Origin of the sequence: Aquitalea aquatica (genome assembly GCF_013911085.1) — a bacterium.
In the GTDB taxonomy this organism is placed as follows: Bacteria; Pseudomonadota; Gammaproteobacteria; order Burkholderiales; family Chromobacteriaceae; genus Aquitalea; species Aquitalea aquatica.
The window spans coordinates 56,068-137,028 of sequence record NZ_JACERN010000026.1 but is presented as its reverse complement, the minus strand read 5'-3'; the positions used below and the strand labels follow the sequence as shown (position 1 = coordinate 137,028).

Here is an 80,961-nt window from a genome sequence, read left to right as displayed (position 1 = left end):
CTAAATCGACAAGCCCGCCCCGTGCGGGCTTTTTTTGTGCCCCGGGAGGGCCTATGTCTGAAGAAAAAAACGAGCTGCAGCAGGATCGCACCCTGACCGATGCCGATGTGGACGCGATCATCGACCGCACCTTTGACCGCTTCCGAATCAATGTTGGTGGCGGGGTGCTGGCCCTGGCCTGGAAAGGGGTGATCGTGTTCATCGTGGTGGTGGCCTACTACGGCTGGAAGAAAGGCGGCGGCTGATGAACCTAACCACCAACATCCTGCAGGCCGGTACCGGTTGCACGGCCGCCGCTGCGGCGAAGTGGTTGCCGGCCATCCAGACTGCCTGCGACAAGTACCAGATCAACACCCGGCTGCGTGTGGCCGCCTTCCTTGCCCAGATCGGACACGAATCGGGACGCTTAGTCTACGTGCGGGAAATCTGGGGGCCGACGGTGCAGCAACGCGGCTACGAGGGCCGCAAGGACCTGGGCAACACCCAGCCGGGTGACGGGCTGCTATTCCGTGGGCGCGGCCTGATCCAGATTACCGGCCGGGTGAACTATGCCGCTATGGGCCAGGCGCTGGGCTTGCCGCTGCTGGCGCATCCCGAGCTACTGGAGCAGCCGGCCAATGCCGCGCTGTCTGCCGGGCAGTTCTGGCAAAGAGAAGGCATCAACCGTTTTGCCGACGCCGGCGACATTGATGGCGTCAGTGACATGGTGAACCGTGGACACAAAACAGCAGCCATCGGCGATGCGAACGGCTTCGCTGAGCGCAAAGCGCTGTACCTGGCCGCCCTCAAGGCCATTCCGACCTGACCACACATCAACGAGCAACCCACACCCCGCCGCGCGCGGGGTGTTTGCATTTCTGGAGCCTGAAAATGGATGTCACCCAGACCCACGAAGAAGTGGAAACCCTGACGGTGGATGTCGAACTGCCCGGCCATGCGCCGCGCACGGAGACGCCCATCTATGCCCGCACCCACAAGCAGCGCGTGGCAGTCGATAACCGCTGCTGGGTATGCCGGCGCACGGCCGCCGAGTCCGGCCACCCGCTGGAAACCCACCATCACCCCATCGAGCGCAGCCTGGCCGAGATGATCGACTTCGAGCTGGTGCAGGCCGACTGCATGGCCGGTGAGTACGGCGACGCTGCGCGCCAGTTCGACTGGGAAGATTTTTGGGATGGCTCGACCACCCAGACCTACGCCGTCACCTGGGAAGACAACACCGTCGAGCAGGTCACCACCCGCGTTCCGGCTGACCCCTACAAGTTCGTCGACAACATGCTGGTGAATGGTCGCGTGCTCTGCAAGGAGCATCACACCGGCAAGGATGCCGGCATGCACGCCATGCCCTTTCCGCTGGTGCTGGGCGAGAAGTATGGCCGCAAGGGCTACCACTTCACCGCTACCCAGATCCTGCACCACGGCGACGAGGTGAAACCCGCATGACCGCCCTCGCTCGCTTCCAGTGGTTCATTGCGGCCGGCTTCCTGCTGGTCATCTGGCTGATTTTGGTGCTGACCGGCTACGCGCCGGCCGCTTTGCTGGTGAGCACCATCCACCAGGGCATTTTGGCTGTCGCCGCTGCCCACCTGCTTGCTACCAACCCCAAAGGACCGACTCCGTGAAAAAAGCTCTTTCTGCCATGCTGTTCGTCGTTGCCGCATTCGTCATGACTGCCTGCGCCACCGCACCCCACCAGACACCGGCCCAAGTTGCTGCACAGGTCTGCCCTCAGCTGCAGGCCGTCAATGCGGCTGTCGCTGATACCCCGGGCATCCTTGCCCCGGCGGATGCTGCCAACTTGGCCAAAGCCGCGCCCTACGTCGACAAGGTGTGCTCTGCCGCGACCTCTGCACCAACGAAGCCCGACTTGAAGGCCCTGGCCAGCACGGCCGTGCCGATCTTGCTCGATGTGCTGGGTGCGTCCGGCCTGCCTGAAATCGACAAGGTGCGGATCAGCTTCGGCGTGAACCTTGCTAAATCGCTTATTGCCCAGCAGCTGGCCGAGGAAGCGACCGAAGCCAGCGCGCCGGTGGCGGCCCCACCTGCGAGCGCGGCGCAATGAGCGCCTTCCTATCCGACCTAGCCACGGTACTGGTGGACGATACTGCGGCCTCTGGCCGTGGTATCTGGAAGGTGCTGGAGCCACTCCGCTACCAATCCGACATCCTGGGCAAGACGATCACCGTCGAGCCGGGCTTCCTGACCGACTACGCCAGCGTGCCGCGCGTGCCATTGCTGTATCTGCTGTTCGGGGATACCACCCACAAGGCAGCCGTGCTGCATGACTGGCTGTACCACCATCACGAAGTATGTGATGAGGATACGGCCAACCTGGTACTTCTGGAAGCGGCCAAAGTGGCGCGCATTCCGGCATGGCGACGACTGGGTATCTATCTGGGCGTAAAAATCGGAGGGGAATCGAGCTGGGAAGAGGACGGTCGAGGAGATGGCCACCAGCTAGCAGATGGGGTGATTGTTTGATGGTGCTACATTTATATTAGAAGTTCTTCTAATATGGTGCGTCAGAAAACAAAAAAGCCATCCGCTTATGGATGGCTTAAATGCTTGATACTGCTAGTGTTCTTGTGGTCGGGGTGAGAAGATTCGAACTTCCGACCCCCTGCACCCCATGCAGGTGCGCTACCAGGCTGCGCTACACCCCGACTTCAAGAGAAACGCATTGTAACTGTTTATTTAGGATTTGCCAATACCCGCATCCAACCAAGCCAGGATTGTTTCCAATTCTGCGCGAACTTCCTGTGCGGTAATCGGACGCTCCATCTCGCCACCAGCCCCCAAGCGCAGGCGTGCGCCATGGATGGTGAAACCATCGTCGTACAGCAGACCGCGAATGCGCCGCACCAACAGCACCTCGTGATGCTGGTAATAGCGACGATTGCCACGGCGCTTGACCAGGCGCAGCTGGGAGAATTCCTGCTCCCAGTAACGCAGCACATGCGGCTTAACCCCGGTTAGTTCACTGACTTCGCTGATGGTGAAGTAGCGCTTGGACGGGATTGCCGGCAGATCAGCCTTGCTTGTTAGCATGGTATTGCTCAACCATTCCTTTGAGTTTCTGACTGGCATGGAAGGTGACAACCCGGCGGGCCGTGATGGGAATCTCTTCCCCGGTCTTGGGATTGCGCCCCGGACGTTGCGGTTTGTCACGCAGCTGGAAATTGCCGAAACCTGACAGCTTTACCGAATCGCCCGCTTCCAGCGCGATACGGATTTCCTCGAAAAACGTTTCAACCATGTCCTTGGCTTCACGCTTGTTCAGACCTACCTGGTCAAACAACAGGTCGGCCAACTCAGCCTTGGTCAAAGTCATGACTACCCCTTAACTTCTTGAATGCAAATATGGAAGGCGGACATTATGCCACGCCTTCCGGCAATAATGGCTTACAGACGCAACTGGGCCGCATGGCTGGCAGCCACGGCATCCAGCAGTTTCTGGATGGCCGGTTCAACATCCTCGTCGGTCAGCGTGCGGGCATCATCCTGCAACACCACACGGAAAGCCAGGCTCTTCTTGCCTTCTTCCACGCCTTTGCCACGATAGACATCAAACAGGGCCACTTCCTTGACCAGTGCGGACGCATGCTGACGGAAAGTATCCAGCATAGCAGCAACCGTTACCTCTTCGTCAACCACCAGCGCCAGATCGCGGCGCACCGGCTGCAGTTTGCTTACCGGTTCTGCCTTGATGGCGGAGCGTGCTGCAACCGCAGCCAGATCCAGCTCGAACAATACTGGTGCTGTCGGCAGGCCGTATTCTTGCGCCCAGCGCGGATGCAGTTCGCCCATCACACCAATGACCTTGCCATCCAGGCTGATCTCGGCACAACGACCGGGATGGAAAGCCGGGTGCACTGCCTTGGCAAAGCTGGCACGAGCCGGCAGCAATAGCGCTTCGACATCAGCCTTCACATCGAAGAAGTCGACACGCTCGGCTTTCTGCCCCCACTGCTCGGCCACACGCGGCCCCCAGGCGAGACCTGCCACTTTTTCCGGCTGGGTGCTTTCGTCGGCTTTGCCGGCTGCATTCTTGCCGAATACGCGGGCCACTTCAAACACCCGCACGCGCGGCTGCTTGCGGTTGAGGTTACCTTGCAACACGTTAACCAGACCGCCAATCAGCGACGAACGCATTACGCTCATCTGCGAAGCGATCGGATTGATCAGGCGCACCGGGTCGGTATTGCCGGCAAAGTCACGTTCCCAGGCCTCTTCGACAAAGGCGTAGCTGACCACTTCCTGATAGTCGCGCCCCGCCAGGAAGTGGCGGATATCTTCACGCGGGCGACGCTCTTCCGGCAGCGCCAGCATGCGCAGGCGTGCAGCCGGTGCGGCGTATGGGATGGCATCGTAGCCATGCACGCGCGCCACTTCTTCGATCAGGTCTTCTTCGATTTCGATGTCGTAGCGGAAGGACGGCGCATGTACCAGGAAGCCATCTTCCAGCGTGTCGAAGGACAGGCCCAGACGGCTGAGGATGGTAGCAATCTGCTCGGCGGTCAGGCTGATGCCCAACAGACGTGCGACACGGGCGGTACGCAGCTTGACACCACCGCGCGCCGGCAGTTCGGCCACTTTTTCGTTCAGCGGGCCCGCTTCGCCACCACAAATGGACAGCACCAGCTCGGTGGCACGTTCCATGGCTTCGGTTTGCAGCTGGAAATCCACCCCGCGCTCAAAGCGGAAGGAAGAGTCAGAGCCGAAGCCCCAGGCACGGGCCTTGCCGGCAATCGCTGCCGGAGCGAAAAAGGCGCTTTCCAGCATGATGTCGGTGCTGGCAGTAGTGACACCGCTTTCTTCACCGCCCATGATGCCGGCGATGGCCAGTACCTTGGCATCATCGGCAATCACCAGATGCTCGTCGCTGAGGGTGACGGTTTTTTCATTCAGGCACAGCAGCTGCTCGCCTGCCTTGGCCATGCGCACGGTGATGCCACCATCCAGCTTGGCCAGATCAAAGGCATGCATCGGCTGCCCTTGCTCCAGCAGCACATAATTGGTGACATCAACGATGGCCGAGATGGAGCGCAGACCAGAGCGCTCCAGACGACGTTTCATCCAGTCAGGGGTCGGTGCAGCCGCATTGACATTACGAATCACACGGCCAATATAGCGACCGCAAGCTTGACCTGCCTGAATGGCAACCGCTACCACGTCGTCGATTTGCGGCGCAATGGCGATAATGGCTTGCGGCTGCAGCGCAGCACCAGTCAGCGCGGCCACTTCGCGGGCAATACCCTTGATCGACAGGCAGTCAGCACGATTGGGGGTGATTTTCAGCGTAAACAGCTGATCATCCAGGCCCAGATAATCACGGATATTCTGGCCAACCGGCGCATCAGCCGGCAACAGCATCAGGCCGTCGACATCTTCCGGTACGCCCAGCTCCTTGCCGGAGCACAGCATGCCGCCCGATTCCACACCACGCATCTTGGTGGGCTTGATCTTGAAATCACCCGGCAATACCGCGCCCGGCAGCGCGCACGGCACGCGCACGCCCACAGCTACATTCGGTGCGCCACAAACGATCTGCACCAGCTCGCCCGTGCCGACATCCACCTTGGTCACGCGCAGACGGTCGGCGTTTTCGTGCTTGACGCATTCCTTGACCTCACCGATCACCACACCAGTAAAGGCCGGTGCGGCCGCGGTGGTTTCTTCTACTTCCAGACCTGCCATGGTCAGCAGATTGGACAACTCATCGCTGGAAAGGGAAGGATTAACCCAGCTTCTCAGCCACTGTTCGGAAAATTGCATTGCTTATCCCCTGCCTGCGATCAATTGAACTGTTTGAGGAAATTGAGATCGTTCTCGAAGAACAGTCGCAGGTCATTCACGCCATAGCGCAGCATGGCAAACCGGTCCAGACCAATACCAAAAGCAAAGCCGCTGTACTTTTCCGGATCGATATTCACATTGCGCAGCACATTCGGATGCACCATGCCGCAGCCACCTACTTCCAGCCAACCACGCTCGCCCAGTACGTCGATTTCGGCGGATGGCTCGGTGAAGGGGAAGAAGGACGGACGGAAACGCACTTGCAGATCGTCGCGTTCGAAGAAGCGACGCAGGAAGTCGGTCACCACTGCCTTGAGGTCGGCAAAGGACACGCCCTCTTCCACCCACAGGCCTTCCATCTGGTGGAACATCGGGGAGTGGGTGGCGTCAGAGTCCACACGGTACACGCGACCCGGCGCCACGATCTTGATCGGTGGCTCGTTATTCAGCATGTAGCGCACCTGAATCGGGCTGGTATGGGTACGCAGCACATCGCCACCTTCCACATAGAAGGTATCGGCCATGGCACGCGCCGGGTGGTTTTCCGGGATATTGAGCGCCTGGAAATTATGGAAATCGGTTTCGATTTCCGGACCATCTGCTACCTGAAAACCCATGGAACGGAACAAGGTGGCGATGCGTTCCAGCGTCAGCGCTACCGGATGCAGGCCGCCGGTGGACAGGCCACGGCCCGGCAGGGTGACATCCAGCGATTCGGCTGCCAGCTGGGCTTCCAGCTTCTGGGCATTGATCAGGTCACGGCGGGTGTTATGGGCGGTTTCAAAAGCTTGCTTGGCCACATTGATGGTGGCACCGGCAGCCTTGCGCTCCTCGGGCGGGAGCTTGCCCAGTTGCTTGAGGAGTTCGGTCAGTTCGCCACTCTTGCCGAGATAGCGCGCCTTGACCTGCTCCAGTTCGATCAGGTCAGCAGCAGCCTCGATGGCAGCCAGACCAGCTTGGAGAATCGCGTCAACGTTAGTCATTGGGTCTCACACCGTATGCGTCTTTCCGGCCACCCGGCAAGCGATGCGATGGCCGCTGCATGACAACATCGGCACTCTGCATCGACCGGCTGGCCGAAACAAAAAGGCTGACCACACTCATGGCAGTCTGGTCAGCGCTCTTGCTACTTCACTACCCCAGGCAAATGAAAAAAAAGGGAGGCATCAGCCTCCCCTTTTACAGTCTTGCTATTAAGCGAGGCTAGCTTTCGCCTTTTCAACGAGCTGAGCGAAAACCGGCTTGTCGAACACGGCCAGATCGGCCAGGACCTTACGGTCGATTTCGATAGCGGCTTTCTTCAGGCCGTTCATGAACTTGCTGTACGGCAGACCGTTTTCACGCGCAGCGGCGTTGATACGGGCAATCCACAGCTGGCGGAACTGACGCTTTTTCTGACGACGGTCGCGGTATGCATATTGACCGGCTTTCATCACCGCCTGTTTGGCGATGCGATAGACGTTCTTGCGACGGCCGCGATAGCCTTTCGCCAGGGCAAGGATTTTCTTGTGACGAGCACGTGCGGTTACACCGCGTTTAACGCGTGGCATTATTCAGTCTCCTTATGCGTAGGGCATCATGGCGCGAACAGAAGCCATGTTGGTAGCGTGTACCATGGTGGTACCGCGCAACTGGCGCTTGTTCTTGGTGGTTTTCTTGGTCAGGATGTGACGCTTGAACGCATAAGAGCGCTTTACACCGCCATTGCCCAGCACGTTGAGACGCTTTTTCGCGCTCGACTTGGTCTTCATTTTCGGCATGGAAAACTCCTGCAGAATTTCTGAGTTAGATTAGACACAGGGTGGCCCGAAAGCACTTGATACCACTGCGTCACGCTTTTACGCGGGGCGTTGCCACCCCACAAAATCAACACGGCAGGGATGACCCTGCCGTATTGAGGAGACGATTATACCCGATTATTTCTTTTTCGGGGCAATCATCATCACCATTTGGCGACCTTCCAGCTTGGGGAACTGCTCGACTGTCGCAATTTCAGCCAGATCGGCCTCGACACGCTTGAGCAGAGCCAGGCCGATGTCCTGGTGAGCCATTTCACGACCACGGAAACGCAGGGTGATCTTGGCCTTGTCGCCATCATTGAGGAAGCGGGTCAGATTACGCAGTTTGACGTTGTAATCGCCATCATCAGTGCCCGGACGGAACTTGATTTCCTTGATCTGGACCTGCTTCTGCTTCTGCTTGGCTTCGTGACGTTTCTTCGACTGTTCGTACTTGAACTTGCCGTAGTCCATCAGCTTGCACACCGGGGGTTGAGCGGTCGGCGAAATTTCCACCAGATCCACATCATTTTCCTCGGCCAGAGCCATTGCCTCACGCAGACCAACAACACCGATCTGCTCACCTTCCATGCCTACCAGACGAATCTCGCGAGCGGTAATCTCGCCGTTGATCCGTGCTTCGCGTTCCTGAGCTATAGCCAAATCTCCTATTAATCTATCAAATGCCTGCCGTTGCCGGATCAGGCCTCTGGCATCTCAGCCTTGAGGCGGGCAATGAATGCATCCAGCGCGAGCTGACCGAGATCTTCACCCCGGGCGCGCACGGCAACCAGTTCGCCTGCTTTTTCCTTGTCGCCCACAATAATCTGGTACGGCAGCTTTTGCAGGCTGTGCTCGCGGATTTTATAGCCGATCTTCTCGTTTCTCAAGTCAAGATCAACGCGGAAGCCTTGTTTCTGCAATGCTCCTGCAATTTCCGCAGCATAATCGGCCTGTGCTTCGGTGATATTCATCACCACCATCTGCACCGGCGCCAGCCACAGCGGGAAGGCCCCGGCGTGGTTTTCAATCAGAATACCGAGGAAGCGTTCCAGCGAACCCAGCGCTGCACGGTGCAGCATGACCGGGCGCTTGCGGCTGTTGTCATCGGCCACATATTCGGCATCCAGACTCTCCGGCAACATGAAGTCGAGTTGCAGGGTACCACATTGCCAGGAGCGACCCAGCGCATCCTTGACGTGGTATTCGATCTTGGGACCGTAAAAAGCCCCCTCGCCCGGCAATTCCTCCCAGGCTACACCACAAGCCTGCAGCGCCTCGCGCATGCCCTGCTCGGCCTTGTCCCAGGTTTCTTCCGCACCCAGACGCTTTTCCGGACGCAGTGCCAGCTTGATCGACACCTTGTCAAAACCGAAGCGCTCGTATACTTCCATCACCAGACGATGGAAAGCCTTGGCTTCCTGATTGATCTGGTCTTCGGTGCAGAAAATATGGCCATCATCCTGCACAAAACCGCGCACGCGCATGATGCCGTGCAGTGCGCCGCCCGGCTCGTTGCGGTGACAGGAACCAAATTCGGCATAACGCAGCGGCAGATCACGATAAGAACGCAGACCGCTGTTGAAAATCTGGATATGACCCGGGCAGTTCATCGGCTTGACGGCGTAATCGCGCTTTTCCGATTCGGTGATGAACATGTTTTCCTTGTAGTTCTGCCAGTGACCCGACTTCTTCCACAACTCCACATCCATCATCATCGGCGTGCGGACTTCCTGATAGCCCTCTTTCACCAACTTGCCGCGCATGTACTGCTCGACGTTCTGCCACAGCTGCCAGCCCTTGGGATGCCAGAACACCATGCCCGGTGCCTCATCCTGCAGGTGGAACAGGTCCAGTTGCACGCCCAGCTTGCGGTGGTCGCGCTTTTCCGCCTCTTCCAGCATGTAGAGGTAGGCTTCCAGGTCTTCCTTCTTGGCCCAGGCCGTACCGTAAATACGCTGCAGCATTTCATTCTTGCTGTCGCCGCGCCAGTAGGCACCAGCCACCTTCATCAGCTTGAATACCTTGAGCTTGCCGGTGGACGGCACGTGCGGGCCACGACACAGGTCGGTGAATTCACCCTCACGATACAGGCTCAGCACCTGATCAGCAGGAATGGACTCGATGATCTCGGCCTTATAGGCCTCGCCAATGCTCTTGAAGTAAGCCACAGCCTCGTCACGCGACAGCTCGTAACGCTCGACCGGGATGTCTTTCTTAGCCAGTTCGCTCATCTTCTTTTCGATGGCAACCAGATCTTCCGGGGTAAACGGGCGCTTGTAAGCGAAGTCGTAGTAGAAACCGTTTTCGATTTCCGGTCCGATGGTGACCTGAGCCTCCGGGAACAATTCCTTCACTGCATAGGCCAGCAAGTGAGCGGTAGAGTGACGGATGATGCCAAGGCCATCGGCATCCTTGTCGGTCACGATGGCCAGATCGACATTGCGGTCGATGCTGTACGAGGTATCCACCAGCACGCCATCAACGCGACCCGCCAGCGCGGCGCGCGCCAGACCGGTACCGATGGACGCAGCCACTTCATGGACCGTTACCGGCTTATCGAAGGATCGAACCGAGCCGTCAGGCAGGCGAATGTCAGGCATGTCAACTCCAAACAGGGCGAAATATCATTGCGAAGGGTAAAAAAAAAGAGCGGCCTGAGCCGCTCTTTTTTTGCATGGTACAACCCGCAGGGCTCAGCTAGCGTGAGAATATCGGGTTGTGGTAGTTCGCCAGTGTTTCACCTGGGATAACTCCATGCTAAGTGTTGGTAGGCACGATTGGACTCGAACCAACGACCCCCACCATGTCAAGGTGGTGCTCTAACCAGCTGAGCTACGTGCCTGTCGTCGAGTTGGCAATATTAGCGACGCCCCCCAAAAAAAGCAAGGCCATTTTTAGCAAAAACACCTTAGCCGCCTGCTTCCTGTATACTAGCCCGCTGATTTTGCATAACAAATACACCATATGCTGAAGTTTACCGTACACAAAACGTCTGGCGGCGCACGCCGCGGGACTCTGGAACTCAACCACGGCTCTGTGGAAACCCCGGTTTTCCAGCCAGTGGGCACTTATGGCTCGGTCAAGGCCATGAGCCCGGTGGAGCTGAACGATATCGGCGCGCAGATCATTCTGGGCAATACGTTTCACCTGTGGCTGCGCCCGGGCCTGGAAGTGATCGAACAGTTCGGCGGCCTGCATGACTTCATCGGCTGGGACAAACCTATCCTGACCGACTCGGGCGGCTTCCAGGTATTCAGCCTGTCCGACATGCGCAAGCTTACCGAGGAAGGCTGCACCTTCCAAAGCCCCATCAATGGCGACAAGCTGTTCTTGAGCCCGGAAATCTCGATGAAAATCCAGAGCGTGCTCAATTCCGACATCGTAATGCAGCTGGATGAATGCACGCCGGGCCAGGTGGATCATGCAACCGCGCAAAAATCGTTGCAGATGAGCCTGCGCTGGGCCGAGCGCTCGCGCCGTGCCTTTGACGACTTGAAAAACCCCAATGCCCTGTTCGGTATCGTGCAGGGCAATCTGTACACCGACCTGCGCCAGGAATCGCTGGAAGGCCTGCTGCAGGTGGGTTTTGACGGCTATGCCATTGGTGGCCTGTCGGTGGGCGAACCTAAGCCGGAAATGTACCGCATGCTGAACGAGCTGAACGGCATGCTGCCGGCCGACAAGCCGCACTACCTGATGGGCGTGGGCACTCCGGAAGACCTGGTGCACGGTGTGGCCAACGGTATCGACATGTTCGACTGCGTGATGCCCACCCGCAATGCCCGCAACGGCTGGATTTTCACCCAGCATGGCGACATCAAGATCAAGAATGCCCGTTACAAGGATGACAAGAAGCCGCTGGACGAAGAGTGCGCCTGCTATGCCTGCCGCAACTTCAGCCGCGCCTATCTGCATCACCTGCATCGCGTGGGTGAGATTCTGGGCGCACGCCTGAACACCATTCATAACCTGCACTACTACCAGGAGCTGATGCGCGAAATGCGCAAGGCTATCGAGGAAGACCGCTTCGAAGACTTCCGCCTGGAATTCGCCGACAAGCGCGCGCGCGGCGTATCGTAAAGCGCGGGAACCGGCCCCCTCACCGGCCGGTCTGAGCCTGCGTTCAGGCCGGAAGGTTGGAAAAGACACGCAGCGTGGCTACAATGGCCCGTTTGTTTCACCATCAACACTATAACAAGGGAGCAAATCCATGCCCTTTATTGACAAGGCTTTCGCCGCTGGCGCCGCACCGGGCGGTTTTGACATCATGTCTTTCCTGCCGATGATCGTCATTTTCGTACTGTTCTGGTTCCTGATGGTTCGTCCGCAGCAGAAGAAAATGAAAGAGCATCAGAAGATGCTGTCGGAAATCCAGAAGGGCGATGAAGTTGTTACCCAGGGTGGCATTCTGGGCCGCGTCGTCAAGACCGGTGAGCAGTTCCTGACTGTAGAAATCGCCAATGGCGTGGAAATCAATGTGCAGCGCCCGGCCGTTACCGGCAAGGTGGAAAAGGGCACGCTGAAGTCCCTGTAATCCCCAGGACGGCCGCCCGGCCCGCAAGCCGGGCGGTCAGTTTCGTTTCCTACCTCCGATATCACTCATGAACCGCTATCCTCTCTGGAAATACCTCGTCATTGCGGTAGCCCTGATCATTGCCACGATCTACACGCTACCCAACTTCTACGGCGAGACTCCTGCGGTACAGGTCTCCAGCACCCGCCAGTCCATCACCGTGGACACTGCCCTGATGGGCCGCGTGGAAGAGGCACTGAAAGCCCAGAACATCAGCCCGGACGGTCTGTACCTGGACGGCAGCAGCCTGAAGATCCGCTTCAAGGATGCCGATACCCAGATCAAGGCACGCGATGCCATCCAGCACGCCTTGGGCGACAGCTACATCATCGCGCTCAACCTGCTGCCGGCCTCGCCGCAGTGGCTGGCCGACCTGAAAGCCTACCCCATGTTCCTGGGTCTGGATTTGCGCGGTGGCGTGCACTTCCTGCTGCAGGTGGACATGCAGGCTGCCATCGACAAGACCATGGAACGCTACGCTGGCGATATCCGCCGCGAGCTGAAGAACAAGCAAGTGCGCTACGGCAGCATCAAGCGCAACGGTAATGTGCTGGAAGTGCAGCTGCGTGATGCCGACACCCTGAAGGCCGCGCAAAATGTGGTCAGCCGCACCCTGCCCACTCTGGTAGTGAGCAGCGATGATGCTGCCTACAAGCTGACCGCCACCCTGAAGCCGGAAGAAGTCACCAAGATTCAGGGTGATGCCGTCAAACAGAACATCTCCACCCTGCACAACCGGGTGAATGAACTGGGCACTTCCGAACCCATCATCCAGCAGGCCGGCCCCAACCGCATCGTGGTCGAGCTGCCTGGCATCCAGGATACCGCCCGTGCCAAGGACATCATCGGTCGCACTGCCACGCTGGAAGTACGCATGGTGGAAGATGACCAGGGCAAGGTCAGCGACGCGCTGGCTGGCAATATTCCGGCTGGCTACGACCTGCTGGACGAAGCCACCTCGCATGGCGACAGCAAGATTCTGGTGAAGAAAGATGTCGAGCTGACCGGCGACAACATCAACGACGCGCAAGCCGGCTTTGATGAAAACGGCGCTCCGGCAGTACACATCAACCTGGACTCCACCGGCGCTTCCATCTTCCGTCAGGTGACTGCGGAAAACATCGGCAAGCGCATGGCGATGATCCTGGTGGAAAAAGGTCGTGCCGAAGTGGTGACTGCTCCGGTTATCCGCTCGGAAATCGGTGGTGGCCGCGTGCAAATCTCCGGCAGCATGAACCCGGCAGAAGCCAATGACACCGCCCTGCTGCTGCGTGCCGGCTCGCTGGCCGCACCGATGAACATCATCGAAGAACGCACCGTCGGCCCTAGCCTGGGCAAGGAAAACATCGAGAAGGGCTTCCACTCCACCCTTTGGGGCTTTGCTGCCATCGCGGTGTTCATGGTGATCTACTACGGCGTGTTCGGTGTGTTCTCGGCCATCTCGCTGGCTGTCAACGTATTCCTGCTGCTGGCCATCCTGTCCATTCTGCAGGCCACGCTGACCTTGCCCGGCATTGCCGCCATCGCGCTGGCACTGGGTATGGCGATTGACGCCAACGTGCTGATCAACGAGCGCATCCGCGAAGAACTGCGCAATGGCGTACCGCCGCACTCGGCCATCCAGGCCGGTTACGGCCACGCCTGGGCCACGATTCTGGACTCCAACGTCACCACCCTGATTGCCGGTCTGGCCTTGCTGATTTTCGGCACCGGCCCGGTACGCGGCTTTGCCGTGGTGCACTGCATCGGCATTCTGACCTCGATGTTCTCGGCAGTGCTGGTTTCGCGCGGCCTGGTGAACCTGTGGTACGGCCGCCGTCGCAAACTGACCTCGCTGGCCATTGGCCAGGTGTGGAAACCTGAGAAATAAGGACAGGACAGATCATGGAGCTTTTCCGCATCAAACGGGACATCCCGTTCATGAGCTACGGCAGGCTGACCACGGCAATTTCGCTGGTCACCTTCATTCTTGCCGTGTTCTTCCTGGCCACGCGCGGTCTTAACTACAGTGTCGAATTCACTGGCGGTACGGTATTGGAAGTGCAATACCAGCAGTCGGCTGACCTGAACCTGATCCGCGATTCGGTCGACAGCCTGAAGCTGGGCGAAGCCACCGTGCAAAGCCTGGGCAGCAGCAGTGATGTGATGATTCGCCTGCCGAACAAGCCGGGCACAACCTCGGCCCAGCTATCGGAAAAGGTGATGAACTTGCTCAAGGCCAAGGACAGCACCGTGCAACTGCGCAAGGTCGATTTTGTCGGCCCCAGTGTGGGTGAGGAGCTGGTGACCCATGGCCTGACTGCCGCCATCCTGGTGTGTCTGGGCATCATGGCCTACCTGGCCATCCGCTTCGAATGGCGCTTCGCCGTGTCGGCCATCATCGCCAACATGCACGACGTGGTGATCATCCTGGGCTGCTTTGCCTTCTTCCGCTGGGAATTCTCGCTGACCGTACTGGCCGGCGTGCTGGCGGTGCTGGGCTATTCGGTGAATGAATCGGTAGTGGTGTTCGACCGTATCCGCGAGAACTTCCGCAAGCCGGGCCTGCGTGGCAAGACCACCGCCAGCATCATCGACAACGCCATTACCGCCACCATGAGCCGTACCATCATCACCCACTTCTCCACCGAGATGATGGTGGTGTCCATGCTGGTTTTCGGTGGCCCGGCACTGCATGGTTTTGCCATGGCGCTGACCATCGGCATCATCTTCGGAATTTACTCTTCGGTACTGGTTGCCAGCCCGATCGCGCTGTGGCTGGGTGTCAGCCGCGAGCACATGGTCAAGCCGGTCAAACCGAAAGAGGAAGCCGTGGTCTGAGCCAGAGCATGCCCTGTAGCAACGCATACTGGCCGGCTTGTCCGGCCGGTTTTTTATCCGCTTACAGCCAACCACCACGGTGACTCATGGAAGCCATCACTTTCCTGCTCGACTTCATCCTGCACATCGATGTCCACCTGACCCAGCTGGTCGCCCATTACGGGGTATGGATCTACGCCATCCTGTTTCTCATCATCTTTTGTGAAACCGGGCTGGTGGTCACGCCTTTCCTGCCGGGCGACTCGCTGCTGTTCGTAGCCGGCGCACTGGCGGCCATGGGCAAGATGGATGCCCACCTGCTGGTCCTGTTGCTGACACTGGCCGCCATTCTGGGCAATAGCGTCAACTACGCCATCGGCCGGCATCTGGGCGCGCGTCTGCTGCAACGCTTTCCCCGGCTGATCAAGCCGGAATACCTGGCCAAGACCCATGCTTTCTACGACAGGCACGGCGGCAAGACCATCATCTTTACCCGCTTCGTGCCCATCATCCGCACCTTTGCGCCCTTTGTGGCCGGCATTGGCAGCATGGGTTATCGCCAGTTCACCGTGTACAACGTGACCGGGGCCGTACTGTGGGTGGCAGGCTTCTGCTATGCCGGTTATTTCTTCGGTAATCTGCCCTTCATTCGCAAGAATCTGGAATACCTGATTTTCGGCATCATCTTCGTCTCCTTCCTGCCGGCCATCATCGAAGTATGGCGCCACAAGCGCGCTGCACGTCGCGGCTGATCCAGATCAGCTAAACGCCCCGGCCCCATGCCGGGGCCATTGCCCTACCCTTTCAGCCAGTCCGGCACTATCATGGCCTGCATATGAAACGCATTCACAAGCTCCCAGATCACCTCGTCAACCAGATCGCTGCTGGCGAAGTGGTGGAACGCCCCGCCTCTGCCCTCAAGGAAATGCTGGAAAACAGCCTGGACTCTGGCGCCAGCAAGATCACCGTTGATCTGGCGCAGGGCGGCATCAAGCTGATTCGCGTCACCGACAACGGCAGCGGCATTACTGCAGATGATCTGCCCCTGGCACTGGACCGCCACGCCACCAGCAAGATCGCTTCGCTGGACGACCTGGAACAGGTGGGGACCCTGGGCTTTCGTGGTGAAGGGCTGGCCAGCGTGGCCTCGGTATCGCGGCTGACCCTGACCAGCCGCCCGGCCGACAGTAGCCACGCCTACCAGATCATCGCCATCGATGGCCAGCTGCACCCGGTGGAGCCAGCAGCCCATGCGACGGGCACCAGCGTCGAAGTGGTGGACCTGTACTTCAACACCCCGGCGCGGCGCAAATTCCTCAAGAGCGAAAACACCGAATACGCCCACTGCGAAGCCACTTTCGAACGCATTGCCCTGGCGCACCCGCAGGTCGAATTTTTACTACGCCACAATGGCAAGGTGATCTGGCGCTTGCCGGCGCAAGACCTGGCCGACCGCGTTGCTGCCTTGCTGGGTAAGGATTTCATCAGCGAAGCCATTGCGGTGGAAACCTCCGCCGGCAGCATGACGCTGAGCGGCTTTGTTGGCTCGCCCACCTATTCAAAGGCCAGTCGCGACGCCCAGTATTTCTATGTCAATGGCCGCTTCGTGCGTGATAAAACCGCCCAGCACGCGCTGCGCCAGGCCTATCGCGATGTGCTGCATCACGACCGCCACCCGGTGTATGCACTATTCCTGTCGATGGACCCGGCCGGGGTGGATGTGAATGTGCACCCCACCAAGATTGAGGTGCGCTTTCGCGAAAGCCAGGCCATCCACCAGTTTCTGTTCCACAGCATCAACAAGGCACTCGCCGCCACTACCGCCGGCAGCAGCGCCCCGGTACCAGCCCAGGGTGAGATCAATCAGAACGCGCCAGCCAGCAACGCCGCCGCGCCGCAAGCCGCCCTGTTTCCGCCACGCGCCCCGCTGTCGGCCGCAACGTCCGGCAGCAGTGCCAGCGGCCATACGCCGGTGCGGCCCTTCAGCTATCAGCAGCAGAGTATCCCGCTGCATGTAGCGCGCGAGGCCATCGGCACTTACGACAAGATGTTCTCCGGCCTGCGCGAAGAAGAAAGCCGCAATGCACTGCCCGCCAATACGCCGGTGCTCGACCAGCTGCCAGCCATGCTGTCGCCGGCCCAGTTGCAGGCATTGCCACAGGCTAGCGAGGGCATTCCGCCGCTGGGCTTTGCCCTGGCCCAGTTGCACGGGGTCTATATCCTGAGCCAGTGCGAAGACGGGCTGATCGTGGTCGACATGCATGCCGCGCACGAGCGCATTGTCTACGAACGGCTGAAAACCGCGCTGGAAGCCGACACCATCCCCATGCAACCCTTGCTGCTGCCGGTATCCTTTGCCGCCGACCGCATGGAAGTGGCCACTGTGCACGAGCATGGAGAGCAGATGAAACAGCTGGGCGTGGAGCTGGCTCCACTCTCCCCCACCCAGATTGCCGTACGCGGTGTGCCGGTCTGGCTGCAGGATGGCAATCCGGTGGACCTGGCTCGCGCCGTGCTGAAAGACGTGCGTGAATTCGGCCTCAGCCAGGTGCTGACCGAACGCCGCAACGAACTGCTGGCCACCATGGCCTGCCACGGCGCGGTACGTGCCAACCGCCAGCTGACGCTGACTGAAATGAATGCCCTGCTGCGTGACATGGAAAACACCGAACGCTCCAACCAGTGCAATCACGGCCGCCCCACCTGGTCGCGACTGGGCATGAAAGACCTCGACAATCTGTTCATGCGCGGGCGCTGAACCACTTTTATCTGAAACAGACGTATGGCCAAACTGTTTTTCCGCTACGCCGCCATGAACAGCGGCAAGAGCACCCAGCTGCTGCAAATCGCCAATAATTACGAGAGCATGGGCAAGCAGGTGGCGCTATATACCGCCGCCATCGACGACCGCTTTGGCGTGGGCATGATTTCCTCGCGGCTGGGCATCCAGCGCCAGGCTCACACCTTTGCCGGTGATACCGATTTCCTCAGCGTAGACCTGGCCGGCATCAGTTGCATCCTGCTGGACGAAGCGCAATTTCTCAGCCCACAGCAGGTATGCCAGCTGCACCGGCTGGCCCACACCCGCAATATCCCGGTGATCTGCTTTGGCCTGCGGGTGGACTTTCAGGGCCACCCCTTCCCCGGCTCCACCTGGCTGCTGACCCGGGCCGAGGAGATTGAAGAAATCAAGACCATCTGCACCTGCGGCAAAAAAGCCACCATGCATATCCGCATCGCTGCCGATGGCAGCCGGGTGGTAGAGGGCCCGCAAGTGGAGATTGGCGGCGAAGCGCGCTATCGCGCCGTCTGCGGCCGCTGTTTTCATCAGGCAGACTGAAGCCGCCCACCGCCGCGCCTTGGCCCGTGCGCACATCGCTGCCACACTCAAGACCCGGCCACCCACCAAGTGACAGCCTCCATGCATACTTTTTTCTGGCACGACTATGAAACCTTTGGCGCCGTGCCGCGCCAGGATCGCCCTTCGCAGTTTGCCGGGATACGTACCGATGCCGAGCTGAACGAAATCGGCGAACCGGTGATGCTGTACTGCCAGCCGGCCCCCGATTACCTGCCCGCGCCCGAGGCCTGCCTGCTCACCGGCATCACCCCGCAGCACTGTCTGGCTCATGGTGTGGCCGAGCACGAATTCGCCGGAGTGATCGAACGCGAGCTGGCCGCCCCCGGCACCATCGGCGTGGGTTACAACTCGCTGCGCTTTGATGACGAGGTCAGCCGCTTTCTGTTCTGGCGCAACCTGATCGACCCCTATGCGCGTGAATGGCAAAACCAGTGTGGCCGCTGGGACATTCTCGATCTGGTGCGTGCCACCTATGCCCTGCGCCCGGAAGGTATTGAATGGCCTCAGCACGAAGATGGCCGCCCCAGCTTCAAGCTGGAACACCTGTCCGCCGCCAACGGTCTGGCACACGAAGCCGCGCACGACGCGCTATCCGATGTGCGCGCCACCATTGCGCTGGCGCGGCTGATCAAGCAAAAGCAGCCCAAGCTGTTCGACTACTACCTCACCCTGCGCAAGAAAGACGCGGTCAAGGCGCAGCTGAACCTGCACCAGCCGCGCCCGCTGCTGCATGTGTCCGGCATGTATGGCGTAGAGCGCGGCAATATGGCCATGGTCTGGCCGCTGGCCCAGCACCCGACCAACGGCAATGAGGTCATCGTGTGGGACCTGGCATTTGATCCGGCCATGCTGCGCGGCATGAGCGCCGACAGCATCCGCCAGCGCATCTATACCCGCACGGAAGATCTGCCGGAAGGCATGACACGGCTGCCGCTCAAAACCATCCACATCAACAAGTCCCCCTTTGTCGTGGCCAATCTCAAGGTTCTGGGCGAGGATCGCGCCCGCCACTGGGGCATGGACATGGCAGTGATCGAGACCCATGCCGCCAGCGCCGCCACCCTGCCCGACCTCACGCCCATCTGGCGCCAGGTCTACCGCCGCGAAACCGGCGAGGCGCGTGATGTGGACGAAAACCTGTATGGCGGCTTTGTCAGCAATAACGACCGCAAGGTGCTGAACAAGCTGCGGCTGAAATCTGCCGCCCAGCTCACCAGCGAAATGGCCTTTTTTGAAGATGCCCAGTTGGGCGAGCTGCTGTTCCGCTACCGGGCACGCAACTTCCCTGGCAGCCTGTCGGGCGAGGAAAGCCAGCGCTGGCAGCAATGGTGCCGGCACAAGCTGGATGAAGGGCTGGGTGGCCGCAGTCTGGCGCAGTTCCAGCAGGAAATGGCAGCCGTGCGCGAGCGCGAACTGACGCCAGCCCAGCAGGCCATCCTGCAGCAACTGGACAGCTACGCCGCCAGCCTGCTGGCACCGGGCAACTAAAAAGCGGTTCCGGGACGACCCTGCCTATGCGACAATCCCGCCCCGGACCCTGCCAGCACTCAAGACCACGCCATGTCACAGACACCTGATGCCATCCTGTTGATGGGCCCCACCGCCTCCGGCAAGACCGGCCTTGCGCTGGAGCTGGCCCGCCATTTCCCAGTGGAAATCATCAGCGTGGATTCGGCCCTGGTGTATCGCGGCATGGACATCGGCAGCGCCAAACCCAGCGCTGAGGAAATGGCCGCCTGCCCGCACCACCTGATCGACATCATCAGCCCGCTGGAGACTTATTCCGCCGCCCAGTTTCATGCCGATGCCAACCGGCTGATCGGTGAAATCCGCGGCCGTGGCAATATGCCGCTGTTGGTGGGCGGCACCATGCTGTATTACAAGGCCTTGCTGGAAGGCTTGTCCGATCTGCCGCAAGCCGACGCCGCGCTGCGCGCCCAACTGGATGCCGAAGCCAGCCGCATTGGCTGGCCAGCCATGCATGCCCGGCTGGCCACGCTGGACCCGGACACCGCCGCCCGCCTCAATCCCAACGATGCGCAGCGCATTCACCGCGCACTGGAAATCTGCCTGCTCAGCGGCCAGACCATGTCCAGCCTGATTGCCCGGGGCAAGGAAGCCGCGGCCGACTTTAACTGCTTGCCGCTGGCACTGGTGCCGGAGGAGCGCAGCTGGCTGCACCAGCGCATTGCTCAGCGCTTCGACTTGATGCTGCAGCAGGATTTTCTAGGTGAAGTACGCCGTCTGCGCCGGGACTACCCGGCACTCACGCCCGACCTGCCCTCGATGCGCTGCGTCGGCTATCGCCAGGCCTGGGACTACCTGGATGGGCTGTGCAGTGAGGCCGAGTTCATCGAACGCGGCATCGCCGCCACCCGCCAGCTGTGCAAACGCCAGCTCACCTGGATGCGCAGCCTGCCGGTGATTCCGGTCAGCGCCCAGCGTGCCGACCTCAACGACTGCGTGCTGCAGGCCTGTCATGATTTCATGGCCGGCAAGCCGCCGGCAGACCGCCTGCCTTATCAGGGCAGCTTTTGAGCAAGCAGCGACCCACAAGAAAAAACCCGCCGTAGCGGGTTTTTTTGAGCCAGTGGACAGAATCAGCTGGCAGCCACCAGTTTGATTTCCACTTTCCACGCCGGGTTCGCCAGCTTGGCCTCCACCGTGGCACGCGCCGGCACATTGCCCGCCGGCACCCAGGCATCCCAGGCGGCGTTCATGGCGTCGTAGTCAGCCAGGCTGGCCAGGAAAATGGTCACATCCAGAATCTTGCTCTTGTCCGAACCCAGCTCGGCCAACAGGCTGTCGATCTGGGCCAGCACATTGGCGGTCTGCGCCTGGGCATCGGCCTCGGTGTTTTCCGGCACTTGCCCCGCCAGGAAAATCATGCCATTGCAAACGGCCGCCTCGGCCAGACGTGCGCCCTGCTTGTGACGATAGATGCTCATGCTGCTTCCCTCTTGCTGCGGATGGTGGGTAAAAGCGCGATTTTACCGCCAATCGGCCATACGCACAGCCCATCTCCACCAGCGCAAGCACACCTTGCGCTGGGTCCAAGAGCAAAACCATAACATTGACAGCGGCAAAAACACGGGGCTAGAATCCGCCCATCTTCATTTTTTCGGGTTTACTGCCTTGGACTGCCACAGTCATCCACAGTACTGTTTTCAGTTGACCCGGTAAGACCCGCGCCGTACCCCTACGCCGCCGTCTTGCCCGGTCAAGATGGTGCGCTCCCAGTTTCACCTGTTCGAGCACCCTGCACACTCCAGTTACTGACGCTGCCAGCATGCTGCCGAGTCATGGCCTGTCGCCACGATTCCGCCTATTGCGGCAGCCTTGTCCTGCCGACCCTGCCCGCTGCTTGCCAGCCCTGCAAAGCCGGGCGTCGCCATGCCATCTGACCGTGATCCACGTCCCTGTCTGCCGATGAAGCCGTTTTTCATACTGGCCAAGGCCAGAGCGCAGCAAGCTGCCGCACTCTGCCAGCCGCCGCCGACCAAGGAGACCGACCATGCACTACGCTATGCTGCTGGCCCACCAGCCAAACCAGTCACGCGAACTACCGGACCACTACCTGCTGCCCTATCGCGAGCTCAGTATCCGGGAATATCTGGTACAGGCATGGCGCACCGCCCGGCAGAAATTGCCACGCACCCGCCGCCACTGAACATAAACCATCTAGCAAAGGAAACCACATGGACCCCTACCCCAGCCTGGCGGTCAGCGCAGACAAGACAATGGCAAGCAATACGGAGAGGATGGCCTATCGGCATTGACTCCGCGCAGCACCCACGCCTTCCTGCCTGACCTCCCCGTTCGCCCCGGCCATTTGCGCCAGCACATCCTTGCACACAGCAGCCTTGCCCGCGCCCGACACCACAGCTTGACTCTATAGCTTCCGTCGCGCCCGCCAGCTATGCCCGTGCCTGTGGCCCCGCCCTTGTATTAATCCGATTCAGGGAGTCATGCATGACCAAACACACCAATTCGGTAGCCGTAGCGAGCGTACGCTGCAGCACCATGCCAGCCACCGCAGCTGGCCTGTACCACCGTTGCCAAGCCTGGCTGCGGCAGCTGCCGCCGCAACTGGACCTGCCGTTCATCCTGCAGGCCACCGCCCTACTGCTACTGGCCGACCTGCCGCCAGGCCAGCTTAGCCATACCCTGCGCAGCCAGGCAGACGTATTGCTGCCCAGCGCGCTGGTCTTTCTGCTCCTGCTATTTAGTGGCAACAGCGAGCTAACACGGCAGCATGGCCGGCTCGCCAGCTTCATGTCTGCCCTTGTCATGACAGCACTGCTGCTACTGAGCTTCATTCTGTCCTACACCATGCTGTTTCCGGACATGGCGGGCAGCCATGTTGGCAGCATGCTGATCAGCGTCAGCATCGGCAGCCTGATCATCGCTATTCTGTCCAATCTGCGCTCCACCCATGTCCAGCTGCGCCAGCCTGTAGCGGCCTCTGCCCGGCAAGCACCCAAACACCACCCAGCCTGGCTGCGCTGGCTAAGAGGCTATCTGCGCCTGGTGCTGCTGCTGGTAGCCTGCAAGCTGTTACTGGGACTGCTGTAGCCAGGCAACGGTCTGGCTGCTTCATCACACGGCAACAGCCAGACCTTACAACTCCCCATCACACATCATGCATACGGGAATCACCATGCATTTCGACTTTGCCACTTTCACCCATTCCTTTATTGCGCTGGTAACGGCTTTTGTACTCGGCTCGGCCATTGGCTACGAGCGCCAGGTACGCCAGCGTACCGCCGGCCTGCGCACCAATGCGCTGGTTGCCGTGGGCGCGGCTGCTTTTGTTGATCTGGCCATGCGGCTGGGCGGCAATGAAGGTGCCACCCACGTGGTGGCCTATGTCGTATCCGGTGTGGGTTTTCTGGGCGCCGGCACCATCATGAAAGAAGGGCTGAATGTCCGTGGCCTGAATACCGCCGCCACCTTGTGGGGTTCGGCCGCGGCCGGTGCCTGTGCCGGCGCCGGGCTGCTGGATGCGGCCCTGCTGGACGCCATTTTCGTACTGGCGGCCAACACCCTGCTGCGACCGGTGGTGAACTCCATCAACCGCACCCCGCTCGACGATGAGCACAGCGAAGTCACCTACCAGCTATGCGTGATCAGCGAAGATGAGCAGCAGAAGCTGGCCTTCACCCTGATTGACCAGTTGCTGGAGCAGGCGCAGTACCCGCTGGGCGATATGAATGTCGAACCGTTTGGCGATGATGATGTGGAAATCACCGCCACCCTGCTGTCGACATCGGCCGATTCGGCAGTGCTGGAACAGATTGCTGCGCAGTTGACGGCCAAACCCTATATCAAGCAGGCCTACTGGAACCAGAGCATTACCGAGTAATACTGGCCTGCCCATGAAAAATCCCGCCAATGGCGGGATTTTCTGTGTGCGGCAAAGCTGCTGTTTAAGCTACTGCGGTCATGCGCAGGCTCTGGGCAAAACGCTCCAGTGCGGCAATGCCGGACTGCTCGGCGCGCTGGCACCAATCCTGCAGCTCATGCAGCAACTGCTCGCGGCTCAGCGAGGAACGCTCCCACAAGCGGCACAGCTCCTGACGCATGGTGTAGACGGTATGCAGGGTTTCGCTATGTTGCAGCACCACAGCCAGCTGCGCCTTGTCGCAAGACGGCGTGTCCTTGGCATCCTGTTTCAGCCATACCTTCATCTTGCGCGCCATATCATCCATGTCCGGCAGGCTGATCTTTTCCAGCTCGCTGCGATACACCTCTTTCAGCTCACGGGCATAACGCGAGGCAATGGCGTAGCGGTTGGAGATGATAGCCTGCAGGTGTTCCAGATCCAGCTGCGTCCGGCTGGCATCCTGTGCCAGGCGCGGTGCCACGCGGCGCACCTTGGCCAGATGGCAGATTTCCAGCAGGCGGATATACATCCAGCCGATGTCAAACTCGTACCACTTGTAAGACAGCTTGGCCGAGGTGCCAAAAGTGTGGTGGTTGTTGTGCAGCTCTTCACCGCCCACGATGATGCCCCAGGGAATCAGGTTGGTAGAGGCATCTTCGTTTTCGAAGTTGCGATAACCCCACCAGTGACCCAGGCCATTGATGACACCAGCAGCCCAGAACGGAATCCACAGCATCTGCACCGCCCAGATCGACAGACCAGCTGGCCCGAACAGCAACAGGTCGATGGCCAGCATCAAGATGATGCCCTTGCCGAAATGCGGCGCATACAGCTTGTTCTCCAGCCAGTCGTCCGGGGTGCCATGGCCAAACTTGTCCATGATGGACTGGTCCTTGCAGGCGGCGCGGTACAGCTCCACCCCTTCCCACAGCACTTTCTTGATGCCGAGAATCTGCGGGCTGTGCGGGTCTTCTGCCGTTTCGCACTTGGCATGGTGTTTGCGGTGAATGGCCGCCCACTGCTTGGTGACCATGCCGGTGGTCAGCCACAGCCAGAAACGGAAAAAGTGGCTGGCAAGCGGATGCAGGTCCAGCGCGCGGTGCGCCTGATGGCGATGCAGGAAGATGGTGACCGACACAATGGTGATATGCGTCAGGATCAGTGCAGCAACGATATATCCCCACCACGGGAGATCAAGCAAACCGTTAAGCCAATGCATGAGGGCCGGCAACCTTGTAATTTGGACAATCCTCCATTTTAACCAATTGATCCGACAGTGTCAGACTGTTTTCTACGGTTCGACTTGTGGCGCGCTTGGTGTACCATAGGGCCTTATTCCACACACCCTTCAGAAAAACGCTTGTGTTGCCAAAACGACGTCTGATTATTGCGGGAGCCACTCTGGGTGGCCTGTTGGTGTTCAATGGGGCCGCCGCCTTCTGGGCTGGCATGAAAGCCGAGGACACGCTGGAGGAACAGCACAAGATGCTGGCCAGCCTGCCGCTGTTCAAGGTGAAATCCCACAGCTATGACCGTGGCTGGTTCTCCTCCACCGAAACCACCGAGCTGGAGTTCAACCGCCGCCTGTCCGGGCCGTATGAAAACATGCTGCCTGACAACTTCAAGCCGCTGCTGAACTCCACCATCAAGTTCACCCACCACATCAAGCATGGCCCCTTCCCCGGCCTGTCCAGCCTGGACTTCCGTCCTGCACGCGCGCTGGTCACCACGGAATTTGCCATGAGCGATGCCACCCGCAAGACGCTCAAGACCTTTTTTGGCGACAAGGACCCGATTACCGTCACCAACCGGCTGGGCTTTGGTGGCGGCGGCGAGCTGAATGTCAACATTCCGTCCTTCGATTACGAAGAAGCCCTGTCCGGCGTCAAGATGAAATGGAAAGGCTTTGACCTGAAGCTGGACTACGCCTCCGGCTACAAGGAATACAAGACCGAAGCCAATTCGCCGGGCTTCCTGCTGGAAGCCTCCAGCAAGGGCAGTGTGGCGTTTGATGGTGTGCGCTATGTGTCGGACATCCGCCCTGGAACTACCGGCATCAAGCTGGGCACCAGCGAACTGACCGTGGGCAATGTGCAGCTCAACTGGAAGGACAGCGTTCCCTACAGCATCAAGCTGAACGAACTGGTCTACCTGATGACGCGCATGCGCGTGGGCGAATTCATCAACCCGTCCGGCGAATTCAAGCCGTCGGCGGTGTCGCTGAAGAACTTCCGCTACCAGATCGTCAGCAGCGAACAGGATGAATTCATCAATACCCGTGGCAAGCTGGATTTTGCCGAATTCAACTACAACGACCAGCGCTATGGCCCGTTGCGGCTGGATGTGTCGGCCAATCACCTGCACGGCCCCACCTTGCTGAAGCTGGATCAGGCCATCAGCCAGATTCCGTTCGAAGGCGTGGACCCGGCGGTATTGCGCAAGCAGTACATCGACACCATCAAGCACACCGGTATTCCGTTGCTCACCAACAACCCCAAGCTGGTGATCAACGACTTCTACCTGAAGATGCCCAGTGGCGAAACCACGCTGCAAGGCAGCCTGGGGCTGAATGGCCTGCAAGAAGCAGACCTGAACAACTCCACTGCCTTCCTCAAGCGCTTTGAAGTGGAAGCCAAGCTCAGCCTGCCGCGCAAGACGCTGGAAAACCTGGTGGTAGCCCAGGCGCGTACCCTGTTCATGGTGGATCAGAGTGCCGAAGTGCAGCCGAACATGAGTGAAGTGGAAGACCTGGCCCGCAGCCTGCTGGACAGCCAGCTGGCGCAGTGGAAGGACGAAAAGTTCATCAACGAAGACAAGGGGCAGATTTCCACCCAGCTCAACTACAAGGGTGGCAACCTGGCCATCAACAGCAAGAAGGTCAACCTGCCGTGGGAAGAGCAGGAAGACCCGGCGCCGACCGCCTCAGCCCCTGCGGCCAAGGCAGCCAGTGCCGCCAAATAGGTGGACGGCAGACGTGGGAAAGGGGGCTGCGGCCCCCTTTTTCATTGCTGCTAACGCCGCGCCGGCGCTGCCAGTACTTCAACAAGCCGCATCAGGCCGCTTCGCGGGCCGGATGGCAGGCCCCCAGCTGCTGCAGGGTTTCCTTGCGCAACTGGTTGGCACAGCAGGCACATTTGCCGCAATCGGCTGCCACGCCCAGCTCGGCGCGCAGATCGCACATGCGGGTAGCGCCCTCTTCCACCGCGCGGCGGATCTGGCTGTCGGTGACGGCATTGCACAAGCAGACATACATGGCAGCAACCTGAAATGAGAATAATTATCGATATCTTATTTTTAAACAATAACGATTGTCAATTACATTAAAGGACATCCCATGCAATGGAAGCCCAATACCACAGTAGCCACCCTGGTCGAACATGAGGGCCGCTATCTGATGGTGGAAGAAGAAACCGAATTCGGCCTGCGCTTCAACCAGCCCGCCGGCCATCTGGAACATGGCGAAAGCCTGTTTGCCGCAGCCATCCGCGAAACCCGCGAAGAAACCGGCTGGGAGGTGGAATTACAACACCTGGTCGGCATCTACATGGTGGACAAGCCGGACAGCGACATTACCTGGCTGCGCTTTGCCTTTGCCGCGCGTGCGCTGCGCCATCATCCGGCAGAAAAACTCGATACAGGCATTGTCAGCGCGCACTGGCTTACTTACGATGAGATCGCCGCCTGTGCATTGCAACACCGCAGCCCGGTAGTCATGCACTGCCTGGATGACTACCGGCTGGGTAAACGTTTTGCTCTGGATGTCATCCACCATCAACCCTGAAACGGGCGGCAAGGGAGAAACCCTTGCGCCATCTGCTTTGTCGCTTCCTGTTCGTGCTGATGCTGTCGGTAACGACCACCGGGGCCGCGCATGCGGAGCCTTTGCAGCTCTGTTATGATTACGGCTGCGCCAAACAGCTGGAAATGGAAATTTCCAGCGAGGCCCGCGACTGGCTGGCCGGACTGTTTGACGACCTGCATGACGCCACCATCGAACGCAGCCAGATCCAGCACGCAGTGCAGGCCTTGTATCTGCTGGCGGCCCAGGACAGCCCGTTGTGGCACGACAAGGGGGCCGACCGCTTCGATAACGATGCCGATGGCCGCATGGACTGCATAGACCACAGCCATAACGACTCGGCCTTTCTGCACTATCTGGCGGCACAGGGCTGGCTGCATTTTCACCGGGTCGACGCCATCGTACGCCGCACCCGCTATCTGGTGGCGCAGCATTTTGCCAGCCACATCATCGAGCAGGACACCGGCCAGGAATGGGTGGTGGATAGCTGGTTCAATTCATTCGGGGAACCACCGGTCGTGGTGCCCCTGGCTCTCTGGAAAGAAGGATTTTCCCCGTGACGGGTAAGAAACGTATTGTCGTCGGCATGTCCGGCGGTGTGGATTCGTCGGTAACCGCCTGGCTGCTGAAGCAACAAGGCCATGAAGTCATCGGCGTATTCATGCAGAACTGGGAAGACGACAACGACGACGAATACTGCTCCATCAAGCAGGATGCGCTGGATGCCATGAGCGTGGCCGACATCGTCGGCATCGACATGGAAATCGTCAATTTCGCCAAGGAATACAAGGACCGCGTGTTCTCGTACTTCCTCAAGGAATACTCGGCTGGCCGCACCCCCAATCCGGACGTGCTGTGCAATGCCGAAATCAAGTTCAAGGCCTTTCTGGACTATGCGCTGGAACTGGGAGCCGACTGCATCGCCACCGGCCACTATGCACGCAAGATGGAACGCGACGGCCTGCACTACCTGATGAAGGCGGTGGACCACACCAAGGACCAGAGCTACTTCCTGTATCGCCTGCAGCAACACCAATTGGCCAAGTCGATATTTCCGCTGGGCGACATCCGCAAAACCGAGGTACGCAAGCTGGCCGAGGAAGCCGGGCTGCCGACTGCCGCCAAGAAGGACTCCACCGGCATCTGCTTTATCGGCGAACGCCCCTTCCGTGAATTCCTGCAGCGCTATCTGCCCACCCAGCCCGGCCAGATGATCTTGCCGGATGGCAAGGTGGTGGGCGAGCACATGGGGCTGATGTACTACACCTTGGGCCAGCGCAAGGGCCTGACCATAGGCGGCAGCAAGGATGGCAATGGCGAGCCGTGGTTTGTTGCCGGCAAGGATATTCCGGGCAATAAGCTGATCGTGGTACAGGGCCACGACCACCCGCTGCTGCTCAAGCCCACGCTGGCGATGAGCGACCTGTCGTGGACGCTGAATGGCACGCCGGCTGCCGGCGAATACGCCGCCAAGAACCGCTACCGCATGGCCGACGCCGCCTGTTCGCTGTCGCCGGTGGTGGATGGCCAGGCCACCCTCACCTTCCGCGAAAAACAGTGGGCGGTCACCCCCGGCCAGTCGGCCGTGCTGTACGACGGGGACATCTGTCTGGGTGGCGGCATCATCCAGTAAGCAAGCCCGTTGTCACACCAAGCCTGCCACGCGCAGGCTTTTTCATGTCCGGCTGGCACGCAGGAACACCGAAAACAGCTCGGATTGCGAATTGATGCCCAGCTTGCTGTACAGATGTTTCTTGTGCACCCGCACCGTTTCCACCGATATCTGCAGGCGCTGGGCAATCGCCTTGCTGGAATGGCCGCCCAGCATCAGCTGCGCCACCTCGTTCTCGCGCAGGGTCAGGCCCTGCCCTTCCAGCCCCCCATGTACGGCGGCATGCGTCACCGCTAGCGGCTTGGCCGTACTGGCTTGTTCAAAGTGCAGACGCTGGCGCATCAGTGCCATCACCCAGGGCTGCAGCAGGCTCAAGGTCGCCATCTGCGACGGTGAAAAGCGCTGACCAGCCCCCAGCGACAGGCACAGTGTGCTGCCATCTTCACGCGGCAGGTTGAACTGTACTTCGTCCTCGACGATGTTCAGGCTGAAATAGCGTTGGTAATAATCGGTAAAGGGGAAACGGTCCGGGGCTACCTCGTCCAGCCGCAATAGCCCGGCATGGCGGTGTTCCAGGCTGGCCACATAAAACGGGTCCAGCCGGTACAGGCCCTGCAGATAATCCTGGAACAAGGTATCCACGCCGCCATCAGCCATGGCCTGCTCGGCCAGCACCAGTGGTGGCCGCTCGGGAAAAAACAGCAGTACCACCCAGCTGTCAAACGCCACATAATCCGCCAGCACACCGAGCAGTGCCGGCCAGAATACCGGCTTGTCCAACTGATCGATCAAGCGCCCCACCGTGCGGTGCCAGGCAATATCCTGTAATTGCAATGCCACGACTACCCCAATCTGGTTACCCACTTGATGTAATTTTCATACGCTTAACAGCAGCCGATACTGAGCCCTGCGCTGACAGCCTCTCAAGCTAGCACGCTTCCAGACTCTCCAACAGCCTCCCTGCCAACAACAGGACTGTGCCGGCGATGTAGTCTGACAACAGCCAAATAAGGAGACAGCATGATTGTAGAACTGGCCCAACTGCCTGGCGTGGATGGCGACATCCCGGCCAACACTGCCAGCGCCCTGGACGCCATCGCCCGCTGCGGGCCGGATACCCGGCTGCTGGTATTCCCGGAAACCACTCTCAGCGGCTTTCCCACCGCTGACAATATCGCCGCACTGGCGCAGCCCATAGCCGGCCCGGCCATCAGCACCATCCAGCAGGCCGCACGCGAAAAGAACATCAGCGTGGCCATCGGTTTTGCCGAGTCGCATGAAGGCCGCTTTTACAACACCACGGTGCTGCTCACCCCGCAGGGCGTGGCACTGGCTTATCGCAAAACGCATTTGTGGGCTTCCGACCACGGCATCTTCACCCCCGGCGATGCACTGGTGAGCTGCGAGTGGGAGGGCCTGCGCGTGGGCATCCTGATCTGTTACGACATCGAATTCCCGGAAACCGCCCGCGCCCTGGCCCAGCAAGAGGTGGACCTGCTGATTGTCACCAACGGCAATATGGACCCCTACGGCCCGGTACATCGCACGGCGATTACCGCCCGTGCCATGGAAAACCAGCTGTTCGCGGTGATGACCAACCGCTGCGGCAGCGGCGACGGCCTGCAATTTGCCGGTGAAAGCGCGGTGATCAACCCCTTTGGCCAATTGGTGGCCAGTTGCGGCCGCGACCCGCAACAGCTGCGCGTGGCACTGGACCTGAAGCAACTTGAGGCCAGCCGCCGCGACTACCGCTATCTGCACGACCGGCGCATTACCCTGGCCGGCGACATCAGCACAGGAGAACACGGCCAGCGCAGCTTCCGCATCAAACACTAGGCAGTGGGCAGCCTCCGCCAACCGGACGCGCCACGTCCACCCGGAGCGGCAGCCCGTCGTAAGGTGAAGTGCATACAAAAGAGACAGGCTCATGACAACAAACACAAACATGAGCAACAAAGGAGAAACAATGGAAACGAAACAACTGGAGCGCTCGCTGACGCTAGGCTCCGTGGTGCTGTTTGGCCTGGCCTACATGACGCCCATCATCGTGCTGGGTACATTTGGCATCCTGGCGCAAATGACCGATGGCATGGTGCCGGCCTCCTATCTGGTGGCACTGGTGGCCATGCTGTTTACCGCCTACAGCTATGGCCGCATGGCAGCGGCCTTTCCGGTAGCCGGCTCGGCCTATACCTACACCCGCAAATCCATTCACGCCAAACTGGGCTTTCTGGTGGGCTGGGCGGTGCTGCTGGATTATCTGTTTTTACCGATGGCCATCTGGCTGATCGGTGCGGCCTACCTCGCTTCAGCCTTCCCAAGCATTCCGATGGCGGTGTGGGTGATTGCCTTCATCGTGTTCACCACGCTGATCAACATCATCGGCCTGAAGATGGCCAATACCGTCAATTACCTGATGATGCTGCTGCAGTTCCTGGTGCTGCTGGCCTTTGTCGCGCTGAGCATCCACTATGTGGCGGGCGATGCCAGCAAACCCTTGTGGAATCTGGCACCCTTCTTCCGTGGCGACATGAAGCTGCCGATGATCATGGCTGGTGCCGCCGTGGCCTGTTATTCCTTTCTGGGTTTTGATGCGGTCAGCACCCTCACCGAGGAAACCCGCGATGCACGCCATACCATTCCGCGCGCCATCATGTGGATTACCATCATCGGCGGGCTGATTTTCGTGGTGACATCATACTTTGTGCAGCTGGCCCACCCGTCCAGCCAGTTCAAGAGTGTGGATGATGCGGCGTTCGAGATTGCCAAGAATATCGGCGGCGACCTGTTTGCCAGCATCTTCCTGATTGGCCTGATCGTCGGCCAGTTTGCTTCCGGCCTGTCGGCGCAGGCCAGCGCCTCGCGCCTGCTGTACGCCATGGGCCGCGACGCGGTGCTACCGCCGTCCATCTTCGGCAAACTGCATGCGCGCTTTCGCACCCCGGTCAACAATCTGGTGATTTGCGGCGTGGTGGCCTTGCTGGCGCTGAAGCTGGATGTCACCACCTCCACCTCCTTCATCAACTTTGGTGCTTTCCTGGCGTTCAGCTTCGTTAACTTGTCGGTGATTGCCCACTACTACGTGCGCCAGCGCCGCCGTGCGCCGCGCGACTTCTTCCTGTTCCTGCTGTTTCCGCTGATTGGCATGCTGGCCGACCTGTGGCTGCTGGTCAGCCTGGATAGCCGCGCCATCATGCTGGGGCTGATCTGGCTGGCGCTGGGGATTGCCTATCTGGCCAAGCTCACCGGTTTCTTTCGCCGCGAGCCGCCGGAACTGGATTTTGTCGAGGCTGAAGGCTGAGTCTCTGAGCAACACAAGCAAAAAAGCCCTGATTTCTCAGGGCTTTTTCTTTTGCACCAGACCTGCGCGGCTTACACCGACAGATAGGACGACTGCTTCAGACCACGGCAGAACTCGGCAAAGAACACATTACGCTCATCGCTGGACAGGTCGGCCGCACGGGCTTTTTCTTCGTAGCGATTGAGGATTTCCTCCGGCGACAGGTGCACATAGCGCAGCATGTCTTCGATGGTGTCATGCTCCTCGACACCGGCAAATTCCAGCTGGCCGTTGTCGCGCACATAGACGTTGACCGAGTCGGTATCACCGAACAGATTGTGCATGTCGCCCAGGATTTCCTGGTAGGCACCCACCATGAATACCGCGATCAGGTATTCCTTGCCCGGCTCCACATCATGCACCGACATGCTGGATTCAATGCTTTGCTGGTCGACATACTGCTTCACCTTGCCATCCGAATCGCAGGTCAAATCCTGCAGCACCGCGCGGCGGGTAGGCTGCTCGTCCAGCCGGTGTACCGGCATGATGGGCAGGATCTGGTCGATGGCCCAGGTATCCGGCAGGCTCTGGAATACCGAGAAATTGCAGAAATACTTGTCGGCCAGCTTGTCGGTCAGTTCGTCGTAAACCTGGCGCTGCGAACGCTGGCTGGCTTGCAGCTGGCGATGCAGACGACGGCACAGGGTGGCGTGCACGTCTTCGGCCATGGCCTTTTCCTTGAGCGAAATACGGCCAGCGGAGTACAGGTCGGACACGTCGGAGGCGTAATGGCTGGCACGGTAATAGATTTCCGTCACCATTTCTTCGTCGGTCAGCTCCATCAGCTCGAACAGCTTACGCACCGGCTTGGCCAGTACCGACAGGTCGGCCACTTCCGGCACGCTTTCCGGCAGGCGTTCCACATCGGTCACGTTCATGATCAGCACCGCGTGGTGAGCAGTCATGGCGCGGCCGGATTCGGACAGGATGCGCGGATGCGGAATGCCGTTTTCGTCGCAGAACTCAGCCAGCATCGACACGATGACTTGGGCGTATTCGTCCATGTCGTAGTTGATGGAGCTGGCATTGCGCGAATGGGTGCCGTCGTAGTCCACACCCAGGCCACCGCCGACATCGACGTGATCAATGGGCAGGCCTAGCGCACGCAGCTCGGCAAAGTAGCGCACCGCTTCGCGGAAACCGGCACGGTAGTCGCCGATATTGGCGATTTGCGAACCCATGTGGAAGTGCATCAGCCGCACGCAGTCGGACATGCCGGCAGCAGCCAGCTTGTCGGCAGCAGAAATCAGCTGGGCAGCGGACAGGCCGAACTTGCCCTTGTCACCGCCGGTATCTGCCCACTTGCTGCTGGCCAGCGAGGACAGGCGCACGCGCATACCCAGCATCGGGCGTACACCCAGCTTCTTGCTTTCTTCAATCGCCAGGTCAACTTCGGATTCTTTTTCGATGACGATGAACACCTGATGGCCCAGCTTCTGGCCAATCAGCGCCAGCCGCACGAACTCGCGGTCCTTGTAGCCATTGCAGATGATGGTGCCGCCTTTTGGCGCCAGCGCCAGCACGGCCATCAGTTCCGGCTTGGAGCCGGCCTCCAGACCAATGGACACCTCGCGCGTGGCGATGATGCTCTTCACCACCGCTTCTTGCTGGTTGACCTTGATCGGATAGATGGCGGTGTAGCGGTTGCCATAATTCTGCGCGGCAATCGCCGTATCGAAAGCGCGGCACAGGCGTGTCACGCGGTCCTGCAGGATGTCGGGGAAGCGCACCAGCAGCGGCAGGTCCAGTCCCTTGGCGCCCAGCTGGCGGCTTAATTCGTGCAAATCGATACGCGTGTCGTGGCGCACATTGGGTTGCACCTGAATGCAGCCATTGTCGCCCACGTCAAAATAACCCGCCCCCCAATGCCGGATGCCATACAGGCTCCGGCTATCAGCCACAGTCCAAGCCATGAGATTTTCCCTCAATGATTCGATGGATAACCCCGCTCCTTAGTGCGCGGCTTTCGGGCTACAAAGCTTTTATGTGGGCCTGGGATGTCGGAGCGAAACAATTGATTGTCAGTGTTTTGCATTGCAAAACGAGCGCGGATTTTAACAACATCACGCAGCTTGACAAGTAAAAGTTTGATGACGTGGCCTGACGTCCATTTTTTTGGACAAATCACATGACATGGCAGCCTTTTCCGGCCGCCGATAAATGGCAGATGTGCTGCCGGCCGATGCCAGCGGTAGCATATCTTCCATTCTTCCGCGGCAGGCGGTCCGCAGCGGCACTGTGCAAGATTTTCAACATCCACCACTCTGCCGCGCAGGCTTGCCAGACGGGCAATATGCGGCAGCAAGCGGTCAGGAAGTGGCCTACAGCGCATCCAGCATGCGGTAGTAGGCCATGCCCAGCACCAGCGCCGGGGTGCGCAGCAGCTTGCCGCCAGGGAAATCACGGTGCTGCAGCCGGGCAAACAGATCGAGCCGCCCTGCCGTGCCGGCAATGGCCTCGGCCACCACCTTGCCAGCGATGCCGGTTACATTCACCCCGTGACCGGAAAAACCCTGCATGTAGTAGATATTGCCAGCCAGCCGGCCCAGGTCCGGTGCGCGGTTGACGGTGATATCGCAGAAACCGCCCCAGGCATAGTCCACTTTCACATCGGCCAGCTGCGGAAACACCCGCAGCATGTCGTGGCGCATGGCAGCAGCCAGATCGTGCGGCGGTTTGCCGGAATAGCTGACCTTGCCGCCAAACAACAAACGGTGATCAGCCGACAGGCGATAGTAGTCGAGCACAAAATTGGTATCGCACACCGCCATATTGTTGGCAATCAGGCTGGCCGCACGCTCGCGGCCCAGCGGCTCGGTGGCAATGACATAAGTCCCTGCCGGCATGATCTTGTGCTCCAGCTGCGGCACCAGCTGGCCAATATAGGCATTGCAAGCCAGCACCACGTGGTCGCAGCTGATGGTACCGTGCTCGGCATGCACTTTGGGGCGGCTACCCTGTTCCAGCCGCACGACCGGTGTCTGCTCGTAAATCCTGACACCGGCAGCCAGCGCGGCCCGCGCCAGCCCCAGCGCATAATTCAGCGGATGCAGATGCCCGGAGCGTGGGTCATACAGCCCCCCCAAGTAACGCTCACTGCCCAGTTGCTGCGCCAGCGTTGCCTTGTCCCACAGTTCCATACCGCCATAGCCATATTCTTCCTCGGCTTCCTGCTGCCAGTCTGCCAGCTCCTGCATGTGGCGTGGCTTGAGCGCGGCATTGCAAAAGCCGCGTGTCCAGTCGCAAGCGATATCATGCCGCCGGACACGCTCATCGATGATATCGACGGCCTCCACCGACATATCCCACATTACCCGCACCAGTTCCGCCCCCAGCTGTTCGCGCAGGGTGTCGATGCCGCAGGCATAGCCAGCAATTACCTGTCCACCATTGCGGCCAGAAGCCCCAAAGCCCACAGCCGAGCCCTCCAACAGGGCCACCGACAAGCCACGCTCGGCCAGATTGAGCGCGGCCGACAAGCCGGCCAGCCCGCCGCCCACCACGCACACATCAAAACTGGCCGCGCCTTGCAGCTCGGGGCAGGCCTGCCAGGCATGGGCACTGGCGCAATAGTAGGAAGGTGCGTGTGGCTGTCTGGCAAAGCGGAGCATAAATACCTCGCGAGCAATCTAAAGATAAGGGCAGGATAAATTCGGAAAACCGCTGGTCAGATTGCGGCTAAGCCAGACGGAAAAAGAGCGGACACTCTTGCGAGTTATCCGCTCTTGGCCTGTGTGGGGCAGACTGCGCTCCACTCACAACACCCCGGTAGCCGCGGTGCAGCTACCCGGCTTTGTTGGCGTCGCTTACTGAGTCAGCACTACCGGCACATCGGCACGCCAGCTGACAAATACCGGATCCCCCCAGGTCGGGGCGGTTTCATCGGCATCGTACCAGCGCGAGGACGGCACCACGGTTTTGACGATCTTGCCGCTGGCCAGCTTGATATGGAAGATGGAGTAGCTGCCCATATAGGCGATATTTTCCACCACACCGGATGCCATGTTCGGGCCGGCAGCCACCGGCTTGCGGTCCAGGCGCACATCTTCCGGGCGCACACTGGCCCATACATGCATGCCCTTGGGCCCGGTGATGCCGTGGTCGATACGCACCACGCCACCCAGCTCCTGCGAGGAGATTTCCACGCGGTCGGCCTCGTCCACCGTCACTGCGCCTTCGAACATATTGGTTTCACCGATAAATTCGGCAGTGAAACGACAGTTCGGGTAGTCGTAGATTTCGGTCGGGGTGCCCACTTGCAGCAGCTTGCCTTCGCTCATGATGCCGATACGGTCGGCCATGGTCATGGCTTCTTCCTGGTCATGGGTCACCATGATGCAGGTCACGCCCACTTTTTCGATGGTGTTGGCCAGTTCCAGCTGGGTTTGCTGGCGCAGCTTCTTGTCCAGTGCGCCCAGCGGTTCATCCAGCAGCAACAGTTTCGGACGCTTGGCCAGACTGCGGGCCAGGGCCACACGCTGCTGCTGGCCACCGGACAGCTGGTGCGGCTTGCGGTTGGCGTACTTGCGCATCTGAACCAGATCGAGCATTTCATCGACACGGGCACTGATCTCACCCTTGGGCAGCTTGTCCTGCTTCAGGCCGAAAGCGATATTCTCGGCCACGGTCATGTGCGGAAACAGCGCATAGCTCTGGAACATCATGTTGACCGGGCGCTCGTACGGCTCCAGACCAATGATGTCTTCGCCATCCAGAATGATCTTGCCCGAGGTCGGGGAGTCCATGCCCGCCAGCATGCGCAGCAGGGTGGACTTGCCGCAGCCGGAACTACCCAGCAGGGCGAAAATTTCGTGTTGTCGAATATCCAGATCGACATGGTCAACGGCAACGTTGTCACCAAACTTCTTCACCACTCCGCTGATGCGCAGATAGGGTTTGTCATTGGCTTGCACGCTCTGAACCTGCTTGGCAGCCTGTGCGCCCGCAACTGATTGAACCGGCTTATTGGCCGCTACAGCATCCGTCATGATTTTGCTCCCTCCAACTATTCCAGCCTTGGCGGCTGATTTCGCGTGTTCGCGACCTGATTATCGGGTCAGCTTCCAGAAAGGGCAGCCGGGCTGCTCCTCCCACTCGCACCTAATCCGCTTTCAAAACAATACCAGTACCCAACCCGGATGGGCAGTAGCCAGTAAGGAAAAAAGCGGGAAAAACGATCAAATCGGAAACGATAACATTTCGAGGAGGCTGGCAAAAACAGGCGTGACCTGTGCTGTCATCATGGACGGCAATATCTGCGGTAGCGTATTTCATGCTGGCTCCTCCCCTACTCTCCCGTACGTGGTGATACTTGCAGGCGCTACTGACAAGGGGCAAACCGCATGCGCCTGACAAGAATGCCTGCACTACCACCCAGAGCAGTCTTTACCGCTGCTCTTTTGCTGGAGAGAAGCCTAGCTTACGTTTAATAAATTTGACAAGCCTCAACACGAAACTTGATCAAAAGTGGTGCTGCAATGTGGCTTCCCAGCCTCACAGCGCCTTTATTTTGGTAAAAAACTCACCATGCCAGAAAATATTTGATACAAAACCGGCAAAATTCTGCTGCTTGTTTAATTCATCAAACGCCCATTTGCAGCGTGTTTCCCTGAGTCGGCAACAGGTGCCGCCGCTCGACGAACAAGGAGCTGCCCGCCTGCTTTTTGGCCTGTTTCTTGGCCTCGGCGGTGGCCGAGCCAACTTCATAGTGGCTGGGGTACTGGCCGGGGCTCACCCGCACCACCCCCACCGACAGGCTGGTGAGCGGAAAACGCATCGGCTCGCCATTGCGACCGCTCATTTCAAAGCCCCCGGCGGCCAGGTGCGACGGATCAAAAAAACTGCGCACACTGCGATCGAACTCCTGCAGCATGCTCTGCAATTTGTCTTGCCAGTCTGCAGACTGGAATAACAGCGCAAAATCATCGCCGCCGACATGGCCGACAAAATCCCGGTCCGGGTCTGCGCACTCCATCAGCAAACGTCCCACCAACTGAATCATTTCATCACCAGCCGCATAACCATACAGGTCGTTGAAGGGCTTGAAATTGTCCAGATCGGCATACGCCACCACAAACGGCAGCCGGGCTTCCAGCAGACGATCGATGGCTTCGGATAGCGGCACATTGCCGGGCAGGCCGGTCAAGGGGTTGGCATAGCGGGCGGCGGAAATCTGCAGCTCGGTCATCTTGCGCATCAGTGCAAAGCCGGTGCCCATGCCCAGATAACGCCCGTTTTCGGTAATGATGAAGCCATCCACCAGATAGCGCTGTTCCGAAGCCACCACCAGTGCCGACAGCTCGTGCACATTGATGTCGGCACTGACAATCAGCGGCTGCTTGTCCATCATCATGGTGCAGGGTTTCTTGCCGAACAGTTCGCGATTGAATGGCCGGGCAAAGCTTTCCAGCAGATGGTGGCGGCGCAGCAGGCCAATGGGCACGCCATGCTCGACTACCGGAATGGCAAAGCGCGCCGGGTCGCTGGCAAAAATCCGGTAGGCTGCCTCATTGGGCAGCTTGGGCTCCAGGTAGGGCACTTCCTGCAGCAAATCACGCGCTACCGCAGGCACTTGCCATGGCAGCCGTGGCCGACTGCCCGACCACGCCACACCTTTGACATGAATTTGCAGATCCAGCGCGGGCACCGCGCTGGGTCGGGCCAGCAGGTAACCCTGGCCATAGCGCACGCCCAGCCGCTGCAGCGTGCGCAGCTCGGCCACGGTTTCTATGCCCTCGGCCACCAGCATGGCGCCAGACTGACGCGCGATATCCACCATGGAGCGGACAAATTGCTCCTTGAGCGGGTCCAGATGCAGCTGTTGCACAAAGTGCTTGTCCAGCTTGACGAAATCCGGCCGCAGTTCTGACCACAGTCGCAAATTGGAAAAGCCCTCACCCAGATCATCCAGCGCAATACGGAAGCCGTGATCGCGATAATGCTCGGTGGCACAGCGCAAGGCGGTATAGCTGCCACCAGGCGTGGTTTCGGTGACCTCGATAATGATGCGTTCGGCTGCCAGCCCTATTTTTTCCAGAAAGGACAGTGTTTCGCCGTGCCGATGCTCGGGAGCCAGCAAGGTAGCCGGGCAGATATTCAGAAACAGCAAACCGGACAGTGCCAGTTCGACAAAGCGTTCCATGGTGACCTGGCGGCAGGTGCGATCCAGCATCACGGTCATATTGCAGCGCTCGGCCTGGTCAAACAGGCTGACGGGGGCATGCAACGGGCTGTTGGAAGGGCCACGGATCAAGCCCTCGTAACCGAGGATGATGCCGCTTTCCAGATCAACAATGGGCTGAAACACCGGCTGCAAGCGCCTTTCATTGATGATCAGCTCCAGCTCCTGACAGCGGGAGGCTGATTGCTCCAGCTCCGCCACTTCCGTCTGAGACATACAGTTCATACCCGATTATCAAGCCATCCCGCCATTTACCATGGCAGCACTTTAAACTTTTCAAATGACAATCTGGTGACCTGACACCCATATCGCCAGCAAAACCGCGTCTCTCGCTGGCCGGCCTGCTGCAATGCAGCCTAGAATGAAACCAGAGACCCGCCAGCCGGCGGTCAGGCAAGCCCGCACAGGAGCCGCCCATGCCACACATCACGCTCAATGGACATTCACTGTTCTACGAACTGACCGGACAAGGCCAGCACACCCTGTTGCTGTTCAATGGCATCACCATGTCGACTCCGGCCTGGACCCTGATGACCCCGGCACTGGAAAGCCAGTACCAGCTGTTGCGGCTGGATTTTCTCGGCCAGGGCCAGAGCGACAAGCCGGTGACGGAAAAGTACGCGCTGACCGAGCAGGCTGATCTGGCCGCGGCCTTGCTGGACGCTCTGCAGCTGGAAAAAGTCTATCTGGTGGGCCTGTCCTATGGCGGCATGGTGGCGCAGCATTTCGCCCACCGCCATGGCCAGCGCCTGCACAAGTTGCTGCTGGCCTCCACCCTGGCCTGGTCGGACGAGGTCAACAACCGCATCAGCCAGAGCTGGATCGAATCCAATGCCATCGGTGGCCTGGACTTACGTTACAACGCCAGCGTGCCCTGGCTGTTTTCCAGCCGCTTCCTGGCAGCCAATGCCGCCATGCTAGACGATATGAAAGTCATGGCCGGCATGGTGGACTGGGATGCCGTCATCCGGCTGATCAATGGCGTCAAGGAGCACGATGCGCGCAACTGGCTGCAACAGATCAAGCTGCCCTGCCACATCCTGCTGGGGGAAGAAGACCGCCTGACGCCGCTTTATCAAGCCCACCTGCTGCAACAACGCATTAGCGGTGCCACGCTGGAGCTGCTGCCACATGCCGCCCATGTGCTGCATATCGAAGCTGCTGAAGCCTTTGTGCGCAGCATTTTCCGCTTTTGCCAGCCCTAAGCTGGCCCTGCGCCACTACAACAAGATGAATACCGAGGAGAACCTGATGGAAGAAGCCGTACTGCTCAAGGTCAGCCCACAGGGCATTGCAACCGTTACCCTGAATCGCGGCGAATTGCACAATGCACTGGATGACAAAATGGTGGAATTGCTCACCGCCACCCTGCAAACCCTGGCAGAAGACGACAGCATCCGCGCCGTGATCCTGACTGGCGAAGGCATCAGTTTTTCCGCCGGCCACGACAGCGCCTGGATGCGCCGCCTGACCGACTACGACGAAGCCCAGCTGCGGCGCGATGCCCAGCGCCTGTCTACCCTGCTGGAAACGCTGGACCACCTGCCCAAACCCACCATCGCCCGGGTACAAGGCTCGGCCTTCGGTATTGGCGCGGCGCTCATCGCCTGCTGCGATGTCTCCATCAGCGTGTCCGAGGCCCTGTTCTGCTTTTCTGACGTCAAGCTGGGCATCATTCCGGCACTGGCCGCACCCTATATCGTGCGCGCCATCGGCCCGCGCGCCGCGCGGCGCTATTTTGTTACCGCCGAGCGCATCAATGCCGGCAAAGCCCGCCGGCTGGGGCTCATCCACCAGACCGTGGAAAACGACGAACTGGACGATGCCGTCGATCACATGTGCCGCCAACTGCTACTGAACGGCCCGCATGCCATGATTGCCGCCAAACAGCTGATCCGTGACATCGAACACCGCGATATCGGCCCGGAAGTCATCGCGCTGACGGTGGATCGCATCGTCGCCCTGCGGCGCAGCGAAGAAGGCCAGGAAGGGGTCAAGGCTTTTCTGGAAATGCGCAAACCCGGCTGGATAGACTGAGTTTGCCCATATACGGCATCCGCGTTCAAATGCGCGGCATGCCGGCTTCAAGCCATGCGGGAATGGTTACAATCAGCCCTTCCCTCCGCACGGATAGCCCATGACCACCTCGCATTCTCGTTTTCTGCAGCAGGTACTGCAGCCGGCAGCGCTGGCGGAAACCAGCTGGACACTGGCGCACGGTGTCACCGCCCACTGGCATGATGACAGCGCCGTCGAACTGCGCCCGACCACACCGGCTGCCAACTACAGCTACATCCTGCTGTCCTGCGGCATACACGGCAACGAAACCGCGCCCGTCGAAGTAGTGGATGGCATCCTGGCCGATATCGCCAGCGGCCAGCTGCGCTTGCACCATCCCTTGCTGGTGCTGTTCGGCAATCCGCAAGCCATGCGTTGCGGTGAGCGCTATCTGGATTACGATCTCAACCGCCTGTTCAATGGCGCCCATCAGCAACATGCCGGACTACGTGAAGCCGAACGCGCCGCGCTGCTGGAGCAACACGCCAGCCGCTTTTTTGCTCAGGCAGGCCCAAACAACCCCAAATTGCATTACGACCTGCACACCGCCATTCGCGGTTCGGTCTACGAAAAATTTGCCATCTATCCCTTCTTGCATGGGCGCACGCACCGACGCAGCCAACTGGCCTGGCTGAAACATTGCGGCATCGAAGCCGTATTGCTGCACAGCAAGCCGGCCAACACCTTCAGCTACTACACCAGCCAGCAGCATCAGGCCCATGCCTTCACGCTGGAGCTGGGCAAGGCCAGGCCCTTTGGCGAGAACGACCTTAGCCGCTTTGCCGGCATCAATCACGCCCTGCACCAGTTGCTGGACGACAGCACACCCGCCCTGCCCGACTATCGCGATGGCGACTACCCCTTATTCTGTGCCAAGTACGACCTGATCAAGCACAGCGAAGCCTTCCGCCTGCACCTGGCCGCCAGTGTGGAAAATTTTACTGTCCTGCCGGATGGCTTTCTCATTGCCGAAGATGGCACACAGCGCTACATCGCCTGCGGCGGCGAGGAACGCATCCTGTTTCCCAACCCCACGGTGAAACCAGGATTGCGTGCCGGCATCGTAGTGGAGCCGGCCACGCTCACCGCCTGATGCTGCTCCCGCCCCCGCAATGAAAATGGCCACCCAAAGGGTGGCCATTTTCTTGGTAAGCCATGCAGGAAGACTCAGGACATATAGTTGAACAGCGACAGGCTGGTGACCTTGTTGTACACCAGCTGGCTGTATTTCAATGAAGTCTGGGTCTGGGTGAAGCTGGTAATGGCGCTGGGCATGTCCAGATCCTGCAGATCACTGATGCCGGACTTGTACTGCAGCCCAAGCTGGGTGCCCATGTCCTGCACGCTCTGGTTTTCCTGCCGGCGCGCACCAATCGACGCGATATTGGTAGACAGGTTTTTCTGTGCGGTATCCAGCGATGTCACGATAGCACCCATGGAAGTGCTGTAATTGGCCGGTTTGGGATTCTGGGCCAACAGATCATTCAATGACTTCAGCGCATCAAACACCGCAGTCGCACTGGAGGCGTTGCCAAACACATTGCTGCCGGCATCGGATATCTGCATGCTGCGCGAGGCACTGATAGGCACATTGCGCTGACCAGTATCCCCCTGATAAGTCGCGGTGTAGGTGGCATCCAGCACATAAGGGGGCGTATCCACCTTGTCGCCGCTAAACAGGTAATTGCCTTTGCCATCGGTGGCGTTGGCATAACCGGTCATTTCGGCAATACCTTCCTGCACCTGTTTCTGGATCATCAGCAACTGGTCCGAGGACAGCACGGTATTGCCCGCCTGGATGGCTACTGCCTTGATGCTGGTGAGCAGATTCGACGCATTGGTCAGCTGGGATTCGGCCAATGACAAGGTGGACTCCACCGCCTTGGTATTGGTGACGAACTGGCTGTTCATACCATCCGACTGATTCAGCTGCAAAATGCGTGCTGCCGCAACCGGATCATCAGCGGGGGTCACCACCCGCTTCTGGGTATCCAGCTGCATCTGCAGCGATTGCAATTGCGACTGCAGCGATTGCATGTCGTAGGTGCCGGTCATATAGGATGTTGCGGTACTGATTCTCATGATTCAACCCTCAGCTCAGCCGCCCATTTGCAGGATTTGCTGGAATAGTGTCTGCGCTATCTGCAGCACCTTGCCAGACGCCTGATAAGCCTGTTGATACTTGATCAGGTCAGCAGCTTCCTGATCCATGTTCACCCCGCTGACATTGGAACGCGAGGTCGTGGCCTGTTGCAGCAAGGTGGTCTGCGCCGTTGAGGCCAGCTTCACCGTATTGGTGGCATTCCCCACATAGCTGACCGTGGTGGAGTAATAAGTCTGGAATGACTGCAAGCCGCTATTGGTGCCGTCCTTGTTTTCATCAACGATCTTGCGCGTTTGCAACCCCATCATCTCCGCCAGATTATTGCCATTACCGATAACGGCAGTACCCGTTGGCACCGGCGAGACATTAATGGTCATGCCAGCCTGCATCTGGCCGGACAGCTGGAACTTGATACCCAGATCATTGGCCGGCGTGGCACTGTCCACCAGCTTGTAGCCATTAGAGATGGTCGGGTCTGGCACGACGTTAAAGGTCTGGCCATTATCTGGTCCGCCAGCCAAGGTCGCGGTAATACTGGTAGCCGAAGTGGCATTGATGGTCATGCCAGTCATACCGGTGACCGGGTGTGTTGTGGTCGAAGGCGGCGTCGAGGTATTGGCCCAACCATAGGTGCCAGGCATGCTGGCCCAGACTCCGGACAAGGTCACACCGGTGCCGGCAGGCGTTATACCACCCGCCCCCAGCCGCAAGGACGAAGACGCAGCCAGCTTTGACGGATCGGCCAGCAGCAGCTGCATATTGGCCACGGCATCTTGCGGATGGGTGGCGTAGCTGCTCATGTCAGCAAAGATCTGCCCGCCCTGATTACCCGACAAGTCACGCCCCAGCTGATTCTGATAATTCATTGCCGTGGTGAAGTCGATGGCCAGGGTGCCGAGCTTTTGCTGGGTGCTCAGCAATGTACCGTCGCGGAAAGACATATAACCAGCCAGCTGGCCACCCGACAGCGCCGAGCTGGGAATCACCGTGGCAGTGCCATTGGGATTGGGGTAGGTCACTTGCACATTCAGCGGGTTGGCAGGATCAGTCTGGGTACCCAGCTTGTTTACCTGGTTGCCCAGGACCAGCGCCTGACCATTACCGATAAACACGCTGTAAGTACCATCCGACTGTGCCACCGACTTGGCACTCACCAGCTTGTTCAACTGCTCCATGGCCTGATCGCGTTGATCCATCAGGTCGTTGGGCTGTTGCTGGCTATTGCTGGCGGCGGCAGCAGCGATCTGGTTGTTCAGGTCTGCAATATTCTGAGCCAGTGCATTGATGCTGTTGACGGTACTGGTAATCTGCGAATTGGCACCAGCTTGCATCTGGGACAAATTGTTGCCGATGGCGGTGAAGTTGGACACCAGCGCCTGCGACATATTGACCACGGTTTGCCGGCTGGGAATAGACGACGGATCTTGCGACAAGGTCTGCAGGCTGCTGTAAAAGCTCTGAAAAGAATTATTCAGCCCCACCGTCGGATCGGCCAGCAGATTGTTGATCTGATTCAGCTGCGACAACTGGCTGGAATAGAAGTTACTGCCCGCCTGTGCGTTCAATACTTGCGAATCGAGATATTTGTCGTAGATGCGGCTGACACCGGTGATGTCCACCCCCTGCCCCAGGTAGCCGAAGCCTTCCTGCTGTGGCATGCGCGCCGCCTGACTCATGACCTGACGGTTATAGCCCGGGGTATTGGCATTGGAAATGTTCTGGCCGACAACAGAAAGCGCAGTTTGTGCTGCATTCAGGCCGCTAACGCCAATGGAAAAAATGTTTGAGCCCATTATCGCCTCTCTGCTGTTTTATCGACCGCAACTGCTGAAACTTTAATCAAGAGCGCACCGATTGCTGCGCCAACGAAGCGGCCACATCCACCAGTTTGCGCGCATAGCGCGGATCGGTGGCATAACCACCGTTTTGCAAGCCCTGAGCGAAGCCCTGCACATTACGCCCCTGATTCAACGCGGCCTGATACCGCGGAGAACCTTTCAACAGGCTGGCGTAATCGCTGAATGCATCCGCATAGGAATCATACGAACGGAACTTCTCCACCTTCTTCTGTGCAGTGCCATTCACATATTCGGTGGTGGTAATGCTGGTGGACTTGCCTTGCCAGTCGCCTGTGGCCTTGATACCGAACAGATTGTGCGAATTGCTGCCATCTGCATTGCGAATAGCACGTTTACCCCAACCGCTTTCCAGCGCGGCATGCGCCACCACGAACTCTGGTGCCACACCCAGTTGCGAAGCTGCATTGCGTGCATGCGGCAACATGCCCTGAATGAAGCTCTTGCCATCACCACTGGCAACCGGGCTGCTGCTTGGAACCGTTGTCGCAGCCGCAGCATTCGGAAGCAGACCGGCACTAGCCGCCTCGCTCTGTGCTGCCTGATAGGCTTTCACGCCAGCCGATTGCATCACGCGCGTGGGGAGTACCGGGCTATTGGCCGACGGACGCAATTTGCTGGCATCCGTACCCGGATCAAAGCCGGACTGTTTGGCGATCTGTTTGTACACCAGATCAGCAATTCCCATCCCGCCAGCATGACTGAGCGACTGCACCATCTGCTGATCCAGCATGCCACGGTAAGTATCCATGGCTGAATCGCCCTCGTCGTCAAACTTGGTCTCGCGCATGGTTTTCAGCATGGTTCCCATCAACAGGGCTTCGAACTGCGACGCTGCTTCCTTGGCCGCCCCCTTGGGGTCCTTGGCCATGCGCGAACGCAGGCTGGACATCTGGGTGGGATCCACCGCCAGTTGCTGGTTCAGGGCATCGCTTGCCGAATAGGTACTGGAAAACTGCGTCGTCATTCTTCACTCCTCCACCCGGCTAAAAGCAAGAAGCGGGCCAATGAAAAAAGCCCCGTAACCGGGGCCTTTGACAGCAAGCAAAACAAGCGTCAGATGATCTGCAAATCCGCCTTGAGCGACCCGGCAGCCTTCATTGCCTGCAGAATGGAAATCAAGTCTTGCGGGGTAGCTCCCAGCGCATTCAATGCAGAGACAACCTGGTTGAGATTGGCGCTCTTGGCTACTTTCAGCACCTTGCCACCATCACTGCTGACATTGACGCTGGTCTGGTTGGTGGCAACCGTCTGCCCACCGGACAGTGCCGGCGGCTGGCTCACCTGAGGCGTATTGCTGATGGTCACTGTCAGGTTACCGTGCGCCACTGCACATGGCTCAAGCTGGACTGCCTGATTCATCACGATAGAGCCGGTACGGGCGTTGATGATGACCAGAGGGGAAACTTCTGCCGGGTCGACGGCAAGATTTTCCATTCGCGACAGAAACTGTACCCGCTGATTGGAATCGAAGGGGGCACGCACTTCCACCATGCCACCATCCACTGCCCGGGCAGTCCCACCGCCGAATGCTTTGTTGATAGCCTGCACCACACGGTTGGCCGTGGTGAAATTGGCTTCCTGCAATTCCAGATTGATAAATTCGCCACTCCCCAGCGCCGTAGGCACTTCACGCTCCACCGTGGCACCACCAGCAATCCGCCCCACACTGAGCTGATTGACCTGGGCCTTGCTGCCACCAGCAGCCGCTCCCGCGCCACCCACCAGCACATTGCCCTGAGCCATGCCGTAAATCTGTCCGTCAGCACCCTTAAGTGGTGACAGCAGCAAGGTGCCACCGCGCAGGCTCTTGGCATCGCCAATCGAAGACACGGTGACATCCAGCGCCTGGCCTTTGCGCGCAAAGGCCGGCAAGGTGGCAGTCAGGCTGACTGCCGCCACGTTCTTGGGATCGACCTTGGTTCCAGGCGGAATCTGCACACCCAACTGGGTCAGCATGTTCGATAGCGACTGACCGGTAAACGGCGAGGAAGTCACCTTGTCGCCGCTACCATCCAGCCCCACTACCAAGCCATAACCCAGCAATTGGTTGGAGCGCACGCCGGCGATATTGGTAATGTCCTTGAGCCGGTCGGCAGCCAGCACCTGCCCCCCCAGCATCAGCAGCAATGCTGCCAGCAACAATTTATTCATCATGTCATCCAGCCCGAGCCGCATCATTCAGATGGGGATGATGCTCAGGAAAAATTTGGCCAGCCAGCCCGGCTCGTTGTATAGACGGTTATTGCCCTTGGTTTCCTGCTCGATACGGGCATCGGCCACCTTGAGCGAGGATACCGAGCGATCGGCGGAGATATCTCGCGGGTTGACTACCCCGGACAGGCGAATGGATTCGGTATCGCCATTGATGCGTACCACTTTTTCACCGCTCACGACCAGATTGCCATTGGCCAACACTTCGATCACGGTAACGGTAATCGAGCTGACAAAGGTGGTGGCTACCTGATTGGTCCCCTTGCCGGTATTGCTGGCCGATCCGCTGCCGGTAATGGAAGCACCCATGCCCTTGCCCAGGCCGCCGGGCACAAAAGGCAGCTGGATACCACTATTCAGGCTTTCATTGAGTGCAGAAGAACGCGTAGCGGTGGTTTGTTCCGATTGCGAAGTCGAAGACTTTTCCTGAATGGTGATGGTAAGCGTATCGCCCACCAGCGCCGGCATCTTGTCTTCGAACATGGCACGGTAACTGCCTGTCTGGAAGATGGAACCATTGGCCGGCAAGGTACTGGCTTGCGGTTGCGGCCGGGCGGTCATCGGCAGCGTCACCAGCGGCGGTTCCTGCGCCGCACAGCCGGCCAGCATCAAGGCCAGCACACCCGGTATCATCCATTTCAGCATTTTCATCCCGCCCTCCTCGCACCGCCTGCCGGCCATCAGCCAGAACCGAATTTTAGCTTTTAAACACCGCCAGCAGAACCGGCAGCTTACATCTGCGTCAGCTTCTGCAGCATCTGGTCTGCGGTGGTGATCGCCTTGGAATTCATTTCAAACGAACGCTGCGCGGTAATCATGTTGACCAGCTCTTCCGTCACGTTGACGTTGGAACCTTCCAGGAAACCCTGCATGACCAATCCACGACTATCCGTACCCGGATCACCATCCTGCGGATCGCCCGAAGAAGCACTCTGCAAGTACAGATTATTACCAACGCTTTCCAGACCTTGTGGATTGATGAACGTCGTCAGCTGAATGGTGCCGGCGGTTTGCGGTGCCGGATTATTGGGCAGGAAATACTGCACCACACCTGCGGTGGAAACAGTAATTTGCGAGGCTGTGCTGGGGATATTGATATTGGGGTTCAACTGATAGCCATCCGAGGTGACGATGTCGCCACTGGAATTGCGCTTGAACTCGCCATCACGGGTATAGGCCGTGGTGCCATCCGGGCGCTGGATGCGGAAAAAACCGTCACCGGTAATCGCCCAGTCCAACGGCTGACTGCTTTGCGTCATATTGCCCTGGGTGAAGTTCTTGGCGGTGGCCACGGCAGTGGCGCCAGTACCCACCTGCAAACCGGTGGGCGTGGTGCTGCCGTCAGCCAGCTGCGCACCCGGCTGGCGCAAGGTCTGATAATAGAGGTCTTCGAAAATGGCGCGCCCGCGCTTGAAACCAACCGTGTTGACGTTGGCCAGGTTGTTGGAAATCACATCCAGATTGAACTGGCTGGAGTCCATCCCGGTCTTGGCAACATAAAGCGCACGCATCATGGCGGTATTTCCTCAGAATTCTTGATTTGTTATCAGTGTTGTAGTGACCAGGCCTTAGCCGATGGCCAGCAGCTGAGTGGCTTTCTGATCATTCTGATCAGCATTGGTCATCAGCTTGATATTCATGTCGTACTGGCGACCATGCGAGATCATCTGCACCAGGCTTTCCACCGCATTGACATTACTGGCTTCCAGCGTTTCCGGTACCAGCTTGACCGAGGTATCGGCAGTGGCGGTATCGCCCCCGTTCATGCGGAACAATCCATCCGGGCCTTTATACACATCCTTCACCGCGGGATTCACCAGCTTGATCTGCCCCAGCAGCTGCGGGGTGCGGTCTTTACCATTCTGCGGCACGCCCACCACCGAACCATCCTGCCCCAGTTGCACCCGATAGCCGGAGGGTACGGTAATCGGACCACCATCACCGGTGATGGGCAGGCCACTGCGGGTGCGCATCATGCCGTTAGCGTCCAGCACGTAGCCGCCGTCGCGGGTATAGGCTTCGCTGCCATCCGATGCCTGCACCGCAAAGAAACCGGGTGAACCCAGGGCAAAGTCGCTGGGACTGCCGGTATGCATCAGGCTGCCCTGGCTCATGTCATGGCCAATGGTATTGTCCACCACATAAGTACGGGTTGGTGCACCAGGACCAACCACCGGCAGCGCACGGAAGGAGGCCAGATCGGCCTTGAAGGCATTGGTATTGGCATTGGACAGATTGTTGGCCGTGGTGGCTTGCTGCAAATCGATGTGTTTGGCACCGGTCATGGCCAGGTACAGCATCTTATCCATTGTTTCCCCGCTTCCTTAGGCTGATCTGGCTGACATCAATTACAGATTGATGATGGTCTGCATCAAGGTGTCTTCGGTCTTGATGGTCTGGGCATTCGCCTGATAGAAGCGCTGTGCGGTAATCATGTTCACCAGCTCGGAGGTCAGGTCCACATTAGAGTCCTCCAGCGCTTGCGACTGCACGGTACCGGAGTTACCCGAGCCCGGCGCATTGTAGGCTGGCACACCGGAAGCCAGCGTTTGCTGCCAGCGGTTGCCGCCTTCGTTTTGCAGACCTTGCGAGTTGGTAAAGGTCGCCAGAGCCACCTGACCGATGACTTTGTTCTGGCCATTGGAGAAACTGGCCATGATATTGCCATGGGTATCGATATTCATGCTGCTCAGCGTACCCGGGGCATAACCATCTACCGTTTCAGTAGGTGTACCTGATGCCTGTGCCACCTGGGTGGAGCCGGTGTAATCGACGGTAAAGGTAACCGGTGCCGAAGAGCCATTTACCGGAGTCGGGGAGAAAGTGACACTGAACGGCGTGGTATTGGTCAGATTGCCGGACGTATCGTAATTCATGGTGTAGGTATTGGTACCGCTAGCCGGGCTGCCATCAACATAGGCAGTTACCGTCCACGGCGTGCCGGTGGTGGTAGCGGTGCCCTTGACGTAATACAGGGTCAGATTGTGCTGATTACCCAGGCTGTCATACACCTGTGCGGCATTCGACCAGTTGAAGCTGTTGGTATTGGTCGGATTCAACGGCGTGACCGTCGGCGGCGACAAGCGCGAATCCACATTCACGCCCATGGTGACCTTGGTAGTGACTGCCGGCGAAATCAGATTGGTTTGCAGCTTCAGGTCGGTTACCGGGCCCTGGGTTACCACGCCATTATTGGCCATCCAGCCTTGCAGGCGGTCGTTGCCATTGACGATGTAACCATCCTTGTCCACCTGGAATTGTCCATTGCGGGTATAGGCCAGCGAACCGGTGGTAGAAGTCGGATTCTGCCGCACAATGAAAAAGCCGTTGTTGTTGATGGCAAGGTCGAGGCTGCGGCCAGTCGGGGTGATGTTACCAGCACTGAAAGACTGGGTGACCGCACTCACCTGCGAGCCGATGCCGGCGCTGGTATTGGCCACACCATAAAAGCTGGTGGAGAACAGATCGCCAAACTCGGTGCGCGAACTCTTGAAGCCGACAGTGCTGGCGTTGGATACGTTGTTACCGATGGTATCCAGCTGCGAGGACGCCGAATTCAGACCGCTCAAACCTTGTTGAAAACCCATGTTATTACTCCCCGAAACCTGTTTGCGCTAATGACTTGATTAAGACAGCTGTGCAACGTTAGCCAGACCCACGCTGGTCCCGTCTTTCATGATCAGTTGCGGCGAGCCGCTAGCCCAGCTGACCGCGGTTACCGCCTGATTGGCATACGGCGTAGCCGTCACCGCAGCGCTGCTGGCACTGGTAGCCTTGGCACTGAAGGTATACTTACCGCTAGGCAACTGTTTACCGTTGGCATCCGTGCCATCCCAGTTGAAAGAGTTAAGTCCGCTGCTAGGGCTCTTCACTGTGAGGGTATCCACCACATTGCCATTGGCATCAGCAATACTGACGGTGTAGTCAGTGGCTGCGCCACTCAGATTCACCGCACCCTGCACATTGGAACCACTGGTCAGGCTCAGCGCATTGCCCGGCACCAGTGCTTGCTTGCCGATCATGGTGGCAGCCATCAGCGACTGGTTGGCAGCCTGCGACTGCACCAGGCTTTGCATAGCCGTGTTAAGCGTCTGCATACCCGATACTTGGCTGATCTGCGCCATCTGGCTGGTGATCTGGCTGTTATCCATCGGATTCATCGGATCCTGCGCCTGCAACTGCGTAACCAAGAGCTTGAGAAAGCGATCCTGGATACCCTGCGCACTGGTATCGGTATTGGCATTGGTCGAGCTGGTGCTGCTGCCAGATGTGCTGGAGCTGCCGTTCAGCATCGCATACGGATTGGCCGAGGAATTAACCGAGCTGGTCATGGCTGCTGCCTTTCATCACTGTCCAAGCTGCAGGGTCTTCTGCAGCAGGGTTTTGGCGGTATTCATCATTTCCACATTGGTCTGATACGAGCGCGAGGCGGAAATCATGTCGGACATTTCCTCAACCGGATTGACATTGGGCATGTTGACATAGCCCTTTTCGTCCGCCAGAGGGTTGCTGGGGTCGTACTTCAGCCGCGGCGGGGTCTGGTCTTCCACGATGGAAGTCACCCGCACACCAGCCACTTGCGGTTGATCAGCGGATACCGGCAAGGCGGTAAACACTACGTGGCGGCCCTTGTAAGGCTGACCGGTAGAGCTGGTGGCACTTTCCGCATTGGCGATATTGCTGGCCACCACGTTCAGACGCATGGACTGGGCAGTCAGCGCCGAACCGGAAATGGCGAAAATATTAGCGAGCGACATGGTTACTGGCCTCCACCGGTAATGGCGGTATTCAGACTGGAAATACGTTTACTCAGGAAGGTGAGCGTGGTCTGGTATTGCAAGGCGTTATCGGCAAAGGCCGCACGCTCCACATCCATATCCACCGTGTTGCCGTCCAGACTTTGCTGTACCGCATTGCGATACTGCACAGCGGGTTTGCCAGCACTGCCAGCACCCGTACCAGCCAGATGGCGTGTATCGGTCACATTCATCGCCAGCTTGCCCTGTCCATCCTGTGCCGACTGCAAGGCCTGCTTGAAATCAAAATCGACTGCTTTGTAATTGGGGGTATCGGCGTTGGCCACATTGCTGGCAATGACTTCCTGGCGATAGGCGCGCAGATTGAGCGCTCGCTGCTGAAAATCGAATTCCTTGCCAATCTTGTCCAACATGACCTTACCTCCTTGAATACGTCCCCATCCTTAGCAGGAACTGTGCCAGAACAAACAACCCATACAGACCATTGATTTTATTGGACTCAACCTATCCACCAACCACCAGGCAAGCCCCATCCACCGGCAGGAGCGGCAAGTTTTGCCGCCATCTGCGCCCCGCTGCCGCTGCCACCAAAACAAAACCGCCGACGGCCCAGGGCGTCGGCGGTTTTGATTCGGCCTTGAAAAACAGCCGGCAAACAGCTGCTAGTCTGCGCGCAGCTCGAAATCGTGGCTGATATCTGCCGTCTTGCCCAACATGATAGAGGCCGAGCAGTATTTTTCGGCCGACAACTTGATGGCCCGCTCCACCACCTCGGGCTTGAGATCCCGCCCAGTCACCACAAAATGAAAATGGATCTTGGTGAATACCTTGGGTTCGGTCTCGGCGCGCTCGGCTTCCATCTCCACCCAGCAATCGGTCACCTGCTGGCGGGATTTTTTCAGGATGGAAATCACGTCATAACTGGTACAGCCGGCGGTACCCAGCAGCAGCAACTCCATCGGACGCGGCCCCAGATTGCGGCCACCGCCTTCCGGTGCACCATCCATCACCACCGCATGGCCGCTACCGCTCTCGCCCATGAAGCACACGCCATCCACCCATTTGAGTCTTGCTTTCACTGCTCCATCCTTCCGCTTTTGTTCAGCGCAAATCCGCTTAATCGCCACAGACTATCATTCCCGATTTGGGCAGACAAAGATTCACCGGTAAAATGGAAAGATTGACCTGTTATAAAGCCATCATGCTGGTACTTGGAATCGAATCATCGTGCGACGAAACCGGCGTTGCACTGTACGACCTCACGGCGGGCCTGGTTGCCCACCAACTACATACGCAAATGGCCATGCACGCCGAATACGGTGGCGTGGTGCCTGAACTGGCCAGCCGCGACCACATCCGCCGGGTCATCCCGCTCACCGAAGCCTGCCTGGCTGAAGTTGGCAAGACCCTGGCCGATGTGGATGCCATTGCCTACACCCAGGGCCCCGGCCTGGGCGGTGCCCTGCTGGTAGGGGCCAGCGTGGCCAATGCACTGGCCTTTGGCCTGAACATTCCGGTGATCGGCGTCCATCATCTGGAAGGCCATTTGCTGTCGCCGCTGCTGGCGGAGCCGCGGCCGGACTTTCCCTTCATCGCCCTCTTGGTTTCCGGCGGCCACACCCAGCTGATGGCCGTACGCGGCATCGGCCAGTACGAGGTGCTGGGCGAAACCCTGGACGATGCAGCCGGCGAAGCCTTCGACAAGACGGCAAAACTGCTGGGGCTGCCCTATCCCGGCGGCCCGCTGCTGTCGCGTCTCGCCGAAGAGGGAGATCCGACCCGCTTCAATCTGCCACGCCCCATGCTGCACAGCGACAACCTGGACATGAGCTTCTCCGGCCTCAAGACTGCCGTGCTGACATTGAGCAAGCAGGTGGAAGCCGAGCATGGCCAGATCGACGAACAAACGCGCAAAGACATCTGCCGCGCCTTTCAGGATGCCATCGTCGAAGTGCTGGTGAGCAAATCGCTGAAAGCCCTGAAACAGACCGGCATGAGAAAGCTGGTGGTGGCTGGTGGCGTAGGTGCCAACAAGCAGCTGCGCGCCGCACTGGATCAGGCTGCGGCCCGGCGCAAGCTGGAGGTGTTCTACCCGCCTCTAGCCCTGTGTACCGACAACGGCGCCATGATTGCCTTTGCCGGCGCCATGCGACTGCAATACGCCACAGCACCCGGCAGCTATTCAATCAAACCACGCTGGGACCTGTCCGGCCTGCCCGCTGCCTAAATCACCCCGCCGGCGCAGCCTGCTGCGTCGGCCTGACAACCCGATCATGATCCAACTGAAAAACCTCAGCCTGCGTCGCGGCCTGAAAGAATTACTGGTCAACGCCAGCCTGACCCTGAACCCCGGCTACAAAACCGGCCTGGTCGGGGCCAATGGTGTCGGCAAATCCAGCCTGTTTGCCCTGCTCAAGGGCGAATTACATGCCGATGGCGGTGATGCTGACATCCCCAAGCAATGGGTGATGGCCCATGTGGCGCAGGAAACGCCAGCACTGGATACCGCGGCCATCGATTACGTGCTGGATGGCGACCACGAGCTACGCCAGCTGGAGGCTGAACTCGCCGCTGCCGAAGCGCGCGACGATGGCAGCGCCATTGGTCATCTGCACGGCGAACTGGCGCGCATCGAGGCCTACTCCGCCCCGGCCCGCGCCGCCAAGCTGCTGACCGGCCTGGGCTTCGCCACCGAAGCCCACCAGCGTGCAGTCAAAAGCTTCTCCGGCGGCTGGCGCATGCGGCTGAACCTGGCGCAGGCGCTGATGTGCCGCTCCGACCTGCTGCTGCTGGATGAACCGACCAACCACCTGGATCTGGAAACCGTGCTGTGGCTGGAAGACTGGCTGCAAAGCTATCCGGGCACCTTGCTGATCATCTCGCATGATCGCGATTTCCTCGACAGCATCTGCAGCCATATCGCCGAAGTGGCCAACCAGACCCTGACGCTGTACACCGGCAATTACAGCCAGTTTGAAACCATGCGTGCGGAAAAGCTGGCGCGCCAGCAGGGTGAGTTCGACAAGCAGCAACGCCAGATTGCCCATCTGGAATCCTTCATCACCCGCTTCAAGGCCAAGGCCACCAAGGCCAAACAGGCGCAAAGCCGAGTCAAGGCACTGGAAAAACTGGAGCGTATCGCTCCGGCTCACGTGGCATCGCCCTTCGATTTTCACTTCGACAGCCCGGACAATCTGCCTAACCCGCTATTGCGGCTGGACAAGGTGAATATCGGCTACGGTGCCACCACCATCTTGCAAGGCTTGTCGCTGTCAGTGGAAGCCGGCAGCCGCATTGGCCTGCTGGGGGTGAATGGTGCCGGTAAATCCACGCTGGTGAAGCTGCTGGCGGGCGACCTGCCGCAACAGGCGGGCGAGCTGATCAAGGCGCAAACGCTGAAGATTGGCTATTTTGCCCAGCACCAGCTGGAAACCCTGCGCGTGGACGAGTCGCCGCTGCAGCATATGCAACGACTGGCCCCCACCGCACGCGAGCTGGAACTGCGCAGCTTTCTGGGCGGCTTCAATTTCCGTGGTGACAACGCGACCGACCTGGTCGGCCCGATGTCCGGCGGCGAAAAGGCCAGGCTGGCATTGGCGATGATCGTCTGGCAAAAGCCCAATCTCTTGCTGCTGGACGAACCGACCAACCATCTGGACCTGGAAATGCGCCACGCGCTGACGCTGGCCCTGCAGGACTTCTCCGGTGCGCTGATCGTGGTTTCCCACGACCGCAGCCTGCTGGAGTCCACCACCGACCTGTTCTGGCTGGTCAGCGGCGGCACGGTCACCCCGTTTGACGGCGATCTGGAAGACTATCGCCAGTGGCGGCTGGCCCAGCTGGCAGAAAGCGGCAAACCGTCCAGCGGCGACGCCCAGGCGGTCAACCGCAAGGAACAGAAGCGGCAGGAAGCCGAAGCCCGACAAAAGCTGGCCCAACTGAAAAAGCCGCTACTGAGCAAGCTCGCCAAGCTGGAAAAGCAGCTGGAACAGCTCAGCAGTGAAAAAAACCAGCTGGACGCCTTCATGTCTGGCGAAGAAGCCTACTCGGATGCCAACAAAAGCAAGCTGGCCGAGGCGGTCAAACGGCTGGGCGTGGTCAGCAGTGAACTGGCCCAGGTAGAGGAAGACTGGATGCTGCTGCAAGAAGAACTGGAAGCGCTGGAAAACAACATGGACAGCGCGGACTAAACGCGGCTAACAAGTGCCTTGCACCGCTGGGGCAAGGCGCGCCGACGCCGACAGTAGCAGCAGTATGGCCAGGAGGCGCAAGGCCGCAACAGTTTTTGCTTAGCGGCGCTAAAGCTTGCCACCAGCGCGGCTGGGCCGGTGCCACCGACCCATGCCTCTTGCCGCCGGCTGCAATTATCCACAGCAATCAGCGGATAACTCTGTGGATAAGTACTGAACAAATAAAAAAAGTCTTTTTACCTTAACAACTTGCCGAAACTGCTCACTAAAAAGGCAGAATAGGTCAAGTTGGCTACTGATTATCTGTCCTGGGTACTTCCCTGCCTGCCAGATTGCAAGAAATAAACACAAACCATTGATATTAATGGATATATTCTGCTTATCTTTATTTTTTCAGCAGCCATTATGAAAAAATATATGCCATCAAGATGGCAGTCCAAGCACCGCTCCACCCAGCAGTAACAGCCTACCCTGCGCGGCGCAGCAACTTGCCCGGATTCATGATGTTATTGGGATCAAATACCGCCTTGACCCCGCGCATCAGTGCAATGTCGGCAGCACTGCGCGTTACCCCCAGATAATCGCGCTTCAACAGCCCTACGCCATGCTCGGCCGACATGCTGCCAGCAAACTCGGCTACCAGAGCAAATACCTGCTTGTTAACCGCCTCACAGGCATGACGAAATTCTTCCAGTGCCCAGCTTTCAGGCTTCAGCACATTGATATGCAGATTGCCATCGCCAATATGGCCATACCACAGCACTTCGAAATCCGGGTAATCACGGGCCAGCAAGGCTTGTAGCCGCGACACGAAATCCGGCAGCCGGCTGATCACCACCGCGATGTCGTTCTTGTAAGGTGTACGCGGCGTAATGGCAGCACTGATGCCCTCGCGCAAGCGCCACAGCGCCTTGGCCTGCTGCTGCGACTGCGCCAGCACACCATCCACCACCCAGCCTTGCTCCAGGCAATGCTCAAATGCCTGCAACACCGGCGCATCGTCCGCCGATGGCGGCAATTCGCACTCCAGCAGCACATAAAAAGGCTGCCGCTCCGCTAGTGGTGGCTGCGCCTGCTCGGCTGCCAACACATGAGTCAAGGCCTGATCGGAGAAAAACTCGAAGGCTTGCAAGGTGAGCCGGCTGCGAAAGGCATGGAACACCGCCATGATGTCGGGCAATTGCGGTACGGCCAGCAGCAATACCGCAGAGGGTGGTGCCGGATCACACAGGCGCACCGTGGCCTCCACCACCAGCCCCAGCGTGCCTTCCGAACCGATAAACAGGTGGCGGAAGTCATAGCCGCTATTGTTCTTGTTGAGGCCCTGATTGCACTGCAGCAGCTCACCGCTGCCGGTTACCACCGTCAGGCCGGCAATCCAGTCGCGGGTCATGCCATAACGCACCACGCGGATGCCGCCAGCGTTGGTGGCGATATTGCCACCGATCTGGCTGGAGCCACTGGAAGCAAAATCCACCGGATACAGCAGCCCCTGCTCCTGGGCAAAGGCCTGCAGCGCAGCCGTGACCACGCCCGCCTGGCAGCGTACGGTACGCGCCAGCGGGTCGAACTGGTCGATACGATTCATCCGCTCGAAGGACAACACCACCTCGCCCTGCGCTGCCACGGCACCGCCGGACAAGCCGGTACGACCGCCGGACGGCACAATGGCAACACCCTGCGAATTGGCCCAGCGCACCACGGCCTGCACTTCCTCAATACTGAGCGGGAACACCACTGCCGCGGCCTGTGGCCTGGTGTAGCGGGTCCAGTCCTGGCCGTAACGCTCCAGCGTATCGGCATCGCAATGAATACGCTCAGCAGGAATGATGGCTTGCAAGGCAGAAAGTTGGGGCGAGGTGAGCACGACAAGATCCAGACAGAAAAGTGGCAGCGGCTACCATAGCACGCGGCAAAACAAATAAAAAAGCCGCTTACCTTAGGAAGGAAAGCGGCCTGCATCACATCGTGACTGTCAGCAAGAATCAGGCAACAGCACCCTGCTTTTGCAGGATGGATACCAGTTCGGCAATCTTGCGCTTGAGTTCGCGGCGATCGACGATCATGTCGATGGCACCCTTTTCCAGCAGGAATTCCGAACGCTGGAAGCCTTCTGGCAGGGTTTCGCGCACGGTTTGCTCGATCACGCGCGGACCGGCAAAACCAATCAGCGCACCCGGCTCGCCAATCACCACATCGCCGAGGAAGGCGAAGGAGGCAGAAACGCCACCCATGGTGGGATCAGTCAGTACCGAGATGAAAGGCAGCTGATGATCGGTCAGCAACTGCAGCGCAGCACTGGTCTTGGCCATCTGCATCAGCGAATTCAGGCCTTCCTGCATGCGAGCACCACCGGATGCCGCCACGCAGATGAACGGTGCCTTGGCCTCGATGGCAGCCTGTACGCCGCGCACAAAGCGCTCACCCACTACCGAGCCCATGGAGCCGCCGATGAAACGGAACTCAAAAGCAGCGACGACAGCAGGCATGGAATGGATGCTGCCCTGCATCACCACCAGCGCATCGTCTTCGCCGGTGCTGCTTTGTGCGGCAGCCAGACGGTCGGGATAGCGCTTGCCATCCTTGAATTTGAGGATGTCGACCGGCTTGACCTCGGCACCGATTTCACGGCGGCCTTCGTCATCCAGCAGGACATCCAGCCGCTGACGGGCATTCAGCGGGTGGTGATGATTACATTTCGGGCAAACCTGCAGATTGCTCTCCAGGTCGGTGTAATACAGTACGGCTTCACATGCCGGGCACTTGCTCCACAGCCCCTCCGGTACCGCTGAAGGCTTGTCAGCGCGGGAATCGCGCTTGATCTTCGGCGGCAGGAGCTTGTTCAACCAGCTCATGCTGACTCCTTGCTCAACACAACCCGGCCGGGTAAGCCGGGTTGTCAGTAAAACGGGGTGTTGTCACCCCGTTTGCGTGTCCTTAAAGAATGGCAGCCTTCAATTCGGCCACCAGACGGGTCAACCGCTCTTTGGCGGTTTGTTCTGTAGCCGCCTCGATTTCCTGCACCAGTCGGCTCCCCACCACCACGGCATCGGCCGTCACGGAGATGGCCTTGGCGGTGGCGGCATCGCGAATGCCGAAGCCTACGCCGATGGGAACCTGAATATGTGCTCTAAGGGCGGCAATTTTACGCGCTACATCGTCAATGTCCAGATTTCCTGCACCGGTGACGCCTTTCAGCGACACATAGTAGACATAACCACGGGCATGGCGGGCGATTTCACGCACCCGCGCTTCCGGCGTGGTCGGTGCAATCAGGAATACCGGGTCCAGATCCGCCGCAATCAGCGCCGCCGACAGTTCTGCCGCTTCTTCCGGCGGGCAGTCCACGGTCAGCACACCATCCACACCGGCAGCGTGGGCCTGTTCGGCAAAGGCGGTATAGCCCATGACAAACACCGGGTTGAGATAGCCCATCAACACTACCGGGGTGGTGGTATTGGTCTGGCGGAATTCGGCTACCAAGGCCAGCACATCGCGCAGGCCTACCTTGTGCACCAGCGCACGTTCGGACGCACGCTGGATCACCGGGCCATCGGCCATCGGATCGGAAAACGGTACCCCCAACTCGATGATGTCGGCACCACCATCCACCAGGCCGTGCATCAGCGCAACGGTCAGCGAGGGATGCGGGTCACCGGCAGTGATAAACGGGATCAGTGCTTTCTTGCCCTCCAGGGCAGCAAAACATGCAGCAATACGTGACATAAGCCTTCCTTCGCCTTGTTACAGCGTGATACCGGCCAGGCCGGCCACGGTATTGATGTCCTTGTCGCCACGCCCGGACAGATTCACCAGAATCACCTTGTCCTTGGCCATGGTCGGTGCCACCTTGGCAGCCCAGGCCAGCGCATGGCTGGATTCCAGTGCCGGGATGATGCCTTCCAGATGACAGCAATCGTGGAAGGCCGACAAGGCTTCCTTGTCGTCGATGGCGACGTATTCGGCGCGGCCGATATCCTTCAGATAGCTATGCTCCGGGCCAACACCGGGGTAATCCAGACCGGCCGATACCGAGTGTGTCTCGACAACCTGGCCATTGGCATCCTGCATCAGATAGCTCTTGGCACCGTGCAGCACGCCCACGCCGGCACCGCCGGACAGCGGCGCAGCGTGCATGCCGCTGGCAATGCCATGGCCACCGGCCTCGACACCCACCATGCGTACACCATCCACGCCGATATAGGGATAGAACATGCCGATGGCGTTGGAGCCGCCACCGACGCAGGCCACCACCACATCCGGCTGACGACCGGCCACTTCCGGCATCTGCTCCTTGGATTCCTCGCCGATCACCGACAGGAAGTCACGCACCATCATCGGATAGGGGTGCGGACCGGCCGCCGTACCCAGGATGTAAAAGGTGCTGTCGACATTGGTCACCCAGTCGCGCATGGCTTCGTTCAGCGCGTCTTTCAGGGTCTTGGAGCCGGACTCCACCGGTACCACGGTGGCACCCAGCAGCTTCATGCGGAAGACATTGGGCGACTGGCGCTTGATGTCCTCGGCGCCCATGTAGACAAAACATTCCATGCCATAACGGGCAGCCACGGTAGCGGTGGCGACGCCATGCTGACCGGCACCGGTTTCAGCAATCACCCGCTTCTTGCCCATGCGGCGGGCCAACAAAGCCTGACCGATGGCATTGCTGATCTTGTGTGCGCCGGTGTGGTTGAGGTCTTCGCGCTTGAAGAAAATCTGCGCACCGCCCAGTTGCTCCGACCAGCGCTTGGCGTGGTAGATGGGGCTGGGGCGGCCCACATAGTGTTTCAGCTCGTGGCGAAACTCTTCCCAGAAAGTCGGATCGGCCTTGACGCGCTCGTATTCGTTCTTGAGTTCGTCCAGTGCCGCCATCAAGGTTTCGGCAACATAGACGCCACCATACGGTCCAAAGTGGCCGTTTGCATCCGGAAGATCATACCGCTCCATGCCTTGCTCCTGATATGAACGCTGCCATTCTGGCAGCATCTTTGATTCCCTTGGCTGCTTCCACACCGCTGGAAACATCCACCGCCGCCGGCCGCACTGCGGCCACGGCTTGCTTGATATTCTGGTCGTCCAGCCCGCCGGACAAAATCAACGGCAGGGGCAGGTTTGCTGGCAGTAAAGTCCAGTCAAAGGTAGTACCGGTGCCGCCATGCGCGCCTTCGACAAAGGCGTCGGTGAGCAGGCCACGCGCGTCCGGGTATTGGGCGGCTGCCGCTGTCAGGTCTAGTCCGGGCTTCACCCGTACCGCCTTGAGATAGGGGCGCTGGAAAGAGCGGCAGAATGCAGCCGCCTCTTCACCATGAAATTGCAGGATGTCGATGCTGCAGTGCGCCAGCACCTCTTCCACCCACTCGCGCTCCGGGTTGACAAACAGCGCCACCACACTGACAAAAGGCGGCAAGGCGGCAATCACCGCCTGCGCTTGCACCAGGCTGACATTGCGCGGGCTTTTCGGATAAAACACCAGGCCGATGGCATCTGCGCCCAAGCGGGCGGCTTCTGCGCCATCCTCGGGCCGGGTAATGCCGCAAATCTTGATTCTGATGCTCACATCATCTCCACAGCGCCAGGCGGGCCGGCTCGGCCTGCGATGGCAATTGGTACTGTTCCGGATAACCGACCCCGGTCAGGTACAGCCCGTCCGGCATGAAGGTAGGCGGCGCACGGGTGCGGTCCGCTGCGGCCAGCAAAGCTTCAAGGTCAGCCGTTGTCAGACTACCCTTGCCCACATAAACCAGTGCACCAACGATATTGCGCACCATGTGGTGCAAGAAGGCATCGGCCAGCAGATCGAAACGGATCAGCCCACCCTCTTCGCTGATGGCCAGTTGCTGCAGGTTCTTGACCGGGCTTTTCGCCTGGCATTCCGCCGCACGGAAGCTGGAAAAATCATGCGAGCCCAGTAATACGGCGGCAGCCTGACGCATGGCCTCGACATCCAGCGGCTGGTGATACCAGCCTACCTTGCCTGCCAGCAGACAGGGACGGACCGGATGCGACAGCAGGAAATAGCTGTAGGAGCGCGAAAAGGCGGAAAAGCGGGCGTGAAAACCCTCATCTACCTCGCGTGCCCACACTACGGCCACCTCGGGCGGCAGATGGGCATTGACCCCGCGCACCCAGGCATTGAGCGGGCGCGTAATCTGGCTGTCGAAATGCACCACCTGCATGGCGGCGTGCACGCCAGCATCGGTACGGCCTGCGGCCAGGGTTGTTATGTCTTGTCCGGCGATCTGGCTTATAGCCTGGTTCAATCTGTCCTGGACGGTATTGCCATGCGGCTGAGTCTGCCAGCCGGAAAAGGCCCGGCCGTCATACTCGATGCCGAGCGCTATTCTCATGCCCACACCTTGCTTGCAACATCATCCGCTGCCGCAGCCTTGGCCGACAACAACGGACGCTAAAACGACAACTCTACCCTATCCAGCGGGGTTTACGCCATGCTGTCTTGCATGATCCGCCTGCTGGCTAGCGCCTGCTGCCACTGAAAAATCAGCCGTAGCGGAGTCCAATGCAAAACGGGGAAGCCTACGCTTCCCCGCTTGATACAGCCCACCCTGCATGGCTAGACGGTTTGGCCGGCTTCCTTCATCAGGGCTTCTGCCGTTTCCTTGTCGCCCATTTCCAGGTAAAGCTTGGCCAGTTCCATCTTGTCGTTGGCCTCGGATTGCGACTTGGCCTGCGACGTCGCGGCAGCTGGCGGCACCGGTGGATCGACCTTGACCGAAGCCGGCAGATCAGACAGGAAATCCATGCTTAACATGGGCTCGGGTGCCTGCTTGACCGCGTTTTCCAGTTCTTGCTCACCCAGCGAAGCAAAGGCATCCAGCCCACTCAAAGCCGGATTGGGCTCGGTGGCCGGCGGTAGTGGAGCGGGTCCGGCTGATGGTTTGTCGAGGAAATCCATGGCCAGCGGTGCTTCCGGCTCGGGCTCAAGCGCACCCAGCTCGGCAGCCAGATCCAGCGGCGGCATACGCTCTGGTTGAGATTGAGGTTGCGGCTCAGCGTCAGCTTCAGCACCCACTGGCGCTGCTGCCGAATTGACGCGTACCGCTTCCAGATTCAGCGGCGATGCCGCCACTACTGGCTTGGCATCAAACAGCGGATGCTCCGGTGCCAGCGTACGGCCCAATTCACAGACCCGCATCCACAAGGTGCTGTCCTTGCCGAAAATACCCCGTGCCGTGGTCGCTTCGGCAATGAAGCCGTCCTTATCCGGCTGCATGGCCAGTACTTCCAGCAATTTGTAGCGCAGATCCTGACGCATCGGTTCGCGTACTAAACCTTCGCGCAGGATTTCCAGTGCTTGGTCAATGCGACCGTAAGCCAGGTAAACCTCGGCTTCGGCAATCAGGTCAACCGAGGCCAGATCAATACCTTCACCGCGCTTGAGGCCACTCATCAACGTGGTCAACGGCCCCATGGTCAGCATGGATGCATTATCCGCAGCCGCCTTGCTCGCAGGCTTGTTGCCAGACTCAGCAGCCTTGCGCTGCCGCAGACGCTGCGCCACCAATAGCGCACCCAGGCCAACGGCAGCAGCTCCGCCGCCATACATCAACGCACCGCTGTTGCGTAGGCTGTCCAGCACATCATCCACCAGCGATGACGGTGGCGCTGCCTCGACAGCAGGTTTGGACGGCACGGCCGCCTTAACTGGCGAATGGACCGGTTCGGCGGGTTTGGCCGGCTGTGCAGCCGGAGCAGATGCAATAGCGGCTACGGGCTGGCTGGCAACGGCAGCAACGGCAGCTGCCGGCTGACTGGCTGCAGCAGCCACCGCGGGTTGACTCGCCACCACGCGGGTGTCACCGGCCGCCGTACTGGCTGCTGCTTTGGCAAGCTGCAGATTGCGGATCTTCTGTTCCAACTCCAAAGCTTTCTGCTGCGCCTGCAACAGGGCTTGGTCCTGCTTTTGCAGGATGGTTTTCAGGCGATCTTCCTGAGCCAGATCGGCCCCACCGGCCGCCACGGCCTTGACTGCAGTCACCTGAGGAGCCGAGGCCGCCACTTTGGCGGCGGGATGGGCCGTTTCGGCAACCGGCTTGTTCATGGGTTTGAGGGTGACGGCATCCGGCTTGGCCGGGGCTTTTGCTGCCGGTGGCGGTGTTTCTTGCGCAAGTGCTGACTGCTCGGCGGTCGCCTGGGCATGGCCTGCCGCCAGACGCCAGTCGGCCGGGTACTTCAAAGCCGCACCAGCGCGCAGGCGATTGACATCACCAGAGATGAAGGCATCCGGATTGCTGCGATACAGGCGCTTGGCAATATCAGCCTGGCTCCCCCCCCCCTTTACCCTGGCGGCGATCAGCGACAAGGTGTCACCATGCAGCACACGGTACACCTTCAGCGGCAGCACCTTCTCCGAAGCTGCGGCGCTCTTGCCTGCGCTGGCAGGATGGATGGCACGCTCTTCAACGGTATAACCATTGGGATCCAGCAGCAGATTGTAATGTTTCTGCGCATGGACATTGCCAGCCCCCACTTCCAGACGGAAAGCCAGCACCGGATCGGTCATTGGCTGGCTACTACGCAGTAACAGCATCGATTTGCCGGCTGGCGACTTGCTGATCTGGTGCGAGATGGAGGCAATCAGCTGCAACTGCTCGCCGTTGGGCGCGCCTTGCAGGCTATCGGCAGCCAGCGCCACCCGGACATTGTCCGTCTGCTTGACGGCAGTGCCGAACAATTCCAGCTCGGCCACCAGCGGCTCGCCTAATTTGGATTTGACCTTGAGTTCGCCCAAGCCAAGGCTGCTCAGGCGCGGCATCAAGTCTGGCGAAACAGCGGTTTTCTTTACCGTATCGTCGTGGACAGGCTGCTTATCCTTGCGCGACGGACCATCCCGCTGGTAATCAACTTCGAACTCACGCACCAGACGCCCAGCGGGCCAGCTCATTTCAACGGCAAAGCGCAACAGTGCTTCATCGAAATGGCTGGGGCCTTTGACCAGAATCTTCTGAATACCGCCGTCCGGCTTGCGAATGGCTGAAAACTTCAGCACCGGTGCCGACTGGCTATAAGTCGACACCAGAGGGTATTTGTTGCGATCAGCCAGGCTGACCAGCACATTCCCTTGCGGATCTTCGTCCACCACAGGAATTTCCGCTTCAAAAGGCTGACCTTCCGAAGACAGGACATGAATCGGCCCCAGGCCGGCCAAGGCCGATCCTGCAGAGCCCATGCCGGCCAACAAGATGGCGAGCAAGGTCATGCTATTTTTTGAAGCCATGATCCGGACTTCCCCGATTCCTGCTTAAGCAGGTTTTATTGCTAATGAACTACCCGGCTAAAACGTGTGCCATTCAATAGTAAAACCGACAATATTGCAAAACAGCGCGGCTGGCACCACAAAACTGGAGCTGACCGACCAGCTCAGCATCAATTGCTGATCTTGGTAAGCAAAGCCTGGGCTTCTTCTTTCAAACTTCCTTGTGCTTCTCCAACCAGATCCTGCAATACTTCCCTAGCTCCGTCACGGTCGCCCATGTCCAGATAAACTTTGGCAAGATCAAGTTTGGTGGATAAAGGATCATCCAGCAGGGTCATACCCTCGGCGACCGGCGCTGGTTCGGGTGCAGGTGCAGGTTCTGGTGCCATCACTGGAGCGGCGCTGGCTGCAGGCGTGGCCGGCGCAGCTGCCGACGTGGAGGCAACCATGTCTTCATACAGCGATTCGAAACCATCCGTACTGGCAGCCGAAGCCGGCAACTCAAGCGTGCCGGTTTCCGGCTGCCCATGATCGTCGGCAGCCACTTCAGCAGCCAGACCATCCAGATTGAAATCGAAATCCAGCAAATTGGTATCGGCCACTGCCGGCTCAGCCGGGCTTGGCGTAGACACTGGCTCGGCCAGCGGTGCGGCTGCCAGTTCGGCATCCAGATCAAAATCCAGCATATTTGCTTCCGCCACTGCAGGCGCGGACGCGGGGGCATCTTCTTCGAACAAGGCTGCACGCAAGGGGTCTGCTGCCGGCTCCGGCTCGAGTATTGGTGCTGGCGCTGGTGTCTCAGCCTGCAGATCGCCAAACAGTTCGCGATCCAGATCGATAATGCCGTCATCAACAGCGGCAGCACTTTCCACTGGAGCCGCATCTTCCGGCAACTGATACAGCGCATTGGCCGGATCAATACCCAGCCCCATCGCAGCTACCCTGGCCCAGGCCGGCCCCTTGCCATCGGTAGTGGCATGAAACTCGCGCGCCAGTTTCTCGAAATTGACAGCATCCGGGCGTGCGGCATACAGCTCAAGCAATTTCTGGCGGACTTCTTGCCGTGATGGATCCTTGGCCAGCGCATCCTTGAGGATTTCCTCGGCCTGCGCATCACGGCCGTAGGCCATATACACCTCGGCCTCGGCAACCGGATCAACTTCGGCCGCATCGATATCACCGGATGCCTGGGTGAAATTAGTCATGAAGGAATGACCACCACTGACCGTATGCGGACCACTACCTACGGCACCGCGCCCCAGCACCGCATTATTTGTCTGAGTGGACAGCTGCAGCGAGGAAGCGGCACCAGCCTTACGGCGGCGGGCAATCAGCGCTCCCAGCAAACCCAGCAGAGCGACTCCGCCCACGCCGCCGGCAACCAGCGGCAGGTTGTCAATCAGGCGATCCAGCATGGAGGGCTCGGGCGGTGGTGGCGGTGGTGCAATCGGCTTGTGTACCACGGCCGGCTTCGGTGCGGGAGCAGCTTCGGCAACCGGCATACTGGCCGGCTGCAGCGTTTCTGTCGCCGGCGTCGAGGCCGCTACGGATGCAGCGAGTTCGGCCTGCGGCTGGGAAGCCTGTGGCTTGCCGCTCTGCATGGCCTTGAGTTGCTGTTCGAGGGCCGAGATGCGGGCTTCGGCATCTTTCAGCGATTGCTCTCGCGCAGAAACCTGCTGTTCCAATACGGAAAGTTTGGGATTCGACTGCCCGGCCGGTGCATCCGGCGGCAGCACCTTGAGAACATCCCCACCCTGGCCGTGTGCTTGCGGCTTGGCATCGACCCCAGCCGGCGCAGCCGCGCCGTCTGGATGGAGGATGGCATTGACCCGCGCAGCAGACAGTGCCTTGATCTTGCTGGCAGGTGGAACTTTCAGGGTAACGCCTGACTTCAACGTGTTGGGATTGCCATCGCTGAAGGCATGCGGGTTGGCCTGCACCAGCGCGGCCATGGTCTGCTCCAGGGAGGCTCCCGGCGGCACGGCCTTGGCTGCCATACCACGCAAGGTAGAGCCGGCACGGGTCTGCAGTACTCCATGGCTGGCATTGCGCGCTGCCTTACCCGGCTTGCTCTGGTAGCGGCTGGACAGGTTGTCATCAGCGTAGCGCGGGACATCCTGCACGATGGATTTGGATTGCGGCGCGTTATAGCTGGCCGGATCAAGCAACACGGTATATTCGCGCACCGAACGGCCGGCACTGGTTTTGGCTTCTACGACAAACCGCAAATAGGGATCATTGATGGGAACCGCAGAACTAACGCGAATAACGGCGCCATTCGCTGCTGGAGCCACTTGAAAACGCAACGCCGACATAGTGCTGGCATAATCGACATTCAAGTCACGGAAGGTATCTGGACTGGCCAGGCCGATACGTGCGCCTTCCAGTTCGTTCGAGCGCACCCCAGTCAGCTCGATGTCCGCGTGAAAGGTTTCCCCCAGGAAGGATCGTACATTGATCCTGCCAAGTCCGGCCCATACATTTGCCGAGCAAACCACGGCTATGGCCAGTACGCTCAGCTTGAATTTTGCCTGATTATTCACAGTCTACCTTCCGGCACTTATTTATCTTGATCTTATTTCGCTCGGTTTGCCCGTCGCAGGCAAAGAGCTGGCAACTAGTGCCATCTTAGGCCCTAGCCAAGCTTTTAGCTAGATTACATAACAACAAAACCCCGGAAGAACCGGGGCTTTACATTTATTCAAACACACCTGCTTTATACATGGCCTCGGCAACCAGCACGCAATTCAATGCAGCTCCAACGCGGACATTATCTGCCGCCAACCAGAATTGAATGGTATTTCCCGTTTTACGCAAACGGCTGATCCATACTCCATCATTACCGGTTGCTTCCATCGGCGTAATATGGCCGCCATGCTGATCGGCCGTGACGCATTGCAATCCTGCCGCCACCAGGCGATTTTTGACTTGTACCAGATCAATATCGGCAGCGACTTCCAGGCTGACCGCCCAGGCGTGCCCAAAGAAAACCGGCACACGTACCGCAGTGGCCTCAATCGGCAATTGCGCTTGCTGCAGCAGGCGACGCAATTCCAGCACGATCGAACGCTCTTCCTCGGCCATACCGTCTTCATCCAGCGCACCGATCTGCGGCAGTACGTTAAAGGCGATACGCTTTTCAAATACGGTATTTTCCGATTCCCGCTGCGAGAACAGGGCAGTGGTTTGCTCGGCCAGTTCTTCCAGTGCCTTTTGGCCGCTACCGGAAACCGACTGGTAAGTCGCCACGGTCAGACGCTTGGGCTGCAAGGGCAGCAAGGGGCGCAGCGCCATGGCCAGCGGGGTGACCGTGCAATTGGGGACGGCAACCAGCGCACCGGCTTCCAGATCTTGCAGCTGGTCGCCATTGATCGACGGCACTACCAGCGGCACTTCGGCATCCAGGCGGAAGGCCGAACTGAAATCGATGACGGTGACGCCAGCGGCACGCGCTTGCGGTACGTATTCCCGCGCCACGCTGTCACCGGCAACAAAAATGGCCAGCGCCACATTCTCGAAACCGAACTCGTCCAGCTGACGAATATCCAGCTCCAGATTGCCATAGCTGACGGTAGACGCTTCATGCTCCGGGCCATCCACGGCAAACACCCGCTCCGCCGGGAACTGGCGCTGAGCCAGTAGTTCGAGAACAGATTGGCCAACCAGGCCAGCGGCACCTACCACAGCAAGCTGCATCATCCGAATAAATCCTTACATTCTTGGAAAAGGCTGATTGTACCTCAGCCAAAAGCAAAGGGCGCGTTAAGGCGCCCTTTGCAGTGTAGTCGATTCCGGCGACAGTCCGGTTAAAGCCTTACAACAATTTCAAGCCGAATCAACGCTCGATCAGGATACGCAGCATGCGGCGCAGCGGTTCGGCAGCGCCCCACAGCAGTTGATCACCGATCACGAAGGCGGACAGGTATTCGCCACCCATATTCAGCTTGCGCACGCGACCAACACCGACTTCCAGCCCGCCGGTAATGGCAGCCGGGGTCAGTTCCTTGACGCTGATTTCGCGATCGTTCGGCACCCACTTCACCCAGTCGTTGCCGGACTTGATGATGGCTTCGATTTCTTCCAGCGGCAGGTCTTTCTTCAGCTTCACGGTCAGTGCCAGGCTGTGGCAGCGCATGGCACCGATGCGCACGCACAGGCCATCCACCGGGATGATGGCTTCGTTGCCCAGAATCTTGTTGACTTCGGCCTGGCCCTTCCACTCTTCCTTGGACTGGCCGTTATCCAGCTGCTTGTCGATCCACGGGATCAGGCCACCGGCCAGCGGTGCGCCGAAGAATTCGGTCGGCACGTCTTCGCGGATGGCGGCAGCCACCTTGCGGTCGATCTCCAGAATGGCGGACGACGGGGTAGCCAGTTCGTCAGCCACGGCAGCGTGTACCGCGCCCATGCCCTTGATCAGTTCGCGCATGTGGTTGGCACCACCGCCGGACGCTGCCTGGTAGGTCATGGAGGAAACCCACTCCACCAAACCCTCACGGAACAGGCCGCCCATACCCATCAGCATGATGGAGTTGGTACAGTTGCCGCCGATGTAGTCTTTCACGCCCTTGGCCAGTGCGCTGTCGATCACGTTGCGGTTGACCGGGTCCAGCACGATGACCGCATCGTCGGCCATGCGCAGGGTGGAAGCCGCATCAATCCAGTAGCCAGTCCAGCCAGCGGCGCGCAGTTGCGGGTAGATGTCGCTGGTGTAGTCGCCGCCCTGACAGGTGACGATGGCGTCCATGGCCTTCAGTTCGTCGATGTTCTTGGCATCTTTCAATGCCGGTACGTCACGGCCGATGTCCGGGCCTTTGCCGCCGACATTGGAAGTGGTGAAGAACACCGGTTCGTTGATGACAGCGAAATCGTTCTCTTCACGCATACGTTGCATCAGCACGGAACCAACCATGCCACGCCAGCCTACAAAGCCTACTTTCACAGGTTTCTCCTGGGATCTGTCTCTAAAGTTGCGATTGGCCCGTCAACGCAAGCGTTAGCGGGCCAAGTATTTTTATTACTCCATTGTGCAGCGCGATAGCGACTGAGGCAATGGGGTCAACCCTATCCGGGTGAAGTTTTTTTTACAGCGCCGCCACTACTGCGTCACCCATGCCGGAGCAGCTGACTTTCTGGCAGCCTGCTTCGAAGATGTCGCCGGTGCGATAGCCTTGGGCCAGCACGGTCTTGACCGCATTTTCCACGCGCAAGGCGGCTTCTTCCTTGCCAAAGGTGTAGCGCAGCATCATGGCGGCGGACAGGATGGTCGCCAGTGGATTGGCCAGGTTCTTGCCGGCGATGTCCGGGGCGGAACCATGCGAAGGCTCGTACAGACCCTTGTTGTTCTGGTCCAGCGAGGCGGACGGCAGCATGCCGATGGAACCGGTGAGCATGGAGGCTTCGTCGGACAGGATGTCGCCAAAGATGTTGCCGGTCACCATCACGTCGAATTGCTTGGGGTTGCGCACCAGCTGCATGGCGGCGTTGTCCACATACATGTGGCTCAGCTCGACCTGCGGGTACTCGCGCGCCACGTCGATCATGATTTCTTTCCAGAACTCGGTGGTTTCCAGCACATTGGCCTTGTCCACGGAACACAGCTTCTTGTTGCGCTTCATGGCAATGCCGAAGGCAACGTGTGCGATGCGACGTACTTCGCTTTCGCTGTAGCGCATGGTGTTGAAGGCTTCACGTTCGCCCTGCTCGTTCACGCCCATGCCACGCGGCTGGCCAAAGTAAATGTCACCGGTCAGTTCGCGCACGATCATGATATCCAGACCCGACACCACTTCCGGCTTCAGCGTGGAGGCATTAGCCAGTTCCGGATACAGGATGGCCGGACGCAGGTTAGCAAACAGGTTCAGGTCCTTGCGGATGGCCAGCAGGCCGCGCTCCGGGCGCAGCGGGCGATCCAGCGTGTCGTATTGCGGGCCGCCAACCGCACCCAGCAATACGGCGTCGGCTGCACGACACAGCTTCTGGGTGAATTCCGGATACGGCACGCCATAGGCATCGTAGCCGGCACCGCCCAGTGGGGCCTCTTCCAGTTCGATCGGTAGGCCGTCCTGACGCAGCACATCCAGCACGCGACGTGCCTGGGCAATGATTTCCGGACCAATGCCGTCACCCGGCAATACGGCGATTTTCATGATTTATCCTTTGGTATCTCTAATGGCTTGTTTTTGAAATCTTCACGCTGCCCACAGCACGATCACGTCAACGGTAAAGCTGCCGTCGGACTCGATGGTGTAGTAATCGCGCACTTCCTGCCCGACAGACTGCTGCAACAGGCGAATAGCCTGGCGCATGGTTTCCGGGGTGCGCATGCGCGCCACCCACACGCCAAATTCCAGCCGCAGTTTTTGTCGTGTCACCTGCTGCACCTGCCAGCCGGCACCACTTAACGCTGCAAGCCATTCGGCCATGGCGTAGTTGTGCACATGGCTGGTATCGCGCAACACTTCCACCGCTTGCAGATAGGTATCCAGCAGTGGCTGACCGGGCGACATCACGTCGATGAAAGCCAGCTTGCCACCAGGCTTGAGCACCCGGCGCGCTTCGCGCAGCGCCAGACCCAGATCACCCCAGTGATGGGCGGAGTAACGGCTGAATACTAAGTCGAATTCGCCATCAGCAAACGGCAGCGACTCAGCCGCGCCCTGCTGCGTGGCGAGGGTGCGGAGGCCACGCGCTGCAGCCTCGTCCGCCACCACCTGCAGCATGCTGGCCGACAAGTCATAGGCCACCACGCTGGCGGCGTGTTCGGCAATCTGAAAGCTGACATGGCCAGCGCCGCAGCCCAGATCCAGCACCCGCGCCGCACCGTGTTCACGCACAGCTTGCTGTAGCTGGGCAAACTCCGCGCCCTGGGCGTGTACCTGGCTGTGCAGGTAGGCCGCGGCCTGGGAACCAAACTGCTGTTGGACGTGCTCTGCGTGTGCGCTCTGGCTCATGTCATTCTCCGGTTCAGGCCTGATGGAACAACCAGGGCTGGCTTTGGCGACGCGCCGCCTCGTAAGTCTTGATGGTGTCGGCGTGTTGCAGGGTGAGGCCGATTTCATCCAGACCACCCAGCAGGCAGTGCTTGCGGTGCTCGGTGATATCAAAGGCAAACGACTGGCCGGACGGGGTGGTGATGGTCTGCGCTGCCAGATCCACCGTCAGGCGGTAGCCTTCGCTGGCTTCGCATTCGCGGAACAGCTGGTCCACCACTTCAGCAGGCTGCACGATGGGCAACAGGCCGTTCTTGTAGCAGTTGTTGAAGAAGATGTCGGCAAAGCTGGGGGCAATCACCACGCGGAAGCCCTGGTCGTCCAGCGCCCACGGCGCGTGTTCGCGACTGGAACCACAGCCGAAGTTTTCACGCGCCAGCAGCACTTGCGCACCGGCATAGCGCGGAAAGTTGAGTACGAAGTCCGGATTGAGCGGACGCACGCTGTTGTCCATGCCCGGCTCACCGTGGTCCAGATAGCGCCATTCATCGAACAGGTTGGGGCCAAAGCCGGAGCGCTGGATCGACTTGAGAAACTGCTTGGGGATGATCGCGTCGGTATCGACATTGGCGCGATCAAGCGGGCACACCAGCCCGTCAAGTTTGTTGAATGCTTTCATGGGATTCTTTCCGCATCAGGCTGCCCTACTGGGCAGCGTTTTCGATGGCCTGTCCGGCCTTCTGGATGCCATGGCCAACAGCCTGGCCGCCTTGTTTCAGGTCTTCACCCGCGCCGTGTAAGGTATTGCAGGCAGACAGCAGAAGTGTCACCAACAGACTGAGTGCAATTTTTTTCATGGATGAATTCCTTTCGCAGAATTAAAGCTGACGGATGTCAACAAAATGACCGGTCACGCCCGCCGCCGCCGCCATGGCCGGGCTGACCAGATGGGTACGCCCCCCCTGCCCCTGACGGCCTTCGAAATTACGGTTGGAGGTAGAAGCGCAACGCTCGCCCGGTTGCAGACGGTCGGCATTCATGGCCAGACACATGGAGCAACCCGGCTCGCGCCATTCGAAACCTGCCGCGATGAAAATCTTGTCCAGCCCTTCGGCCTCGGCCTGCGCTTTCACCAGACCAGAACCCGGTACCACCAGGACCTGCTTCACGCTGGCCGCCTTGGTGCGGCCACGTGCCACGGCAGCAGCTTCGCGCAGGTCTTCGATACGGGAGTTGGTACAGGAACCGATAAACACGATGTCGACCGGAATCTCTTTCACCGGGGTATTGGCGGTCAGACCCATATAAGCCAGCGCGCGTTCAATACTACCCTTCTTGACCGGGTCGGCTTCGGCGGCCGGGTCCGGCACGCTGCCGTCGATGTCGGTGACCATTTCCGGCGAGGTACCCCAGGTCACTTGCGGCTTGATATCGCTGGCGTCCAACTCGACAACCGCGTCGAAGTGCGCGCCCTCGTCGGAATGCAGGGTGTTCCAGTAGGCCACGGCGGCATCCCAGTCGGCACCACTCGGTGCAAACGGACGGCCCTTGACGTAGTCGATGGTTTTTTCATCCACAGCGACCATGCCGGAACGAGCGCCGGCCTCGATGGCCATATTGCACAAGGTCATGCGGCCTTCCATCGACAGGCTGCGGATAGCCTCGCCACCAAATTCGATGGCATAGCCGGTGCCGCCTGCAGTGCCGATCTTGCCGATAATCGCCAGCGCCACATCCTTGCCGGTGATGCCAGCAGCCAACGGACCATTCACCTGCACCAGCATGTTCTTGGATTTCTTGGCTACCAGGCACTGGGTAGCCATGACGTGCTCGACTTCCGAGGTGCCAATGCCGTGTGCCAGTGCACCGAAAGCACCATGGGTGGAGGTATGGCTGTCGCCACAGACCACGGTCATACCCGGCAGGGTGGCGCCCTGCTCCGGCCCCATCACGTGCACGATGCCCTGGCCCTTGTCCTTGAACGGGAAGTAAGCCAACGCGCCGAAGGACTTGATATTGGCGTCCAGGGTTTCCACCTGCTGGCGCGAGATCGGGTCCTTGATGCCTTCGTCCCAGTGATCGGTCGGGGTATTGTGGTCAGCGGTGGATACTACCGAGTCCACGCGCCACAGGCCGCGGCCGGCCAGCTTCAGGCCTTCGAAAGCTTGCGGGCTGGTCACTTCGTGTACCAGGTGGCGATCGATATAGAGAAGTACGGTACCGTCGGCCTCTTCCCGCACTACATGGCTGGACCAGAGCTTGTCGTAAAGAGTTTGTGCTGTCATGGCTTCCTGCTCGTGAAATGGCGGTGCTAAAACCGCCGGTTTGCCGGATACAAGGCAGCCATTCTGTCACGCTCTACTCTGCGGCTACAAGGCTGTCCTGACCGCCTTGGCCGCTGTGCGCCACAGAATGCTGACTACTGTTGGCACACATCATCGCGCAGCTTTTTTCCTAGTACAAGATAAGCATTTATACTAGTACTAACACTACTACGTTAAATAGCAGGACAAGCCAAGGAATCCGCATGAGCCAGAGCAAGACCACCAGCCCGCTGGGCGAATTCATCCGCGCCCACCGTGAACGGGTCAGCCCGCAACAGGCAGGCCTGCCGATGGGCAGCCGACGCCGCGCCAAGGGCCTGCGACGCGAGGAGGTAGCGGCACTGTGCGGCATCAGCCCCACCTGGCTGACCTGGATTGAGCAGGGCCGTAGCCAGTCGGTATCGGCCCCCACGCTGTCACGACTGGCCGATGCCCTGCTGCTGACCCATGCCGAGCGCGATTACCTGTTCAAACTGGCCGGACTGAAAAACCCACAGGAACGCCCGGCCGAGCGCAATCCGCAAGCACGGGAGGCACTGGCCACGGCGGTCGAAGTGATCGCGAGCCCCGCCTATGTGCTGGATGGCAACTGGAATGCGCTGGCCTGGAATGCCCTGGCGCAGGATTTGTTCTGCGGCTGGCTGGACCAGCCGCTGGCGCGACACAATCTGCTGGATTTCATGTTCCTGCAACCAGCCTCGCGACAACTGGTGGAAGACTGGCCAACCCGCGCCAGACGCATGGTGGCGGAGTTTCGCGCCGATGCCGGAGAACGGCTGGAAGAAAGCACCATCCAGCAATGGGTGGACACACTGCGGCTGGGCAGTGCGGAATTCGACAGCCTGTGGCAACAGCACGATGTACAAGGCCGCGAAGGGGGTGAGCGCGCCTTCAACCATCCACAGCGCGGCCGACTGATCTATCAGCAGCTGACTCTGAATCTGGCAGCCTCGCCCGAACTGAAGCTCATCATGCTGCTGCAGTAAGCCGCGCCGCCTGTGGCCGCAAATAGCGCCAGCACAGCAGCGCACCCAACGCCGCCGCCAGCACCGACATGCCAAAGGTGGGCAACATGCCACCATGCGGCCACAACACGCCGCCAACCAGCCCACCGGTGCTGCCACCGATGCCGAAGGAGGCAATGATGTACAGCCCCTGCGCCCGCCCCTGATGCTGCTCGGCGAAAAAGCGGTGAATCAGGCCCACAGACGTTGCGTGATGCAGGCCGAAAGTCAGCGCGTGCATGCTTTGCGCCAGTACTGCCCATGCGGGATGGTCGACCACCGTGGCAATCAGCAGGAAGCGCAGCACCGCAGTCAGCAAGGACGCCAGCATCAGCCGCTCCAGCGAAAAGCGCCCCATGATGCGCGGCATCAACAGGAATACCAGGATTTCACTGATTACCCCCACCGACCACAACAGGCCGATGGCACCCTTATCGTAACCAGCATGGCGCAGGCCAATGGAATAGAAGGTGTAGTAAGGCCCGTGCGCATACGCCATCAGAAAGCAGCAGCCAAACAGGGCCAGCACCTTGGGCTGGCGCAGCGTGTGCCAGATGGGAGCCGCGGCAGTCTGCTGGCGCTGCGCAGCCACATCCGGCACATACCAGCCTGCCAGCACAATCAGCACCAGCAAGAACAACAGCGCCCACGGCAGATTGGCCAGATGGATCAGGTCGAGCACATAGCCGCCCACCATCGACAGGCAGACAAAACCGATGGACCCCCACACCCGCACCCGGCTGTAGCGCCCCGGCTGCGCCCGTGTCAGGTAAGCGGTACTGGCCTCGACCAGTGGCAGTGCACCAGCCCAGAAGAAGTGCGATACCGCCAGACTGATGAAAATCCACCAGAAGCCCTGCCCCAGGCCGACAAAGGCAAAAGCCAGCGCCGAACACAGCGAGGTGCTGATGATAATCGCCCGGCGACGCCCCTGGCGGTCGGCCAGCCAACCCCAGAATCCGGGCGCGGCAATACGTGCCAGCGTGGACAGGGCCATCAGCACGGAAATCTGCAAGGCAGAGAAAGACAAAGACTCCAGGTACAGCCCCCAAAACGGCCCGAACAAGCCCTGAAAGGCGAAATAGGCAAAATAGAACAGCGCAAACGGTCGCAGCGAAGGGGTGGCAACACCGGAAACAGCAGATGGAGCAGACATCAGACCACAATCAGACAGGCAACACACCATACCCACCGGGCATGATGTGCTTGGGATTACAGGGTGCCCTTGAAGCGCGAGATATCGCGCCGGGCTTTCTTGGTGGGACGGCCATCGCCATGCGGGAAACTGGCATGCTCGGCCTTGAGCAGCAGCATGCGCTCCTCGCGTGCCTGCCGTCCCGCCTCGTCCTCACGGTATAACAGCACCGCCTCTTTGGCCGGACGACGCTGGGTGGCCAGTTGCAGCACGGTGACATGATATTCCAGCTGGTTGATACGCAGCAGCAGCTCATCGCCCTCACGCACAATGCGCGAAGCCTTGACCCGCTCGCCGCCCACCAGCACCCGCCCCAGCTCCAGCGCCTCGTGCGCCAGTTGGCGCGTTTTGTAAAAGCGGGCAGCCCACAGCCATTTGTCCAGCCGTACCTTGTCGTCGTCTTCCGCCTGGGTTTGCCGACTCATGCGGACACCGTCCAGTCGGCAGTCACCAGGCCATCCAGCTGTGCCTGCACGACATCTCCCGGCTGCAAGGCAGCCACGCCCTGCGGGGTGCCGGTATAAATCAGGTCACCTTCGTTCAGCCCATAAACTTGCGACAGATAACTGATGATGGTGGCCAGCGGAAACAGCAGCAGGCTGGTATCCCCGCGCTGGCGGATAGCACCATTCACTTGCAGGCTGAAGGTAAACGGCTGGCCGGCAGCGACTGACTCAGCCGCGACAAAGTCCGACACGCAGGCCGCATGGCGAAAACCCTTGGCCTTGGTCCACGGCTTGCCGCCTTTTTTGGCCTCGCTCTGTACATCGCGCGCCGTCAGGTCCAGACCAATACCGAGGCCGGTAATGTGGGACAAGGCGTCTACTTCGGGAATGTCATTGCCACCCTTGCCAATCAGCAGCACCAGCTCACACTCATGGTGAACATCTGCAGAATAGGCAGGCAGCACGATGTCCTGCCCGCTCAGCGTAAGAGCGGAAGTGGGCTTGAGAAACACCAGCGGTTCTTCTTCCTGCTGATTGCCCAGTTCGGCCACATGGGCGGCGTAATTGCGCCCGATGCAGAAAATATTGCCGACATGCTGCTCGACACCATCCAGTCTGACCACTGCCATAGTGAAATTCTCCCAATTCAGGCCATCGATTATCCCAGATGTAGCCGCATTTGGGGCAATGCGACATTTATCCTTTTGTCATTTTGGCCGTGTAGTCTGTTAGCATGTAGCACTATGTCGTTTCTGCCGGTACTACCGGACTGTAGCAGCAGGGGGACATACTTTAGGGCAATTGGGTTAAGGACATGGACATGATTTGTGCATTGCCGCAACAGCCCTTCCCTCGCTGTGGATTTTTTCCATCCGGCCTACCTTCACCCGGTGAAAATGTCATACAGTCCTGTTACAGTCAGCGAGTACCCCCTGGCGGCGGCCCCCCCGACCAGCCAGGGCAGGACGTATCCATCCACCTCTCACGGCATGTTAAGGAGATTTACCTTGACTCAGGACACGACCACATCCCTGGAGAGCTTCTTCTCCAGCCTCTCCGAGGCCAATCAGCAGTGGATGCAGCAGTTTGTCAATTCGATGACCGCAGGCATGCCGCTGGACGCGGCAGCCAATCCGATTTCCGGTGCCTGGAACCAGATGGTGAACAACACCAATCAACTACTGGCCATGCAAACCAATCTGTACCAGCAACAGATGAATATGTGGATGCAGTTTCTGGGCCAGAAGGCTCCCGCTGCAGGCGCTGCACCAGCAGCACCCACCGGTGACCGCCGCTTCTCCGCACCGGAATGGAATGAGCATCCCTTCTACAGTTTCCTCAAGCAAAGCTATCTGCAAACATCCAAATGGATGACCGAGCTGGTCGACCAATCCCAGCTGGAAGAAGAATCCAAGGAAAAGCTGGCTTTTGCCACCCGCCAATATCTGGACGCGATGGCCCCCACCAACTTCATGCTGACCAACCCGGAAGTGATCAAGCGGGCGCTGGAAACCAAGGGCGAAAGCCTGGTAGAAGGCATGAAGAACATGGCCGACGATTTCCAGAAGGGCCATATCTCGATGTCGGACGAAAGCAAGTTCGAGATCGGCAAGAATATCGCCACCACCCCTGGCGAAGTGGTGTTCCGCAATGAGCTGATCGAACTGATCCAGTACACCCCGACCACCACCGAAGTGTACGAAAAGCCGCTGCTGATCGTACCGCCCTGCATCAACAAGTACTACCTGATGGACCTGCAGCCGGACAACTCCATGGTGCGTCACTTTGTCGCCCAGGGTTACAAGGTCTTCCTGATCAGCTGGCGTTCTGCCGTCCCGGAAATGAAGCATTTCACCTGGGAAAGCTATATCGAGAAGGGCGTGATTGCGGCGGCAGAAACCGTGAAGAAAATCACCAAGCAGCCCAGCATGAACGCACTGGGCTTCTGTGTCGGTGGCGTCATCCTCAATACCTCGCTGTGTGTCATGCAGGCCAAGGGGATCAAGCTGATCGACAGCGCCACCTTCATGACCTCGCTGATCGACCACGAAGATCCGGGTGAGATCAAGGTCTTCATCGATGACAAGCTGGTACAGAGCCGCGAGGCCAAGCTGGCCCATGGCGGCATTATCAGCGGCAAGGAAATCGGCCGTACCTTTGCCAGTCTGCGCGCCAACGATCTGGTGTGGAACTATGTGGTCAACAACTACCTGATGGGCAAGACTCCGGCTCCGTTCGATCTCTTGTACTGGAACAACGACGCAGTCGACCTGCCGCTGCCGATGCATACCTTCTTCCTGCGCCAGTTCTACCTGAACAATGCACTGGTGAAGAAAAATGCCATCACCCTGTGCGACGTACCCATCGACATCAGCAAGCTGGACATCCCGCTGTACGTGTTCGCTGCACGCGAAGACCACATCGTACCGTGGAAATCGGCTTTCTCCGGCATCAAGTACCTGACCGGTGCCCCGTCGCGCCGCTTCGTGCTGGGCGCATCCGGCCACATCGCTGGCTCCATCAACCCGGTGACCAAGGACAAGCGCAACTACTGGGTGAATGAAAACCTGGTAGACGACCCGGAAGCCTGGCTGGAAGGCGCGGAAAGCCGCCCGGGTAGCTGGTGGAAAGACTGGGACAACTGGCTTGCTCCGCAATCCGGCAAAAAGGTTGCCGCCCCCAAGACTGCCGGCAGCAAGGAATTCCCGGCACTGGTGGCTGCACCTGGCACTTACGTCCTGGCCAAGGCCATGCCCAGCACGGTAGCCAGCCTGCAATAATCACCTGATGCCCGGCGCATGAACGCCGGGCACTGGCTCCAGACAGGGGCCACCCCACCCCAAAACCATAACGGAGAATTAACTATGCAAGATGTCGTAATTGTTGCAGCCCTGCGTACTGCCGTAGGCAGCTTTGGTGGTGCACTGGCCAAGGTTCCGGCTCCGGAACTGGGCGCGACCGTCATCAAGGGCCTGCTGGCCCAGACCGGCGTCAAGCCGGAAGACGTCAGCGAAGTCATTCTGGGTCAGGTGCTTACCGC

General features: G+C 59.3%; 79 protein-coding genes and 2 tRNA genes (1 of these 81 only partly in view). 33 read left to right on the top strand and 48 right to left on the bottom strand.

The window, feature by feature from the left end; genetic code table 11:
- Window positions 1-53 precede the first annotated feature (53 nt).
- The 6 genes from H2Z84_RS10225 to H2Z84_RS10200 all read left to right on the top strand — a co-directional run bounded on the left by H2Z84_RS10225 (window position 54) and on the right by H2Z84_RS10200 (window position 2,481).
- Window positions 54-245, top strand: a complete 192-nt coding sequence (locus tag H2Z84_RS10225) for a hypothetical protein (protein ID WP_059286275.1) — start codon at window positions 54-56, stop codon at window positions 243-245.
- Window positions 245-805: a glycoside hydrolase family 19 protein gene (locus H2Z84_RS10220; protein WP_181835903.1), complete on the top strand. Its 561-nt coding sequence runs from the start codon at window positions 245-247 to the stop codon at window positions 803-805. The genes H2Z84_RS10225 and H2Z84_RS10220 overlap by 1 nt, the downstream gene beginning before the upstream one ends.
- Window positions 806-870: 65 nt before the next feature.
- The gene (locus H2Z84_RS10215; RefSeq protein ID WP_181835902.1) at window positions 871-1,443 is read left to right on the top strand and encodes a hypothetical protein; all 573 of its coding nucleotides are present in this window, start codon (window positions 871-873) and stop codon (window positions 1,441-1,443) included.
- Window positions 1,440-1,622, top strand: coding sequence for a hypothetical protein (locus H2Z84_RS10210; RefSeq protein ID WP_181835901.1), 183 nt, complete (start codon window positions 1,440-1,442; stop codon window positions 1,620-1,622). The genes H2Z84_RS10215 and H2Z84_RS10210 overlap by 4 nt, the downstream gene beginning before the upstream one ends.
- Window positions 1,619-2,062, top strand: coding sequence for a hypothetical protein (locus tag H2Z84_RS10205; protein ID WP_181835900.1), 444 nt, complete (start codon window positions 1,619-1,621; stop codon window positions 2,060-2,062). The genes H2Z84_RS10210 and H2Z84_RS10205 overlap by 4 nt, the downstream gene beginning before the upstream one ends.
- Complete coding sequence (locus H2Z84_RS10200) at window positions 2,059-2,481, top strand: DUF1353 domain-containing protein (RefSeq protein WP_181835899.1); 423 nt, start codon at window positions 2,059-2,061, stop codon at window positions 2,479-2,481. The genes H2Z84_RS10205 and H2Z84_RS10200 overlap by 4 nt, the downstream gene beginning before the upstream one ends.
- Before the next feature lie 105 nt (window positions 2,482-2,586).
- Here the strand turns inward: H2Z84_RS10200 and H2Z84_RS10195 are convergent.
- The 10 genes from H2Z84_RS10195 to H2Z84_RS10150 all read right to left on the bottom strand — a co-directional run bounded on the left by H2Z84_RS10195 (window position 2,587) and on the right by H2Z84_RS10150 (window position 10,419).
- Window positions 2,587-2,663 (bottom strand) — tRNA-Pro (locus H2Z84_RS10195).
- 31 nt (window positions 2,664-2,694) lie between these two features.
- Window positions 2,695-3,048, bottom strand: a complete 354-nt coding sequence (locus H2Z84_RS10190; RefSeq protein ID WP_181835898.1) for a MerR family transcriptional regulator — start codon at window positions 3,046-3,048, stop codon at window positions 2,695-2,697.
- Window positions 3,029-3,331, bottom strand: a complete 303-nt coding sequence (locus H2Z84_RS10185; RefSeq protein WP_045845169.1) for an integration host factor subunit alpha — start codon at window positions 3,329-3,331, stop codon at window positions 3,029-3,031. Before H2Z84_RS10185 ends, H2Z84_RS10190 begins: the two co-directional genes overlap by 20 nt.
- 71 nt (window positions 3,332-3,402) lie before the next feature.
- Entirely contained in the window at window positions 3,403-5,775 is a 2,373-nt protein-coding gene (gene pheT / locus H2Z84_RS10180) for a phenylalanine--tRNA ligase subunit beta (RefSeq protein WP_181835897.1), read from the bottom strand.
- A gap of 20 nt (window positions 5,776-5,795) precedes the next feature.
- The gene (gene pheS / locus H2Z84_RS10175; protein WP_181835896.1) at window positions 5,796-6,779 is read right to left on the bottom strand and encodes a phenylalanine--tRNA ligase subunit alpha; all 984 of its coding nucleotides are present in this window, start codon (window positions 6,777-6,779) and stop codon (window positions 5,796-5,798) included.
- Window positions 6,780-6,989: 210 nt separating this feature from the next.
- A complete protein-coding gene (gene rplT / locus H2Z84_RS10170; RefSeq protein ID WP_103525121.1) occupies window positions 6,990-7,346 on the bottom strand; it encodes a 50S ribosomal protein L20 in 357 nt (118 codons plus the stop codon).
- Window positions 7,347-7,358: 12 nt separating this feature from the next.
- Window positions 7,359-7,556, bottom strand: a complete 198-nt coding sequence (gene rpmI / locus H2Z84_RS10165) for a 50S ribosomal protein L35 (protein ID WP_045845173.1) — start codon at window positions 7,554-7,556, stop codon at window positions 7,359-7,361.
- Between the two features lie 156 nt (window positions 7,557-7,712).
- Complete coding sequence (gene infC / locus H2Z84_RS10160) at window positions 7,713-8,237, bottom strand: translation initiation factor IF-3 (RefSeq protein ID WP_103525120.1); 525 nt, start codon at window positions 8,235-8,237, stop codon at window positions 7,713-7,715.
- A 38-nt stretch (window positions 8,238-8,275) separates the two neighbouring features.
- The gene (gene thrS, locus H2Z84_RS10155) at window positions 8,276-10,177 is read right to left on the bottom strand and encodes a threonine--tRNA ligase (protein ID WP_181835895.1); all 1,902 of its coding nucleotides are present in this window, start codon (window positions 10,175-10,177) and stop codon (window positions 8,276-8,278) included.
- Between the two features lie 165 nt (window positions 10,178-10,342).
- Window positions 10,343-10,419: transfer RNA gene (locus tag H2Z84_RS10150), tRNA-Val, on the bottom strand.
- A gap of 122 nt (window positions 10,420-10,541) precedes the next feature.
- Here H2Z84_RS10150 and tgt point away from each other — a divergent pair.
- From tgt to miaA, 9 genes are all read left to right on the top strand, one after another.
- Window positions 10,542-11,657 (top strand): tRNA guanosine(34) transglycosylase Tgt, encoded by a 1,116-nt coding sequence (gene tgt, locus H2Z84_RS10145; protein ID WP_181835894.1) that lies wholly within the window; start codon window positions 10,542-10,544, stop codon window positions 11,655-11,657.
- A 130-nt stretch (window positions 11,658-11,787) separates the two neighbouring features.
- A complete protein-coding gene (gene yajC / locus H2Z84_RS10140) occupies window positions 11,788-12,111 on the top strand; it encodes a preprotein translocase subunit YajC (protein ID WP_103525117.1) in 324 nt (107 codons plus the stop codon).
- A 67-nt stretch (window positions 12,112-12,178) separates the two neighbouring features.
- Entirely contained in the window at window positions 12,179-14,020 is a 1,842-nt protein-coding gene (secD, locus tag H2Z84_RS10135; RefSeq protein WP_181835893.1) for a protein translocase subunit SecD, read from the top strand.
- 14 nt (window positions 14,021-14,034) lie between these two features.
- Complete coding sequence (gene secF, locus H2Z84_RS10130; protein WP_181835892.1) at window positions 14,035-14,970, top strand: protein translocase subunit SecF; 936 nt, start codon at window positions 14,035-14,037, stop codon at window positions 14,968-14,970.
- A gap of 86 nt (window positions 14,971-15,056) precedes the next feature.
- Entirely contained in the window at window positions 15,057-15,701 is a 645-nt protein-coding gene (locus H2Z84_RS10125) for a DedA family protein (protein ID WP_181835891.1), read from the top strand.
- Window positions 15,702-15,784: 83 nt separating this feature from the next.
- A complete protein-coding gene (gene mutL / locus H2Z84_RS10120; RefSeq protein ID WP_181835890.1) occupies window positions 15,785-17,707 on the top strand; it encodes a DNA mismatch repair endonuclease MutL in 1,923 nt (640 codons plus the stop codon).
- A gap of 24 nt (window positions 17,708-17,731) precedes the next feature.
- The gene (locus tag H2Z84_RS10115; RefSeq protein WP_103525112.1) at window positions 17,732-18,289 is read left to right on the top strand and encodes a thymidine kinase; all 558 of its coding nucleotides are present in this window, start codon (window positions 17,732-17,734) and stop codon (window positions 18,287-18,289) included.
- Between the two features lie 81 nt (window positions 18,290-18,370).
- Window positions 18,371-19,798, top strand: coding sequence for an exodeoxyribonuclease I (gene sbcB, locus H2Z84_RS10110; protein WP_181835889.1), 1,428 nt, complete (start codon window positions 18,371-18,373; stop codon window positions 19,796-19,798).
- Between the two features lie 72 nt (window positions 19,799-19,870).
- The gene (gene miaA / locus H2Z84_RS10105; protein WP_181835888.1) at window positions 19,871-20,848 is read left to right on the top strand and encodes a tRNA (adenosine(37)-N6)-dimethylallyltransferase MiaA; all 978 of its coding nucleotides are present in this window, start codon (window positions 19,871-19,873) and stop codon (window positions 20,846-20,848) included.
- 62 nt (window positions 20,849-20,910) lie between these two features.
- On the opposite strand, the gene H2Z84_RS10100 is transcribed toward miaA, so the two are convergent.
- A complete protein-coding gene (locus H2Z84_RS10100) occupies window positions 20,911-21,258 on the bottom strand; it encodes a RidA family protein (protein ID WP_103525109.1) in 348 nt (115 codons plus the stop codon).
- Window positions 21,259-21,824: 566 nt separating this feature from the next.
- Here H2Z84_RS10100 and H2Z84_RS10095 point away from each other — a divergent pair.
- The 3 genes from H2Z84_RS10095 to H2Z84_RS10085 all read left to right on the top strand — a co-directional run bounded on the left by H2Z84_RS10095 (window position 21,825) and on the right by H2Z84_RS10085 (window position 23,675).
- Window positions 21,825-21,980, top strand: coding sequence for a hypothetical protein (locus H2Z84_RS10095; RefSeq protein WP_181835887.1), 156 nt, complete (start codon window positions 21,825-21,827; stop codon window positions 21,978-21,980).
- Between the two features lie 302 nt (window positions 21,981-22,282).
- On the top strand, window positions 22,283-22,885 hold the full coding sequence (locus tag H2Z84_RS10090; RefSeq protein WP_181835886.1) for a hypothetical protein: 603 nt from the start codon (window positions 22,283-22,285) through the stop codon (window positions 22,883-22,885).
- Window positions 22,886-22,952: 67 nt separating this feature from the next.
- Complete coding sequence (locus tag H2Z84_RS10085; protein WP_220272777.1) at window positions 22,953-23,675, top strand: MgtC/SapB family protein; 723 nt, start codon at window positions 22,953-22,955, stop codon at window positions 23,673-23,675.
- A gap of 64 nt (window positions 23,676-23,739) precedes the next feature.
- On the opposite strand, the gene H2Z84_RS10080 is transcribed toward H2Z84_RS10085, so the two are convergent.
- The gene (locus tag H2Z84_RS10080; protein ID WP_258869361.1) at window positions 23,740-24,897 is read right to left on the bottom strand and encodes a DesA family fatty acid desaturase; all 1,158 of its coding nucleotides are present in this window, start codon (window positions 24,895-24,897) and stop codon (window positions 23,740-23,742) included.
- A 161-nt stretch (window positions 24,898-25,058) separates the two neighbouring features.
- Between H2Z84_RS10080 and H2Z84_RS10075 the strand changes: the two genes are divergently transcribed.
- Window positions 25,059-26,657: a YdgA family protein gene (locus tag H2Z84_RS10075; RefSeq protein WP_181835884.1), complete on the top strand. Its 1,599-nt coding sequence runs from the start codon at window positions 25,059-25,061 to the stop codon at window positions 26,655-26,657.
- 91 nt (window positions 26,658-26,748) lie between these two features.
- On the opposite strand, the gene H2Z84_RS10070 is transcribed toward H2Z84_RS10075, so the two are convergent.
- Complete coding sequence (locus tag H2Z84_RS10070) at window positions 26,749-26,949, bottom strand: (2Fe-2S)-binding protein (RefSeq protein WP_181835883.1); 201 nt, start codon at window positions 26,947-26,949, stop codon at window positions 26,749-26,751.
- Window positions 26,950-27,030: 81 nt separating this feature from the next.
- Between H2Z84_RS10070 and H2Z84_RS10065 the strand changes: the two genes are divergently transcribed.
- From H2Z84_RS10065 to mnmA, 3 genes are read left to right on the top strand one after another with little or no spacing between them, the layout of a single operon-like run.
- On the top strand, window positions 27,031-27,477 hold the full coding sequence (locus H2Z84_RS10065; RefSeq protein WP_181835882.1) for an NUDIX hydrolase: 447 nt from the start codon (window positions 27,031-27,033) through the stop codon (window positions 27,475-27,477).
- A gap of 23 nt (window positions 27,478-27,500) precedes the next feature.
- A complete protein-coding gene (locus H2Z84_RS10060; protein ID WP_181835881.1) occupies window positions 27,501-28,055 on the top strand; it encodes a hypothetical protein in 555 nt (184 codons plus the stop codon).
- Window positions 28,052-29,128, top strand: coding sequence for a tRNA 2-thiouridine(34) synthase MnmA (gene mnmA / locus H2Z84_RS10055; RefSeq protein WP_181835880.1), 1,077 nt, complete (start codon window positions 28,052-28,054; stop codon window positions 29,126-29,128). The genes H2Z84_RS10060 and mnmA overlap by 4 nt, the downstream gene beginning before the upstream one ends.
- A 42-nt stretch (window positions 29,129-29,170) precedes the next feature.
- Here the strand turns inward: mnmA and H2Z84_RS10050 are convergent, their stop codons facing one another.
- Window positions 29,171-29,947: a helix-turn-helix transcriptional regulator gene (locus tag H2Z84_RS10050; RefSeq protein ID WP_181835879.1), complete on the bottom strand. Its 777-nt coding sequence runs from the start codon at window positions 29,945-29,947 to the stop codon at window positions 29,171-29,173.
- A gap of 180 nt (window positions 29,948-30,127) precedes the next feature.
- Here H2Z84_RS10050 and H2Z84_RS10045 point away from each other — a divergent pair, with 180 nt between their 5' ends.
- Both H2Z84_RS10045 and H2Z84_RS10040 read left to right on the top strand, forming a co-directional pair.
- Window positions 30,128-30,943 (top strand): carbon-nitrogen hydrolase family protein, encoded by an 816-nt coding sequence (locus tag H2Z84_RS10045; protein WP_181835878.1) that lies wholly within the window; start codon window positions 30,128-30,130, stop codon window positions 30,941-30,943.
- 130 nt (window positions 30,944-31,073) lie between these two features.
- Window positions 31,074-32,408: an APC family permease gene (locus H2Z84_RS10040; RefSeq protein ID WP_181835877.1), complete on the top strand. Its 1,335-nt coding sequence runs from the start codon at window positions 31,074-31,076 to the stop codon at window positions 32,406-32,408.
- A 71-nt stretch (window positions 32,409-32,479) separates the two neighbouring features.
- On the opposite strand, the gene speA is transcribed toward H2Z84_RS10040, so the two are convergent.
- The 5 genes from speA to H2Z84_RS10015 form a co-directional block, all read right to left on the bottom strand.
- Window positions 32,480-34,360, bottom strand: coding sequence for an arginine decarboxylase (gene speA, locus H2Z84_RS10035; protein ID WP_103525097.1), 1,881 nt, complete (start codon window positions 34,358-34,360; stop codon window positions 32,480-32,482).
- A gap of 408 nt (window positions 34,361-34,768) precedes the next feature.
- Window positions 34,769-36,058, bottom strand: a complete 1,290-nt coding sequence (locus H2Z84_RS10030) for an NAD(P)/FAD-dependent oxidoreductase (protein ID WP_181835876.1) — start codon at window positions 36,056-36,058, stop codon at window positions 34,769-34,771.
- A 195-nt stretch (window positions 36,059-36,253) separates the two neighbouring features.
- Window positions 36,254-37,435, bottom strand: coding sequence for an ABC transporter ATP-binding protein (locus tag H2Z84_RS10025; protein ID WP_181835875.1), 1,182 nt, complete (start codon window positions 37,433-37,435; stop codon window positions 36,254-36,256).
- A gap of 112 nt (window positions 37,436-37,547) precedes the next feature.
- The gene (locus H2Z84_RS10020; RefSeq protein WP_181835874.1) at window positions 37,548-37,721 is read right to left on the bottom strand and encodes a hypothetical protein; all 174 of its coding nucleotides are present in this window, start codon (window positions 37,719-37,721) and stop codon (window positions 37,548-37,550) included.
- 307 nt (window positions 37,722-38,028) lie between these two features.
- Entirely contained in the window at window positions 38,029-39,852 is a 1,824-nt protein-coding gene (locus H2Z84_RS10015) for a GGDEF domain-containing protein (RefSeq protein ID WP_258869359.1), read from the bottom strand.
- 191 nt (window positions 39,853-40,043) lie between these two features.
- On the opposite strand from H2Z84_RS10015, the gene H2Z84_RS10010 reads away from it, so the two are divergent.
- The 3 genes from H2Z84_RS10010 (at window position 40,044) to astE (ending at window position 42,778) form a co-directional block, all read left to right on the top strand.
- Window positions 40,044-40,832, top strand: coding sequence for an alpha/beta fold hydrolase (locus H2Z84_RS10010; RefSeq protein WP_181835873.1), 789 nt, complete (start codon window positions 40,044-40,046; stop codon window positions 40,830-40,832).
- Between the two features lie 46 nt (window positions 40,833-40,878).
- Window positions 40,879-41,664, top strand: coding sequence for an enoyl-CoA hydratase-related protein (locus H2Z84_RS10005; protein ID WP_181835872.1), 786 nt, complete (start codon window positions 40,879-40,881; stop codon window positions 41,662-41,664).
- Window positions 41,665-41,764: 100 nt separating this feature from the next.
- Window positions 41,765-42,778 carry a succinylglutamate desuccinylase gene (gene astE / locus H2Z84_RS10000; protein ID WP_181835871.1) on the top strand — a complete coding sequence of 338 codons (1,014 nt, stop codon included), beginning with the start codon at window positions 41,765-41,767 and terminating at the stop codon, window positions 42,776-42,778.
- A 74-nt stretch (window positions 42,779-42,852) separates the two neighbouring features.
- On the opposite strand, the gene flgL is transcribed toward astE, so the two are convergent.
- From flgL to H2Z84_RS09940, 12 genes are all read right to left on the bottom strand, one after another.
- Window positions 42,853-43,767, bottom strand: a complete 915-nt coding sequence (gene flgL, locus H2Z84_RS09995; RefSeq protein ID WP_181835870.1) for a flagellar hook-associated protein FlgL — start codon at window positions 43,765-43,767, stop codon at window positions 42,853-42,855.
- Between the two features lie 15 nt (window positions 43,768-43,782).
- Window positions 43,783-45,582, bottom strand: coding sequence for a flagellar hook-associated protein FlgK (flgK, locus tag H2Z84_RS09990; protein WP_181835869.1), 1,800 nt, complete (start codon window positions 45,580-45,582; stop codon window positions 43,783-43,785).
- Window positions 45,583-45,628: 46 nt separating this feature from the next.
- On the bottom strand, window positions 45,629-46,612 hold the full coding sequence (gene flgJ / locus H2Z84_RS09985; protein WP_181835868.1) for a flagellar assembly peptidoglycan hydrolase FlgJ: 984 nt from the start codon (window positions 46,610-46,612) through the stop codon (window positions 45,629-45,631).
- 89 nt (window positions 46,613-46,701) lie between these two features.
- A complete protein-coding gene (locus H2Z84_RS09980) occupies window positions 46,702-47,799 on the bottom strand; it encodes a flagellar basal body P-ring protein FlgI (RefSeq protein ID WP_181835867.1) in 1,098 nt (365 codons plus the stop codon).
- A 27-nt stretch (window positions 47,800-47,826) separates the two neighbouring features.
- On the bottom strand, window positions 47,827-48,510 hold the full coding sequence (locus H2Z84_RS09975) for a flagellar basal body L-ring protein FlgH (protein ID WP_181835866.1): 684 nt from the start codon (window positions 48,508-48,510) through the stop codon (window positions 47,827-47,829).
- Window positions 48,511-48,590: 80 nt separating this feature from the next.
- Window positions 48,591-49,373 carry a flagellar basal-body rod protein FlgG gene (gene flgG, locus H2Z84_RS09970; RefSeq protein WP_181835865.1) on the bottom strand — a complete coding sequence of 261 codons (783 nt, stop codon included), beginning with the start codon at window positions 49,371-49,373 and terminating at the stop codon, window positions 48,591-48,593.
- A gap of 54 nt (window positions 49,374-49,427) precedes the next feature.
- Window positions 49,428-50,168 (bottom strand): flagellar basal body rod protein FlgF, encoded by a 741-nt coding sequence (locus H2Z84_RS09965; protein WP_181835864.1) that lies wholly within the window; start codon window positions 50,166-50,168, stop codon window positions 49,428-49,430.
- 39 nt (window positions 50,169-50,207) lie between these two features.
- Window positions 50,208-51,446, bottom strand: coding sequence for a flagellar hook protein FlgE (gene flgE, locus H2Z84_RS09960; RefSeq protein ID WP_181835863.1), 1,239 nt, complete (start codon window positions 51,444-51,446; stop codon window positions 50,208-50,210).
- 39 nt (window positions 51,447-51,485) lie between these two features.
- The gene (locus tag H2Z84_RS09955) at window positions 51,486-52,190 is read right to left on the bottom strand and encodes a flagellar hook assembly protein FlgD (protein WP_181835862.1); all 705 of its coding nucleotides are present in this window, start codon (window positions 52,188-52,190) and stop codon (window positions 51,486-51,488) included.
- A gap of 15 nt (window positions 52,191-52,205) precedes the next feature.
- Window positions 52,206-52,616 carry a flagellar basal body rod protein FlgC gene (gene flgC / locus H2Z84_RS09950; RefSeq protein WP_103525084.1) on the bottom strand — a complete coding sequence of 137 codons (411 nt, stop codon included), beginning with the start codon at window positions 52,614-52,616 and terminating at the stop codon, window positions 52,206-52,208.
- 2 nt (window positions 52,617-52,618) lie between these two features.
- Window positions 52,619-53,029: a flagellar basal body rod protein FlgB gene (gene flgB / locus H2Z84_RS09945; protein WP_103525083.1), complete on the bottom strand. Its 411-nt coding sequence runs from the start codon at window positions 53,027-53,029 to the stop codon at window positions 52,619-52,621.
- A gap of 249 nt (window positions 53,030-53,278) precedes the next feature.
- Window positions 53,279-53,695: an OsmC family protein gene (locus H2Z84_RS09940; protein WP_103525082.1), complete on the bottom strand. Its 417-nt coding sequence runs from the start codon at window positions 53,693-53,695 to the stop codon at window positions 53,279-53,281.
- Between the two features lie 122 nt (window positions 53,696-53,817).
- Here H2Z84_RS09940 and tsaD point away from each other — a divergent pair, with 122 nt between their 5' ends.
- Together tsaD and H2Z84_RS09930 are read left to right on the top strand one after the other, a co-directional pair.
- Window positions 53,818-54,843 (top strand): tRNA (adenosine(37)-N6)-threonylcarbamoyltransferase complex transferase subunit TsaD, encoded by a 1,026-nt coding sequence (gene tsaD, locus H2Z84_RS09935; RefSeq protein ID WP_181835861.1) that lies wholly within the window; start codon window positions 53,818-53,820, stop codon window positions 54,841-54,843.
- Between the two features lie 46 nt (window positions 54,844-54,889).
- Complete coding sequence (locus H2Z84_RS09930; protein WP_181835860.1) at window positions 54,890-56,806, top strand: ATP-binding cassette domain-containing protein; 1,917 nt, start codon at window positions 54,890-54,892, stop codon at window positions 56,804-56,806.
- Window positions 56,807-57,272: 466 nt separating this feature from the next.
- Here H2Z84_RS09930 and H2Z84_RS09925 read toward each other — a convergent pair whose 3' ends face one another.
- From H2Z84_RS09925 to leuD, 13 genes are all read right to left on the bottom strand, one after another.
- Entirely contained in the window at window positions 57,273-58,673 is a 1,401-nt protein-coding gene (locus tag H2Z84_RS09925; protein WP_181835859.1) for a D-2-hydroxyglutarate dehydrogenase, read from the bottom strand.
- Between the two features lie 118 nt (window positions 58,674-58,791).
- A complete protein-coding gene (gene accD, locus H2Z84_RS09920; protein WP_181835858.1) occupies window positions 58,792-59,661 on the bottom strand; it encodes an acetyl-CoA carboxylase, carboxyltransferase subunit beta in 870 nt (289 codons plus the stop codon).
- Window positions 59,662-59,743: 82 nt separating this feature from the next.
- The gene (trpA, locus tag H2Z84_RS09915) at window positions 59,744-60,532 is read right to left on the bottom strand and encodes a tryptophan synthase subunit alpha (protein WP_103525078.1); all 789 of its coding nucleotides are present in this window, start codon (window positions 60,530-60,532) and stop codon (window positions 59,744-59,746) included.
- Window positions 60,533-60,550: 18 nt separating this feature from the next.
- Window positions 60,551-61,753 carry a tryptophan synthase subunit beta gene (gene trpB, locus H2Z84_RS09910; protein ID WP_181835857.1) on the bottom strand — a complete coding sequence of 401 codons (1,203 nt, stop codon included), beginning with the start codon at window positions 61,751-61,753 and terminating at the stop codon, window positions 60,551-60,553.
- Complete coding sequence (locus H2Z84_RS09905; RefSeq protein WP_181835856.1) at window positions 61,740-62,363, bottom strand: phosphoribosylanthranilate isomerase; 624 nt, start codon at window positions 62,361-62,363, stop codon at window positions 61,740-61,742. The genes trpB and H2Z84_RS09905 overlap by 14 nt, the downstream gene beginning before the upstream one ends.
- Window position 62,364: 1 nt before the next feature.
- On the bottom strand, window positions 62,365-63,153 hold the full coding sequence (truA, locus tag H2Z84_RS09900) for a tRNA pseudouridine(38-40) synthase TruA (RefSeq protein WP_181835855.1): 789 nt from the start codon (window positions 63,151-63,153) through the stop codon (window positions 62,365-62,367).
- Between the two features lie 224 nt (window positions 63,154-63,377).
- Window positions 63,378-66,041, bottom strand: a complete 2,664-nt coding sequence (locus H2Z84_RS09895; protein WP_181835854.1) for a FimV/HubP-related protein — start codon at window positions 66,039-66,041, stop codon at window positions 63,378-63,380.
- Between the two features lie 149 nt (window positions 66,042-66,190).
- Window positions 66,191-68,563, bottom strand: coding sequence for a motility hub landmark protein FimV (locus tag H2Z84_RS09890; protein ID WP_181835853.1), 2,373 nt, complete (start codon window positions 68,561-68,563; stop codon window positions 66,191-66,193).
- A gap of 154 nt (window positions 68,564-68,717) precedes the next feature.
- Entirely contained in the window at window positions 68,718-69,719 is a 1,002-nt protein-coding gene (locus H2Z84_RS09885) for an aspartate-semialdehyde dehydrogenase (protein WP_181835852.1), read from the bottom strand.
- 136 nt (window positions 69,720-69,855) lie between these two features.
- Window positions 69,856-70,962 (bottom strand): aspartate-semialdehyde dehydrogenase, encoded by a 1,107-nt coding sequence (gene asd / locus H2Z84_RS09880; RefSeq protein WP_181835851.1) that lies wholly within the window; start codon window positions 70,960-70,962, stop codon window positions 69,856-69,858.
- A 142-nt stretch (window positions 70,963-71,104) separates the two neighbouring features.
- A complete protein-coding gene (gene leuB / locus H2Z84_RS09875; RefSeq protein WP_181835850.1) occupies window positions 71,105-72,169 on the bottom strand; it encodes a 3-isopropylmalate dehydrogenase in 1,065 nt (354 codons plus the stop codon).
- A gap of 42 nt (window positions 72,170-72,211) precedes the next feature.
- On the bottom strand, window positions 72,212-72,973 hold the full coding sequence (locus H2Z84_RS09870) for a class I SAM-dependent methyltransferase (RefSeq protein ID WP_181835849.1): 762 nt from the start codon (window positions 72,971-72,973) through the stop codon (window positions 72,212-72,214).
- Window positions 72,974-72,986: 13 nt separating this feature from the next.
- The gene (gene leuD, locus H2Z84_RS09865; protein WP_181835848.1) at window positions 72,987-73,631 is read right to left on the bottom strand and encodes a 3-isopropylmalate dehydratase small subunit; all 645 of its coding nucleotides are present in this window, start codon (window positions 73,629-73,631) and stop codon (window positions 72,987-72,989) included.
- Here leuD and H2Z84_RS21295 point away from each other — a divergent pair.
- A complete protein-coding gene (locus H2Z84_RS21295; RefSeq protein ID WP_258869358.1) occupies window positions 73,630-73,752 on the top strand; it encodes a hypothetical protein in 123 nt (40 codons plus the stop codon). The two genes, leuD and H2Z84_RS21295, sit on opposite strands and share 2 nt — an antisense overlap.
- Before the next feature lie 78 nt (window positions 73,753-73,830).
- Here H2Z84_RS21295 and leuC read toward each other — a convergent pair whose 3' ends face one another.
- Window positions 73,831-75,237 (bottom strand): 3-isopropylmalate dehydratase large subunit, encoded by a 1,407-nt coding sequence (leuC, locus tag H2Z84_RS09860; protein WP_181835847.1) that lies wholly within the window; start codon window positions 75,235-75,237, stop codon window positions 73,831-73,833.
- A gap of 242 nt (window positions 75,238-75,479) precedes the next feature.
- On the opposite strand from leuC, the gene H2Z84_RS09855 reads away from it, so the two are divergent.
- Window positions 75,480-76,262 carry a helix-turn-helix transcriptional regulator gene (locus H2Z84_RS09855; protein WP_181835846.1) on the top strand — a complete coding sequence of 261 codons (783 nt, stop codon included), beginning with the start codon at window positions 75,480-75,482 and terminating at the stop codon, window positions 76,260-76,262.
- On the opposite strand, the gene H2Z84_RS09850 is transcribed toward H2Z84_RS09855, so the two are convergent.
- Genes H2Z84_RS09850 through H2Z84_RS09840 form a run of 3 tightly spaced genes read right to left on the bottom strand, consistent with a single transcriptional unit; the run spans window position 76,246 to window position 78,550 of the window.
- Window positions 76,246-77,436, bottom strand: a complete 1,191-nt coding sequence (locus H2Z84_RS09850) for an MFS transporter (protein WP_181835845.1) — start codon at window positions 77,434-77,436, stop codon at window positions 76,246-76,248. The two genes, H2Z84_RS09855 and H2Z84_RS09850, sit on opposite strands and share 17 nt — an antisense overlap.
- Before the next feature lie 56 nt (window positions 77,437-77,492).
- Entirely contained in the window at window positions 77,493-77,900 is a 408-nt protein-coding gene (locus H2Z84_RS09845; RefSeq protein WP_181835844.1) for an RNA-binding S4 domain-containing protein, read from the bottom strand.
- Window positions 77,897-78,550, bottom strand: coding sequence for a fumarylacetoacetate hydrolase family protein (locus tag H2Z84_RS09840; protein WP_181835843.1), 654 nt, complete (start codon window positions 78,548-78,550; stop codon window positions 77,897-77,899). Before H2Z84_RS09840 ends, H2Z84_RS09845 begins: the two co-directional genes overlap by 4 nt.
- Window positions 78,551-78,997: 447 nt before the next feature.
- On the opposite strand from H2Z84_RS09840, the gene H2Z84_RS09835 reads away from it, so the two are divergent.
- Together H2Z84_RS09835 and H2Z84_RS09830 are read left to right on the top strand one after the other, a co-directional pair.
- A complete protein-coding gene (locus H2Z84_RS09835) occupies window positions 78,998-80,701 on the top strand; it encodes a PHA/PHB synthase family protein (protein WP_439823302.1) in 1,704 nt (567 codons plus the stop codon).
- Window positions 80,702-80,785: 84 nt separating this feature from the next.
- On the top strand, window positions 80,786-80,961 hold the beginning of the coding sequence (locus H2Z84_RS09830) for an acetyl-CoA C-acetyltransferase (protein ID WP_103525060.1). Its footprint extends 1,006 nt past the window's final position; only the first 176 of its 1,182 coding nucleotides appear in the window; the start codon lies at window positions 80,786-80,788; its stop codon lies off the right edge, out of view.

Bases quoted from the DNA above. Each gene is read 5' to 3' on its own strand.
- H2Z84_RS10015 (WP_258869359.1), bottom strand. From the start codon at position 39,852: ATGAACTGTATGTCTCAGACGGAAGTGGCGGAGCTGGAGCAATCAGCC.
- H2Z84_RS10065 (WP_181835882.1), top strand. From the start codon at position 27,031: ATGCAATGGAAGCCCAATACCACAGTAGCCACCCTGGTCGAACATGAG.
- speA (WP_103525097.1), bottom strand. From the start codon at position 34,360: ATGGCTTGGACTGTGGCTGATAGCCGGAGCCTGTATGGCATCCGGCAT.
- H2Z84_RS10190 (WP_181835898.1), bottom strand. From the start codon at position 3,048: ATGCTAACAAGCAAGGCTGATCTGCCGGCAATCCCGTCCAAGCGCTAC.
- flgL (WP_181835870.1), bottom strand. From the start codon at position 43,767: ATGAGAATCAGTACCGCAACATCCTATATGACCGGCACCTACGACATG.
- H2Z84_RS09870 (WP_181835849.1), bottom strand. From the start codon at position 72,973: ATGAGCCAGAGCGCACACGCAGAGCACGTCCAACAGCAGTTTGGTTCC.
- H2Z84_RS10010 (WP_181835873.1), top strand. From the start codon at position 40,044: ATGCCACACATCACGCTCAATGGACATTCACTGTTCTACGAACTGACC.
- trpA (WP_103525078.1), bottom strand. From the start codon at position 60,532: ATGTCACGTATTGCTGCATGTTTTGCTGCCCTGGAGGGCAAGAAAGCA.
- H2Z84_RS10045 (WP_181835878.1), top strand. From the start codon at position 30,128: ATGATTGTAGAACTGGCCCAACTGCCTGGCGTGGATGGCGACATCCCG.
- yajC (WP_103525117.1), top strand. From the start codon at position 11,788: ATGCCCTTTATTGACAAGGCTTTCGCCGCTGGCGCCGCACCGGGCGGT.
- H2Z84_RS09955 (WP_181835862.1), bottom strand. From the start codon at position 52,190: ATGACCAGCTCGGTTAATTCCTCGGCCAATCCGTATGCGATGCTGAAC.
- H2Z84_RS09835 (WP_439823302.1), top strand. From the start codon at position 78,998: ATGCAGCAGTTTGTCAATTCGATGACCGCAGGCATGCCGCTGGACGCG.
- tsaD (WP_181835861.1), top strand. From the start codon at position 53,818: ATGCTGGTACTTGGAATCGAATCATCGTGCGACGAAACCGGCGTTGCA.
- thrS (WP_181835895.1), bottom strand. From the start codon at position 10,177: ATGCCTGACATTCGCCTGCCTGACGGCTCGGTTCGATCCTTCGATAAG.
- H2Z84_RS09965 (WP_181835864.1), bottom strand. From the start codon at position 50,168: ATGGATAAGATGCTGTACCTGGCCATGACCGGTGCCAAACACATCGAT.
- H2Z84_RS10125 (WP_181835891.1), top strand. From the start codon at position 15,057: ATGGAAGCCATCACTTTCCTGCTCGACTTCATCCTGCACATCGATGTC.
- H2Z84_RS10185 (WP_045845169.1), bottom strand. From the start codon at position 3,331: ATGACTTTGACCAAGGCTGAGTTGGCCGACCTGTTGTTTGACCAGGTA.
- miaA (WP_181835888.1), top strand. From the start codon at position 19,871: ATGTCACAGACACCTGATGCCATCCTGTTGATGGGCCCCACCGCCTCC.
- pheT (WP_181835897.1), bottom strand. From the start codon at position 5,775: ATGCAATTTTCCGAACAGTGGCTGAGAAGCTGGGTTAATCCTTCCCTT.
- flgE (WP_181835863.1), bottom strand. From the start codon at position 51,446: ATGGGTTTTCAACAAGGTTTGAGCGGTCTGAATTCGGCGTCCTCGCAG.
- H2Z84_RS09850 (WP_181835845.1), bottom strand. From the start codon at position 77,436: ATGTCTGCTCCATCTGCTGTTTCCGGTGTTGCCACCCCTTCGCTGCGA.
- H2Z84_RS10220 (WP_181835903.1), top strand. From the start codon at position 245: ATGAACCTAACCACCAACATCCTGCAGGCCGGTACCGGTTGCACGGCC.
- flgC (WP_103525084.1), bottom strand. From the start codon at position 52,616: ATGTCGCTCGCTAATATTTTCGCCATTTCCGGTTCGGCGCTGACTGCC.
- flgB (WP_103525083.1), bottom strand. From the start codon at position 53,029: ATGTTGGACAAGATTGGCAAGGAATTCGATTTTCAGCAGCGAGCGCTC.
- tgt (WP_181835894.1), top strand. From the start codon at position 10,542: ATGCTGAAGTTTACCGTACACAAAACGTCTGGCGGCGCACGCCGCGGG.
- H2Z84_RS10200 (WP_181835899.1), top strand. From the start codon at position 2,059: ATGAGCGCCTTCCTATCCGACCTAGCCACGGTACTGGTGGACGATACT.
- H2Z84_RS09840 (WP_181835843.1), bottom strand. From the start codon at position 78,550: ATGGCAGTGGTCAGACTGGATGGTGTCGAGCAGCATGTCGGCAATATT.
- H2Z84_RS09885 (WP_181835852.1), bottom strand. From the start codon at position 69,719: ATGATGCAGCTTGCTGTGGTAGGTGCCGCTGGCCTGGTTGGCCAATCT.
- sbcB (WP_181835889.1), top strand. From the start codon at position 18,371: ATGCATACTTTTTTCTGGCACGACTATGAAACCTTTGGCGCCGTGCCG.
- H2Z84_RS09845 (WP_181835844.1), bottom strand. From the start codon at position 77,900: ATGAGTCGGCAAACCCAGGCGGAAGACGACGACAAGGTACGGCTGGAC.
- H2Z84_RS10095 (WP_181835887.1), top strand. From the start codon at position 21,825: ATGCACTACGCTATGCTGCTGGCCCACCAGCCAAACCAGTCACGCGAA.
- rpmI (WP_045845173.1), bottom strand. From the start codon at position 7,556: ATGCCGAAAATGAAGACCAAGTCGAGCGCGAAAAAGCGTCTCAACGTG.
- H2Z84_RS10210 (WP_181835901.1), top strand. From the start codon at position 1,440: ATGACCGCCCTCGCTCGCTTCCAGTGGTTCATTGCGGCCGGCTTCCTG.
- H2Z84_RS21295 (WP_258869358.1), top strand. From the start codon at position 73,630: ATGGGATTCTTTCCGCATCAGGCTGCCCTACTGGGCAGCGTTTTCGAT.
- secD (WP_181835893.1), top strand. From the start codon at position 12,179: ATGAACCGCTATCCTCTCTGGAAATACCTCGTCATTGCGGTAGCCCTG.
- flgG (WP_181835865.1), bottom strand. From the start codon at position 49,373: ATGATGCGTGCGCTTTATGTTGCCAAGACCGGGATGGACTCCAGCCAG.
- H2Z84_RS10225 (WP_059286275.1), top strand. From the start codon at position 54: ATGTCTGAAGAAAAAAACGAGCTGCAGCAGGATCGCACCCTGACCGAT.
- trpB (WP_181835857.1), bottom strand. From the start codon at position 61,753: ATGGAGCGGTATGATCTTCCGGATGCAAACGGCCACTTTGGACCGTAT.
- H2Z84_RS10085 (WP_220272777.1), top strand. From the start codon at position 22,953: ATGCATACGGGAATCACCATGCATTTCGACTTTGCCACTTTCACCCAT.
- H2Z84_RS10005 (WP_181835872.1), top strand. From the start codon at position 40,879: ATGGAAGAAGCCGTACTGCTCAAGGTCAGCCCACAGGGCATTGCAACC.
- leuB (WP_181835850.1), bottom strand. From the start codon at position 72,169: ATGAAAATCGCCGTATTGCCGGGTGACGGCATTGGTCCGGAAATCATT.
- H2Z84_RS09980 (WP_181835867.1), bottom strand. From the start codon at position 47,799: ATGAATAAATTGTTGCTGGCAGCATTGCTGCTGATGCTGGGGGGGCAG.
- pheS (WP_181835896.1), bottom strand. From the start codon at position 6,779: ATGACTAACGTTGACGCGATTCTCCAAGCTGGTCTGGCTGCCATCGAG.
- H2Z84_RS10025 (WP_181835875.1), bottom strand. From the start codon at position 37,435: ATGACGGATGCTGTAGCGGCCAATAAGCCGGTTCAATCAGTTGCGGGC.
- H2Z84_RS09855 (WP_181835846.1), top strand. From the start codon at position 75,480: ATGAGCCAGAGCAAGACCACCAGCCCGCTGGGCGAATTCATCCGCGCC.
- accD (WP_181835858.1), bottom strand. From the start codon at position 59,661: ATGAGCTGGTTGAACAAGCTCCTGCCGCCGAAGATCAAGCGCGATTCC.
- rplT (WP_103525121.1), bottom strand. From the start codon at position 7,346: ATGCCACGCGTTAAACGCGGTGTAACCGCACGTGCTCGTCACAAGAAA.
- H2Z84_RS10030 (WP_181835876.1), bottom strand. From the start codon at position 36,058: ATGCTCCGCTTTGCCAGACAGCCACACGCACCTTCCTACTATTGCGCC.
- mutL (WP_181835890.1), top strand. From the start codon at position 15,785: ATGAAACGCATTCACAAGCTCCCAGATCACCTCGTCAACCAGATCGCT.
- H2Z84_RS09895 (WP_181835854.1), bottom strand. From the start codon at position 66,041: ATGGCTTCAAAAAATAGCATGACCTTGCTCGCCATCTTGTTGGCCGGC.
- H2Z84_RS10020 (WP_181835874.1), bottom strand. From the start codon at position 37,721: ATGAAATACGCTACCGCAGATATTGCCGTCCATGATGACAGCACAGGT.
- H2Z84_RS10115 (WP_103525112.1), top strand. From the start codon at position 17,732: ATGGCCAAACTGTTTTTCCGCTACGCCGCCATGAACAGCGGCAAGAGC.
- truA (WP_181835855.1), bottom strand. From the start codon at position 63,153: ATGAGAATAGCGCTCGGCATCGAGTATGACGGCCGGGCCTTTTCCGGC.
- leuC (WP_181835847.1), bottom strand. From the start codon at position 75,237: ATGACAGCACAAACTCTTTACGACAAGCTCTGGTCCAGCCATGTAGTG.
- H2Z84_RS10100 (WP_103525109.1), bottom strand. From the start codon at position 21,258: ATGAGCATCTATCGTCACAAGCAGGGCGCACGTCTGGCCGAGGCGGCC.
- leuD (WP_181835848.1), bottom strand. From the start codon at position 73,631: ATGAAAGCATTCAACAAACTTGACGGGCTGGTGTGCCCGCTTGATCGC.
- astE (WP_181835871.1), top strand. From the start codon at position 41,765: ATGACCACCTCGCATTCTCGTTTTCTGCAGCAGGTACTGCAGCCGGCA.
- H2Z84_RS09930 (WP_181835860.1), top strand. From the start codon at position 54,890: ATGATCCAACTGAAAAACCTCAGCCTGCGTCGCGGCCTGAAAGAATTA.
- flgJ (WP_181835868.1), bottom strand. From the start codon at position 46,612: ATGACGACGCAGTTTTCCAGTACCTATTCGGCAAGCGATGCCCTGAAC.
- H2Z84_RS10215 (WP_181835902.1), top strand. From the start codon at position 871: ATGGATGTCACCCAGACCCACGAAGAAGTGGAAACCCTGACGGTGGAT.
- H2Z84_RS10070 (WP_181835883.1), bottom strand. From the start codon at position 26,949: ATGTATGTCTGCTTGTGCAATGCCGTCACCGACAGCCAGATCCGCCGC.
- H2Z84_RS10040 (WP_181835877.1), top strand. From the start codon at position 31,074: ATGGAAACGAAACAACTGGAGCGCTCGCTGACGCTAGGCTCCGTGGTG.
- secF (WP_181835892.1), top strand. From the start codon at position 14,035: ATGGAGCTTTTCCGCATCAAACGGGACATCCCGTTCATGAGCTACGGC.
- H2Z84_RS09975 (WP_181835866.1), bottom strand. From the start codon at position 48,510: ATGAAAATGCTGAAATGGATGATACCGGGTGTGCTGGCCTTGATGCTG.
- H2Z84_RS10090 (WP_181835886.1), top strand. From the start codon at position 22,283: ATGACCAAACACACCAATTCGGTAGCCGTAGCGAGCGTACGCTGCAGC.
- flgK (WP_181835869.1), bottom strand. From the start codon at position 45,582: ATGGGCTCAAACATTTTTTCCATTGGCGTTAGCGGCCTGAATGCAGCA.